Raw genomic sequence first — 115,054 nt, forward strand, 5'->3', positions numbered from 1 at the left:
ACGAGCGTCGATACGATAAAGAGCTGGGAGTCCAAACGCCGCAATCCAACCGGGCTGGCGGCGAAGGTACTTAATGTGATTCGGGAGAATCCTGCATTTTACAAGGCACTTGCCGGGCTGTGAGTCGCCCTTATGCCGGGTGGCGCTGCGCTTACCCGGCCTTCAAAACTGCTTTTCCGTAGGCCTGATAAGCGAAGCGTCGTCAGGCCCACCCTTCATTGACACAACTTTAATGATAACTATTTTCATTTAAATATAGCCTGTGCTATACCTTATAGCACGGGCTAATTTTGCTTTGAATTTCACCACCTCAGGAGACTTCTGCGATGCACCCACTGCAAGGATTAAAGCGTCTGTTGCTCGGCGCGCTGCTCACGGCTACGACCAGCACGGGCGCGCTGGCGGCTGAAAAGTTCCAGGTCATCACCACCTTTACCGTCATCGCGGATATGGCGAAAAACGTGGCGGGGGATGCCGCAGAAGTCACCTCCATCACCAAACCGGGCGCTGAAATCCACGAGTACCAGCCGACGCCGGGCGATATCAAGCGCGCGCAAAAGGCGCAGCTGATCCTTGCGAACGGCATGAACCTGGAGCTGTGGTTCCAGCGTTTTTATCAGCACCTGAACGGCGTGCCGGAGGTGATTGTCACCCAGGGCATCACCCCGATGGGCATCAGCGAGGGGCCGTACGACGGCAAGCCTAACCCGCACGCGTGGATGTCGCCGGACAACGCGCTGATTTACGTTGATAACATCCGCGACGCGCTGGTGAAGTACGACCCGGCCAACGCGCAGGTCTACCAACGCAACGCTGAGGCCTACAAGCAGAAGATCGTCGCGACCCTCGAACCGCTGCGCAAGCAGGTGGCGGAGATCCCGGAAGACAAACGCTGGATGGTGACCAGCGAGGGCGCCTTCTCCTATCTTGCGCGGGATCTGGGCATGAAGGAACTTTACCTGTGGCCGATCAACGCCGATCGGCAGGGGACGCCGCAGCAGGTGCGCAAGGTGATCGATCTGGTGAAGAAACACCGCATCCCGGCGGTATTCAGCGAAAGCACGGTCTCCGATAAGCCGGCGCGTCAGGTGGCGCGGGAAACCGGCGCCCACTACGGCGGCGTGCTGTACGTTGACTCCCTGAGCGCGGAAAACGGCCCGGTGCCGACCTATATCGACCTGCTGAACGTCACCACCCGCACGCTGGTGCAGGGCATTCGCGACGGCATGAAGGAGTGACCATGCAGAAGGGGATTGTCGTCACGGACGTGACCGTGACCTACCGCAACGGCCACACGGCGCTGCGCAATGCGTCGTTCAGCGTGCCCGGCGGATCGATTGCCGCGCTGGTGGGGGTGAACGGCTCCGGCAAGTCCACGCTGTTTAAGGCGGTGATGGGCTTTGTGCGGGCGGCGAGCGGCACTATCACCCTCCATGGGCTGCCGCCTCACCGGGCGCTGCGCCAGAACCTGGTCGCCTACGTGCCGCAGTCGGAAGAGGTCGACTGGTCGTTTCCGGTGCTGGTCGAGGACGTGGTGATGATGGGGCGCTACGGGCATATGGGGTTTCTGCGGCGGCCTAAAGCGCAGGATCGGCAGATCGTGACCGACGCCCTGAAGCGCGTGGATATGCTCGAGCTGCGCCATCGACAGATTGGCGAGCTCTCCGGCGGGCAAAAGAAGCGCGTCTTCCTGGCGCGGGCGATTGCCCAGCAGGGCGAGGTGATCCTGCTTGACGAGCCGTTTACCGGCGTGGACGTTAAAACCGAAGCCAGAATCATCAGCCTGCTGCGCGAGTTGCGCGACGAGGGCAAAACCATGCTGGTCTCGACCCACAATTTAGGCTCGGTCACGGAGTTTTGCGATTACACGGTGATGGTCAAAGGCACCGTGCTGGCGAGCGGCCCGACGGAAACCACCTTCACCGCCGAAAACCTTGAGCGCGCCTTCAGCGGCGTGCTGCGCCACGTGGTGCTCAGCGGTTCTGAAGACCGCATTATCACCGACGACGAGCGGCCCTTCGTGACGCACCGGCAGGAGGCAAAATGAACGCGCTTCTCGAACCCTTCAGCTATGAGTACATGCTTAACGCGATGTGGGTCTCGGCGATGGTGGGTGGGCTGTGCGCGTTTCTCTCCTGCTACCTGATGCTCAAAGGCTGGTCGCTGATCGGCGATGCGCTCTCGCATTCCATCGTGCCGGGCGTGGCGGGGGCTTACATGCTCGGGCTGCCGTTCTCTCTGGGGGCGTTTTTATCGGGCGGGCTGGCGGCGGGCAGCATGCTGTTTCTCAACCAGCGCAGCCGCCTGAAGGAGGACGCCATTATCGGGCTGATCTTCTCCTCTTTTTTCGGGCTGGGGCTGTTTATGGTCTCGCTCAACCCAACCTCGGTGAATATTCAGACCATCGTGCTCGGCAATATTCTGGCTATCGCTCCGGAGGATATCGTCCAGTTGGCGATTATCGGCGTGGTGTCGATGGTTATCCTGCTGTTCAAATGGAAAGATCTGATGGTGACCTTTTTTGATGAGAACCACGCCCGCGCCATCGGCCTGCGCCCTGAGCGCCTGAAGATCCTGTTCTTCACGCTGCTGGCGGTCTCTACCGTGGCAGCGCTGCAAACCGTCGGCGCGTTTCTGGTGATTTGCCTGGTGGTTACGCCCGGCGCAACCGCGTGGCTGCTCACCGACCGCTTCCCGCGTCTGCTGATGATTGCCGTCGCCATTGGCAGCCTCACCAGCTTCCTCGGCGCGTGGGCCAGCTATTATCTGGACGGCGCCACCGGCGGTATTATTGTGGTCGCCCAGACGCTGCTGTTCCTGCTGGCGTTCGTCTTTGCGCCGAAGCACGGGCTGCTCGCCAGCCGCCGCCGCGCGAAGGAGGCACACCCATGATGGCGCTGCTCCTTGAACCCTTCCAGTTTGCGTTCATGAACAACGCACTGCTGATTTCACTTCTGGTAGCCGTGCCCTGCGCGCTGCTGTCGGTTTTTCTGGTGCTCAAAGGCTGGGCGCTGATGGGCGACGCCATGAGCCACGCGGTGTTTCCCGGCGTGGTGCTGGCGTGGGTGATGGGCCTGCCGCTGGCGCTGGGCGCGTTCGTTGCCGGTCTGTTTTGCGCGGTTGCCACCGGCTACCTCAAGGACAATAGCCGCATCAAGCAGGATACGGTGATGGGGATCGTCTTTTCCGGGATGTTCGGCGCGGGGCTGATCCTCTATATCGCCGTCAAACCTGAGGTGCATCTCGACCACATTCTGTTCGGCGATATGCTGGGCATTAACGGGATGGACATTCTGCAAAGCGGCATCGTGGCGGGGCTGATTGCGCTGGTGATTGGCCTGAAATGGCGCGATTTCCTGCTGTTCTGCTTTGACTATCAGCAGGCGCAGGCGAGCGGCCTGCGCGCCCGCTGGCTGCACTATGGCTTACTGTGCATGGTGTCGCTGACCATCGTGGCGACGCTGAAGGCGGTGGGGATTATTCTGTCGATTTCGCTGCTGATTGCGCCCGGTGCGATTGCGGTGCTGATCGCCCGACGCTTCCACATGGCGCTGCTGGTGGCGGTGGCGGTATCAATACTGGTGTCGGTCAGCGGCGTGTATGCCTCGTTTTATCTCGACAGTGCGCCCGCGCCGACCATAGTGGTCCTGTTCGCGGTGGTGTTTATCTTGACGTTTGTGGTGACCAGCGTAAAGGCGCGTCGGCAGGAACGTGTGACAGCAGGGTGATCGCCTGCTCGCCGCGCAGTTGCCAGTGCAGGGTGAAGGCGGTGCCTTCGTTAAAGCCTGACAGTTGACGGGTCAATGCCAGCGTGAGCGTGTTATCGTCGAGCAGGGTGACGCGCGCGCTGTCAAACCCCATGTAAGCCTGCACCTGCGGAAAGAGGGCCTTAAACAGGCTCTCTTTGGCGCTGAAAACCAGCGTCAGGGCGAGGGCGAACGGGTAACCCGAGCGGGAAAGCACACGCTCTTCCTTGGCATCTATAATGCCATCTTTGATTTCCCTTGCTTCATTTTCGGCGAGGATCGCTTCACTATCGATACCGATAAGCGCAGGGTATGGCGCGACGACAGCCATCGCCTCCGTGCCGCTGTGGGTGATGCTGCCGGAAATTCCGTCCGGCCAGAGCGGTTCCCCGCTGGGGCCGATGGCGGGAACGGTGTGGTCAGGTAAGGCGTGCGCGGCGGCGATGCGTCCCGCCAGATGGTCAGCCTTGCGTTTACGTCCGGCGTCAGCGAGCTGGGCGTAATGGGGGAGCCAGAGGAGATCGGCGTCGGTGAAGGTGGTGGGGTCGAAGGTGACGCGGTGGAGGGTGAGGCCGGCGAGAGAAAATGTGCTGTGGGCGGTGTGCATGGTTTTTCCCTCTGAATTGTGCGGACTGATGCCCTCACCCCAACCCTCTCCCACAGGGAGAGGGGGAGGTCACTGCCTGTATCAGAATCTTGTGTTTACGCTCATGTACCAGGTGCGACCCGGTTCATTATACGTATACGCACCCGCACCGTACATATACGCGCCGGTTGTCGCGTTCCCCGTGGTCTGGGCATTACCCGCGCGCCACTGGCGCTTGTCGAAGACGTTGTCCACGCCGCCGGTCAGGCTGACGTTTTTCGTCACGTCCCAGGTGGCGCTCAGGCCAACGATGCTGTACGGGCTGACCTCGTCTTTCTCAGACCCGGTCACCGGCTGGCCTTTATAGTTATACTTCTTCGGCTGCTGCTTGCCGTACCAGGTGAAGGTCGACTGCAATGACACATCCTGGTGCACCTGCCAGCTCAGGGTTGAGTTCAGCGTGTACTCCGGAATGATCGACAGACGGTCGCCGGTCTCCTTGTTCTTGCTCTGCAGCATATAGGTAATGTTGTTGGTCCAGTTGATGGTGTCGCTGACCGGCACGTTCAGGGAGCCTTCCAGACCTTCTACCACCGCCTTCGGCACGTTTTCCCACTGGTAGATATCGGTGGTGACTTTACCGGTGGAGGTCTGGCCAATCGGCGCGTAGCCCGCTTCAATCTTGTTGCGGTAGTCGTTGCGGAACCAGGTCACGCCCGCCAGCCAGCCGTCGCGTTTCCACTCCAGGCCAATCTCTTTGTTGATGCTGGTTTCCGCTTTCAGATCGTCGTTACCCATCATGTAGCAGCCCACGCCGTCGGAACTGGCGTAGCAGCCCTGGCCTTTACTGTACAACAGGTAGTTCGGGTTGGTCTGGTACAGGCTTGGCGCTTTGTAGGCACGCGCGATGCCCATCTTCAGGGTGAAGTCATCCCCCAGACCCTGCGACAGGTTCAGGGACGGGCTCCAGTTATTGCCCACGATGGTGTGGTGGTCGAAGCGCAGGGCAGGGGTCAGCATGGTGCTGTCGGTCAGCTCCATGTTGTTCTCAGCGAACAGGGAGAAGATCTCCGCTGACGTGTACGGGCTACGGTCTTCGCTCATGCCCGGGATGGTGCCACCCTGCTGGGTTTGCGAGAAGGAGGTCGAATCCTTCATGCGCTGCTGGTTCCACTCGGTGCCGAGCGTCAGGTTCTGGTTCACAATGAAATCAATCGGCAGGTTGATTTCGCTGTGCAGCATCACGTCGGCCAGGTCGGTATCGGTGAATTTATTGCTGTTGAACAGGCCTTCCGTACCGCCCGCCAGCCCTTCGCCCAGGCGGGAGTTGCGGGTGTGTTCGTACTGCGCCCAGTTGCTGGTGGTAATGCCGTTGTCCCAGCCGCCGTTCCAGGTCACGGCGAAGTTCTGGCGATAAATACGGTTCGTCTCTTTGCCGTAGTTCTTCTTCACCAGCGCGTTGTCGTTGTTGGTGTTTTGCGTGTCACCCGCATAGAGGTTGTTCTGGCGGCTGTAGCCCGCTTCAAACTCCAGCGACTGCATCGGCGCGAAGTCCCAGCGCACCACGCCGTTGATGTCTTTGTTCTCTACACCCTCGCGGCCCGCGGGCAGGGTGTTGGCGTAGGCTCCGGTACGCTCAGACTGGTGGCCCTGGTTGATGTCCCACGCGTCGGCCTGAGTCTTATCCAGGTTACCGAACATGCGGAAGCTGAAGTCGCCGCCCAGCGGGCCGCTCAGGCTGAAGTTGGTGCGCTTGGTAGAACCTTCGTCTTTATGCTCTGGCGCGTTCAGGTAGGTGTTCCAGGAGCCGTGCCACTGGTCGTCGAACTTTTTGGTGATGATATTCACCACGCCGCCCGCCGCGCCGTTGCCGTAGCGTGCGGCGGCCGGGCCGCGGATCACTTCGATGCGCTCGATCATCTCCGGCGGTACCCAGCCGGTATCGCCGCGGGTATCACGCTCGCCGCGCCAGCCCAGGCGGATGGAGTTGCGGCTGGTGACGGGCTTGCCGTCGATCAGGATCAGGGTGTTTTCCGGGCCCATGCCGCGAATGTCGATCTGACGGTTGTTCCCGCGCTGGCCGCTGGTGGAGTTCCCGGTCAGGTTAACGCCCGGCATGGTGCGGATGATTTCCGCCACGTCCCGCGCGGGCGGGTTTTTGCGGATCTCATCGGCGGTGATGGTCGACACGCCAGGCGCCTGCAAATTCTGCTCGGCGGCGGTGATCACCATCGTGTCTTCGTGCTGCGCAGAGGCGGCGTTGTCGTCTGCCATGGCAGGCAGCGCGACGCCATAAATCCCTAAATTGACCAGCAAGGCCAGAGAGTGAATCTTCTTATTCATTGTACGTCCCGCTTTTATGGTTATTTATGAACGCGCTTCCCACAGCGCGGGCAATACGCTATTGCAAATGCAAATAGTTATCAATAATATTATCAATAAAATTTGCTCTGAAACAAAAAATATTGCTAAACATGGGGTTATAAGGGTGACGGCGTTAACAACCGGAAGTGAAGCGTGGTGGCAGTCGAAAAACGGGCCGGAATGGCAACGTCATGAGGAAAACTATCGCGTCACATTCTGGTGGCGGGACCCGGCAGGAACCCAGCAGACCTCAACGGTTAAACGCGTCTGGCTCTACGTTACCGGCATGACCGACCACCATCAGAATGCCCGCCCGCAATCGCTTGAACGCATTCCCGATACCGACGTCTGGCAGTGGCAGGGGGAGTTCAGCCCCGAATGGCGCGGCAGCTACTGTTTTATCCCCTCCGATAACGAAAACGATTTTGCCGATGCAGTATTTGAAGGCGAGCAGCCGGACCGCATGGCGCTGCGCGAAGGCTGGCGCAAGCTGCTGCCTCACGCGGTTTCAGACCCGCTGAATCCGCAGAGCTGGCGCGGCGGGCGCGGGCACGCCGTCTCGGCGCTGGAGATGCCGGAGGCGCCCGTACAGCCGGGCTGGAACCATCCCGATATGCCTTACAAAAAGCCCGTCTGCATTACGTGGGACAGCGCGCGCCTGAAGAACCGTCGCCGCGTGTGGATTTTTACCACCGGGGATGAAAGCCCCGAGCGCCCGCTGGCGGTGCTGCTTGACGGGCAGTTCTGGGCCGAAAGTATGCCTGTCTGGCCCGCGCTGGCGTCGCTCACCGCCGAGCGCAACCTGCCGCCTGCGGTCTACGTCTTAATCGATGTTATTAATATGGAGCACCGTAACCGCGAGCTACCGTGCAATCCCGACTTCTGGCTGGCGGTGCAGGAAGAACTTCTCCCCCTTGTCCAACAACGCGCGCCGTTTAGCGACCGCGCCGACCGTACGGTGGTCGCAGGGCAAAGCTTTGGCGGTCTCTCTTCCCTTTATGCCGCACTGCACTGGCCGCAGCGTTTTGGCTGCGTGCTTAGCCAGTCCGGCTCCTACTGGTGGCCGCACCGCGGCGGGCAGCAGGACGGGCTGTTAATCGAACAACTTAAAACCGGCGAAATATCCCCTCGCGGGCTACGCATCCTTCTTGAAGCCGGGCGCAACGAGCCGCTTATCTTGCGCGCAAACCAGGCGATCCTCGCCGAACTACACACTCAGCAACCGGTTATCTGGCGTCAGGTTGACGGCGGACACGATGCGCTTTGCTGGCGCGGTGGGCTGACGCAGGGGCTGATGACCCTCTGGCAGCCGCTCATTCAATAACGGAGTCTGTATGGAATTCAGCAATCCTTTCGATAATCCGCAGGGACAGTTCGCCATTTTGCAAAATGACCAGGGGCAGTACAGCCTGTGGCCGCAGCAGTGCGAATTGCCCGCGGGCTGGCGCGTGGTCTGCGAACCGCACTCTCAGGAGGCGTGCCAGCAGTGGCTGGCGCAACGCTGGCAGACGCTTAAGCCGTCCTCTTTTGCGGGGGAGCGCGCATGAATCGTCTCCCTCTCGTCGCCGCCCAGCCGGGTATCTGGATGGCAGAGCAGCTTTCCTCGCTGTCAAACGCCTGGAGCGTGGCGCACTACACCGAGCTGAAAGGAAATATCGACGCGCCGCTGTTGGCTAAAGCCATCGCTGAGGGCATGATGCAGGCCGATACTCTGCGCACGCGTTTCGCTGAAGATAACGGCGAGGTCTGGCAGTGGGTCGATGAGACCCTGATCCTGCCGGAGCCGTCCTTCGTTCGCGTTGATTCTCACGACGCCGCCGTGGCGCTGATGGAGGCCGATCTCAGCCAGGATCTGCGCGTGGACAGTGGTCAGCCGCTCGCTTTCCATCAGCTGATTCAGGTCGGTGACAACCGCTGGTACTGGTATCAGCGCTATCACCATCTGGTGGTGGATGGCTTCAGTTTCCCGGCGATTACCCGCCAGATCGCCGCAATTTACGCTGCCTGGAAGAAAGGGGAACCCACCCCAGCCTCACCATTTACTCCGTTCGCCGAGGTCGTTGACGAGTATCAGCGCTACCGAGACAGCGAGGCGTATCAGCGCGACGGTGCCTTCTGGGAGGAGCAGCGCAAACAGCTTCCTCCTCCGGTCTCGCTCTCCTCCGCGCCGCTGCCGGGACGCGCCGCCACTACCGACATCCTGCGCCTGAAAATTGCAATGGACGCTCGCGCCTTTAGCCAGCTGGCGCAGGCAGCCGGGCAGGCACAGCGTACCGATCTGGCGCTTGCGCTGGTGGCGCTGTGGCTGGGCCGCCTCACCGGACGGCTGGACTACGCCGCCGGGTTTATCTTTATGCGCCGCATGGGGTCCGCCGCGCTGACCGCAACCGGCCCGGTGCTTAACGTCCTGCCGCTGGCGGTGAATATTAATCCGCTTGAGAGCCTGCCAGAGCTGGCGCTGCGCCTGGCGAACCAACTGAAAAAGATGCGTCGCCATCAGCGCTACGACGCCGAGCAGATCGTGCGCGACAGCGGGCGGGCCGCAGGGGACGAACCCTTGTTTGGGCCGGTGCTGAACGTGAAGGTATTTGATTATCAGCTGGATATCGACGGCGTGGAGGCCATCACCCACACGCTGGCGACCGGCCCGGTGAACGATCTCGAGCTAGCGCTGTTCCCGGACGAGCAGGGCGGACTAAGCATTGAGATCCTCGCCAACAGGCAGCGTTACGACGACGCGACGCTGAAGCGCCACGTTTCGCGCCTGAACGCGATGCTGGCGCAGTTTGCCGCGAACCCGGACCTGCGCTGTGGCGACGTGGAAACCGTATCAGAGCAGGAATACGCCCGGCTGGCGCGCATCAACGATACCGGCCTGGCGCTGCCCTCCACCACGCTGGCGGATCTGGTGGCGGAGCAGGCGAGCAAAACGCCGGACGCTCCCGCGCTGGCGGATGCCCATATTGAGCTGAACTACCGCCAGATGCGCGAGCAGGTGGTCGCGCTGGCAAACCTGCTGCGCGCGCGCGGCGTGAAGCCGGGCGACAGCGTGGCGGTGGCGCTTCCGCGTTCGGTGTTCCTGACCCTGGCGCTGCACGGCATTGTTGAAGCTGGCGCCGCCTGGCTGCCGCTGGATACCGGCTACCCGGACGATCGTCTGCGGATGATGCTGGAGGACGCGAAACCGTCGCTCCTCATTACCACCGACGCGCAGCTTCCGCGCTTTAACGATCTGTCGATACCTTCATTTAGTTACAACATGCTATTGCCAACCACAGGCGCTGAACCTCTGCGTCTGGCGAAGCCGGAGCAGACCGCGTACATCATCTTTACCTCGGGTTCAACGGGACGCCCGAAAGGGGTGATGGTGGGGCATACCGCCATCGTTAACCGCCTGAAGTGGATGCAGGATCATTATCCACTGGCGGGGCATGACGTCGTGGCGCAGAAAACGCCGTGCAGCTTCGACGTGTCGGTGTGGGAGTTCTGGTGGCCGTTTATCGCCGGGGCAAAGCTGGTGATGGCCGAGCCGGACGCACACCGCGATCCGCAGGCGATGCAGAGCTTCTTCGCAGAATATGGCGTAACCACCACCCACTTCGTGCCCTCGATGCTGGCGGCATTTGTCGCCTCGCTGACGCCGGAAAACGTCGACTGTTGCAGGACGCTGAAGCAGGTGTTCTGTAGCGGCGAGGCGCTGCCAACGGCGCTGTGCCGCGAGTGGGAGCAGTTGACTCATGTACCGCTGCACAACCTCTACGGCCCAACCGAAGCGGCGGTGGACGTGAGCTGGTATCCGGCGTTCGGCCCGGAGCTGGCGGCAGTGGAGGGCAACAGCGTGCCGATCGGCTTCCCGGTGTGGAATACGGGGCTGCGCATTCTGGATGCGATGATGCGCCCGGTGCCGTTCGGCGTGGCGGGCGATCTGTATCTCACCGGCATTCAGCTGGCACAGGGGTATCTGGGACGGCCCGACCTCACCGCCAGCCGCTTTATTGCCGATCCGTTTGCCCCAGGCGAGCGGATGTATCGCACCGGAGACGTCGCCCGCTGGCTGGACAACGGGGCGGTGGAATATCTGGGCCGCAGCGATGACCAGCTGAAAATCCGCGGTCAGCGCATTGAGCTGGGCGAAATCGACCGGGCGATGCTGTCATTGCCTGATGTGGCCCAGGCCGTAGCGCATGCGTGCGTGTTTAATCAGGCTGCGGCAACGGGCGGCGATGCCCGCCAGCTGGTGGGGTATGTGGTTTCTGAATCCGGTTTACCGCTGGATCGCGACGCGCTGCTGGACTCGCTCAGGGCACAGCTGCCGCCGCATATGGTGCCGGTGGTGCTGCTGCAAATCAGCGCGCTGCCGCTGAGCGCCAACGGCAAGCTGGATCGCAAGGCGCTGCCGCTGCCGGAGCTGACCAGCAAAACCTCCGGTCGCGCACCCGAGACGCAAACCGAAGCCGCCGTGGCGCAGGCGTTTTCTGCGCTGCTGGGCTGCGAAGTGAACGATATCGATGCCGACTTCTTTGCCCTTGGCGGCCACTCGCTGCTGGCGATGCGCCTCGCGGCTCAGCTCGGCCGTGCGTTCAGCCGCAAGGTCACGCCGGGGCAGATTATGGTCGCCTCGACGGTCGGCAAGCTCAGCGCGTTGCTGGACTCGCAGATGAGCGACGAACAGGCGCAGCGTCTGGGGTATGAAACCCTTTTGCCGCTGCGTGAAAGCAACGGCCCGACGCTGTTCTGCTTCCATCCGGCGTCCGGCTTTGCCTGGCAGTTCAGCGTCCTGGCGCGCTACCTCAGCCCGCGCTGGTCCATCATCGGCATTCAGTCGCCGCGGCCAAACGGCCCGATGCAGCAGTGCGCGGATCTCGATGGGGTGATCGAACATCACCTTAAAACGCTGCGTAAGCAGCAGCCGCACGGGCCGTATTACCTGTTCGGCTATTCGCTCGGCGGCACGCTGGCGCAGGGCATTGCGGCGCGCCTGCGCGAGCAGGGTGAAGCGGTGGCATTCCTCGGCCTGCTGGATACCTGGCCGCCGGAAACCCAGAACTGGGCGGAGAAAGAGGCCAACGGTCTAGACCCGGAAGTGCTGGCGGAGATCGAGCGCGAGCGTCAGGCGTTTATCGCCGCCCAGCAGGGACAGGGCTCCAGCGAATTGTTTAATACTATTGAAGGCAACTACGCTGACGCGGTGCGGTTGCTCACCACCGCGCACAGTTCACGCTTTGACGGTAAGGCGACGCTGTTTGTTGCCGAACGCACGAGAACGATGGATCCGCATACGGCCTGGGCGCCGTGGGTGGGCGAGCTGGAGGTCTACAGCCAGGACTGCGCCCACGTGGATATCATTTCACCGCAGGCGTTTGAAAAGATTGGGCCGGTACTGAAGGAAATTTTAGGATAGTGCGAATGCCCGGTGGCGCTGCGCTTACCGGCCTACGGGAGCTGAATGTAGGCCGGGTAAGGCGTAGCCGCCACCCGGCAATTACCGCCGACCTAACGGCACCACCAGCGGCGTACCCGCCACCGGATCGTCAATAATCATGCAGCGCATGCCGTAGATCCGCTCGATCAGCTCTGGCGTCACAATCTCTTTCGGCGCGCCCTGCGCCACAATCTCGCCGTCGCGCAGCGCAATCAGATGCGTGGCGTAGCGGCACGCCTGATTTAAATCATGCAGCACCGCCGCCAGGGTATACCCCTGCGTGCGGTTCAGCTCGCTCAGCAGCTCCAGCAGGTCAATCTGATGGCTGATGTCCAGCCAGGTCGTCGGCTCGTCCAGCAGCATAATGGCGGTCTCCTGCGCCAGCACCATCGCGATCCACGCCCGCTGTCGCTGTCCGCCAGAGAGGGTATCTACGCTTTGCTGAGCCAGATCGGTGATGCCCGTTGCCTCCATCGCGCGCTTCACGGCCTCGTCGTCCTCTTTGCGCCAGCGGGTAAACAGCGGCTGGTGTGGGTAGCGTCCGCGCGAGACCAGCTCCTGCACGGTAATATCTCCCGGCGTGGTGGCGTTTTGCGCCAGCAGCCCGATGCGCCTTGCCACCTCTTTGCTGGCGAAGCGCTGGATCTGCTCTCCGTCGAGGAATACGCTGCCCTCTGTCGGTGACATCAGGCGGCTCAGGGTGCGCAGCAGGGTTGATTTGCCGCAGCCGTTCGGACCGATAATCGCGGTGAAGTGGCCGTCCGGAATGGCGACGGTTAAATCACGGGCAATGATTTTTTTGCCATAGCCGAGGGTCAAGTTTTCGCCGCGCAAGCGGGTTGTTGAATCTGTCATTTCTTGCGTGACTCCTGAACGAGCAAGACGATGAGGTAAATCCCGCCGAGGCTGACGGTCACCACGCCCACCGGCAGTTGATAAGGCATAAACAGCCGCTGGGCGCAGAGGTCGGCGGCCAGCAGCAGCATCGCACCGCACAGGGCAGCCTGGGTCAAGCCCCAGCGTGCGGTGCCGCTAAGACGCCGCGCGATATGCGGCGCGACAAGGGCAATAAACGAGATCGGCCCGGCAATCGCGGTGGACGCAGCGGTCAGCAATACCGCCACCAGCATCAGCATCAGGCGCGAGCGCTCAACGCTCACGCCCAGCGCGCAGGCGCTGTCGTCGCCCATCTCCAGCAGGCGCATCCGGCGTACCAGCAGCAGGGCGCCGATAAACATCAGCAAAATTAGCGGCGCGGCGGGCCAGGTTTTGCCCCACGTCAGGCCGTTAAGTGAGCCGGCGTACCACAGCCCGGCGGAGAGCGCGGTTTCCAGAGACGCCTGCAACAAAAGCCAGGTGTTAAAGGCCATCAGCATCGCGCGGATGCCGATCCCGATAATGATCAGCCGGAAGGTGTCAATGCCGTTGCGCCACGCCAGGGCCCAGATAAGCAGCGAGGTCAGAATGCCGCCCGCCATCGCCGTAAAGGTAATGGCCGTCAGATGCTGCCCGAACAGCACCATCGCCACCAGCACGCCGCTCCACGCGCCGGTATTCAGGCCCATCACGTCCGGGCTGCCGAGGGGGTTACGCATCAGCGACTGGAAAATCGCGCCGCTGACGCCGAGCGCCGCGCCCACCAGGATCGCCATTGCCACGCGCGGCAGTCGCCATTCGGTGACCACCATGGTGATGTTACGCGGCGCGCTGCCGGTGAGGGCGTGAAAGACCTGCGCGAAATCAAGCGTTACGGCACCGCTTTGCAGGCTCCAGACCGCCAGCAGAGTAATGGCGATAGCCAGCAGGAAGATGCTGGTGAGTAAACGACGGGAAGGAGCCATCATGCGCCACCTCCGCGTCTGCGACGTACCAGGAAGATCAGCACCGGCGCGCCGATAAACGCGCTCACCACCGAGACGCGCAGCTCGCCGGGCACCAGCAGGCGGCCCAGCACGTCGGCAAACAGCAGCAGGGCAGGGGTGGCCAGCAGCGTGACCGGCAGCGACCAGCGGTGGTCCGACCCCACCAGCCAGCGCGCCATGTGCGGCATCATCAGGCCGATAAAGGCGATCGGACCGACCACGGCGGTTGCGCTGCCGCTCAGCACGGTGATAGCGAGCAGGCCAGTCAGCTGCGTGCGCGCCACGCGGTTGCCGAGGGCGGTTGCGGTGTCGCTGCCGAGGCTCAGGCTGTTCAGCGACCGGCTTAAACACAGCGCCACGACGGCGGCGATAATGACCGGGATTGCCACCACGTTTAAGGTTTCAAGAGTCCGGATATCCAGCGAACCGGCCTGCCAGAAGCGCAGCTGGTCATACACGTCCGGGTTGAGCAGGGCGATGCCGCTGGACAAGCCTTCCAGCACCGCCGCGAGCGCTACGCCCGCAAGCGTCAGGCGAACCGGGCTCAGCTGCCCGCCGCCCTGACTGCCGGTAAACGCGACCACCAGCGAGGCGGCCAGCGCGCCGCAGAAGGCCATCACCAGCTGTTCAGAGGGCGACGTTAACCCGAACAGCGCTGCGCCGAGCACGATGGCAAAGCTGGCGCCGGAGTTGACGCCGAGAATGCCGGGGTCCGCCAGCGGGTTACGGGTAAGGGTTTGCATCAGGGCACCCGCAAGGCCAAGCGCGCCACCGGCCAGCAGTCCGGCAAGAGTGCGGGGCAGGCGGGCGTCGAGCACGATGGTGCAGTCGGCGCTCTGACAGGTGCCGGAGAGCGCATCAACGATAACGTAGGCGGGTAGCGGCTTCGCGCCGACCAGCAGGCTGAGTGCAATCGCAAGGATTAGCAGTAGCAATAATACGGGCACGGCAATGGCGCGCGCCGCAGAAGAGGAAAACGACATAGCAACATCCATGATTTGATAATGATAGTGATTATCGTTATCTATCTTATTTGGCTATGTTAGCATGTGCGCCCATGGAATGGGTAGAAATAGACTCAAGGCTTTGTCATGAATCAAAAATCCTGGCTGCTTAACCTCAGCCTGTTGAAAACGCATCCGGCGTATCGCGCCGTTTTTATCGCTCGCTTTATCTCCATTTTGTCCCTCGGCCTGCTCGGCGTCGCCGTGCCCGTCCAGATCCAGACTATGACGCACTCCAGTTGGCTGGTGGGGCTATCCGTCACCTTAACCGGCGGGGCGATGTTTATCGGGCTGATGGTCGGCGGCGTGCTGGCGGATCGCTACGAGCGTAAGAAGCTGATCCTGCTCGCGCGCGGCACCTGCGGGGTGGGCTTTATCGGGCTGTGTCTGAACGCGATGCTGCCGGAGCCGTCGCTGATGGCGATTTATGCCCTTGGCCTGTGGGACGGTTTTTTCGCCTCGCTCGGCGTGACGGCGCTGCTGGCGGCAACGCCCGCGCTGGTGGGCCGCGAGAACCTGATGCAGGCGGGGGCGATCACCATGCTCACCGTGCGCCTCGGCTCGGTGATTTCGCCGATGGTCGGCGGCCTGCTGCTGGCAACGGGCAACGTGGCCTGGAACTACGGCCTTGCCGCGGCGGGCACCTTTATCACCACCCTGACGCTGCTGCGTCTGCCGCTCCTGCCACCGCCACCGCAGCCGCGCGAGCACCCGCTGAAATCGCTGATGGCCGCTATTCGTTTTCTGTTCAGCAACCCGCTGATTGGCGGCGTTGCGCTGCTCGGCGGCCTGCTGACGATGGCGAGCGCCGTGCGCGTGCTTTACCCGGCGCTGGCGGGCGAGTGGCAGATGAGCGCCTCAGAGATTGGCGTGCTGTACGCCGCCATTCCGCTCGGTGCGGCCTGCGGGGCGCTGACCAGCGGTAACCTGGCCCAAAGCGCGCGTCCGGGCTTGATTATGCTGGTGGCGACGCTGGCCTCGTTTATCGCCATCGGCTTCTTCAGCCTGATGCCGGTCTGGGCGCTGGGGGTGATGTGTCTGGTGATTTTCGGCTGGCTGAGTGCGGTCAGCTCACTTTTACAGTACACCCTGATCCAGACCCAGACGCCGGAAGGGATGCTGGGGCGTATCAACGGCCTGTGGACCGCGCAGAACGTGACGGGCGATGCGATTGGCGCGGCGATCCTCGGCGGGCTGGGGGCGATAATGACCCCGGTGGCGTCGGCGAGCAGCAGCGGGTTTGTGTTAGCGATGGTTGGCGCGATCTTACTGGTGGCGCTGGTGGAATTGCGGCGGTTCAGGCAGGAGGTCGTGTTGAACGACGGTGCGGCCTGATGCCCTCACCCCGGCCCTCTCCCACGGGGAGAGGGAGGGAAAATGCCTACTTAAACAACGCATTCAATCTGTCTAACACCAGCATTGCGCTGTAATAATCCAGGCGGAACGTCTCCGTTCCCAGCGCCCAGACGCGCTTGTTTTTCACCGACGGTAAATGCGCCAGCAGCGGGTTGGCGTAAATCGCATTCACGTCTTTCTCGTCGCCGGCAAACACGAACAACCCTTCGCCGTTCAGCCCCGTCGCCAGGTTTTCTCCACCCAGCTGAATAATGTCGTGACGCTTGCCCTGGCTTTTTGAGGTGTGCAGCCCATCGGGTAACGCCGCCAGCGTAAAGCCCAACTGGTGTAACAGCTTGCCCTGCGCCGATTCTGTCGTCCACAGGTTCGCCGTGTGCGCGGCGGCGGTGTAGACGATGGCATTCACCGGCTGCGGCGGCAGTTTCATCTGCTGTTTCACTTGCGCGAGCTGTTTATCGAACGCGGCGATGCGTTCAGCGGCCTGTTTCTCGTGCCCGGTCATCGTGCCCAGCTGGGTCAGCAGTTCCTGCCAGCTTTTGTCGTCGTAATTGATGATAAGCGTCGGGGCGATGGCGGAGAGCTGATCGTAGAGCGCCAGCGCGGAATCCCCGCCGGTGGCGCTGATTAGAATCAGATCCGGCATCTGGGCGGCCACCGCTTCGGCGCTTGGCTCGCCGATGTACAGCCGTGCAACCTTACGCTGTTTTGCAATATCCCCCCACTGGCGCAGGAAACCCTGCGCGTCCGCCACGCGGTTGTTCGGCGTGGTTGCGCCGCTGGCAATGACCGGCGCGTCAATCGCCAGCAGGGAGCCGGTTAAGGTCACGCTGGTAGAGACAATGCGCGTCGGTTTGCTCTCAAGCGTATGCACGCCGCGGCTGTCGTTGACCTGGCGTGGCCAGTCTGCGGCGGTGGCTGAGGTTAGTCCTAAAACAAAAAGTCCTGTCAGAAGAAGGGCATTGCGGCAAACGGCAGCGATTTTCACAGAGCGGCATCCTGTTTTTATTGAAGATAATGCTTCTCATTTTCATGGTTGCCGGGAAGGGATGCAAGCGTTTGTCGCAGAAGTTAATGGCCCGACGGTTGACAGCGGCGCGCTGTGGGATTAGGTTAGCCGACGAAAATATAAATGATAATCATTATTGCTTCTTTTATCATTTTGAGGAGGATGATATGGACACGTCCCTGGCTGAGGAAGTTCAGCACACCGCGACCACGCTGCAATCAGACAGCTTTTTCTTTATGTCGCCTTACCGCAGTTTTACCACCTCAGGCTGTTTTGCCCGATTCTCTGAACCTGCCGTCGGCGGCGACGATCCGGCGGGGCAGTTCCAGCAGAAATTAGCCCAGGCTTTCCGGGATGCGAAAGCCAGCGGCATCGCTCATCCCGTCATGGTAGGGGCCATCCCGTTCGATACCCGCAAGCCGTCTTCGCTGTTTATTCCGCAACGCTGGGAGACGTTTTCCCGTCCCGCGCGTCAGCAGTCCGCACGCTATTTCTCCGGCGCGCAGGCGCTGAAGGTGGAACAGCGCACCGAGATCCCCGCTCAGCCCGTTTTTGAAGAGATGGTCGCGCGCGCCGCTTCGCTCACCGCCACGCCGCAGGTGAATAAGGTAGTGCTGTCGCGCCTGATTGATATCGCCACCGACAAAAAAATGGACAGCGGCGCGCTGATGGAGCGTCTGATCGCTCAGAACCCGGCGAGCTTCAACTTCCACGTGCCGCTGGAAGACGGCGGCGTGCTGCTCGGCGCCAGCCCGGAACTGCTGCTGCGCAAAGAGGGCAGGCACTTTAGCTCGCTGCCGCTGGCAGGCTCCGCGCGCCGCCAGCCGGACGACGTGCTGGATCGCGAGGCGGGCAATAAGCTGCTGGCCTCCGAAAAGGACCGCCACGAACACGACCTGGTGACCCAGGCGATGAAGGCCATTCTGGCGCCGCGCAGCCATCACCTGAGCATGCCGTCTTCCCCGCAGCTCATCACCACGCCGACGCTGTGGCATCTGGCGACACCGGTTGAAGGTGACGCGCGCGAGAACGAAAACGCCCTGACGCTGGCCTGCCTGCTGCATCCGACCCCGGCCCTGAGCGGCTTCCCGCATCAGGCGGCTAAAGAACTGATTGCCGAGCTGGAGCCGTTCGACCGCGAGCTGTTCGGCGGCATCGTCGGCTGGTGCGACAGCGAAGGCAACGGCGAGTGGGTGGTGACCATCCGCTGCGCGCGTCTTCACGAAAATACCGTTCGCCTGTTTGCCGGCGCGGGCATTGTGCCTGCTTCCTCCCCGGTGGGCGAGTGGCGCGAGACGGGCGTGAAGCTCTCCACCATGCTTAACGTGTTTGGCCTGCACTAAGGAACGTTTATGACTATTCCCTTTACCCGCTGGCCTGAGGATTTTGCCCGCCGCTACCGTGAAAAAGGCTACTGGCAGGATCTGCCGCTGACCCACATCCTGACGGACCATGCGCAAAGCGATGCGGTGGCGATTATCGACGGCGAACGGCACATCACCTACCGCGCGTTTCATCAGGCGGTGAATAACCTCGCGTCTGCCCTTCAGGCGCAGGGGCTGCACCGCGGCGAGACCGCGCTGGTGCAGCTCGGCAACGTGGCCGAGTTTTACATCACCTTTTTCGCGCTGCTGCAGATCGGCGTCGCGCCGGTTAACGCGCTCTTTAGCCATCAGCGCAGCGAGCTGAACGCCTACGCCGCCCAGATCAAACCCGCCGTGCTGATCGCCGATCGCCAACATGCCCTGTTCGCGGGGGATGATTTTCTCAATACCTTTGTGGATGAACACCGCTCGGTTCGCGCCGTGCTGCTGCGCGGCGATAAGGGTGAACATGCGCTGGAAGCGGCGATTGCGCGCCCGGCGGACAACTTCATCCCGAACCCGACGCCCGCAGACGAGGTGGCGTTCTTCCAGCTCTCCGGCGGCAGCACCGGCACGCCGAAGCTGATCCCGCGTACGCACAACGACTACGACTACAGCATCCGCCGCAGCAACGAAATCTGCGGTATCACTGCGCACACCCGCTATCTGAACGCGCTTCCCGCGGCGCATAACTACGCCATGAGCTCGCCGGGATCGTTAGGCGTGTTCACGGCGGGCGGCTGCGTGGTGCTGGCGAACGATCCGAGCGCCACGCTCTGTTTCCCGCTGATTGAGCAGCATCAGATCAACGTGACGTCGCTGGTCCCTCCGGCGGTGAGCCTCTGGCTGCAGGCGATTGCCGACGGCGCGGGGAACGCGCAGCTGAAATCCCTCAAGCTGCTCCAGGTGGGCGGCGCACGCCTCTCCGCCACGCTCGCGGCGCGTATTCCGGCGGAAATCGGCTGCCAGCTGCAGCAGGTATTCGGCATGGCGGAAGGGCTGGTGAACTACACCGCCCTCGACGACGCACCGGAACGCATCATCAACACCCAGGGCCGCCCAATGTGTCCGGACGACGAGGTGTGGGTGGCGGATGAGGACGGCAACCCGCTCCCGCGCGGGGAAGTCGGACGTTTGATGACGCGCGGCCCGTACACCTTCCGCGGCTATTTCAACAGCCCGGAGCACAACGCCAGCGCCTTTGATGCCAACGGTTTCTACTGCTCCGGCGATCTGATCGCCATCGATGAGCAGGGCTACATCACCGTGCAGGGGCGCGAGAAAGATCAGATCAACCGCGGTGGCGAAAAGATTGCCGCCGAAGAGATCGAAAACCTGCTGCTGCGCCACGAGGCGGTGATCCACGCCGCGCTGGTGAGCATGGAGGACACCCTGCTGGGCGAAAAAAGCTGTGCGTATCTGGTGGTGAAACAGCCCCTGCGCGCGGTTGAGGTGCGCCGCTTCCTGCGCGAGCAGGGCGTTGCCGAATTTAAGCTGCCGGACCGCGTGGAGAGCGTGGATGCGCTTCCGCTCACGCCGGTCGGCAAAGTTGATAAGAAACAGTTGCGCCTGTGGCTTGCTGAACGCGCCCGGGGCTGAGGAACAGAGAATGGCCATTCCAAAATTAACCGCTTACGCGCTGCCAACCGCCGCAGAGCTGCCGACCAACAAGGTCAACTGGGCGTTTGAGCCGGAGCGCGCCGCGCTGCTGATCCACGATATGCAGGAGTATTTCCTGAACTTCTGGGGCGAAAATAGCGACATGATGCAGCAGGTGGTGGCGAACATCGCTAAACTGCGCGCGTACTGCAAAGAACACAATATCCCGGTGTACTACACCGCGCAGCCGAAAGAGCAGAGCGATGAAGACCGCGCCCTGCTGAACGACATGTGGGGGCCGGGCCTGACCCGCTCGCCGGAGCAGCAGCGCATCGTGGCTGAACTGACGCCGAACGAAGCGGACACCGTGCTGGTGAAGTGGCGCTACAGCGCGTTTCACCGCTCGCCGCTGGAGCAGATGCTGAAAGAGACCGGCCGCAACCAGCTGCTGATTACCGGCGTTTATGCCCACATCGGCTGCATGACCACCGCTACCGACGCCTTTATGCGCGACATCAAGCCGTTCTTTATCGCCGACGCGCTGGCGGACTTCACCCGCGACGAGCACCTGATGTCGCTGAAATACGTGGCCGGACGTTCGGGCCGCGTGGTGATGACCGACGAGCTGCTGCCGTCCGTTCCGGCAACGAAAGCCGCGCTGCGCGCGCTGATCCTGCCGCTGCTGGACGAGTCCGACGAGCCGATGGATGACGAAAACCTGATCGACTACGGTCTGGACTCGGTGCGCATGATGGCGCTGGCCGCCCGCTGGCGGAAGGTGCACGGCGACATCGACTTCGTGATGCTGGCGAAAAATCCGACCCTCGACGCCTGGTGGGCGCTGCTCTCCCGCGAGGTGAAGTGATGGCGGGGTTCGATTTTACCGGTAAAACGGTTTGGGTAACGGGCGCGGGTAAAGGTATTGGCTATGCGACCGCGCTGGCCTTTGTGGAGGCGGGCGCGCGGGTGACCGGGTTCGATCTGGCCTTCCCGCAGGACGATTATCCGTTTGCCACCGAAACGCTGGACGTGGCGGACGCGGCGCAGGTGGTCGACGTCTGCGGGCGTTTACTCGGCACCCTTGAGCGCCTCGACGTGCTGGTTAACGCGGCGGGCATTCTGCGCATGGGCGCGACGGACGAGCTTTCGCAGGAGGACTGGCAGCAGACCTTTGCGGTTAACGTCGGCGGCGCGTTTAACCTGTTTCAGCAGACGATGGGCCAGTTCCGCCGTCAGCAGGGCGGGGCGATAGTGACCGTGGCCTCCGACGCGGCGCACACCCCGCGCATCGGCATGAGCGCCTACGGTGCGTCGAAGGCGGCGCTGAAAGGCCTGGCGCTGACCGTCGGGCTGGAGCTGGCGGGCAGCGGCGTGCGCTGTAACCTGGTGTCGCCCGGCTCAACGGATACCGACATGCAGCGCACCCTGTGGAAAAGCGACGATGCGGAGCAGCAGCGCATTCGCGGTTTTGGCGAGCAGTTTAAGCTCGGCATTCCGCTGGGCAAAATCGCCCGTCCGCAGGAGATTGCCGCGACCGTGCTGTTCCTTGCGTCCGATGCCGCCAGCCATATTACCTTGCAGGATATCGTGGTGGACGGCGGCTCCACGCTGGGGGCGTGATGATCTGGAAACGTCATTTATCCCTCGACGAACTGAACGCCACCAGCCAGAACACGATGGTGGCGCACCTGGGCATCGTCTATACCCGCCTCGGGGACGACACGCTGGAAGCGGAGATGCCGGTGGATGCCCGTACCCATCAGCCGTTTGGCCTGCTGCACGGCGGGGCGTCGGCGGCGCTGGCGGAAACGCTGGGCTCAATGGCCGGTTTTCTGATGACCCGCGACGGGCAGAGCGTGGTCGGCACAGAGCTGAACGCCACGCACCATCGCGCGGTCTCTCACGGTAAGGTGCGCGGAGTGTGTCAGCCGCTACATCTGGGGCGTTCGAGCCAGAGCTGGGAGATCGTGGTATTTGACGAGCAGGGGCGCCGGTGCTGCACCTGTCGGTTGAGCACGATGGTGCTGGGGTAGGCCATTCAGCTGAAAGTGATCGGCTTAACACTGTGGTGTAAATCTCTGGTTTGACCACGCATTATTGCGTTTCAAAGTTGTTAAATTTTATCCGTTGTTCTAGAAACAAAATGTAACATCTCACTGTTTCACAACAACGGACAACAACTATGAACAACTCAGGGAAATACCTTACGTGGGCGGTGCTCTCCGTTGTGGGAGCCTTTGCCCTGGGCTATATCGCCCTCAACCGGGGGGAGCAGATCAATGCGCTCTGGATCGTCGTCGCCTCCGTCTGCATTTATCTCATTGCGTACCGTTTTTATGGCCGCTATATCGCAAAGACGGTACTGGGCGTAGACGGCACACGCATGACGCCTGCCGTACGCCACAACGACGGGCTGGACTACGTGCCGACCGATAAAAAAGTGCTGTTCGGTCACCATTTCGCGGCGATTGCCGGTGCAGGCCCGCTGGTGGGGCCGGTGCTGGCGGCGCAGATGGGCTACCTGCCGGGGATGATCTGGATCCTCGCGGGCGTGGTGCTGGCGGGCGCGGTACAGGACTTTATGGTGCTGTTCGTCTCCACCCGTCGCGACGGTCGTTCGCTGGGTGAGCTGGTGAAAGAGGAGATGGGGGCAACCGCCGGGGTGATTGCGCTGGTGGCGACCTTTATGATCATGGTGATCATCCTCGCGGTGCTGGCGATGATCGTGGTGAAAGCGCTGACCCACAGCCCGTGGGGGACGTATACCGTTGCCTTCACCATTCCGCTGGCGCTGTTTATGGGGATTTACATTCGCTACCTGCGCCCCGGGCGCATTGGTGAAGTCTCTGTCATTGGCCTGGTGTTCCTGGTATTTGCGATTATCTCCGGCGGCTGGGTGGCGGAAAGCCCGACCTGGGCACCATTCTTCGACTTTACCGGCGTGCAACTGACCTGGATGCTGGTGGGCTACGGCTTTGTGGCGGCGGTGCTGCCGGTGTGGCTCCTGCTGGCCCCGCGCGATTATCTCTCAACCTTCCTGAAAATCGGCACCATCGTCGGGCTGGCCATCGGCATTCTGATTATGCGCCCGACCCTGACCATGCCTGCGCTGACCAAATTCATCGACGGTACCGGCCCGGTCTGGACTGGTAACCTGTTCCCGTTCCTGTTTATCACCATTGCCTGCGGTGCGGTGTCGGGCTTCCACGCGCTGATCGCCTCCGGGACCACGCCGAAGATGCTGGCGAATGAAAATCAGGCCTGCCTGATTGGCTACGGCGGCATGCTGATGGAGTCCTTCGTGGCGATTATGGCGCTGGTCTCCGCCTGCATTATTGATCCGGGCGTTTACTTCGCGATGAACAGCCCGATGGCGGTACTGGCCCCGGCCGGCACCGTTGACGTGGTAGCGTCCGCCGCGCAGGTGGTGAGCGGCTGGGGCTTTGCCATTACCCCGGAAACGCTGACGCATATCGCTAATGAGGTGGGCGAGCAGTCAATTATCTCCCGCGCGGGCGGGGCACCGACGCTGGCGGTGGGCATGGCCTACATCCTGCACGGCGCGCTGGGCGGGCTGATGGACGTGTCGTTCTGGTATCACTTCGCCATCCTGTTCGAGGCGCTGTTTATCCTGACGGCGGTGGATGCGGGTACGCGTGCGGCGCGCTTTATGCTGCAGGATCTGCTGGGGGTGATCTCCCCGAACCTCAAGCGGACCGATTCGCTCCCGGCTAACCTGCTGGCGACGGCGCTGTGCGTGCTGGCGTGGGGCTACTTCCTGCATCAGGGCGTGGTCGATCCGCTGGGCGGGATCAACACCTTGTGGCCGCTGTTCGGTATCGCCAACCAGATGCTGGCGGGCATGGCGCTGATGCTCTGCGCGGTGGTGCTGTTCAAGATGAAGCGCCAGCGTTACGCGTGGGTGGCGCTGGTGCCAACCGCCTGGCTGCTAATCTGTACCCTGACGGCGGGCTGGCAAAAAGCCTTCAGCCCGGACAATAAGGTGGGCTTCCTGGCGATCGCCAACAAGTTCCAGGCGATGATCGACAGCGGTAAGATCCCGGCGCAGTACACTGAGTCACAGCTGTCGCAGCTGGTGTTCAACAACCGTCTGGATGCCGGGCTGACCATCTTCTTTATGGTGGTGGTTGTGGTGCTGGCGTTGTATTCTCTGAAAACCGCGCTGGCGGCGCTGAAGGTCGACACGCCGACGGCGAAAGAGACGCCGTACGAGCCGATGCCTGAAAACCTGGACGAGATTGTGACCCAGGCGAAAGGGGCGCATTAACCTGTGTGCCGGGTGGCGCTAGCGCTTACCCGGCCTACATTTCCAGTGAGACCAGAATGATGTTCGACACCCTCTCCAAAGCAGGTAAGTACCTGGGCCAGGCCGCCAAAATGATGATTGGCGTGCCGGATTACGATAACTACGTCGAGCATATGCGCGTCAACCACCCGGACCAGACGCCAATGACCTACGAAGAGTTTTTCCGCGACCGCCAGGACGCCCGTTACGGCGGCAAGGGCGGGGCGAAGTGCTGTTAACCCTCTTTCGGTAAATAGAGGCTGATTTGCTCCTGCTTGCAGCCATAAATTGCCGCCAGCTTTTCGCGGGTGCGCTTTTGCGGACGGGAGTCCAGCGCTTCAAGCTGTGATACGGCGGACTGGCTGATGCCCAGTTTCTCCGCCACCTCCTGCTGGGATAGCCCGCGCAGGATACGCCACGCGGCCTGCAGGCTGACGTTCTCGTTATGCATGATGTCGCACACTTCACCCGGTAAACCTACGTTATCGTAGATATCTGATTCGTAAGGGATGTCTTCCCAGTCGTTTTCATCATCGTCATCATACTCAAGCATGGCTAAACGCATGCGAAAATATTCATCGTAGGGAATGACAACATACTGTTTTTTTCCTTCTTCATCCTTGATGAACTGAACAGTCATATTCCGTATGCTCCTCATGAAGGTAGGTGGTGGTTGTCCGGCGTTTTACCGCCACTACGTAGCAGATATCACCCGGCGGATCCCCGAAGGTGTAAATGACCCTGTAATCACCTAATCGCAACCTGTAGTGGTTTTCGGGAGAAGATAATTTCTTGATATCCGCGACAGGTGATGTTTTATCATCCATCTTCTCCAGCCTGAATTTAATGCGGTTCTGATATCGCGTATCGATTTTAGAAAATTGCTTCTCTGCTGTTTTTGACCACACGATCTTCATCCGTACCTCCACTGTACGCCCACACAAAATATAAGGAAATAATAAGACTATTAGATAAATTCCGAATTTCTTATGGGGTACTGTAGAGCGGAAAAAAAGCGCAGGTAAGAGGCAAAACGCAAACCGTCGAGGCGGCTCGACAAGGCCTCTGCCGGGCGACAGAGGCTTGCAGGAATATTGCGATCAGGCGTTCAAACCGCCGTCCACGTCCAGACCGGTGCCTGAGATCTGCCCGGCTGCCGGGCTGGCAAGGAAGGTGACCGCCGCCGCAACGTCTTCCGGCTGGCCGTAATGGCCCAGGGCAATAAGCTGACGCTGTGAGTCAGCCTGCTCACCGTCCTCCGGGTTCATATCGCTGTTGGTCGGGCCGGGGTGCACCAGGTTAACGGTAATGCCGCGCGGGCCAAGATCGCGGGCCAGACCGCGGGTGAGGGAGTTCAGTGCAGATTTGGTCATTGAGTAGACGGCAATCCCCGGTTGTGCCACGCGGTTCGCCAGACAACTGCCGATGTTGATAATGCGCCCGCCGTCAGACATATGCACCAGCGCTTCCTGAATGGCGATCACCACGCCGCGGATGTTGACGTTGATGAGGGCGTCGATGTCCGCCAGCGTCATGGACTCCAGCGGGCCGCCGCGCGCGATACCGGCGTTATTGACCAGGATGTCCAGTCCGCCGAGAGAGCGTGCCGCATGGGTGACGGCATCCTGAATCGCCTGCGCGCTGGCGCTGTCCGCCTGAATGGCCTCGCCGTGCCGCCCCAGCGCCTTAATTTCATCGGCGACCGCCTGGGCTTTATCGGCGGATTTTTCATAGGTGATAACCACATCGGCACCGGCGCGCGCCAGCGAAAGGGCAATCGCACGACCCAGCCCGCGGCTGGCGCCGGTAACCAGCGCCTTTTTACCTGTTAAATCGATCTGCATGATGACCTCGTTACGAGAGTGGTGAGAACCATCATTAGGTATAGCCCGTCGGCGCAATTAACGGCGGAAGGATTCTACTTTCTCAAACGCGGCGCGCAGAGCCTGAGGCGTTAACGTCACCGGCAGATAGTGAATCGACTCCACCGGGCGCAGCGTGTGGGCGATGACCTTATCCAGCTCGTCGCGGTTATTGTCGACGTCCAGCTCGCGAAGCGTGGTCGGCAGGTTAAAGCGCCGGTATGCCGCCACCAGCTGCGCCAGCACGTCGTCCTGGCCGAGCAGGGCGCTCTGCACCAGAATGCCGTAGGCCACCTTGGTGCCGTGCAGGTATTTTTCCGTCTGCGGCAGCACGGTCAAGCCGTTGTGCACCGCGTGCGCCGCCGCCACGCGGGTGTAGCGCTCCCCCAGACCGCCCACCATCCCGCCGCCGGCAATAATGGCGTCCACCACGTCCCGAAACGCCTGCGTCAGCTCGCCGCGCTGCTGGTCGGCAAGCGCTTGCTCACTGTGTTCCAGCAGCACGTCGCGGATCGCCAGCGCGCCGTTAAGGCCAAGGCGCACGGTCAGCGGCAGGATTTCCGGCTGTGGGGCGAGAACCACCGCTTCGTACCACTTCGCCAGCGTATCGCCGATGCCCGCCAGCAAATATTCCGCCGGGGCGTTCAGAATGATCCGCGGCTCCACCAGCACCAGAAAGTTAGCGTCGTCAAAAATCTCAAACTGTAGCGCCTGACCGGCATCGTTGTACCAGACGGAGAGCGGCGTCCACGCTGCGCAGGTGGCGGCGATGGTGGGAATGCCCACGAACGGAACGCCCAGACGACGCGCCACGGCCTTGACGGTATCCATCACCGCGCCGCCGCCCACGCCAATCACCACGCTGGCTTCGCTTCCCGCTTCGTTCACCAGACGGGTGACGTCGCGCTCGCTGCAGTGGCCTTTAAACAGCAGGTGCTTCGCCCCCGGCGCGTTAAAGCTCTCCGGCAGGAACGGGCGTGCGCCCTCTATTGCGCGCTCGCCGTAAATCCACACCGCGCGGGAAAGCTGTTCCGGGGTAAAGAAGTCATTCAGATGCGCAAGGCTTCCGGAATGGGAGAAGTAGTTCGCCGGGCCGGGCACGACGCGGATGTCGGTGTTGCTCATGGTGTTGTCCTTTTTTCGCAAGCGCTAACCCGATGTTATGTCTGGACATCCGGATGGCTAATAATATTTCGCTTTATCTTATGCCTTTTCCGTCGTTGTCAGTCAACCGGAGCTGTGAAAAATTCGATAAATCAGAAGAGTTATGAAGGATTTACGCGGATGGTTTCCAGTCGTCTTGAAATGCGCGGTATCAGCCTGGCCTTTTCCGGCTTTCAGGCGCTGACGCGCGTGGACTTCACGCTGAACGGCGGGTCGGTGCATGCGCTGACGGGCGCCAACGGTGCGGGGAAATCAACGCTGATGGCGGTGCTGTGCGGGACGCACGACCACTATGAGGGCGAAATCTCCATTAACAACCAGCCGGTAAACATTCGCGAGCCGCTGGACGCCAAACGGCTGGGCATCCACCTCGTGCAGCAGGAGGTGGACGTGGCGCTGATCCCCGGGCTGAGCATTGCGGAGAACATCATGCTCGACCAGTTGGCGCAGCCTGGGCACCGCTACCGCTGGCGCACCGTTCGTCAGCAGGCGCGGCAGGCGCTGGCGCAGCTCGACGTTACGCTGGACGTTCGCCGCTCCATCGACGGCTGTTCGCTGGCCGAAAAGCAGCAGATTTTGCTGGCACGCGCTTTGTCCCACCACTGCCGCTTTTTGATTCTTGACGAGCCCACCGCGCCGCTGGACGCGCACGAGAGCGAGCGTCTGTTTGCGGTGGTAAGACGTCTGCAACAGCAGGGCATCGGCGTGGTGTTTATCTCCCACCGCATTCACGAGCTAAAAGCTATCTGCGACACCCTGACGGTGCTGCGCGACGGCAAGCTGATTGAGTCCGGCCCGATGGCCGATCTCAGCGGTGAAGAGATTGTTGAGAAGATGCTCGGCCACGTGCTGAGCGATATCTACCCGCCCGCGCGACCGCCGCACGGCGACGAAACACTGCTGCGAGTGGAAGGACTGCACGACGACGCGCTGCTGAAGGATATCTCCCTGCACCTGCGTAAAGGCGAAATCCTCGGCATTGCCGGGCTGGCGGGGGCGGGGAAAACCGAACTCTGCAAGGCGCTGTTTGGCGCCAGCAAAAGCCGCGTGGCGCGCGGTGAGCTGAATCATCAATCCTGGCAGCCGCGCGATCCGGCAGACTCGGTGCTGCGCGGCCTGGCGCTGGTGCCGGAGGAGCGGCGCAAGGAGGGCATTTTTATCGACGAGCCGGTGAGCATGAACCTTGCCGTGTGCGCCGATAACAGCTTCTCGCGCTGGAGCCTGTTCGGCCATCGCCAGGCGTGGCGCTGGGCGGAAGAGGTGATCGCCCGCGTCGGCGTTCGCACCCGCGGTCCCGGACAGGTTTTGCGACGTCTCTCCGGCGGTAACCAGCAGAAGGTAGCCATCGGCAAGTGGCTGCGTAATGACGCCAGCGTGCTGATTTTCGACGAGCCGACCAAAGGCGTGGACGTGAAGGCCAAAACCGATCTGTTCCAGCTGATTGACGGCCTGGCGCGCGAGGGCAAAGGGGTGATCTACGCCTCCGGCGAGTTTGCCGAGCTGGTGGGACTGTGCGACCGCATCTGCGTCCTGTGGGACGGGCGCATCGTGGCAGAAATCGCCGGGGAAGAGGCCCGTGAAGAGACACTACTTTATTATTCAACCGGAGGAACGGCGTCGTGAGCAAGGCCCTTTCAGTGACCCCGGCGGCGTCTGGCCGTCAGCAACTTTTTGATTTTCTCTATAAATGGGGCATGTTGCTCACCGTCGTCGCGCTGGTGGCCGTCTTTGGCCTGGCGTCGGACAGCTTCCTCGACCCGAACAACATCATCAATATTCTGCGCTCGATTGCCATCGTGACGGTGATTGCCGTTGGCGTGTCGATTTCGCTGACCGTCGGCGGGTTCGATCTCTCCGTGGGCTCCACCGCGTCGCTGGCGAACGCGCTGGTGATTTCGCTTTTCGTCTGGCACGGCTTCGGCACCACCGAGTCGATTGTAATCACTCTCGCGCTCTGCACGCTGGTCGGCCTGTTTAACGCTTTCCTGATCGTCATCCTGCGTATTCCGGACATGCTCGCGACGCTCGCCAGCCTGTTTGTCATCCAGGGCGTGGCAATGACCTACAGCTACGGCGGGTCGATTACCGAGAACATGGTGCTGCCGAGCGGCGACATGGCGGAAGGGACCATTCCGGCGGCGTTCAGCCTGCTGGGGCAGGTGCCGACCATCGTCATCATCATGCTGGCGGTGACCCTTCTGGCGCAGCTGGGGCTGTCGCTGACCACTCACGGACGCCGGATGTACGCCATTGGCGGCAACCCGGAAGCGGCGCGCCTCTCGGGCATTCGCACCACGCGCTACAAGGTGGCGGCCTACGTGATTGCCTCGCTGCTGGCGGGGCTGGGCGGCATTCTGCTGGCCTCCCGCATCGGGTCGTCGCAGGTCAATGCGGGCGGCGGCTATCTGATGGATGCGGTGGCAGCGGCGTGGATTGGCTTCTCGCTGGCCGGGTCCGGCAAGCCGAACGCGCTGGGCACGCTGGTGGGGGCGGTGATCCTCGGCGTGCTGTCGAACGGGCTGGTCATGCTCTCCGTGCCGTATTACGCCATGGACATAATAAAAGGGCTGGTGCTCGCGGTAGCGCTGGCGATTACCTACATACAAAAACGCTGACAACACAACGGGATAAAAAATGAAAAAGATTGCGCTCTCTTTGGTCGCACTGGGGTTACTCACTTCTCTGCCGGGATTTGCGGCCACGCCCGCGCCGGTTCCGGCCGCCATTGCGAACCACGACGGACCGATCCGCATCGCGGTGATCCGTAACCTCGGCTCGGACGACAACACCACGCAGTTTGTTGCCGGGGCCATTCAGGAAGGGAAAAAGCTCGGCTTTAAGGTCAGCACCTTTTTGAGCAACGGGGATGACGCCAAATTCCAGGACTTCGTTAACCAGGCCATCAGCCAGAAATATGACGGGATCATCCTGTCGCAGGGCCGCGATCCGTACTCCACCGCGCTGGTGAAGAAGGCGGTGGATGCCGGGATCAAGGTCGCCGTATTTGATACCGCCGTAAACGGCGAGATCCCGGGCGTGACCGTCACCCAGCAGGACGACGCCTCCCTGACGAATCTCTCCTTCGGCCAACTGGCGAAAGATTTCAACGGCAAGGCGAATATCGTCAAGCTGTGGGTAGCGGGCTTCCCGCCGATGGAGCGCCGTCAGGCAGCCTATAAAGAATTGCAAAAGCAGTACCCGGAGATTAAAGAGCTGGAGTCCATCGGCGCGGTCTCTTCTGACGTGCAGGGCGACACCGCCAACAAGGTGGGCGCGATCCTGGCGAAATACCCGAAAGGCAAAATCGACGCCATCTGGGGCACCTGGGATGCCTTCAGCCAGGGCGCGTATAAAGCGCTGAAGGAGAACGGCCGTACCGAGATTAAACTCTACAGCATCGACATCTCCAACCAGGATCTGCAGCTGATGCGCGAGCCGGGCAGCCCGTGGAAGGTGAGCGTGGCGGTGGATCCGAAGCTGATTGGTGCGACTAACGTGCGCCTGATCGCCAACAAGATTGCCGGGGAAGCCACGCCTGCCACTTACGACTTCAAAGCCGCTGCGATCCCGCAGGCGCTGCTGACCGCGCAGCCGGGGGCGGTGAACGTAGCGTCGCTGGGCAAAATCATTCCGGGCTGGGGCCAGACGGAAGATTTTATCGCGCCGTGGTTTGCGACGCTGGAAGCGAAAAATAAATGAGCATCCTCCCCACGCCAGAATACAGCCGCAATATGCGGCTGATCGGCCATAGCGACCAGGGCGGTCGTCCGGACGGCGTGCAGCTGATGGTGCACCGCGGTTTCGCCTATATCGGCCATATGGTGTCGCAGGGCTTTTCGATAGTAGACGTGCGCGACCCGAAAAAACCGAAACCCGCGGGCTATGTGCCTGCGCCGCCGGGCACCTGGAACGTGCATCTGCAGGCGCATGACGATCTCCTGCTGGTGATCAACGCCCGGGATCTGTTTGCCGATGCCCGCTTTGCCGACGAGAAGGTCTATTACACCCGGCAGGTGGGCGAGACCGTCCGCGACGTGCAGGACAAAGGCTGGAGCGCCGGGCTTCGTGTGTTTGATATCTCCACCCCGGACGCGCCGCGCGAAATCGGCTTTCTGTCGCTGAGCGGGATTGGCATTCACCGCATCTGGTACGTCGGTGGGCGCTGGGCGTACGTGTCGGCGCTGATCGACGGTTTTACCGACTACATCTTTCTGACGATCGACCTGGCCGACCCGCGTAAGCCTGAGGTGGCAGGGCGCTGGTGGCTGCCGGGCATGAACCAGGCCGAAGGCGAACAGCCGAACTGGCCGGAAGGCAAACGCTACGCGCTCCACCATGCGATTATTGCCGGCGATACGGCGTACGGCAGCTGGCGCGACGGCGGCCTGACGCTGCTGGACGTGAAGGATCGTACCCAGCCTAAGCTTATTAGCCACCGTAACTGGAGTCCGCCGTTTGGCGGCGGCACGCACACCGCGCTGCCGCTGCCGGACCGCGATCTGCTGGTGGTGCTGGACGAAGCGGTGCTCGATAACCAGGAGGACGGTGAGAAGCTGATCTGGCTGTTTGATATTCGCGACCCGTCGAATCCGGTCAGCATTTCTACCTTCCCGCAGCCGGATGAAATCGACTACGTGGAGAAAGGGGCGCATTTTGGCCCGCACAACCTGCACGAGAACCGGCCGGGGAGCTTTGTCAGCTCAACGCTGATTTTTGCCACCTATCAGAATGCGGGCGTGCGCGCGTATGACATCTCCAATCCGTATCGGCCCGTGGAAACCGGTGCGCTGGTGCCTGCGGCACCGGAGAAAATGATGGACACCCGCCCGAATCGCCCGCAGGTAATCCAGTCGTGTGACGTGTTTGTGGATGCGCAGGGAATTATCTACAGCACGGACTATAACGGCGGGCTGTCGGTAATTGAGTATCTGGGGTAAGTGCGGTTTGATGCCCTCACCCCGGCCTTCTCCCACAGGGAGAGGGAGAAAATCAACTGTACTGCCGCACCCGCGCCACCAGATCTTCCGCGCTGTCGATACGGTCGGCAATCACAATGAGCGCCTTGCCGAGCGTTATCGCGTGGCGCAGGCACTCGTGGCGCATGGCCTCGTCCTGAATGGTGTCGATATCCGCGACGTGGGAAAGCCCGACGCTGCGGCGAATGAGTTCGGTGCCGCAGAAGCCGATGGCGTCATGCCAGACCTTTTTCAGGAACGCGGAGGCATAGCCTGGCGCGCTGAGCGCGGCGTCGCGGGCTTTCTCGTTTGCCAGCGCCTGGAAGCGTTCCGCGAAGGTGTTCCACAGCTCCTGAATATCGGTCAGGCGCTGCTCGCGCGCGGCGGCGGCATCGCGAATGCCCAGATGGCCCGGCAAGCCGCAGAAGTTGAGCAGCAGGTTGCCGATGGCGGTGCCGACGTCAAAGCCAATCGGCCCGAAATAGCCGAACTCGGCGTCGATGGCCTTCAGGCTGCCGTCGGCCACAAAAATCGAGCCGCTGTGAATATCCCCGTGCAGCAGCGCTTCGGCATGCGAGAAGAAGCGGTGCTTCAGGGAGGCCACGGCAATTTTTAGCGGGGCGTCGTCGCGCAGGCCGGCGACGTCATTTTCCAGCTCGGCAGGGTAGTTATTGCGCTCATGAACCTGGTACGGATCGTTGAAGAACAGATCTTCGGTGATCTCACACATCTCCGGGTTGATGAATTTCGCCACCTGCGCTTTTTTCTCGTGCGGGTGCAGATAGAAATCGCTGGTGTGGAACAGCGCGTGCGCGAGGTATTCGCCCAGCTGGCGCGCCGCCTGCGGGTAGTAAATGTTGTTGATCAGCTCGCCGCGCCAGATGCGATGGCTGGAGAGATCTTCCATCACCATCACCGCCAGTTCCGGGTCAAAGTGGTGGATTTTCACGGTGTGCTGCGGGCTGTGCTGGTAATGCTCGACCAGGGTTTGCGCCTCGAGGCGGGCGCGATCCAGCGTCAGCGGCCAGGACTCGCCGACGCAGCGCACGTAGGGCAGCGCCTGTTTGACGATGATGCGGCTCACGCCCGCGCTGTCGTAAATTTTAAAAACCAGATTGAGGTTGCCGTCGCCCACTTCCAGCGCCTCTACCAGCGATGACGGATCGTCAAGCCCACCAAACTGCCTGGCATACTCCACGGCGTCCTGAGCGGTAAAGGTACGGTATTGCGACATGGCCTGTTCCTCACGAGTTAACTAATTAAGACATGTAGACGTCTATACATCTGGATTTCATCCTGACACAATGTGCTACAACAACGCAACAGGGAATTAACGACATGCAGACATTACAGACGACCAGCCTGCGGGTGGCGGATAATCAGCTCTTTATTCTCGACCAGCAGGCGCTTCCGCAGGAGAAACGCTGGCTGGATGCCTCAACGGTGGAGGCGCTGGTTGGGCATATCCACGCTCTGCGCGTGCGTGGCGCGCCGTTGATTGGTCTCTCTGCAAGCCTGCTGCTGGCGCTGCTGGCGGAAAACGGCAAAAGCCGCGATGAGCTGGCGGTGGCGCTGGAAACGCTTCGCGCATCCCGCCCGACGGCGGTAAACCTGATGAACAACCTCGACCGCATGAAGCTTGCGCTGTGGGAAGAGGATTTCGTTCCGGCGCTGGTGGCTGAGGCGCTGCGCCTGATTGACGAAGACAAACGGCTTTGCGACGCGATTGCAAAAGCGGGCAGCGCGCTGGTGAAGCCCGGCAGCCGTCTGCTGACCCACTGCAACACCGGCGGGCTGGCAACCGCGGGCGTCGGTACGGCGCTGGGCGTGATTGCCCGCGCGCATCAGGAGGGTAACGTCAGCAGCGTCTGGGTGGATGAAACCCGTCCGCTGTTGCAGGGCGGCAGGCTGACCGCATGGGAGCTGGGCGAGCTGGGGGTGCCGTATCAGCTGATTACCGACTCCATGGCCGCCAGCCTGATGGCGAAAGGGCAGGTGGACGCCGTGTGGGTGGGGGCAGACCGTATCGCCGCCAACGGCGACGTGGCGAATAAAATCGGCACTTATTCACTGGCGGTGCTGGCGAAATTCCACGGCATTCCGTTTTACGTCGCCGCCCCACAAACGACGCTCGACCCGACCTGCCCGAACGGGGATGCGATCCCCATCGAGCAGCGCGCCGCCAGCGAGGTGACGGGCGTTGCCGGAAGCTTTGGCGCGGTGCAGTGGGCGCCGGAAGACGCGCAGGTCTATAATCCGGCATTCGACGTCACGCCTGCCTCGCTGATTAGCGGCTGGGTGCTGGATACGGGTGTGGTCACGCCGGATGAGGTGGCGGAAGGGAAATTTGCCTGAGTCCGGCTATCCTTTAAGGGGGTTCCCTGAGAGGACAACATTGTGACGCTCGATCCTGAAACAGACTTAAAACTGGAGCGCGTGGTGGATGCACCGCGCGACCTGCTCTGGCTCTGCTGGACCACGCCCGAGCACATCAAAAACTTCTTCATTCCTGCTCCTCATAAGGTGACCGAATGTGACCTCGACCTGCGCGTGGGCGGGCGGTTCAACACCGTGTTTGAGGTGGACGGGCAGCGGATGGATAACCGGGGTGTCTTCCTGGAAATCGATCCGGGGAAAAAGCTGGTGTTTACCGACGGCTATACCGAAGGCTGGAAACCGGCCGAGAAGCCGTTTATGACGGCAATTTTGTTGCTGGAAGACGTCGGGGAGGGGAAAACCCGCTATACGGCGATTGCGCGCCATCCGACGAAGGAAATCCGCGAGCAGCATGAACAGATGGGCTTCCACGAAGGGTGGGGGACAGTGCTGGATCAGCTGGTGGAGTATGTGAAAGGGCTTAACGCTTAGTGCGCGCTGGTGCCCTCACCCCGACCCTCTCCCTGTGGGAGAGGGAGAAAAGATCAGGCCAGGCGTGGATACGCATCCGCGATCGCATCGCCCGTAAACTGGGCAACCCAGCCTTCCGGATTGTCGAAAATACGAATGGCCGTAAAGTTCGGCTCTGAGCCCATATCAAACCAGTGCGGCGTGCCCGCCGGCACGGAAATCAGGTCGTTTTTCTCGCACAGTACCTGGTACACCTCATCGCCAATGTGCAGGCAGAACAGCCCGGCACCTTCCACGAAAAAGCGTACTTCGTCCTCGCCGTGGGTGTGTTCGTTCAGGAACTTCGCGCGCAGCGCCTCTTTCTGCGGATTGTCGGCGCGCAGGCTGATGACATCCCAGCTCTGATAGCCTTTCTCTGCCACCAGCTTGTCGATCGCATGTTGATACGCTTCGATCACGGCTTCGGGCGCAGGATCCTGCCCTAAATCACGGTCTGCCGCCCAGCGCTCAAAGCGCACGCCCTTAGCGTTCAGCTGTTGAGCGATTTCGGCGGCGTCGGTGCTGTGCCACTGGTGCTGGCTGGCGTCTTTATCGGAATAAATGGTCAATGCGCTCATGAAGGGATCTGCTCCGGATTAATCTCGTCAAACTGGTGGATTTGATGGTGATGGCTCGCACCGTCATCTTCACCGCGAATCAGTTGCAGGGTGCGAAAACCCGCCTGTTCAGCCGCGTCCAGCTCCTGATGAATATCCGACAGGAACAGGATCTGCGACGGGGCGATGCCCGTGTGCGCCGCTATGTTCTTGTAAGACTGCACCTCGCGCTTGGCGCCGATGTGGGTATCAAAATAGCCGCTGAACAGATGAGTAATATCACCTTCGTCGCTGTAGCCAAATAACAGTTTCTGCGCAGCAACGGAGCCAGAGGAATAAACATAGAGATCAATCCCTTGTGCCTTCCATTTTTCCAGCGCGGGCAGAACGTCAGGGTAGAGATGGCCGGTAAAGTCACCGTTGATGTAGCCCTCCTGCCAGATGATGCCTTGCAGTGCTTTGAGCGCCGTCGATTTGCGGTCTTCATCCATAAAGCTAAACAGCACGTTGATGAGATCGCCGACGCCGGCATGCGGATCGCTGATTTCATCGCGCAGGTTGTCCAGAATCGATTTGACCGGCTCGGCGTACTGCTGGGCGGTCACGAAGGCCGCCAGCCGCTCACGCGCGTAGGGGAACAAAACATCATGGACAAAACGAATATCGCTGGTGGTTCCTTCAATATCCGTCACAATCGCGCGAATCATACTCTCTCCAGTTGTCGTAAACGCATTTCGCATTCAAATAAGAATTCTAAACCTTCCAGATGACGGCGGGCTTCGGCCACGTCGCGTCCCCAGCAGGTTAAGCCATGGCCGCGCAGAAGAAAACCATAATTAAGCGGACGCTCCTGGGCGTAATGGGCGATGCGCGAGGCGAGGGCGTCGATGTCCTGGTCGTTATCAAACACCGGGATGGCGACGGTATCCAGATGGGTAGTCTGCCCGGTAAGCGATTTCTGCATCTCGAAACCGCTGATATTCAGTTCGGCTTCTTTGACCAGACGCGACAGCACCGTGGCGTTAACGGTATGAACGTGCAGGACAGCGTTAGCCTCCGGGAACAGGCGATAGATAAGGGTGTGTAGCCCGGTCTCCGCCGACGGTTTTCGACCGGACGGCGCCCGGTTGGTGGCGATCTCCACCTGTAGAAAATCGTCGGTGGTCAGGCTGCCTTTGTCCTTGCCGGATTCGCTGAGCCAGCAGAGGTGCTCGTCCTGACGCACCGACATATTACCGCCGGTGGCGGGTGCCCAGCCTTTGGCGCCTATCCAGCGGCAGGCGTCGACCAGGTGTGTGAGCAGCAGGTTGTCTGTCATTTCCTTTTACCCCTCGGCCAGGAATATTGATATGGTTTAGACGTCTAAGCGTCTTGATTGCCAAAGACTAACATCGTGTTATAGTGGCAGCAACATAAGTATTACAAGCAGGCACGACAACATGAGCAATAACGTATTGATCCCGCAGAGTAAACTTCCTAATCTCGGTACCACCATATTTACGCAGATGAGCGCCCTGGCGCAGCAGCACAATGCCATTAACCTCTCGCAGGGGTTCCCCGATTTCGATGGTCCGAAATATTTGCAGGAACGTCTGGCGCACCACGTGGAGCAGGGTGCGAATCAGTATGCGCCGATGACCGGCGTGCAGGCGCTGCGGGAAGCCATTGCCGACAAAACGGCGGCGCTGTATGGCCATAAGCCCGATGCGAACAGCGATATCACGGTGACGGCAGGGGCGACCGAAGCGCTGTATGCTGCCATCACCGCGCTGGTGCGCGCGGGGGATGAAGTCATCTGCTTTGACCCAAGCTACGACAGCTATGCGCCTGCGGTTGAACTCTCCGGTGGCGTGGTGAAGCGTGTGGCGCTCCAGCCGCCGCATTTCCGCCCGGACTGGCAGGCGTTCGCCGCGCTGCTGAGTGATAAAACGCGCCTGGTGATCCTGAATACCCCGCACAACCCGTCGGCGACGGTGTGGCAAAAGGCCGATTTTACCGCGCTGTGGCAGGCTATCGCCGAGCGGGAAATTTACGTCCTGAGCGATGAAGTCTACGAGCACATCTGCTTTGCGGCGGAAGGGCACGCCAGCGTGCTGGCCCATCCGCAGCTTCGCGAGCGCGCGGTTGCGGTGTCGTCATTTGGAAAAACCTACCATATGACCGGCTGGAAGGTAGGGTACTGCGTGGCCCCGGCGGCCATCAGCGCGGAGCTGCGTAAGGTGCACCAGTACCTGACCTTTGCGGTCAATACGCCCGCGCAGCTGGCGCTGGCGGACATGCTGCGCAGCGAACCGCAGCATTATCGCGAGCTGCCGGATTTTTACCGCGCGCGTCGGGATCTGTTTGTAAATGCGCTGAGCAAAAGCCGTCTGGAAATTCTGCCGTGTGAAGGGACCTACTTCCTGCTGGCGGACTACAGCGCGATTTCCGATCTGGACGATGTCAGCTTTTGCCGGTGGCTGACGGAGGAGGTGGGCGTGGCGGCTATTCCGCTGTCGGTGTTCTGCGCCGATCCCTTCCCGCATAAGCTGGTTCGTCTGTGCTTTGCGAAGCAGGAATCGACGCTGCTGGCGGCGGCAGAGCGTCTGGCGACGCTCTGACTATTTCACCGTCCAGGCTTCGGAATAGCGACGGTCTGCAAACAGTTCCAGCAGGCCGTTGATCTGCTTCAGGCGCAGCACCTCGTCGCTGTCCATCCCCAGTTCCTTACCAATTTTCTCATCGTTCCAGCCAAGCTGGGCCAGCTCCCGGACGATGTCGGACATGGCGTTGATCTGGTGGCGTCCCCGCGCACGGTTGTGGCGGATGGTGGCGGCCATCCGGTCAAGCTTTTGCTGGCGATCTTTGCGCAGGCAGGTGACGGGCAAATAGCCCCGAAGCTGGCGCTTCAGCGCGGCCCTGCTTTTACCGATTTCGTGACGATGGAAGCCATCGACAATTTCGTAATGCGCCGGCTCGCTTTCCGTCACCACGATGGGCTGCGTAAACCCGTCGAGCTCGAGCGATTGACTCAGCAGACGCTTTTCCGGCGGCGCCACGTTATTCGGGTTGTAGTCGTTGGCAACGATAGCGTCCTGCTTTATCCACAGCACGCAGTCGACGGGCTGGTCGCTGAACGGGCTGAGATGATGCATGGCCTGGCGAAAAGCATTGATGGCATCTATACGTTGCTCGTCGGTGAGCGTCTGCAAATAGGTTTCCAGTTCGGTAATCAGTCGTTGCTGCATAAGATCCCCCACTCATTGCGTTTTGATTTCATCCGTTCGCTATAGCGCTGATAGTGCTTTGGTTTGTTCGGGCTAAAGGAGAGGGCCCGACACCAGTAATCGTTGTTGAGCAGAACCTTGCATATTCGCCGCCAGGACGGGATATCCTTTGAGCCGATATCACCCTCCTGCGTATCGGGAAGATCGGACATCCCGCGCTTCTGATACCAGTGCAGGTACACCGCGACTTTATTGCGATAATGTTCAGCCGTCTGTTGCGGCATGCTGTCGAGGAGCAGCATGGCGTACTCTTGCCAGCTGAGGTGGTCGGGCTTGAGGATCTTTCTGTGACCGTAGAAGTGGTTGTCGTGCCCCGCGTAAATTCCGCCGCTGCGCACACCGCTGACGCGTGCGCACATGGCGGCCCAGCGTTCAGGTTCAACGACATGATAGAGCCATAAGCCCTGTCGCTGCTCCGGGCCAAAGGGTTCACAGATGCGCATGTAGCGCGGTGGCACGCCGGCCTGGTACATCAGATTGTAGAGGGGGTTATAGGCGCAGCCCGTTTTGGCAAACCAGGTCCAGATGTCGGCGGTTTTCCAGTCGTAGAGAGGATAGATATACCAGGCATGACCGCCGGGCGCGACGGTCGTCCAGGGTTTGTCGTCGGAAAAGCGCTGCTTGCGTGCGCAGGCGATTGCCAGGAAGCGGTTATAGGATTCGTCGGCGCGGATGCCCACCATCACTGCGGCGGGGCGCCTTCGCGCATACCATTCGGCAAAGTCCCTGACGAAGGCCTCGAAGGTCATTCCCTGCTGATAAAAATCAAAATAACACGTACTGGTGATGGCATCAGGCGGAGGCTGTCTGACCCAGCTTATGCCAGGTTCCCAGCACTGCCATTCCGGCTGGTACTGAGAGAGGGCATTTTGCGTGGTGATCGGCAGCGCCACCCACCAGAACTGATTGATGACGTCACGATATTGGGTCCTCATGTTCTCAATATGCTCAATGGTGCAGGAGAACTGTGCTTCCCAGTCCAGAAAGAGGACATCTATTTTTCTGTTCAGCTGCCGCGCCCGTTGCGCAGCAAGATGAAGCATCACCGTTGAATCTTTTCCGCCAGAAAATGAGACGCACACGCGGGTAAAATTTTGCAGCGTCCAGTTTATGCGTTCTGAAGCAGCCTCCAGAACGTTTTCCTGAAGAGGGTATTTATAGATAGACATGATGAGTCGCATCCTGCGTATGGAATACCGTTAATGCTATTAAACTGCCATCATGTTATTATATGTTTTCATTCTCAACTAATTATTTTACGCCTTCACTCTATTCTTGCTGGAAATACCTTCGCGATGACGCGTCCATTCTATTGAGCCAACTTATGCAATTTTTCAATAAAGCTGGCGAATACGCTGCTGTTTAACGACGCGCGGTTGTAGACCATATAGATTTGCGCTTCGGGCAATTTGAAGGGCGCGGCTACGGACTTTAATTTTAAAGCGTGTTTATAGGTTTCAAAAATGGAAAGAGGAATATAGCCGACTAAATCAGACATGCTGATCATAGAGAGGAGCGAACTGAGAGAGTCCGAACGGAACGCGATGTTTCTCTCCGGGAACGCTTCGTTGGCTCGAACCTGATACTCCTTCACGCCCGTATTCGTGCTTTGATACATCGTGAATTTCTCATTGTATAACTGCTCGGCGGAGACTTCTGTACCAATTCTCGGATGGTCTTCGCGGCAGATCATCACGGTGGGAATGGTGGTGAAATGCGAGCAGACAACGGACCGGTTATTCACGGGCGCAACGGTAAAAATGAGATCGGCTTTACGGTAGGCCAGTAAATCCTCTGCTGACTCCGCAGAGACAAGCATATCGCGTTGTTCTACCTCACAATTTTCCTGAGACATTAACAGTTGAATGGGGTCGAGAAGATAGCCTGGCGTCACCATCTGAGAACAATAAATGACAAAATTTTTCTTGATGTCGGTGTGGTGCATCAGGTTGATGGTCTGCTCAATCTGATTGAGGTTTTGCTCAAGATGCAGGTGCAGGTTAGTTCCGACGGTCGTGGGGGTGATCCCCTTGCCAGAACGGATAAACAGCGGATCGTTAAGCTGGCCACGCAGGCGTTGCAAAGACTGACTGACGGCTGAAGGGGTGATGTAAAGCGTTTCAGCGGCCTTGCTGATGCTAAGATGTTGATAGATACACTCAAAAATGACCAGTAAATTAAGGTCGAATTTTTTAAGGTCATAAAGATTTGCCATGTGTCATCCTGTTTGCCGTGAGTCTGTTGTTAACATATTGATGATAACTATAGATTAAAGCTAACCATTTACAATCCTTGTGGTTAACTAACTTAAAGTGTTATTTAAGTTATCTTAATATATCACGCCATCGGATTATTGAAATAGAATTACATGTGAGATTAAGATAATTTTATCTTTGAATGGGCTGGGTTCAATTTAATAAATGTTGACATTTATATATTGCCGTAAATTGATTACGTAAAGTTAATTTACGAGCGTAATGTATTTCTCTCAGTCAAAACCTATCACAGCCATAGGCAGGAACGCGCTTTTGATGGATTGCTCTCGATGGGGGCTGGTGGTGTAATCAACCTGCTGTTACGACCTTGATACAAGGTATGTAGAGCGCAACGCAACGCCAGCCTCGGCTGGCACTGAATGTACCTGCGGGGAATTCAGGTATCAGGGCCGCCCGTTGAGGCGGCCTTTATACTTTCTGGAGTACCGCAGCAGGTTCACCTTGCTGTCTTGTTGAAGTTGTAAGGTTTGGCTGATTGATTTGATAAAGCATACGCATTAGCCCCGATGAGCAAAGTTGGTTACCTTAGCTCTCAACGAAAACACGGAGGAAGTACAGATGTCTTTGATTAACACTAAAATTAAACCTTTCAAAAACCAGGCGTTCAAAAACGGTGAGTTCATTGAAGTAACCGAGAAAGATACCGAAGGTCGCTGGAGCGTCTTCTTCTTCTATCCGGCTGACTTCACCTTCGTTTGCCCGACCGAACTGGGTGATGTAGCTGACCATTACGACGAACTGCAGAAGCTGGGCGTAGACGTTTACTCTGTGTCTACCGATACCCACTTCACCCACAAAGCGTGGCACAGCAGCTCTGAAACCATCGCGAAAATCAAATACGCGATGATCGGCGACCCGACTGGCGCCCTGACCCGTAACTTCGACAACATGCGTGAAGATGAAGGCCTGGCCGACCGTGCAACCTTCGTGGTTGACCCGCAGGGCATTATCCAGGCTATCGAAGTTACCGCTGAAGGTATCGGCCGTGATGCTTCTGACCTGCTGCGTAAAGTGAAAGCGGCTCAGTACGTGGCTTCTCACCCAGGTGAAGTGTGCCCGGCTAAATGGAAAGAAGGCGAAGCGACCCTGGCTCCATCCCTGGACCTGGTCGGTAAAATCTAAGTTTTCACCATCCGGCAATCAATGGGCGCCCCCCGCGCCCATTTCATTCCAGCACCATGATGCAAGTTGCATTCAGGCCGCCCGCAAAGGCAGCTTGCATGATGACGTCTTAAGAGAGGGAAGAACTATGCTCGACACCAATATGAAAACCCAGCTCAAGGCCTACCTTGAGAAACTGACTAAACCCGTTGAGCTGATTGCCACGCTGGACGACAGCGCGAAATCGGCAGAAATCAAAGAGCTGCTGGCAGAGATCGCTGAACTGTCGCCGAAAGTGACCTTCAAAGAAGACAATTCGCTTGCGGTTCGTAAACCCTCTTTCCTGATTACTAACCCGGGCTCGGACAAGGGACCGCGTTTTGCCGGCTCTCCGCTGGGGCATGAATTTACCTCACTGGTGCTGGCGCTGCTGTGGACCGGCGGTCATCCGTCAAAAGAAGCGCAGGCGCTGCTGGAGCAGATCCGCGATATCGACGGTGATTTTGAGTTTGAAACCTATTACTCGCTCTCCTGCCACAACTGTCCGGACGTGGTGCAGGCGCTGAACCTGATGTCGGTTCTGAACCCGCGCATCAAGCATACGGCGATTGACGGCGGTACTTTCCAGAATGAGATCACCGATCGCAACGTGATGGGTGTTCCGGCGGTGTATCTGAATGGTCAGGAGTTCGGCCAGGGCCGCATGACGCTGACGGAAATCGTCGCCAAAGTGGATACCGGCGCGGAAAAACGCGCGGCGGAAGAACTGAACAAACGCGATGCGTACGATGTGCTGATTGTCGGTTCCGGCCCTGCGGGCGCGGCGGCAGCGGTTTACTCTGCACGTAAAGGTATTCGTACCGGTCTTATGGGCGAACGCTTTGGCGGACAGGTGCTGGATACCGTGGACATTGAAAACTACATTTCCGTACCAAAAACCGAAGGTCAGAAGCTGGCCGGTGCGCTGAAGGCTCATGTCAGCGATTACGAGGTAGATGTGATCGACAGCCAGAGCGCCAGCAAGCTGATTCCGGCGGCGGTGGAAGGGGGCTTACACCAGATTGAAACCGCCTCTGGCGCGGTGCTGAAAGCTCGAAGCGTGATCGTTGCCACCGGGGCAAAATGGCGCAACATGAATGTGCCGGGCGAAGATCAATACCGTACCAAAGGCGTGACCTATTGCCCGCACTGTGACGGCCCGCTGTTTAAAGGCAAACGGGTGGCGGTGATCGGCGGTGGTAACTCCGGTGTGGAAGCGGCTATCGACCTGGCGGGGATTGTTGAACACGTGACGCTGCTGGAGTTCGCGCCTGAGATGAAGGCCGACCAGGTGCTGCAGGATAAAGTTCGCAGCCTGAAAAACGTTGACATCGTGCTGAACGCGCAGACCACGGAAGTGAAGGGCGACGGCAGCAAAGTGACCGGTCTGGAGTACCGTGACCGCGTAAGCGGCGACGTTCATAGCGTTCAGCTTTCGGGGATCTTCGTACAAATTGGCCTGCTGCCGAACACCACCTGGCTGGAAGGCGCGATTGAGCGCAACCGCATGGGCGAGATTATCATCGATGCGAAATGTGAAACCAGCGTGAAGGGCGTGTTTGCCGCGGGCGACTGCACCACCGTGCCGTACAAGCAGATCATCATCGCGACTGGCGAAGGTGCAAAAGCGTCCCTGAGCGCGTTTGACTACCTGATCCGCACCAAAACCGCATAATAAAAGAAAGTAAGACATACCTGCAGTAGCCACCTCTTTATGAGGTGGCTTTTTTTTAGATTTTTTTACCCTCAATTATCCTCGTTATTAACCCCTTCATGCGTTAATTACCTGCTTCGATCAAAGAAAATAATAAGCCTGCTGATAATATCTTGTCGTTTTTTATAGCGATAAATATTTATATTTAATATGAATGACAAAGATACATCTACTTCTTCAATATATGAGACGTTAACCCCATTTGAAATAAAGGGATTGATGTTTCGTGATTTCTTTAACGTGGCGGACATGGCATCGCGATGCGCTTCGTTACATCCTTTATTCCCGGAAAGTGAAACCTGGCAGCAGGATGAGGCGTTAGAGGTTGAGTATGATTTCAACGCCCTGTTTGTCGGCCCTGCAACGCTATTGGCGCCGCCTTATGCCTCGGTGTATCTGGACGAAGAGCCTCTGCTGATGGGCGCTACAACGCTGAGCGTACGCGAATTCCTGCGCAGCATCGGGCTTTTTGTGACCGGGGAAAATAGCGTTCCCGACGATCACGTCAGCTATGAAATGGAGCTGGTGGTGATGCTCTCCGCGCATGCCAGACATTCGCCGCAATATCATGACGCACTCGCCCGCTTTGTGCAGGGGCATCTTGAATTATGGCTCCCCGCATTTATCGCAAAAATAAAGGGTTGCGCGAAAACAACCGCAATTAAATGTCTCGCGTTGCAGATGACTAATTGGTTTGATGAATTAAAGACGAGAGTAATATTATGAGTATTGATAAAGGGCTGCTAAACCGGCGCTCCTTTTTAAAAGGACTGATTGCGCTGGGTACCGTTGCCGCATTACCCGGCGGACTATTATCATCCCGATGTGCCATGGCACAGCCCCCCATTCCGTTTAACCCAAAAACCTACAAAATTTTCCGTAACGCTTGCCCGCGTAACTGCTACGACACCTGCAGCTTAAAAACCTGGGTCAAAGATGACGTCATCACCTTCGTTGACGGGGCAAGCGAGTCCACGTTTACACACGGTGCCCCGTGTGTGAAAGGGCTGACCTACCCGCGCCGGGTCTACTCCCCGGACCGTATTAAATACCCGATGATCCAGGATGGGCGCGGCAGCGGTAAATGGCGTCGCATCTCCTGGGATGAGGCCATGCAGCGCATTGCCAGCAAGATGCTGGAGATTAAAAAGAAAGACGGGTCTATGCTCGGTCTGGCGCTGTCGAAATACTCCGGCAACCTGGGCGTGATGAGTTATGCCGTGGAGGGGATGATGTCTTCTCTCGGTTACACCACGCGGTTCGCTGGTACGCCATGCTGGCCAGCAGGGATCGATGCCCAGCACTACGACATGGGCGACATGTGGTGTAACGACCCGGAAGATCTGGTGAAAGCCAAATACATCATTATCTGGGGGGCAAACCCGGCCTGGTGCTCCATGCATACCATGAAGTACATCTATCAGGCGCGTGAGAAAGGGGCGAAAGTGGTGGTCATTGATCCGCTGTTCTCGCAAACCGCCGCGAAAGCCGATTTGTATCTGCGCGTGCGCCCGGGATCGGACGGCGCATTGGCGCTGGGAATGGCGCGGCACCTGCTGGATATTGGCCGCGTCGACCAGGAGTTTGTGAACAACTTCGCGCACGGTTTCCCGGAATTTGAACAGTATCTGCGCAGCAATATCACCGTGGAGTGGGCATCTGAAATCTGTGGCCTGTCGGCAGAGGTGATTCGCCACCTGGCGGAAGAGTTCACCGCGGTAAAACCTGCCACCGTCTGGATCGGCTACGGGATGCAGCGCCACGTCAACGGTGGGGCGAACGTGCGCGCCATTGACGCTTTTGTTGCCATGACAGGCAACATCGGTGTGGAAGGCGGCGGTGCCCGCTACGGCCATCTGCAGACCTGGGGCTACAACTATCATGCGATGACGCAGAAGCCACCGGTCGGATCTGTTGGCATGGTGGGAGAAAGCGGCCCGGTAGGGGAGTTCGTCAGCGACAGCGGCGAAAAGAGCCACTATTCCGACCGCGCGCTGAACCTGAACCAGACCGCGCAGAGCATTCTAGATGCCAACGATCCGCCCATTCGTATGCTGTGGGTGGCGTGCAAGAACCCGTTCGCGCAGGACTTTGACCGCAACAAAATGGAAAAAGCCTTCAGCAAGCTGGAGATGGTGGTCTGCGTCGATCAGTTCTTCAACGAGACGGTGCAGCATGCCGATATTGTGCTGCCGGTGACGACCACCTTTGAGCACTGGAACCTGTCGTCGTCTTACTGGCATTACTGGCTTTCGGTGAATGAACCGGCCATTAAACCGATGTACGAGTGCAAGAGCGATTTGGATATTGCCGTGCTGCTCTCGCGTACCATCAACAAAATGGAGCCGGGCTCCTGTACCTTCCCGCAGGACATTGACCAGAAAAAATGGCTCGACCTTGAGTTCAATGAGGGCATGGCGAAGCAGTTCGGTATCCGCTCCTGGGACGATCTGCTGGATGGGCCGGTGAAAGCCAAAATGGTCAGCTCGGCGGCCTGGCACGACCGCAAGTTTAAAACGCCATCGGGCAAGTATGAGTTCCTCTCCGAGCTGTGTGAAAAGAACGGCCATAAAGCGCTGCCGGAGTATCTGCCTGCCGCGGAGGGCAAGCTGCCGTTCCATCTGTTTACCCCGCATTTGCAGTACGGCCTCCACTCTCAGTTCGTCAACCTCGACTGGATGCAGGTCTTCTGGCCGGAGCCGTTTGTCTATATCCACCCAGCCGCCGCGCACAAGAAGGGGATTCGCGAGCTGGCGAAAGTCCGCGTGTTTAACGACGTGGGCGAAGTGGAGCTGCGGGCGAAGATTACCACCAACGTGCCGGAAGATTTCCTGGTGATGTATGAGTCCTGGTTTAACAAGCTTAAGTACAACGTGCAGAACGTCGTGAAAGATACGCCAGCCGATATGGGCAAGATGGCAACCGGCGCGCCTGGCGCGGCGATCCACAGCCAGTTTGTCGACATTGCCCTTATCGCGAATGAAGGAGCAGACGCATGAGACGCGCATTTTTAGTGAACAGTGATAAATGTATTGGCTGCCGCGGATGCGCCATGGCCTGCAAGAGCTTTAACCAGCTTGAGCCGGATCGCTACTGGCGCTATGTCTATCCGCTGGATAAAGAAATTTATCCGCATGAGGAGCGTGCGTTTTTCTCGCTGGCCTGTAACCACTGTGAAAACCCGGCCTGTCTGGCGGCGTGCCCGGTGGAAGCCTACACCAAACGTGATGACGGCGTGGTGGTCCATAACCCTGAACGCTGTATCGGCTGTAAAAACTGCATCCGTAACTGCCCGTACGGCGCGCCGCGCTTCAATGAAGAGACGCAAAAGGCGGAGAAGTGCAGCATGTGCTATGAACGTCTGGATATCGGTATGGCTCCGGCCTGCGTGAACGCGTGCCCGGTCGGTGCCCTGTCGATTATCGATCTGGATGCCGATCCGCTGCCGAACAATGCCGTGCAGTATCCGCCGGGCTTCCCGAAGATGCCTCAGCTTAATCCGGGTACGCGCTTCATTCTGGCCCGTCAGCCAAAACAGCCGGGGGATAAATAATGGAAAAGTACGAACTGCCGTTGGTGATTTTTACCGTGCTAAGCCAGATGTCCGTCGGGATGACGCTGCTCCTGACCTGGCGTACGCTGCGTGGTGAAGTGCATGGCACCCGCCTTCACTGGCTGATTACCGGGCTGATTCTGGGCGTAGCCTCCATTGCCGCGGTGCTGCATCTGGCGCACCCGGAACACGCATACAACGCGTTGATTAACCTGAAACATGCCTGGCTGAGCCGCGAAATTCTGGGCGCGACCCTGTACGGCGCCATGATTGGGCTGGCCTTCCTGAGTAAGGGAAATAAAGGCGCAGCGCTGCTGGCGTCCCTGTTCGGGATCCTGCTGGTGGTGGTGCAGGGAATGACCTACGCGGCACCGGCGATGCAGGCCATTGCCAACGGCATCACCATGATGCTGTTCTTTGCGACGGTCTGGGTGATGGGCTGTGCCGCAACGCCGCTGCTCGGGCTGAAAGGATCAAACGCCGCGCTGCGCCAGGGGATTATCGCCCTGATGGCGCTGCTGATTGCCGCGCCGGTGATGTGGCTCAGCGGCGGTACCATCATGAAAATGACCGCTCACGCCTGGTTAAGCTCGCCGCTCTATCTGGGCAGCCTGCTGTGCTGCGTTGTGGGTGGCGCGTTATCGCTGAAGCGCCAGCCGATGCAGAAAGCGGTGTTTGCGCTCCTGCTGGTGGGCGTGGTGCTCAGCCGCCTGACCTTCTTCGGCGATACCGTCAGCACCATCGTCAATATTGGTCACCTGTACTGATAAACAAAACCCCGCGAAAGCGGGGTTTTTTGTGGGTATTTACCGGACCACCATCACCGGAATATGGGTGTGGCGGATCACGCTGGAGGCGTTCGATCCCAGCAGGTGAGTGGTAATGGAAGGATTACGTGAACCGATCACCACCACGTCTGCATTCAGCTCCGCGGCCAGTTCATTGACGGCATCGCGCACGCTACCGAACCGGACGTGGGTTTTGATGCGGGAAGGGTCGATGCTGAAATGTCCGACCATGGTCTGAAGCCGCGTTTCGGCTTCGTGCTGTAAGTGCTCCTCAAAGCGACGCACGTCGGCGGCAAAGCGGTGCAGGCTCAGGCTGGCAGAGCCCGGTAAGACGTGTAAAAGATGAATAATTCCGTCCTGCTGCGCGAGGAATTCCGCGTGGCGAACAGCTTTGTCGCTCAGTTCCATTTCGAAAACATCAACCGGCATAATGATTGTCTTATACATAACCGTTTCTCCTTGTTTATAAACGCTGGATACATTCAACCACAAAATATGAATGGTTTCTGTAAGCGCTTCGGCACTTTTCCTCTCTCGCCAGGATAAATCTCAAAAGGCGCGTATTTCCCGGCAGACTTTCAGGGGTAGCTACCCTTTATAAACTTACCTGAAACCTTTCGGAGGTCGCATGAAAGCACTCACGTACCACGGTCCGCACCATGTTCGCGTTGAGAATGTCCCCGATCCCATCATTGAACAGCCCGACGATATCATCCTGCGCGTCACGGCCACGGCGATTTGCGGCTCCGACCTGCATCTCTATCGTGGAAAGATCCCAAAGGTGCAGCACGGCGACATTTTTGGACATGAATTTATGGGCGAGATCGTCGAGTGCGGACGAGAGGTAAAGGACCTGCAAAAAGGCGATCGCGTGGTGATCCCCTTTGTCATCGCCTGCGGTGACTGCTTCTTTTGCCGTCTGCAGCAGTACGCTGCCTGTGAGAATACCAATGCCGGGCAGGGCGCTGCGCTGAACAAAAAGCAAATTCCCGCGCCGGCAGCGCTGTTTGGCTATAGCCATCTCTACGGCGGCGTGCCGGGAGGGCAGGCGGAATATGTGCGCGTGCCGAAAGGCAACGTCGGACCGTTTAAGGTGCCGCAGCTGCTCTCCGATGATAAGGCCCTGTTTCTTTCTGATATTTTACCCACCGCCTGGCAGGCGGCAAAAAATGCGCAGATTGAAAAAGGCTCCAGCGTCGCCGTTTTCGGTGCCGGTCCGGTGGGGTTGTTGACAATTGCCTGCGCACGGCTGTTAGGGGCTGAGCAGATTTTTGTTATCGACCATCACCCCTATCGGCTGCGGTTTGCCGAGGCGCGCTACGGTGCTATCCCCATCAATTTTGATGATGATAACGACGCGGCGGAAAAGATAATCGAGCAAACCGCCGGGCAGCGGGGTGTCGATGCCGTCATTGATGCCGTCGGGTTCGAAGCCAAGGGCAGCACCACGGAGACGATCCTCAGCAACCTTAAAATTGAGGGCAGCAGCGGCAAAGCGCTGCGTCAGTGTATCGCTGCCGTCCGGCGCGGCGGGGTGGTCAGCGTACCTGGCGTGTATGCCGGGTTTATTCATGGCTTCCTGTTTGGGGATGCCTTCGATAAAGGGCTGACGTTTAAGATGGGCCAGACGCACGTCCACGCCTGGCTGGGCGAACTGTTACCGCTGATCGAAAAAGGGCTGCTGACGCCGGAAGAGATTGTGACGCATTATCTCCCCCTGACGGATGCGGAACGTGCCTATAAGATTTTCGAAAAACGGGAGGAGGAGTGCCGGAAGGTGATTCTGGTGCCCGGCGCGGAAACGCCTGAGGCCGCTGAGCAAAAAGTTAAGGGCCTGGTGAATGCGTTCCCGGGCGGAGTGGTGTAAGAATACGCGCTTACTTGTGGCGTTCAAGGTAGAGCACGGCCGTGACGATGATCGCCACAATAATCAGAAAAATAAGTGTGATAACCAGTATCTCACACATGTCCATCCTCGCAGCATCACAACAGATTAAGCGTGGATTAAGGCCTTTTAGCGCGATACAGGAAAATCGGGTGAATTTGCGGAAAGAGGATGCAGGCGCATCCTCTGTGCAACGCGGGTCGCGTTTGTTCAGAATGACATTAACGCAGGTAATCGCCCGCGGCTTCTGGCTGGTAGAGCAGCTCCAGCACTTCCAGATGGGTGGAAGCACCGCCCGGCAAGTCCCAGTGGATGGTATCTCCCGTGCGCAGCCCCAGCAGTGCGGCCCCCACCGGCGCAAGAACCGAAAGTTGCGCGCTGCTGTTCGTCATCTGAGCCGGGTAAACCAGCGTACGTGTCAGTTCTTCACCGGTGGTCAGGTTGCGGAATTTCACCTGGCTGTTCATGGTGACCACGTTATGCGGCATCGTCTCAGGCGTGCACATCTGCGCCCGGTCGAGTTCCTCATTCAGGGCATCGGCCACCGGAAGTGAGGCGAATTCTGCTTTTTCCAGCAGCCTGTCGATACGTTCTGCGTCGAGCTCGTTGATGATGATTGTAGGTCTGGACATTTTTTACTCCATGTCGTTAATGCTGCGTCTAACGCAGAAACCAATCCAAAAGAAAACCCTCGCCGTCTGGCAGCGAGGGTTTAACTCTCCCGATGATACTGGCTGAACGCGCAAGTTTGAAGTGATGAAGGTCACATTCATGTGCCATATGAATTTTCACTGAAATTTATTCAGTCTTCATTCCTGGCGGATTGCGTTACGCTGTATGTTCTGAACCCGGGCGCTGCGCGAAACATCATTCGCCGCAGCCCTTACCAACGAGAGAGCGCTATGTACTTCTACCAACCGTCTCAGGGGCATGGCCTGCCGCATGACCCGCTGAACGCCATTGTCGGCCCCCGTCCGATTGGCTGGATCTCCTCTTGCGACCAGGCCGGTCAGCTCAACCTTGCGCCGTATAGCTTCTTCAACTGCTTTAACTATCGCCCGCCGATCATTGGCTTTTCCAGCAACGGCTGGAAGGACAGCGTGCGTAATATTGTTGAAACAAAGGAGTTTGTCTGGAATCTGGCAACGCGCGATCTTGCGGAAGCGATGAATCAGACCTCTGCCATGCTGCCTCACGACCAGGACGAATTTACCTTTTCCGGATTAACGCCTGCGGCAAGCCAGCTGGTGAGCGCCCCCCGCGTGGCGGAAAGCCCGGTCAACTTTGAGTGCCGCCTGTCTCAGTGCATTCAGCTTACCGGCGCCGACGGTACGCCGGTGGATACCTGGCTGGTGCTGGGAGAAGTGGTCGGGATCCATATTGCCGAAACGCTGCTGGAAGAGGGGATATACCAGACGGCGAAAGCGCAGCCCATCCTGCGTGCGGGTGGGCCGACGGCTTACTATGGCATCAGTGACGAACACCGGTTTGACATGGTGCGACCGGTGGTGGGCGATCAGTAACCGGCCTTATCAATGACAAATTGTTTTCCGCAGTTGCCTGGATGCGGCTGCGGAGCAAAGGATGTCGCGGAAAGCGGGGCGTTAATGGTGTCTGCTTTGAGTGAAATTTGCATCTCGGTCAGATACGCCGGATTACCGTTGCAGGTCAGCTTGAAGGCTTTGATATTTTCCTTGCCCCAGGTTTTGGCAACGGCGTTGTCAAAATCACTCCGGCTGACGGTTTTACCGTAATTTTCCGCAAGGAAATGACCGACGGCGCTGTTTTTCACTTCCTGATTCATTCTCACCATGGTGCCGAAATAGGCATCGGGATCAAAACCAAAGCAGACGCCATGTTTGGCATATTCGTAACGTTCCAGACAGGAGTTTCCACCCGCGCCCGGCATGACCTCGTTCAGCTTAGCCGCGCCGGAAAGCGACAGCCCGGTTTCGGCTGCTGCGCATTTGCGGCTGGCCTTCACTTCCGGCATGTTCGGGATAGGGCGCGTGGCGCAGCCAAACCGCATCCATCGACGTTCATCCACGCCGCGTGCGGCAATAGATTTCGGCAGGCCGGGCCATAGCCCGTGAACGGTCAGAAAATCGGTTTTATTTTCGCGCTCTTTTTGCAGACGACATTCATCCGGTTCATTGCGGTTACGCTCGACCATGCTTTGACAAAATCCCGTTTGCCAGGATAAAGCCAGCACATAGCGATCGAAATCGCCGTACTGCGTGGCCTTGAGGGGGTCGGCCTGTGCTGAGAAGAGACTGAGTGCAAGCGCTACTGCGCCAGACGGGATAACGATATCCTTCCTGAACATGTGATTTCCTGATTGGTTGTGCGCAATTCATTTTTGTGGGTTATTAAAGCACAAAAAGCGCCCGCAGGCGCTTTTAGGTAATCAGGAATTTCACTTAGGCGGCGCCGGGAACCAGCACTTCGGTAGCAATAATGACGATGATTAGCCCAACCAGCACCGGCACTGACGTGCGTTTCACCACTTCAAACGGCGAGATTTTGGCCATCCCGGCGACCGCTACCACCACGCCTGAGACAGGCGAGATGGTACGACCCAGGTTTGAGGCCTGGAGCATGGGAATGGAAAGATAAGCCGGGTTGATACCGGACGAGTGAGCCAGCTTAGGGATCATCTCAACGAAGGCGTAAAATGGCGCATTCCCGGAACCGGTGGTCATTGCTGCCAGCATGGTCAGTACCACCAGGACCAGCATCAGGATAATACTGGCCGAGCCAAACGATGTGGCGATGGAGATCAGGCTCTGGATAAAGCCGATCGTGCTCAGACCCTGGGCAAAGACACCTGCTGCAACCAACAGCATCACCACGCCAGCAAACGCATCTGCCATACCGCGATACGCGACCTCAAGGCCGGAGAAGACTTTTTGGGTGTTGAAACCGCGCACGAACTCCAGCACAGCGGCTAACAGCATACAGATAACCAGGATAGTAATAATGTGCAGCTGCGGGCCCCATTTCCCGTCAAAAATGAGCACGCCGATAATCGGCGTGAACGGCAAAATGGCATAGAACGCCGGCGCCGTGGTGGTGATTTCGCTTACATCCATCATTTCATGGCTGATGTTCTCTTTTTTATCGAGATAGCGCTGCCAGAAGAAATGCGCGATACCCATTCCCACAATGGCGACAATCGAGATCGGCAGCGTGGTTTTAAAGGCGAAGTCGATAAGCGACATTTCGGCTGCTTTCGCCGCCAGCACAACGTCACCTGACGTCGGGGAGAGAATAATGGCCGCCGGGGAGGCGCAAATTGCCGCCGCTGCCCCACGGCTGATCCCCACGTTTACCATCACCGGGAACAGCGTGGCCATTAACAGTACGCCAAGCCCGGTTGCCGATGAAACGGCCAGCGACATCAGGCAGGCGAGGAAATAGGCGGCAACCATCAACAGATACGGCGAGTTAATGTACTGCAGGGGTTTCGAGGCAAGCTTCACAACCATGTCGTTCGCGCCGATATGGGTCATATAGGCTGCAAAACCGCACAGCATCATGATCATCATACCCAGATCGCCACCGCGGCTCATGAGCAGGATTTTAATATATTCAACAATATCCGTGGCGGTGTAGCCCGTGCTGGCTGCGCTGGCAGGTAAAACCTGATGACCCATTACTGCGCTGATTATCAGCAGCGTTAAACCACCGACAAATAAAACGCCCGTGGCTGAGTATCCTTTAATGATGTAGCGAGCTACACCCACAATGACGACGACCCCAATTAGGAGTTCGATAAACGTAAGCATGATTTCCCCTGTGTCTTTCTGCCCTGAGATATAAAAAATTAATATAAAAATGAAGGATGAAAATGTGCCGAATTAATGGCCCGCCCTTGCTGACTAAAATCAATAAACAGACGACTAACGAACAGCATAACAGCGTTTTTGCCATGGGTAAGGCATTTATGTCATAAGGATCTTGACCGGCAAAGACAGCGTAACATGTCTATGTAATGATAACAAAATGTTAAACTTTTGTGTGGTCTGGCCTGTTAGTACTGGAGACCGTTAACAGACATTAGGCGTACATGATGTGGGTTTATTCGGGATAAGCAGAACGCCGCTTTAAGAATATTGCCGAAAAGCGGGCTGATATTTAAGAGTAGGGGTGATGCCGTTAAGGCTTGGTTCAATTATTCTATGTTAAACTTTGCCTCGAATATCAAGAATGGTAATTGCATTGTGATTGTACGTAATACTTTTTTCTCTATTTTATTGTTTATTATTGGCCAGTTAACGTTTTCTTCGGTTGCACAGGCAGAGAACAACGCGACGGATAAAGGTTGGTTCTCTACTTTTACGGATAATGTTTCGCAGACCTGGTCAGCGCCTGAACATTATGATCTCTATGTCCCGGCAATAACGTGGCATGCGCGCTTTGCTTACGACAAAGAGAAAACGGATAAATACAACGAGCGTCCCTGGGGAGCGGGTTTTGGTCAGTCGCGCTGGGATGAAAAAGGAAACTGGCATGGCATCTACCTGATGGCCTTCAAAGACTCCTTTAACAAGTGGGAACCGATTGGCGGCTACGGCTGGGAAAAAACCTGGCGCCCGCTGGCGGATGAGAACTTCCACGTTGGTCTGGGCTATACCGCCGGGGTGACCGCGCGCGACAACTGGAAGTACATTCCGATCCCCGTATTGCTGCCTCTGGCCTCTGTTGGTTACGGCCCTGCAACGTTCCAGATGACCTACATTCCGGGAACGTATAACAACGGTAACGTTTACTTCGCCTGGATGCGTTTTCAGTTTTAACTGACAAAACATTACCTGGTGGTGAAAAAACGTGCAGCCGTTGATTCGTAAGCGATAAAAATCTGTCAGTGAAAATTAACGCGACTTTAGTCACTTTTTGTCAAAGATCCGCTGGACAAAAGGTCCCACAATTGATGTACTGGTAACCGACACAGCATTTGTGTCGTTTTTTAATGTAAAGGTAATTTTGATGTCTAAGATTAAAGGTAACGTTAAGTGGTTTAATGAGTCCAAAGGATTCGGTTTCATTACTCCTGAAGATGGCAGCAAAGACGTGTTCGTCTGCAATCCAGTCTAATGGTTTCAAAACTCTGGCTGAAGGTCAGCGTGTAGAGTTCGAAATCACTAACGGTGCCAAAGGCCCTTCTGCTGCTAACGTAATCGCTCTGTAATTCAGACGCGTCAGCAAGAATTTCAAAACCCGCTCATTGAGCGGGTTTTTTTCGTTATGAATCAGCCAAGCAGGTAAATTTTCAGGAAGCTGGCCACGATCAGTACGCTCAACAACACCATGCCTGCGCTCATCAGACTCTGTTTCATTTGTCACCCTCGTTCAGTATTGCCTTCAGAGTGACAGAGAAAAATTAAGCCAACATTAACGCTCCGGCAGTTAATGCGTGCTTACAGAGGAAAAAAGCCAAAATGCGATCCCCGTCATCGCGAAAGATCCGATCATGTTGATCGCGATATTCACCAGCGCCCAGCCGATACGTCCTTCCTGAAAGAGAAAAACCGTTTCCGCGGAAAAGGTTGAAAAGGTGGTCAAACCGCCGCAGAAGCCGGTGGTAATCAAGACTTTCCACATAGGATCGATGTGCGTCATCCGGTTAAACCAGGCCAGCCCCATACCAATAATAAAAGCACCAATCAGGTTGGCGGCCAGCGTTCCTAATGGAATCGCCTGGTGCAGGGGATTAAACCGCATACTCAGTAACCACCTCGCAACGCTCCCCGTGCCTCCACCAATAAAAACAGCTAAAAGGAGTTGTAACACGCTAAATACCTGCTATTTGATGTGTAAGAGTGGCGAGTTTAACGCTGTTTATAATGAGGGGACAAATATGTATGTTGCGGTAGGGCAGTTTGCGGTCACGCCTGACTGGCGGGTTAACGCAGTGCAGTGCGTTAACCTGATGATACAGGCCCGACAGAAAGGCGCGTCGCTGCTGGTGCTTCCTGAGGCGTTGCTGGCAAGGGATGATAACGACCCGGATTTGTCCGTGAAGTCCGCACAGGCCCTTGACGGCGAATTTTTACAACAGCTGCTCGCTCAGAGCGTAGGCAGTACGATGACCACCGTCTTAACCGTGCACGTTCCCTCAACGCCGGGTCGCGCAGTGAATACGCTGGTGGCTATTCGTGACGGTGCCATTGTTGCGCGCTACGCCAAGCTTCATCTCTATGATGCGTTCAGCATCCAGGAGTCGCGACGCGTTGATCCGGGAGATGTCGTCCCACCGCTCATTGATATCGACGGGTTTAAGGTGGGGTTGATGACCTGCTATGACCTGCGTTTCCCGGAGCTGGCGGTGCATCTGGCGCTGCAGGGGGCGAAGGTGCTGGTATTGCCCGCCGCATGGGTTAAGGGGCCGCTAAAAGAGCAACACTGGGCTACGCTGCTTGCGGCACGCGCGCTGGACACGACCTGTTATGTTGTTGCCGCCGGGGAGTGCGGCAATAAAAACATCGGGCAGAGCAGGGTGGTTGATCCCCTGGGAGTGACGATTGCCGCCGCAGCGGAAGCGCCGGTTATGCTGATGGCGGAGATAATTTTAGAAAGAGTTGCGCTTGCGCGTCAGCAATTACCTGTTCTTCGCAACCGTCGCTTTGCGCCACCGCAATTATTGTGATGTTTTTTTCAACAATGCTTGATTCACCTTGTTACAGATTGCTATTGTGTGCACGCGCCAAATGACCGTTAATACGATCGGGTTTTGGCGCTGAATGCAGCCTGTTTTAAGTAAAGAAGGTATCTATGGGTGAGATTAGTATTACCAAACTGCTGGTGGTTGCCGCACTGGTCGTCCTGCTGTTTGGTACCAAGAAGTTACGCACGCTGGGTGGTGACCTGGGGGCTGCCATCAAAGGCTTTAAGAAAGCGATGAACGACGATGACGCAGCTGCGAAGAAAAGCGCTGACGACATCCCGGCAGAGAAGCTTTCCCACAAAGAGTAACGGCAATGCCTGAGGGCTTGCGAAAAAAAACCGGCTCATGAGGCCGGTTTTTTTGCATTACTGTAAATGAATATTACGGCGTTATTTGACTTCTTCGCCTTTCGCCTGCATATCCGCATGGTAAGAAGAACGAACAAATGGACCACAAGCCGCGTGGGTAAAGCCCATCGCCAGCGCTTCGGCTTTCATCTCGTCAAATTCATCCGGGCTCACGTAGCGCTGTACCGGCAGGTGGTGACGGCTTGGCTGCAGATACTGGCCGAGCGTCAACATGGTCACACCGTGGCGGCGCAGATCGCGCATGACGTCGATGATTTCGTCATTAGTTTCACCCAGACCAACCATCAGACCTGACTTGGTCGGGATATGCGGATGTGCTTCTTTAAAGCGCTCCAGCAGCTTCAGAGACCAGTTATAGTCGGCTCCCGGACGCACCTGACGGTAAAGACGCGGAACGTTCTCCAGGTTGTGGTTAAACACATCTGGCGGCGTCGCGGTCAGGATATCCAGCGCGCGGTCCATACGGCCGCGGAAGTCAGGAACCAGCGTCTCGATTTTGATGTTCGGGCTTTTTTCGCGAATGGCAGTAATGCAGTCAGCGAAGTGCTGAGCACCGCCATCACGCAGATCGTCGCGGTCAACGGAGGTGATAACCACATAACGCAGCGCCATGTCGGCGATGGTTTGCGCCAGTTTTTGCGGCTCGTTGGCATCGGGGGCCACCGGGCGGCCATGCGCCACGTCGCAGAATGGGCAGCGGCGGGTACAGATGGCACCCAGAATCATAAACGTCGCGGTGCCGTGATTGAAACATTCAGCAAGGTTCGGGCAAGAGGCTTCTTCACAAACAGAGTGAAGGCCATTCTTACGCATCGCCGCTTTGATCCCCTGGATACGCGAAGAGTCTGCCGGAAGTTTGATTTTCATCCATTCCGGTTTTCTTAACAGCGCCTCGCGCTCTGTAGCCACGTTTTTAACCGGGATAAGGGCCATTTTATCGGCATCGCGGTATTTTACACCGCGTTCCATCACAATGGGTTTACTCATAGCGTGCGTGTTCCAGTTGCGAATATCGAAGGAAAGCGTTTCAATTCAAGGGAATGTTGTATTTATCAACTATTTTTGAACGAACGACAGGCAGTATATCATTTATAGGGGCGTTAAAGCAGCCTGCCAGGTCGCCAATTTGTAAAATAGTTGTTGTTTTGTGCCTTTTGCCCTGCGAGCGGCAGGGACGTGTACGGGTACGCTCTGTCAGAAGGCCTGACGGATAATGCGGATGACGTTTTCCAGTACCGGATCGCGCAAGCTGAGCTTGTTGTAATGCAGTGAAATCTCGATAGATTCTGCATTGAGCTGGCTTAGCGGAATACTCTCCAGCGGCCAGCATTTCCGCAGCAGGTTATACAGGCGTGAAGGCATGATGCACAGCATATCGCTGCTACCAATCAGGGATGCGGTGGTGAACATATTGTAACTGCTGAAACTGATCTGACGTTCCGGGAAAATTTCGTCAATACGCTGACGCAGAGCGTGGTTAGACTGTCCTTCGGTCATGAAAGACGAGTGGTCGTAGTTGCGCAGGTTTTCAATGGATAACGGCTCGCTGAGGACGGGGTGCTGCTTGCGGCAAACCAGCACCAGGTTATCCGCGTAAAGCACATTTTGCCCCAGCGCTCGGGCGCTAAAGCTGCCGCTTTCGATGACCAGGTCCGTCTGGAACTGAGCAAGCTGAACGTCAGGTTCGTTAAGAGGCACATTGCGAAGCAGAAGCTGAGGCGCATGCTCTTTCACGGCCTGGAAGATCGCGGGCATCACCAGCACGCCGACAGAAGGGGAGCAGCCGATGGTGATGGTTCTCTGTTTGTCATAGCTTCCGGTTAAATCCAGCGCACCCAGAATCGACTCCAGCCCCTGGCTGATGTATTCGTGGAGATGTGTCGCATAGGCCGTTGGCGTGACGCCCTGGCCCTTACGGATAAATAAGGGGTCGGGAAATATAGCCCGTAGCTTTTGAATTGACTGACTTATTGCCGATGGCGTGAGATTAAGAATTTTCGCAGCATTAACGATACCCTTATGGACATATACTGCCTCAAAAATAGTCAGTAAATTGAGATCAATATTACGTAAAGTCCGAAAAATTTGCGGCTTATCTTCGCCACCAGGGTCATTCAGGCGTTTGGCTGGTAAATTATTATACTCCACGCTTTCACTCCGTATACATTCACAACATGAATGATAGTTCAATTTATTTATTATGCTTGTAGAGATTCGTAAAGTGTTGCTTTTGTTCCACTTGTTTATCAAAAACAAACAGTTGTGTGATTATCACTCAAGTTACTTAGCCTGTGTATGCCGTGCTGTCCGGAGGCTAAATAATATGTAAGGGCAATATTCGGGCGCTTCGAAAATATAGAATCTGCGGATTATTGTAAAGCGTAAAAGCGGTAAATAAACAGTGGCCCGTCAAATTATCGAGCCATTCTGGATGATATATTAAGCAGGGATATATTCGTGCGGGGGATTGTTAAGTAGCGCTAACACATTCTTCAGAAGCACGGGACGTATATTTTCTGGCGTAGCGGTATCGACCCACTGGCGCATTTGCGTCATTTCCATGCCGGCGTAGCCGCAGGGGTTTATGCGCTGGAAAGGCGTAAGATCCATATTAATATTCAATGCCAGACCGTGGAAGGAACAACCTTTACGAATACGTAGCCCCAGAGAGCAGATCTTCATTTCGCCAACGTAGACGCCCGGCGCATCGGCACGCGGATGCGCGTCAATCCCATACTCCGCCAGCGTGTTGACGACGGTCTGTTCCAGTAACGTCACCAGCTCACGTACGCCAAGCTTTCTGCGCTTCAGATTAAGCAGGACGTACATGACCTGCTGACCCGGACCGTGGTAAGTCACCTGTCCGCCACGATCGCTCTGGATCACCGGGATATCGCCCGTCATTAATAAGTGTTCCGCTTTTCCCGCCTGGCCCTGCGTAAATACCGGCAGATGTTCGACCAGCCAAATCTCATCAGGGGTTGTGTCATCGCGTGAATCGGTGAACTCGTGCATAGCCTGAGAGACAGGCTCATAAGGTTGCAGCCCGAGATGACGGACCAGAATTTTATCCTGATACAAAACGCGTCTCCGAAGACGAGAAACAAAAGATGAGGGGGAGTATATCACAGAGGGGAAGAGGGGTTACCCGGTAAACCGGGTAACCGCAAAGGGACTACAGCACCATACGAACGATTTCGATATTGCCGAGCTCTTCGTACAGCGTCTCAACCTGCTCGATATGTGTGGCAGTGATGGTAATAGAAACCGAGTGGTAGTTGCCCTTGCTGCTTGGTTTTACTGACGGAGAGTAGTCACCCGGCGCATGGCGCTGTACCACTTCAACCACCTGATCAACCAGCTCAGGTTTCGCCAGACCCATTACTTTGTAGGTAAACGGGGTAGGGAATTCAAGCAGTTCGTTAAGTTTGGTTTTCATGTCAGCTCCGGCGTAACGTCAAAAAGAATAACTCCCACGTCAGGTGGGAGTTATTAGGATACTTAGTATATGGGGATCAAAATCACACTTTCAAGTGTTCGATTTTTAGCCAAACCAGTGATGGAACATCAGTTTAATGTAATCAATGATTTTGCCGAAGAAATTGCCTTCAGGAATTTCTTCCAATACCACGAGTGGACGCTGGTCGATCGTTTTACCGTCCAGCTGGAAGTTGATGGTACCCACCACCTGGTTTTTATGCAGCGGGGCATGCAGTTCGGTGGTGTTGAGCACATAGCTTGCTTTCAGATCCTTCATACGACCGCGTGGAATGGTCAGGTAGAGGTCTTTATCCACGCCCAGAGAAGCACGATCGTTATCGCCGAACCAGACGGGTTCAGAAGCAAATTCTTTGCCTGCTTTCAGCGGGTTCACGGTTTCGAAGAAACGGAAGCCCCAGGTCAGCAGCTTCTTACTCTCGGTTTCGCGACCTTTAAAGGTGCGACCGCCCATCACGGCAGAGATCAGGCGCATCTGGCCTTCAGTGGCAGAGGCCACCAGGTTGTAACCGGCTTTGTCGGTGTGGCCGGTTTTGATGCCGTCAACGTTCAGGCTGTTATCCCACAGCAGGCCGTTACGGTTGGTCTGACGAATGCCGTTGAAGGTGAACTCTTTCTCTTTGTAGATAGAGTACTCGTTAGGTACGTCGCGGATCAGCGCCTGACCGATCAGCGCCATATCACGCGCGGAGCTGTACTGACCGTCTGCATCGAGACCGTGTACGGTCTGGAAGTGGCTGTTCTTCAGACCCAGGGCATTTACGTAGCTGTTCATCAGGCCCACGAACGCATCCTGACTACCGGCGGCGAAATCGGCCATGGCCACGCAGGCATCGTTACCGGACTGCAGGTTAATGCCACGAATTAACTGAGAAACCGGAACCTGCATTCCCGGTTTCAGGAACATCAGCGAGGAACCTTTGAAAACCGGGTTCCCGGTAGCCCACGCATCGTTGCCGATGGTGACCAGATCCGTCTCTTTGAACTTACCGGCTTTCATTGCCTGGCCGATGACGTAGCTGGTCATCATTTTGGTCAGGCTGGCCGGGTCACGGCGGGCATCGGCATTCTGTTCTGCCAGCACTTTGCCAGAGTTGTAATCGATCAGGATGTAGGATTCCGCGTCGATTTGCGGAACGCCAGGGATCATGGTCTTGATATTCAGGTCATCAGCATGAGCTGCAGAGAGTGCAGCCGCGCAAAGGGCCGTGGTCAGCGCCATGCGCTGCACAAAACGAGCAGAAAAAGTGGTCTTCATGGTCAGAACTACGACATCCGTGATGGAATTAAAAAAGTGCCTTACTATAGCAAATGCTATTCAGGCAGGCATCCGACTTTAAGCATGAGTTTGTGAATGTGTTTTACACAAACTGACATTTCGGATACCGCCGAATAATTACTTCGTAACAGCGATAAAGGACTGCAGCAGTGCCTCGCTCTGCAAACGCTGCTGCAGGGATGCCGCCTGCGACTTGCTGGCAAACGGCCCCATCTGAATACGCCAGACCGCACCGTTTTGCTCAACGCGTCCTGGCACGCCAAACTGCTGGCTTAAACGCTGCTGATACTGCTGGGCACGGGCCCGATCGCTCACTGCGCCCACCTGGACGACAAAGCCGCCGCTGGCTGCTGCGGGAGCGGCAACGGCTGCGCTCTGGGTCGTGACCGGAGCCGTTACCGGGGCAGGCTGCTGCACGACGGGGGCGGCAACAGGGGCTGGCGTCGGCTCACTGCTCTCCAGCACGCCCGAGGCTAAGTTCGTTGGTGCGCCAAGGAAGCCGCTGCTTTTTACCGGTGCGCCAGTGGCATCATCGCTTTGCAGCGTGTCATTGCTGATTGGGCGTATTTCTCCCGCCGGCTGAGAAGGCTCTGCCGGCGAGGAGACGCTTCCCATGCCGCCGTCCAGATTTGGGCGGTCGGGGAGGGCATAGGTCTGTTTCGCCACCGTGGTACACGCGGTTCCCGGCCCGGAGAGCGAACCATCCTGCGCCACGATAATTGGGTCAATGCGAACTTTGGTGTTGTTCGAGGTATTCAGGCGATCGGCAGACGCGCGGGACAGGGAAATCACCCGGTCATTACCGTACGGGCCGCGGTCGTTAATACGCACGACGATCATACGGCCGTTCGCCAGGTTGGTGATACGGGCGTAGCTAGGGATAGGTAGCGTCGGGTGCGCCGCAGTCAGCTGCATTGGGTCAAATGTTTCACCCGATGCCGTCAGGTTACTGCCCGGCTCAGCATCATAAATGGCGGCAAAGCCAGCCTGGCTAAAGCGGGACGGATCCTGCACAATTTTGTAGCTTTTGCCGTCGCGCTCGTAATCCTGATTCGCGCTGGCATTCAGCGGTTCATAAACGGGATCGGCACCGCTAATTTCAACGATTGGGCCATTACACACCGCAGGCTGCGGCGGCGCGACGGTTGCCTGTTGCTGACCATCATCACTTGTACAGGCCGCAAGTAAACTTGCCGCAATGCAGATACCCAGCCACTGCTTACGCATTCCGATCCCCTTATTTTTATACGCTTTTTGACAACATTTTTCTGTGGGTGTGGATCGACATCACGATACCAAACCCGGCCATCAACACGATCAGTGCCGAGCCTCCGTAACTCACCAGTGGCAGCGGTACGCCTACCACCGGCAGAATACCACTCACCATACCAATATTTACGAAGACATAAACGAATAAAATCAACATCAGTCCGCCTGCCATGACGCGGCCGAAGGTGGTCTGCGCGCGGGCCGCAATCCACAAACCTCGCATGATGAGCAGCACGTAGAGCGCCAGCAGGATCAGGATGCCAACCAGTCCCAGCTCTTCCGCCAGTACCGCAAAGATAAAGTCGGTGTGGCGCTCCGGTAAAAACTCCAGCTGCGACTGGGTACCGTGCAGCCAGCCTTTACCGCGCAGGCCGCCGGAGCCAATCGCAATCTTGGACTGAATAATATGATAGCCCGCACCGAGCGGATCGGTTTCCGGATCCAGAAGCATCATGACGCGCTGGCGCTGGTAGTCATGCATCAGGAAGAACCACAGGATAGGGATAAACGCTGCAACCAGCACCACCGCGATACCAATCAGACGCCAGCTTAAGCCCGACAGGAACAGGACAAACAGGCCGGAGAGGGCGATAAGGATCGAGGTGCCGAGGTCAGGCTGCGCCGCAACCAGCAGTGTCGGCAGGAATATCAGCACCAGGGCGATAGCGGTATTTTTCAGCGACGGCGGACAGACGTCGCGGTTGATAAAGCGCGCCACCATCAGCGGGACTGCGATTTTGGCAATCTCCGAGGGCTGGAAACGAACAACGCCCAGATCCAGCCAGCGCTGTGCCCCTTTTGAGATGGCACCGAACGCATCTACCGCCACCAGCAAAATAATACAGAAGATGTAGAGATAGGGCGCCCAGCCTTCATAGACGCGCGGCGGGATCTGCGCCATTACCACCATAATGACCAGACCCATCGCGATCTGGCCGATCTTGCGTTCCATCATGCCGATGTCCTGGCCGCTGGCGCTCCAGATAACCAGGGCGCTGTAAACCAGCAGGGCCAGCAGGATCAGCAGCATGGCTGGGTCGATGTGAATTTTATCCCACAGCGATTTTTTATTTGGATTATCCGTCATGATTATTGGTCCTCCGCCGCAGCGGCGGCCGGATTTTCAGCCGGCAGTTCGGTGTTGTTATCACCCAGCATAATGTGGTCCAGGATCTGGCGCATGATGGTCCCTACCGCCGGGCCAGCGCCGCCGTTCTCCAGAATCATTGCCACCGCCACCTGCGGGTTATCATAAGGGGCAAACGCCGTCATCAGCTTATGGTCACGCAGACGTTCGGCAATGCGGTGTGCGTTATAGGTTTCATTGGCTTTCAGGCCAAAGACCTGCGCCGTACCGGATTTCGCGGCCACTTTATATGGCGTACCGGCGAAATACTTGTGCGCGGTTCCGTTTGGACGGTTTGCCACACCGTACATACCGTCTTTCGCTATTTCCCAGAAGCCGGAATGGATGTCGCCTACCGGCGCTTCATGGGGCTGCACCCACGGCACTTTTTTGCCATCTTCAACGGTGCTTTGCAGCAGATGCGGAACTTTCACCACGCCGTCGTTAATGAGGATCATCATCGCTTTGTTCATCTGAAGCGGGGTGGCCGTCCAGTAACCCTGGCCGATACCCACCGGTATGGTATCACCCTGATACCACGGCTTCTTGAAGCGCTTTAGTTTCCACTCGCGGGTTGGCATGTTGCCTGACCGTTCCTCAGCCAGATCCACGCCGGTGTAATGTCCGTAGCCGAATTTGCTCATCCACTCAGACAGGCGGTCAATACCCATGTCATACGCCACCTGATAGAAGAAGGTATCCGCAGATTCTTCCAGAGATTTCGTAACGTTCAGATGGCCGTGGCCCCATTTCTTCCAGTCGCGATAGCGTTTTTCAGAGCCCGGTAGCTGCCACCAGCCCGGGTCAAACAGGCTGGTATTGCGGTTGATGACGCCCGCGCTCAGCGCCGAGACCGCCACGTACGGTTTAACCGTTGATGCCGGCGGGTAAACGCCTTGCGTGGCGCGGTTCACCAGCGGGGTGTTAGGGTCATTCAGCAGGCCGGAGTAGTCTTTGCTGGAGATGCCGTCAACAAAGAGGTTCGGGTCATAGCTTGGCATAGAAACCATGGCCAGAATGCCGCCGGTGCGCGGGTCGGTGACCACCACGGCGGCGCGGCTGCCCGCCAGCAGGGTTTCAATATACTGTTGCAGTTTGAGATCGAGCGTCAGATAGACGTCGTGTCCCGCCTGAGGCGGCACTTCCTTAAGCTGGCGGATGACGCGGCCACGGTTGTTGACCTCAACTTCTTCATAGCCGGTCTGCCCGTGCAGGACATCTTCGTAGTAGCGCTCGATCCCCAGCTTGCCGATATCATGCGTCGCGGCGTAGTTCGCCAGCTTGCCGTCTTTATCGAGGCGCTCGACGTCTTTATCGTTAATCTTGGAAACGTAGCCAATCACATGCGTCAGCGCGGATCCGTAAGGATAGTAGCGACGCTTGTAACCCTTCACTTCCACACCGGGGAAGCGGTACTGGTTCACCGCAAAACGGGCGACCTGGACTTCCGTCAGATTGGTTTTAACCGGAATGGAGGTGAAACGGTGAGAGCGGGCGCGCTCTTTTTTGAAGGCCGCGATATCATCATCGTTAAGATCGACAACGCTCCTTAGCGCTTCCAGCGTATTCTGCACGTTATCGACCTTCTCCGGCATCATCTCGACTTGATAGATGGTGCGGTTTAACGCCAGAGGGGTGCCGTTACGGTCGTAGATAATGCCGCGGCTGGGTGCGATAGGCACCAGCTTAATGCGGTTTTCGTTAGAGCGCGTCTGGTAATCGGTAAAGCGGACAATTTGCAGATTATAAAGGTTGGCGATCAGCACGCCGGTAAGCAGCAAAATCCCCGTAAAGGCGACCAGCGCCCGGCGCACAAACAGCGCGGACTCAGCCGTATAGTCGCGAAAAGAATTCTGTAGTTTCATCCGCTGCTTAATCTACCCTGGTCAGTCATTACTCGCGGTGATAGGGGTGGTTGGTAGTAATGCTCCACGCGCGATACAAGCTTTCCGCCACCAGGACCCGCACGAGCGGGTGGGGCAGCGTCAGCGCAGAGAGAGACCAACTTTGTTCTGCTGCCGCTTTGCAGGCGGGGGATAACCCTTCAGGTCCGCCAATCAACAGACTGACGTCGCGGCCATCCTGCTTCCAGCGCTCCAGTTCATGCGCCAGCTGCGGCGTATCCCAGGGTTTACCTGGAATATCAAGGGTGACGATGCGGTTCTTGCCTGCGGCAGCAAGCATCAGTTCACCCTCTTTGTCGAGAATACGTTTGATATCCGCGTTCTTACCGCGCTTCCCGGCGGGGATCTCCACCAGTTCGAACGGCATGTCTTTGGGAAAACGACGCAGATATTCAGTAAAACCGGTTTGTACCCAGTCCGGCATTTTGGTGCCGACGGCGACCAGCTGCAACTTCACGCATTAACCCCAGAGTTTTTCCAGCTCATACAGGCGACGGCTCTCTTCCTGCATGACGTGGACAATCACATCGCCGAGGTCAACAACCACCCAGTCAGCGGTCGCTTCACCTTCAACGCCAAGCGGTAAGAGTCCTGCTGCGCGCGATTCCTGAACCACATGGTCGGCAATCGAAACAACATGACGCGTAGAGGTACCGGTGCAGATAATCATGCAGTCGGTAATACTGGATTTACCCTTAACGTCGATAGCGATGATGTCCTGACCTTTCAGGTCATCAATTTTGTCGATAACAAAATCCTGGAGTGCTTTACCCTGCAAGTTTTCCCCCTGGGTGAATGAGATTGTACAACTATGAATTCGTGGCCAGACAGTATACCTGAACTGACGCCCCTGTCGGGACAAATGTCACCGTCCGGGCTTTTGAAGGCGGGTATCATCCCACCCTCCGCCTGAGATTGCATCGCCATTTTTGTAAAACAATTTCTGTAAAGCAACGATCGGCGGGAAAGTCTGGCAGCGGAGGATAACAGTATGGCTTAACCTGTCAAGGCAGGATAATCAATATGCTGCTTTTTATGCCCTCCGGCTATTTATCTGCGGTTTTCTGATACAACCTGTGCGTATGAATATACGCCAGCACCGGGGCAGGCAGCAGATCGTCACAGGCTAAACCCTGCTGTAAACGTTCGCGAATAACGGTCGCAGAGATGTCGAACCACGGCGTCTCCGCCAGATAAATCTTCCCGGCGGGCTGGTTGTGAAGATCTTCAACGTTATCGGTGAGATGATCTTCAAGCCACTGCTGATATTGCGCTTCGCGCATGGTCAGCGGGTAGCCCGGACGGCGGCAGACGAGCAGGTGGCTGTTCCCCAGAATGGTTTCATACTTGTGCCACGTGGGGAAGTTGAGCAGGGAGTCCTGACCGATGATAAAGGCGAGCGGCTGGTCAGGCCCTTGCTCGGCCCGCCACTCCTGCAGCGTTTGCGACGTCCACGAGGGGGTGTCGCGACGCAATTCCCGTTCATCCAGCCTGAAGAGCGGCTTATCCGCGATAGCCAGAGCGAGCATCTCTTTGCGCTGCTCGCTGGTTGCTTCAGGCTGGGGGCGGTGCGGCGGAACATTATTGGGCATGATGGTAACGCGCTGCAGGCCGATCAGATTTGCCAGAATTTCTACCGGCTTCAGATGCCCGTAGTGTACCGGGTCAAAGGTGCCGCCATACAGGGCCTGTAAAGAGTGCATACTATCCATCAATAAATACGTCAGCCAGCGCCTTGTGGCAGAGCAGCAGGGAAAGGCTTTCCAGTTCCGCCCACACCGACTGGCCGTAATCTTGTTTTAGGGTAAGCTCGGCGCGCATCAGAAGCTGCACAGCCTGGCGCAGCTGTTCATGGCTCAGGCGGTTGATGGCCTCGGTGGTCATTGCCCGCCGGTTTTGCCACACCCGGTGTTTATCAAACAGGGAGCGTAACGGCGTATGGGCCGACTGGCGCTTGAGCGTTATCAGCAGCAACAGTTCGCGCTGCAGCGTGCGCAGCAGAATGACGGGTTCACTGCCCTCCAGGCGCAGCTGCTGGAGAATATGCAGGGCGCGTTTGCTTTTCGCCGACAACAGAGCATCCACCCAGTGGAACGGCGTGAAGTGTGCGGCATCGTTAACGGCCTGCTCAACGCGCGGTAAGGTCAGCTTGCCGTCCGGCCAGAGCAGGGAGAGCCTGTCCAGCGCCTGTGCCAGGGCCAGCAGGTTGCCTTCATAGCAGTAGCAGAGCAGTTGGTTCGCCGCATCGTCCAGTTGAAGGTTGTGCTGCTTCGCTCTCGCGGCGACCCATTTAGGCAGGTGCGCCTGCTCAGGCGTCTGGCAGGTGACCAGCACCGCGTGGGTCGCGAGCTGGGTGAACCATGCCGCGTTTTCCTGCGCTTTGGTGAGCTTGCTGCCGCGCACAATCAACAGCAGATCGCTGTGTAACAGGCTGACCAGCGTGGCGAGTTGCTCATTGATGGCAGCGTTAGGGCCGTTCTCCGGCAGCAGGATCTGGATTGTCTGGCGCGACGCAAAAAGGCTCATCGCCTGACAGAGTGAGAAGAGGGCGTTCCAGTCGGTGGCGTTATCCACCTGAACGGTATGGTGTTCATCAAAGCCCTGAGCCGCGGCCGCATGCCGCACGGCATCCAGGCTTTCCTGAAGTAGTAACGGGTCGTTTCCGAGCAGCAGATACGCCGCGCGCAGCCCTTCATTGAGCTGCGCGCGGAGTTGTTCAGGATACAGCCTGATCATCATTTACCCAGAGAGGTAGAAACAGGAGGCGTACTGGCATCCGGTTTTTCAATAATGTCAGAGCCTTCTCGGTTAGACGCTGCAATACCCGGCAGTTTGCGGATCAGCTGTTCCGCCGCCTTGTCGTACATTTCGTTGATGATAATCTGCTGTTCGGCATCTTTTGCCAGCGCGGTTTGCGGGTTATCAAAGAACGAACGATACACTTTTGCGCTGATCGGATAGATGTCTTTACCCGGGATCAGTACAGCCGCGTTGACCGACAGCACCATCTGATATTCAGCCGTGCGGCCGTCCTGGAAGATGGACGCCGTATCCTGGCCCAGCGTCATTCCCAGTACGCGCAGAGACGGTACATCCTGGCGCAGCGTACCTTTCTCAACAAGCTCAACGCCGTTCAGGCGCAGCTGATTACGAATGGCCCGGCTGAGCGGTCCGTTTGGATCCCCGGAATCAAAGATCATTGTTTTCATCTCAGCAGGCACCGCCGTGGTGTTGCGCAGATGCCAGCCACAGCCAGCGGTGACAAGCACCGCCAGAGATAAGAGTATTGTTGCCAGTTGTCGCACGTTTCCTCCCGCGCTTAGCCAACGACCAGATTGAGCAGTTTACCCGGTACGTAGATCGCTTTACGTAAGGTAACGCCCTCAAGATATTTCGCAACCAGAGGTTCCTGGCCCGCGCGCTCGCGAACCTGATCTTCAGTTGCATCGACCGCCACGGTAATTTTACCACGGACTTTGCCGTTGACCTGGACCACCACCAGCGTGGTGTTTTCCACCATCGCTGCTTCGTCAGCCACCGGCCACGGCGCGTTGTCGATATCGCCTTCGCCTTTCAGCTCCTGCCACAGGGTGAAGCTGACGTGTGGCGTGAACGGGTTAAGCATGCGAACCACGGCCAGCAGCGCTTCACGCATGATGGCACGATCCTGCTCGCCGTCCTGCGGGGCTTTCGCCAGCTTGTTCATCAGTTCCATAATAGCCGCAATTGCGGTATTGAAGGTCTGACGACGACCAATATCATCGGTCACTTTCGCGATCGTTTTATGAACATCACGACGCAGCGCCTGCTGATCTTCGCTCAGCGCAGCGGCGTTCAGTGCCGGAGCATCACCCTGTGCAGTATGTTCGTACACCAGCTTCCAGACGCGTTTCAGGAAGCGGTTCGCGCCTTCTACACCGGATTCCTGCCACTCAAGGGTCATATCAGCCGGAGAAGCAAACATCATGAACAGACGTACGGTGTCCGCGCCGTAACGCTCAACCATCACCTGCGGGTCGATACCATTGTTTTTAGACTTGGACATCTTGCTCATGCCGGTATAAACCAGTTCATGGCCTTCAGCGTCTGTCGCCTTCACGATACGGCCTTTCTCGTCGCGCTCAACGATCGCATCAACCGGAGAAACCCAGTTACGCTCTCCGTTCGCGCCAACGTAGTAGAAGGCGTCTGCCAGCACCATACCCTGGCACAGCAGCTGTTTAGCAGGCTCGTCAGAGTTCACCATGCCGGCATCGCGCATCAGCTTATGGAAAAAGCGGAAGTAGAGCAGGTGCATGATGGCGTGTTCGATACCACCAATATAGATATCTACCGGCAGCCAGTAGTTGGCGGCGTCAGAATCCAGCATGCCTTCTTTGTACTGCGGGCAGGTGTAGCGCGCGTAGTACCAGGAGGACTCCATAAAGGTATCGAAGGTGTCAGTTTCACGCAGCGCAGGCTGGCCGTTGACGGTGGTTTTGGCCCACTCAGGATCGGCTTTGATCGGGCTGGTGATGCCGTCCATGACCACGTCTTCCGGCAGGATCACGGGCAGCTGATCTTCAGGCGTTGGCATGACGGTTCCGTCTTCCAGGGTCACCATTGGAATTGGCGCACCCCAGTAACGCTGACGGGACACGCCCCAGTCACGCAGACGGAAGTTCACTTTACGCTCGCCCACGCCCAGTGAGGCCAGCTTATCGGCGATGGCGTTGAAGCCCTCTTCGAAGCTGAGGCCGCTGAACTCACCGGAGTTGAACAGGGTGCCTTTTTCGGTCAACGCCTGCTCGGACAGGTCAGGTTCAGAACCATCGGCGGCCAGAATAACGGCTTTAATCGGCAGGTTGTATTTGGTGGCAAACTCGTAGTCGCGCTGATCGTGACCCGGAACGGCCATGACTGCACCTGTACCGTACTCCATCAGAACGAAGTTTGCTGCCCAGACCGGGATCGCTTCGCCCGTCAGCGGGTGCTTAGCATAGAAGCCCGTCGCAACGCCTTTTTTCTCCATCGTCGCCATGTCGGCTTCGGCCACTTTCGTGTTGCGGCATTCGTCGATGAAGGTCGCCAGTTCCGGGTTGTTCTCTGCCGCTTTCTGCGCCAGCGGGTGACCTGCGGCCACGGCCAGATAGGTCGCACCCATGAAGGTGTCCGGACGGGTGGTGTAGACGGTCAGGGTCTGGTCGTAGTTCTCAACGTTGAAGGTAATTTCCACGCCTTCAGAACGGCCGATCCAGTTGCGCTGCATGGTCTTAACGGTGTCAGGCCAGTGATCCAGCGTATCCAGATCGTTCAGCAGTTCGTCAGCGTAAGCGGTGATTTTGATAAACCACTGTGGGATCTCTTTACGCTCAACTTTGGTGTCGCAGCGCCAGCAGCAGCCGTCGATAACCTGCTCGTTCGCCAGAACGGTCTGGTCATTCGGGCACCAGTTAACGGCAGAGGTCTTCTTGTACACCAGGCCTTTTTTGTACAGCTCGGTGAAGAACTTCTGCTCCCAGCGGTAGTATTCCGGGGTACAGGTCGCCAGCTCGCGGCTCCAGTCATAGCCGAAGCCCAGCATTTTGAGCTGGTTTTTCATGTACGCGATGTTGTCGTACGTCCACGGTGCCGGAGCGGTATTGTTTTTTACCGCTGCGCCTTCTGCAGGCAGGCCGAACGCATCCCAGCCGATTGGCTGCAGAACGTTTTTGCCCAGCATGCGCTGGTAACGGGCGATCACATCACCGATGGTGTAGTTACGCACGTGGCCCATGTGTAGTCGACCAGAAGGATAGGGAAGCATCGACAGGCAGTAATACTTCTCTTTGCTCTCGTCTTCGGTTACTTCAAAGGTGCGCTTCTCGTCCCAGTGTTGCTGGACTTTTGATTCTATCTCTTCCGGGCGGTATTGCTCTTGCATGGCAGCCAGTGGTCCTGTGTTCAATACAGCTACAAAAATGTAGCCAATGGATGTGGTAATTCAGATCCGCATAGCATAGCCCAAACGCCCGCGTCAAAACAGCCTTTCGCGCAATTGCACTTTGCAGGAATTTACCGGGTCTGTGCTTCACCTGACAAAGCGGCGGCGAAATAAGGTCTATTATTAGAAATAGTTACTTACCCGGGAGGCAAAATGATGAACAAGGTTGCTCAATTTTACCGCGAACTGGTGGCGACACTGACGGAACGGCTGCGTAACGGCGAGCGCGATATTGACGCGCTGGTCGAACAGGCGCGTGAACGGGTGACGCAAACGGGTGAGTTAACGCGAACCGAAGTGGAAGAGGTGACGCGCGCCGTACGCCGCGATCTGGAAGAGTTCGCGCGCAGCTACGAAGAGAGCCAGGATGAGATCGCCGACAGCGTCTTTATGCGGGTGATCAAAGAGAGCCTGTGGCAGGAGCTGGCGGATATTACCGATAAAACCCAGCTGGAGTGGCGCGAGGTGTTCCAGGATTTAAATCATCACGGCGTGTACCAGAGCGGTGAAGTGGTGGGGCTGGGGAATCTGGTGTGCGAGAAGTGCCATCACCATATTGCGGTATATACGCCTGATGTGTTGCCGCTGTGCCCGAAGTGCGGGCACGATCAGTTCCAGCGTCGCCCGTTTGAGCCATAAGTAAAAGCGCAGTTTAGTTCCCTCTCCCCGTGGGAGAGGGCCAGGGTGAGGGCGTCAGGCCGCACAATAGTAAGCAAGTCTTTCCGCCAGCAAATCCACAAACGCCTCCCGGTCGATATCCACCATCAGCGTCGTATTCGGTTTATTCCCCGTCAGCGAATAGTAATCCACCACCGTCATCCCCTGGGTATATTTCCCCTGCGTCTCCACGCCAACCCATCTGTCCACCGTGGTAAACATTTCAGGCTTCAGCAGCCAGGCGATGGTGCACGGGTCATGCAGCGGCGCGCCGTGAAAGCCCCATTTCTCGGCTTTGTGATACTCCATAAAGAAGTCGAGCAGCTCGGCTACGGTTGTCGCAACCGGGTTGCCCACGGCGCGGAAGCGCTCAATATCGTCTGCCATAATCTGTGCCCGATGCGTCACGTCCAGCCCCGCCATCACAATCGGCAGGCCCGACTGGAAGACGATCTCCGCCGCTTCCGGATCAACAAAGATGTTGAATTCGGCCGCAGGCGTCCAGTTCCCTAGCCCCATAGCCCCACCCATAATCACAATACGGGCGATTTGACCGCGCAGTTCCGGATGGCTGTTCAGCAGGAGCGCAACGTTGGTCTGGGGGCCGGTCGCCACCAGGGTGACGGGTTTTGCACTTTCACGCAGCACCTTCGCCATTAGCTCGACGGCAGTGCAGTCTTGCGGTGTGAAACCTGGCTCCGGCAGCGCCGGGCCATCCAGCCCGCTTTCACCGTGAACGTTGTCGGCAATGATCAGCTCGCGCATCAGCGGCTTAACGGCGCCGCCTGCGACAGGAATATCGGTGCGTTTCAGCAGCGTCAGCATTCGTAAAACGTTGCGCAGGGTTTTGTCCGGCGTCTGATTTCCCGCGGACGAGGTGACCGCTTTCACGTCCAGTTCAGGGGAGGCAAGCGCGAGGACGAGCGCGATCGCGTCATCATGACCCGGATCGCAGTCGAGAATTATAGGGTGTGCCATAGCGTTCTCCATTCTTAGCATTATTTTGTGACAAGGTTAACGCTGCGATGTGACGCCGAATAGAAAAAGAGATCTAAAGCGTGAAGCAGTGCGCAATCCGCAGATTGCGCACCGAGAAGATTAGTGCAGAATTTTCGCGAGGAAATCTTTGGCGCGTTCGGATTTCGGATTGGCGAAGAACTCTTCTTTCGGTGAGTCTTCGACAATTTTCCCTTCGTCCATGAAGATCACGCGGTTGGCCACTTTACGGGCGAAGCCCATTTCGTGCGTCACCACCATCATGGTCATCCCTTCGTGCGCCAGCTCGACCATCACGTCCAGCACTTCGTTGATCATTTCAGGATCGAGCGCTGACGTGGGCTCATCGAACAGCATCGCCACCGGATCCATGCACAGCGCGCGCGCAATCGCCACACGCTGCTGCTGGCCGCCGGAAAGCTGTGCCGGGAACTTATCGGCATGTGCAGAAAGCCCCACGCGCTCCAGAAGCTTGAGCCCCTTTTCGCGCGACGCTTTTTTATCACGCTTGAGCACTTTGACCTGAGCCAGCGTCAGGTTCTCAATAATGGACAGATGAGGGAACAGCTCAAAATGCTGGAACACCATGCCGACGTGAGAGCGAAGCTGGGCCAGGTTGGTTTTCTTGTCGTTCACTTTCGTGCCGTTAACAACAATTTCGCCCTGCTGCACAGGCTCCAGACCATTAACCGTTTTGATCAGCGTAGACTTACCGGAACCGGACGGCCCGCACACCACCACCACATCGCCTTTTTTGACTTCGGTGGAGCAGTCGGTCAGCACCTGAAAGTGCCCATACCATTTAGAAACATTTTTCAGGGAAATCATTATACCGTCCTTTTCTTCAGCCAGCTGACCAACAGCGACGCGCTTAAACTAATCACAAAATAGACCGCACCCGCGAAGAGCACCATCTCGACCTGCGTACCATCACGTTCACCTATGGTCGACGCGGTACGGAAGAAGTCCGCCAGACTCAGAACGTAAACCAGAGAGGTATCCTGGAACAGCACGATACCCTGGGTCAGCAGGAGCGGAACCATGGCGCGAAACGCCTGAGGCAGAATGATGAGCTGCATGGACTGCCAGTGCGTCATTCCCAGAGCCAGCGCGGCGCTGGACTGCCCACGGGAGATACTCTGGATACCCGCACGGATAATCTCTGAATAGTAAGCGGCCTCAAACATCGAGAACGCCACCATCGCAGAGATCAGGCGGATGTCGGTTTTCGGCGACAGTCCCAGCACATTCTGTAAGAAGCCTGGAACAATCAGGTAAAACCACAGCAGCACCATCACCAGCGGGATGGAGCGGAAGACGTTAACGTAGGCAGTCGCAAACCAGGCGAGCGGCTTAAAGCTCGACAGGCGCATGACGGCCAGCAGGGTACCCCAGACGATACCCACAACGATAGCGATCGCGGTGATCTTTAGGGTAATCACCAGGCCATCGAGCAGGTAAGGCATGGATGGAACAATAGAACTCCAGTCAAATTCGTACATTATTTGCCTCCCAGATTGCCCGGCAGGCGTACTTTGCGTTCAACCAGGTTCATCACCAGCATGATGAAAGCGTTAATCAGAACATACGCGAGCGTGATCGCGGTGAAGGATTCCCACGCGTGAGCGGAGTAATCCAGCAGCTTGCCCGCCTGTGCAGCCATATCCACCAGGCCGATGGTTGAGGCGATGGCCGAGTTTTTCACCAGGTTCATCATCTCAGAGGTCATCGGTGGAACGATAACGCGGTAGGCGTTAGGCAGCAGCACGTAGCGGTAGGTTTGTGGCAGGGTCAGGCCCATCGCCAGGCCCGCATTTTTTTGTCCGCGTGGCAATGACTGAATGGCGGCACGCACCTGCTCGCAAACGCGCGCAGCGGTAAACAGCCCCAGACACATCATGGAGGAGACAAAGAACTGCACGTTCGGATCCAGCTCCGACTTGAACCACATGCCAATATTTTCCGGCAGCAGTTCCGGGATGACCAGATACCAGGTAAAGAACTGCACGATGAGCGGAACGTTACGGAACAGTTCCACATACAGTGTGCCAATTGTTGAAAGAAAACGGTTAGGGACGGTGCGCAGAATACCGAACAGCGAACCGACAAGAAACGCGATGATCCACGCCGTTATCGATAATGCCACGGTAACCTGAAAGCCGCTCCACAGCCAGCCAAGATAGGTGGTGTTGCCGAACGGGGCTTGTTGCAGGAAGATGCCCCAGTTCCAGTCTATTGACATAATAAACTCCAGAAAAAAGAGGGTAGCAGCGCTACCCTCGAAGATTGGTGAGAAGCTCTTTTTTCGCGCTGAGTGGGGAACGACCACTCAGCGTATATGTCTGTCCATGCTTCCCGACAATCGAGAGGGCAGGAGGTCCCGCCCCTGTTGTTCTAATTAGTTAAGAGCCTTGTCATTTGGAGATTTGAACAGCGCTTTCATGTCGTCAGACAGTTCAAAGTTCATATTGAGATTTTTTGGTGGAATCGGGTTCTTAAACCACTTGTCGAACCATTTTTCCGCTTCGCCGGAGGTCTGCACCTGGGCGATAGTGTCATCGATCAGCTTTTTGAACTGCGGATCGTCTTTACGCAGCATACAGCCGTAGGCTTCTTTGGACTGCGCGGTACCGACGATATCCCAGTTGTCTGGTTTCTTCGCCTTCGCACGTTCGCCCGCCAGCAGGGCGTCATCCATCATAAACGCGACGGCACGACCGCTTTCCAGCGTACGGAAGGAGTCGCCATGGTCTTTCGCGCTGATGATGCGCATATCCATTTTCTTCTCGTCGTTTAGCTTGTGCAGCAGGACTTCAGAAGTGGTACCGGAGGTCACAACGACCGCTTTGCCTTTCAGGTCCGCAAAATCTTTGATCGCGCCGCCTTTCTTGGTCAGCAGACGGGTGCCCACGACAAAGATGGTGTCAGAGAAGGCCGCCTGTTTTTGACGCTCGAGGTTGTTGGTGGTGGAACCACACTCGAAGTCAAAGGTGCCGTTTTGCAGCAGAGGAATACGGTTCTGTGAAGTGATTGGGATCAGCTTCACCTGCAGGTCAGGTTTGTTCAGCTTTTTCTTCACAGCTTCAACGATAGCGTTGGAGTAATCCTGTGAATAGCCCACGACTTTTTGCGTGTTGTCGTAGTAAGAGAACGGGACGGAAGATTCACGGTGGCCGACCACGATGACGCCGTTTTTGGCAATCTTGTCGAGAGTGCTGCCTGCTGCCGGAGCGTCTTCAGCGTGAACCACGCCTGCGGACATTCCCATAACCAGCATTGCTGTGGCCAGTTTACGTAATTGCATACCCAACTCCTTTCTTATCAGCGCCAGTGACGCATAGATACCCATTGTGATGTTGTTATATCTCGCGCAATGCGAGTGCAGTGTTATGCAAGCTTGTTAACATTTAGTCTGGCTTAATGTAAAGATTTTGCTGCGTTATTGTTTATTTTTGCGAAGCGCGCCGCACCATTCAGAGGCAATAATCTCCCGTTGCACCGTTTCGGTGCTAGCGACGATCTACACTGGTGCGACAAGGTTGCACGTTAAGCCAGACAGCGTTTACGTGAATAAATAAAGCAACAGGCGTGCCAGAATAGAAGATTGGGAGGAAATTGCCGGGTAAGGCGCAGCCGCCACCCGGCATCAGAAGGCAAGATTATTTATGACGCTGACGCAGGCTCATCAGCACGGCGCCAAAGCCGAACAGCGCGGTCAGGATCCACAGCGGCCAGTTGCCGGTGCGGGCGTACGGCGTCAGGCCCGTGGTAGGCGTGACTTTGGTTGTCAGCACTTCACGGGTGAACTGCGGGATCATGGCCTGGATTTCGCCCTGCGGGCCAATCACCGCGGTGATGCCGTTATTGGTGCTACGCAGCAGCGGACGCGCCAGCTCCAGAGAACGCATGCGTGCCATCTGGAAGTGCTGCCACGGGCCAATCGATTTACCGAACCACGCATCGTTGGAGATGGTCAGCAGATAGTCGGTGTCCGGGCGGAAGTTATCGCGCACCTGCTCGCCGAGGATGATTTCGTAGCAGATGGCGGCCGTCAGGGCCAGGCCGTGCGCGTGAAGCTGGGGCTGAACGTACGGACCGCGGCTGAAGGAGGACATCGGCAGGTCAAAGAACGGTGCCAGCGGACGCAAAATAGACTCCAGCGGCACAAATTCACCGAACGGCACGAGGTGGTTCTTGTTGTACCGGTCGGTGGAGTGGTAGCTGTATTCGCTGTCTTTGCCGAGCGTAATAATGGTGTTGTAGGTGTCGTAGCGGTTCTGCTGATTCAGGCGCGCATCAACAATGCCGGTAATCAGGGTGCTGCCGCGCGCCACCAGCAGATCGTTCATCATGTTGAGGAACGGCTGCTGGTTAATTTCCAGATCGGGAATAGCGGATTCTGGCCAGATAATCAGCTGTGATTTGCCCATCACCTCTTCGGTGGCGTTGGCGTAGATCTTCAGCGTGTTCAGCAGCTCTTTTTCGTCCCACTTCATGGACTGCGGGATATTCCCCTGCACCATGGAAACCTGCATGGCGCGCTCGGGCTCGGGCGTGAACCACTGGATATAGCGCAGCGGGAAGGGCAGGGCGAACAGCACCAGGGCCACAGCCAGCGGCTTCCAGCCGCGCGTGACCAGCGCCAGTACCAGCAGGCCGCTCACCACCATCAGCAGGAAGTTAATGGCTTCAACGCCCATTACCGGTGCCAGACCTTTCAGCGGGCCGTCAATCTGGCTGTAGCCGAACTGCAGCCACGGGAAGCCGGTCAGCACCCAGCCGCGGAGGAACTCGGTAATCTGCCAGACCACCGGCGCGGCAATGGCGACACGCAGCCAGGTGGTTTTAGGCCACAGGCGAGAGAGAATTCCGGCGAACAGACCGGTATAGAGCGAGAGATAGGCGGCGAGCAGGACGACCAGGAAGACGTTAACCGGCCCCGGCATCCCGCCAAACTGTGCGATGCTGACGTAGACCCAGTTAATGCCGGAGCCAAATAGCCCCAGCCCCCAGAAGTAGCCGATCGCAGCGGCCTGTACCGGACGACGATTCAGGGTTAACCCCTGAAGCCCCATCAGGGAGAGAATGGCCGCGGGCCAGATATCGTAAGGAGAAAAAGCCAGCGTACCGCTGGCTCCGAGTAACAGCGCCAGCAGCAAACGGACGCGCTGGCGTTCAAGCAATGGGGCAAATGCCATTTACATTAATCTTCCAGTTTTGGCACCGGTGAATCGTCCGGCGTTCTGACGTGAACCTGTATAATACGTCGGCTGTCGGCCATTGCCACTTTGAACTGGTAACCGTCGATGTCAACGGTTTCACCGCGCGCCGGAAGATGGCCAAAGGCCTGCATCACCAGCCCGCCAATGGTATCGACCTCTTCATCGCTAAAGTGAGTACCGAAGGCGTCGTTGAAATCTTCAATCGAGGCCAGCGCGCGCACGGTCCAGGTGTGGCGGCTAAGCTGACGGAAGTCGATATCTTCTTCTTCGTCGTACTCGTCTTCGATTTCGCCCACGATCAGCTCAAGAATATCTTCGATCGTGACAAGACCTGAGACACCGCCGAATTCATCAATAACAATCGCCATGTGGTAACGCTGAGAGCGAAACTCTTTCAGCATTCGATCCACACGTTTACTTTCCGGCACGACCACGGCCTGGCGTAACACTTTTTCCATGCTGAAGGCTTCGGCATCGCTGCGCATAAACGGCAGCAGATCTTTGGCCATCAAAATCCCTTCGATGTGATCTTTATCTTCGCTGATGACCGGGAAACGCGAGTGGGCGGATTCGATGATCACATCGAGGCACTCGTCCAGCGTCTGGTTACGTTTCAGGGTGATCATCTGCGAGCGAGGGATCATGATGTCGCGGACGCGCTGGTCGGCAATGTCCATGACCCCTTCGAGCATTTCGCGCGTATCTTCGTCGATAAGGTCGTTCTGCCCGGAATCACGAATCAGCTCCAGCAGTTCATCACGGTTTTTCGGCTCGCCGTGGAAAAGCTGGTTCAGAATGAGGGAGAAAAATCCCTTTTTACTGGTTGTCGTGTCGCTACTGTGTGAATTGTCGTCGCTCATGGCGTTTGTTAAGGGTTCTCTTGTTAGTTCAATGTTAACCGCCGCGCTATGTCCCTGCGCGGCGGCATGGTAGTCAGTAACTGACTATTCTTTCTCGGCAATGTACGGATCCTCATAGCCCAGAGCAAGCATTATCTCTGTCTCAAGGGACTCCATCTCTTCCGCTTCGTCATCTTCAATGTGGTCGTAGCCCAGCAGGTGCAGGCTGCCATGTACCACCATATGCGCCCAGTGCGCTTCCAGCGGTTTCTGCTGCTCTTTGGCTTCCTGCTCAACCACCTGACGGCAGATGATCAGATCGCCCAGCAGCGGCATCTCAATACCCGGCGGCGCTTCGAACGGGAAAGAGAGCACGTTGGTTGGCTTATCTTTCCCGCGGTAGGTCAGGTTAAGCTCATGGCTTTCCGCTTCATCCACCAGGCGAATCGTGACTTCTGATTCTTCCTGAAACTGGGGGATTACCGCATCCAGCCATTTCTGAAACTGTGCCTCTTCTGGCATGCCGGAATTGTCTTCACACGCCAGCTGTAAATCGAGGATCACCTGACTCATTTCTGTTCTTGCTCCTGCGCTTCGCGCTTACGTTCCGCGGCCTGTTCGGCCCTGCGTTTTTGATCCGCCTCTTCCCAGGCTTCATAGGCGTTAACGATGCGCGCGACCACCGGGTGGCGAACGACGTCTTCACTGTGGAAGAAGTTAAAGCTAATTTCGTCTACCTCTGACAGCACCTCAATGGCGTGGCGCAGGCCTGATTTAGTGCTGCGCGGCAGGTCGATCTGGGTGACGTCACCGGTGATCACCGCTTTCGAGTTGAAGCCGATACGCGTCAGGAACATTTTCATCTGTTCGATGGTGGTGTTCTGGCTTTCATCGAGAATGATGAACGCATCGTTGAGCGTGCGGCCGCGCATGTAGGCGAGCGGGGCCACTTCGATCACGTTACGTTCGATCAGCTTCTCCACTTTCTCGAAGCCGAGCATCTCGAACAGCGCGTCGTACAGCGGGCGCAGGTAAGGGTCGACCTTCTGGCTCAGATCGCCGGGCAGGAAGCCGAGTTTTTCACCCGCTTCAACGGCGGGGCGGGTCAGCAGGATACGACGGATCTCCTGACGCTCCAGCGCATCCACCGCAGCGGCAACCGCCAGATAGGTTTTACCTGTACCCGCGGGACCCACGCCGAAGGTGATGTCATGGTCAAGAATATTGGCGATGTACTGCGCCTGGTTCGGCGTACGCGGCTTGATGACGCCACGCTTGGTCTTGATATTGATCGCCTTGCCGTAGTCCGGCACGCTTTCCGCGCTCTGCTCAAGCACGCGCGCCTCTTTAATGGCGAGGTGGATCTGTTCCGGCTCGATATCCTGAATTTCGCCGCGCATCGGGGCGGTATCGACATACAGGCTGCGCAGAATATCTGCTGCCGCGTTGACGCAGATAGGGCGTCCGGTGAGTTTGAAATGGTTATCGCGACGATTGATTTCGATACCCAGACGTCGCTCCAGTTGTTTGATGTTGTCATCAAACGGCCCGCACAGGCTCAGCAGGCGAGCGTTGTCTGCGGGCTCAAGGCTAATTTCACGCGTATCTATGTTCAAACTGTTCCTCTTTAAATGGTTAACTGACCCGCTGCCACACGGCGCAATAGAACGGTCATTACCGAAATTATTCACGCCACAGAATAAAGGCGCAAGCGTTGCGGTAGATATTGGGGGTGATGAGAGGAAATACAAGGCCTGCCGAAGAGACAGGCCTGAAGGATCAAGGCTGGTAAATCCCAACGCCAGAATCGTTTTCTTTGCGAGTACGAGAAATAACGGATTCCGGTGACTCGGCAATACGCAGGCCCATTTCGTCCTCGGTGCGTACCACCTTCGCGCGCAGCGAGTTGGTCAGCACTTCGACAATTTCGACGTCCACAAATTTACCGATCATGTCCGGGGTGCCTTCGAAGTTCACCACGCGGTTGTTCTCGGTACGACCGGACAGCTCCATGATGCTCTTGCGGGAGGTGCCTTCCACCAGAATGCGCTGGACGGTTCCGAGCATGCGGCGGCTCCAGGCGTTGGCCTGCTGGTTGATGCGTTCCTGAAGAATATACAGACGCTGCTTTTTCTCTTCTTCCGGCACGTCATCAACCATGTCGGCCGCAGGCGTGCCAGGACGCGCTGAGAAGATGAAGCTGTAGCTGACGTCAAAGTTCACTTCACCGATGAGCTTCATGGTGCGCTCGAAGTCATCAGCGGTTTCGCCTGGGAAGCCGACGATAAAGTCAGAGCTAATCTGGATATCCGGGCGCGCTTCGCGCAGCTTGCGGATGGTGGATTTGTACTCCAGCACCGTATGCGGGCGGCCCATCAGGTTCAGCACGCGGTCAGAGCCGCACTGAATCGGCAGGTGCAGGAAGCTCACCAGCTCTGGCGTATCGCGATAGACGTCAATAATGTCGTCGGTAAACTCCATCGGATGGCTGGTGGTAAAGCGAATACGGTCAATGCCGTCAATCGCGGCTACCAGGCGCAGCAGTTCGGCAAAGCTGCCGGTGGTGCCGTCGTAGTTCTCGCCGCGCCAGGCGTTAACGTTCTGGCCCAGCAGGTTCACTTCGCGAACGCCCTGCGCGGCAAGCTGCGCAATTTCAAACAGAATGTCGTCCGCAGGGCGGCTGACCTCTTCACCGCGGGTGTAAGGCACCACGCAGTAGGTACAGTATTTATTGCAGCCTTCCATGATCGAGACGAAGGCGGTCGGGCCATCGGCGCGCGGCTCTGGCAGACGGTCAAATTTCTCGATCTCCGGGAAGCTGACGTCAACGACCGGGCTACGGTTACCGCGAACCTGATTGATCATCTCCGGCAGGCGGTGCAGGGTCTGAGGACCAAAGACGATATCCACATACGGGGCTCTCTGACGGATCAGCTTACCTTCCTGCGAGGCGACGCAGCCACCGACGCCAATGATCAGGTCCGGATTTTTCCGTTTGAGAAGCTTCCAGCGGCCTAACACATGAAAGACTTTTTCCTGTGCTTTTTCACGAATTGAACAGGTGTTCAGCAGCAGCACATCGGCTTCTTTCGCATTTTCAGTCAGCTGGTATCCGTGGGTGGTATCCAGCAGATCGGCCATCTTGGATGAATCGTATTCGTTCATCTGACAGCCCCAGGTTTTTATATGGAGTTTTTTAGTCATCGACTTGCTCAGCTCAGGATTGCAAGCCGCGTATTGTAATGCTTTGGTGGGGTTGTGACCAGTATGAAGGTTGTGTGTCTCAGGACCGCAAAAATCCGGTAAACTTAAGGGATTCTCCAATAAGGAAAATTGACCATGACACTCCAACACACCGAAGTTGCCGTTGTCGGCGGCGGTATGGTCGGCGGCGCGCTGGCGCTGGGGCTGGCGCAGCAGGGATTTGATGTAACCGTTATTGAACAGGCGGCTCCCCCGGCATTCGATCCCGCCAGCAAACCGGACGTGCGCATTTCCGCCATCAGCGCAGCGTCCGTCGATCTGCTGCGCGGCCTGGGCGTCTGGGAGGCGGTGCAGGCGATGCGCGCACACCCTTACAGCCGCCTTGAAACCTGGGAGTGGGAAAATGCCCACGTGTCGTTTGACGCCGCCGAGCTGAAGCTGCCGCGCCTGGGCTATATGGTGGAAAACAACGTGCTCCAGCTGGCGCTCTGGCAGGCGCTGGAGGCACATCCGAAGGTGACGCTGCGTATGCCTGCGTCACTTAAGGCACTGCATCCTCATGAAAGCGGCTATTTGCTGACGCTGGACAGCGGCGATGAACTGGCCGTGAAGCTGGTCGTCGGGGCCGATGGCGCTAACTCGCAGGTCAGGGAGATGGCGGGTATTGGGGTTCATGCCTGGCAATATCAGCAATCCTGCATGTTAATCACCGTTCAGTGTGAGAATGCGCCGGGCGAAAGCACCTGGCAGCACTTTACGCCGAACGGCCCGCATGCATTCTTGCCGCTGTTTGATAACTGGGCTTCGCTGGTGTGGTACGACAAACCGGCGCGCATTCGCCAGCTGCAGGGGCTGTCGATGGAGCAGCTGCAGCGCGAGATCCTGCTTCACTTCCCGAGCCGCCTTGGCAACGTGACGCCAGTCACCGCAGGTGCATTCCCGCTCACGCGCCGTCATGCTTTACAGTATGCCCGAGAAGGGCTGGCGCTGGTGGGCGATGCGGCACACACTATCCACCCGCTGGCGGGGCAGGGAGTCAATCTTGGATACCGTGACGTCGATGCGTTACTGGACGTGCTGGGCAACGCACGCGCTCACGCGGAAGCCTGGGCCAGCCATCAGGTACTGAAGCGCTACCAGACGCGCCGTATGGCGGATAACTTCATCATGCAGTCAGGGATGGATCTGTTCTATGCCGGTTTCAGCAATGACCTGGCCCCGGTGCGCATTCTGCGTAACATTGGCTTAATGGCGGCAGAGCGTGCCGGTGGGCTGAAGCGTCAGGCGCTGAAATACGCCCTCGGACTCTAATCTTAATTCCCTCTCCCCGTGGGAGAGGGGTAGGGTGAGGGCATCAGGCCGCACTATTCTGAGCAACAAAAACAAACAAGCCCGCAGAGCGGGCTTGTTTGTTTTAAGTGGCTGGGGTGCAGGGATTCGAACCCCGGAATGCTGGTATCAGAAACCAGAGCCTTACCGCTTGGCGACACCCCAATTGCGTTAAACAGACTGCTTAACGACTTTTAAATTGGCTGGGGTACGAGGATTCGAACCTCGGAATGCCGGAATCAGAATCCGGTGCCTTACCGCTTGGCGATACCCCAACAATTTTTTATTACCGAAACAAATCGATAATCTTAATTTGGTGGCTACGACGGGATTCGAACCTGTGACCCCATCATTATGAGTGATGTGCTCTAACCAACTGAGCTACGTAGCCAGTACTGCAGTCTTCGATGGCTGGGGTACCTGGATTCGAACCAGGGAATGCCGGTATCAAAAACCGGTGCCTTACCGCTTGGCGATACCCCAATACCGCGGAGAACCGCAAAATCGAAGAAATATGGCTGGGGTACCTGGATTCGAACCAGGGAATGCCGGTATCAAAAACCGGTGCCTTACCGCTTGGCGATACCCCATCCGTGCAACGCTTACCCGGGAATGGTGCGGGAGGCGAGACTTGAACTCGCACACCTTGCGGCGCCAGAACCTAAATCTGGTGCGTCTACCAATTTCGCCACTCCCGCAAAAAAGATGGTGGCTACGACGGGATTCGAACCTGTGACCCCATCATTATGAGTGATGTGCTCTAACCAACTGAGCTACGTAGCCATCTTTTTTTCGCGTTACCTTATCGGCGTTGCGGGGCGCATTATGCGTATAGACCCTTGCAGCGTCAACACCTTTTTCAACGAAAATAGCCGGAATGTGACTGTTTGGTTAGGTTGCGAACAGCGTGGCCGAATATTCGGCAATTATTGGTTATTAATCGGTTTTTGGTGGTGAAATGTGAGGCAAAAAAAACAGGCCCCTGAGGGGCCTGTTTGAAATCGTTGTGATTATTTGTAGGCGGACTGGTGAACGCCTACCGCACGCCCCGATGGATCGTTCATCGCCTTGAAAGATTCATCCCATTCAATGGCTTTTGCGGATGAACAGGCCACTGACGGACCGCCAGGAACACACTCGGCAGCGCTCGGCACCGGGAACAGCTCTTCAAAGATCTCACGGTAGAGGTACGCTTCTTTCGAGCCCGGCGTGTTGTACGGGAAGCGGAAGCTTGCGGTTTCCAGCTGTTGGTCAGAAATCTGCTTCGCTGCCACCTCTTTCAGGGTGTCGATCCAGCTGTAGCCGACGCCATCAGAGAACTGCTCTTTCTGACGCCATGCCACGCTCGCCGGCAGGTAAGATTCAAAACATTCACGCAGGATATGTTTTTCCATTTTGCCGTTGCCGCACATTTTATCCTGCGGGTTGATGCGCATCGCCACGTCGAGGAATTTCTTATCCAGGAACGGCACGCGCGCTTCTACGCCCCAGGCCGACATCGCTTTGTTGGCACGGGCACAGTCGAACATGTGCAGCGCCTGCAGCTTACGCACGGTCTCTTCATGCAGCTCTTTAGCGTTTGGCGCTTTATGGAAGTACAGGTAGCCGCCAAACACTTCGTCAGAACCTTCACCGGAGAGGACCATCTTGATGCCCATCGCCTTGATCTTACGCGACATCAGGTACATCGGCGTGGAGGCGCGAATGGTGGTCACGTCATAGGTTTCAATGTGATAGATCACATCGCGGATCGCATCCAGGCCTTCCTGCACGGTAAAGTGAATTTCATGGTGCACGGTGCCGAGGTGGTTTGCCACTTCCTGCGCGGCTTTCAGATCCGGTGCCCCTTCCAGGCCCACGGCAAAGGAGTGCAGCTGCGGCCACCAGGCCTCGGAGCGCTCCTGATCTTCCACGCGACGAGCCGCGAATTTCTTGGTGATCGCGGAGATCACGGAGGAGTCCAGACCGCCGGAGAGCAGTACGCCGTAAGGCACGTCTGACATCAGGTGGCTTTTCACGGAATCTTCCAGCGCCTGACGCAGCTCGGCTTTATCCGTCACGTTGTCTTTCACCGCGTCATAGTCAAACCAGTCGCGCTGGTAGTACGAACGGATTTCACCGTCTTTACTCCACAGATAGCTGCCCGCCGGGAACTCTTTGATGGTGCGGCAGACCGGCACCAGGGCTTTCATTTCGGACGCGACATAGAAGTTGCCGTGTTCATCGTGCCCCATGTACAGCGGGATAATACCAATATGGTCACGGCCAATCAGGTAAGCGTCTTTTTCGCTGTCGTACAGCGCGAAGGCAAACATGCCTTGCAGCTCGTCGAGGAACTCCGGGCCTTTCTCCTGATACAGCGCCAGGATCACTTCACAGTCAGAGCCGGTCTGGAAGGCGTAGCGGTCGCCGTACTCGGCGCGCAGCGCCTGATGGTTATAAATTTCACCGTTGACAGCCAGCGCGTGCGTTTTTTTCTCGTTATACAGCGGCTGTGCACCGGCGTTGACGTCAACAATCGACAGGCGTTCGTGAGCCAGAATCGCTTTGTCGCTGGCGTAAACGCCTGACCAGTCCGGGCCGCGATGGCGCATCAGGCGGGATAATTCGAGTGCTTTTTTACGCAGTTCGCCCGCGTCAGTTTTAATATCCAGTACGCCAAAAATTGAACACATAACCTTCTCCGTTAACCCTGTTGCATTGTGATGTTGCTTGCTTATGAAAATGCCGCAAAAGGGGGGAGGGGCGCAAGGGTTTTACGGGCCAAAACGGAAATAGTGCAATAGTGATTGCGGAATAGTGAAAAAAGAGTACGTCACGCATCCTTTTATTGATGATTATGTAATGAAAATGGTTTTTTGTTAGATGGTGTTTTGTTTGTATAAGCTGAAAATGAAAAACCACGCCCTGGGACGTGGTTCAGAATCAAATAACGTCGATTTCGTCGACAGAGGGGTAAATCCAGCTAGGTCGGAAGGGCATCGTATCGATGTCATCAAGCTGCGAGACGCCAGAAAGTACCAGGATGGTTTCAAGCCCTGCCTGGAAGCCAGCCAGAATATCGGTGCGCAGGTTGTCGCCAACAATGACGGTTTCTTCTGAGTGTGCCTGCATCGTATTCAGCGCGGCGCGGATGATCCACGGGCTCGGTTTGCCGACAACAAAAGGCTTACGGCCGGAGATTTTTTCAATACCGGCGCACAGCGCGCCGCAGGCCGGATAGAAACCACGGCCGTGCGTATCCGGGTTGGTGGCGATAAAGCGCGCACCATTGGCGACAAAGTAGGCTGCTTTATGCATCATCTCCCAGTTAAAGGAACGCGTTTCTCCCACGATCACAAAGTCCGGGTTCACATCGGTAATGGTAAAGCCTGCTTTATATAGCTCGTGGATCAGCGCGCCTTCACCGACCACGTAGGCTTTTTTTCCTTCCTGACGCTTCAGGAAATCCGCCGTTGCCATTGCGGAGGTATAAAACACGCTGTCCGGCACGTCGACGCCTGCGGTGGCAAAGCGGTTCGCCAGATCCTGACCGGTTTGGGAAGGGTAGTTCGTGAGTAGAACCAGTGGCATTCCTTTGTCGATGATGCGGTGAAGAAACTCCGCAGCACCCGGCACGGCAACGTTGTCGTGCATCAGCACGCCGTCGATATCACAAATTACATTCTTAATGGTCATGGACATTCCGACATCAAAAAAAGAAGGCGTTACTATAAGGTCCGATCAGGATTCCAGCAAATGCTGGAGCAGGATCCCGTTGAGCATGGCGCGCTTGACCAGCGCAAACGCGCCAATCGCCGAGCGATGGTCAAGCTTCGAACGAACCACCGGGAGGTTCTGTCGGAATGCTTTCAGCGCCTGGGTGTTGATACAGCCTTCGATGGCGGGCAGCAGCACCTTTTCCGCTTCAACAATCTCTCCGGCGATCACCACTTTCTGCGGGTTAAACAGGTTAATGGCGATGGCGATGGTTTTCCCCAGATGGCGACCTACCTGCTCGATCACCTCACAGGCCAGCGCGTCGCCTTTATTGGCGGCTTTGCAGATGGTGCCTATCTTGCAATCGTCCAGCGTGACGCGGCTTTGATAACCCTGCTCAAGCAGGTGGCGAACGCGCTGCTCGATGGCCGTGTTGGCGGCGATGGTTTCAAGGCAGCCGAAGTTGCCGCAGTGGCAGCGTTCGCCGAGCGGTTCAACCTGGATGTGGCCGATCTCGCCAACGTTACCGTTACGACCAATAAAAATACGGCCATTGGAGATAATGCCTGCGCCCGTACCGCGGTGTACGCGCACCAGAATAGAGTCTTCACAGTCCTGACTCGCACCAAAGTAGTGCTCAGCCAGCGCTAAAGAACGAATATCATGGCCGACAAAGCAGGTCACCTTAAAGCGTTTTTCCAGCGCGTCGACCAGCGCCCAGTTCTCAACCTGAATATGCGGCATGTATCGGATCACACCGCTTTCCGGGTCGACCAGGCCCGGCAGAATGACGGAGATGGCGATCAGTTCGCGGATCTTGCGCTGACAGCTTTCAATAAAGTGCGCGATAGTATTCAGCAGCGCGTGTTCCAGCGTCTCCTGGGTGCGCTCGGGCAGTGGGTAGTGCTCTTCCGCAATGGCTTTGCTGCTCAAATCGTACAGCGTGAGCGTGGTGTCATGACGACCAAGCCGGACGCCAATGGCCTGAAAGTTACGGGTTTCGGTAATGATGGAGATGGCGCGGCGGCCCCCGGTGGAGGCCTGCTGATCGACTTCTTTGATCAAACCGCGCTCAATGAGCTGGCGGGTAATTTTTGTCACGCTGGCGGGAGCAAGCTGGCTTTGTTCGGCTATCTGGATCCGCGAGATTGGACCATGTTGGTCAATCAGGCGATAAACCGCCGCACTGTTAAGTTGTTTAACGAGATCGACATTACCGATTTGAGCTTGTCCGCCTGGTGTCATACTTTTACTTACTCAGTGACGACCTCGTTACCATTAACGATGGTCTTAATAATTTTATAATCGTGTGTGAATGCCGTCAGGTTTGCAACCATACCTGGTGCAATTCCGCCGAGCTGTTTATCCACGCCGATGGCGCGAGCCGGATAAAGGGTGGCCATACGCAGGACTTCATCAAGCGCAATCCCACAATGCTCCACCAGGTTACGCACCCCTTCAATCATGGTCAAAGAGGAGCCACTCAGCGTACCGTTTTCATCCACACACAGTCCATTGCGGTAGTATATTGTTTTACCAGCAAAAATGAACTGCTCAATATTTGCACCTGCTGGCGCGGTGGCATCGGTGACCAGGCAGAGCTTGTCACCTTTCAGCCGTTTGGCGTTGCGAATGTTGGTGTAATCAACGTGCATGCCATCAGCGATAATGCCGCAGTAGACGTCTGGTTCGTCGAGAATCGCCCCGACCAGACCCGGTTCACGGCCGGTAATATACGGCATGGCGTTGTAAAGGTGGGTCGCAAAGGTAATGCCGGCACGGAAGCCCGCTTTGGCTTCTTTCAGCGTGGCGTTTGAGTGGCCTGCTGAAACCACAATCCCGGCGGCAGCCAGTTTGCTGATGACCTCAGTACCGGTCATTTCAGGCGCCAGCGTCACTTTAGCGATCACATCAGCATTGGCACACATGTAGTCGACCAGTTCAGCATCCGGCTTGCGCACGTAATCCGGGTTATGCGTGCCTTTTTTCACTATGTTCAGCCATGGCCCTTCCAGATGCAGACCCAGCGCCTGGTTCGGGTGTTTGGCCAGGTATTCGCGCATCACGCGGATACCCTGTTTCATCAGGTCATCACTGCTGGTGATGAGCGTCGGCAGATAGCTGGTGCAGCCTGATTTCTCGTTAGCTTTCTGCATGATTTCCAGCGTTTCAACCGTCACCGCCTCGGCGGTGTCATTGAACTGCACACCGCCGCAGCCGTTAAGCTGTACGTCGATGAAACCGGGGGAGATTACTGCTCCATTGAGTGAGCGCTGTTCTATCTCCGGCGGCAGTTCCGCCAGCGGGCAAACACGTTCAATCAGGCCATTGGCGATAACAATCGCATGGTCATCCAGAATTTCATGGCCGGTATAAATCCGACCGTGGGTTAAAGCGTACATATCGACCCCCGGTTAAAAAAAGCGACCGCCTCTGACAGAAGAGGCGGTTATTCAATTACAGACCTTTGATGTTCTCAGCTTCTAACTCGTTGAAGTATTTCAGCGTTTTCACCTTCAGCTCCATCGTGGACGGTTCGTCGCAGACGATGACTGATTTTGGATGCAGCTGCAGGCAGCTGATGGTCCACATGTGGTTAACGTTGCCTTCAACGGCTGCCTGGAGCGCCTGCGCTTTCACGCCGCCCAGTACCAGAATCATCACCTCTTCGGCATCCAGCAGGGTGCCTACGCCAACGGTCAGGGCGTATTTTGGAACCTGGTTCACGTCACCGTCAAAGAAGCGGGAGTTTGCCACGCGGGTGTCATGGGTCAGCGTTTTAATACGGGTACGGGAAGCCAGAGAAGAAGCTGGTTCGTTGAACGCGATATGACCATCGTTGCCCACGCCACCCATGAACAGGTGGATTTTACCGTAAGAACGGATTTTCTCTTCGTACTGACGGCATTCTGCGTCAATATCAGGCGCATTTCCATTCAGCAGGTTAATATTTTCAGCTGGGATATCAACGTGATCAAAGAAATTGCGGTGCATGAAGCTATGGTAGCTTTCAGGATGCTCCTTTGGCAGGCCGACATATTCGTCCATGTTGAAGGTCACAACGTGTTTAAAGCTAACCTGGCCCGCTTTATGCATTTCAACCAGCGCTTTGTACGCGGTCAGTGGGGTACCACCGGTTGGAAGGCCAAGAACGAAGGGACGATCGGCAGTAGGCTTGAAGGCATTAATACGGTTAACGATATGGCGAGCGGCCCATTTACCGACTTGTTCAGCAGTTGCCAGGGGAATCAGTCTCATTGTTCACCTCAAAGTTTAAGTAGAAGAGTGGGCGGATGGGTATCGGAACCTGATGCTTAAGCGTAACCTGGAACCTTTCAGGCCGGATCAATCCGTCTTGATTTTTTGAATGATAAAATAAGTTTTGGCTGTTAGCCAGTGAAAGGGAGGAGGGAATACGATATTTGGTGACAATAATCACAAAAAATAGGTGTTTAATTTGCGATACGAATTAATTTTTCACACACTCAGACTGCCAGTGAATCATCAACTGTATCTATCGTTCGTGACACAATAAAAACATAGTTTATGCGCGAGTCTTAATAATGGGTCTCGTAGGGGGAATAGGATGAATATTTTAGGTTTTTTCCAGCGCCTCGGTAGGGCTTTGCAGCTCCCTATCGCCGTGCTACCGGTTGCAGCGTTGCTGCTGCGATTCGGGCAACCCGATCTTCTTAACGTGCCGTTTATTGCCCAGGCAGGCGGCGCCATTTTTGACAACCTTGCGCTGATCTTCGCCATCGGCGTGGCGTCAAGCTGGTCAAAAGACAGCGCCGGTGCTGCGGCACTGGCAGGGGCGGTAGGTTACTTCATCCTCACGAAAGCGATGGTAACCATCAACCCGGAAATCAACATGGGTGTACTGGCGGGTATCATTACCGGTCTGGTCGGTGGTGCCGTGTACAACCGCTGGGCGGGTATCAAACTGCCTGACTTCCTGAGCTTCTTCGGCGGTAAACGTTTTGTGCCAATTGCGACGGGCTTTTTCTGTCTGATCCTGGCAGCTATCTTTGGCTACGTCTGGCCGCCGGTGCAGCATGCTATCCATGCGGGCGGCGAGTGGATTGTTTCTGCGGGTGCAGTGGGCTCAGGTATCTTTGGCTTTATCAACCGTCTGCTGATCCCAACCGGTCTGCATCAGGTGCTGAACACCATCGCCTGGTTCCAGATTGGTGAGTTCACCAATGCTGCGGGCACCGTATTCCACGGCGACATCAACCGCTTCTATGCGGGTGACGGCACCGCGGGTATGTTCATGTCTGGCTTCTTCCCAATCATGATGTTTGGTCTGCCGGGCGCTGCACTGGCAATGTACCTGGCTGCGCCAAAAGCGCGTCGCCCAATGGTTGGCGGCATGCTGCTGTCCGTTGCGATTACCGCGTTCCTGACCGGTGTAACCGAGCCGCTGGAATTCCTGTTCATGTTCCTGGCGCCGGTGCTGTACCTCATGCATGCGGTCCTGACCGGTATCAGCCTGTTTGTGGCGACCCTGCTGGGCATCCATGCTGGCTTCTCCTTCTCTGCAGGCGCGATCGACTACGTGTTGATGTACAACCTGCCGGCGGCAAGCAAGAACGTCTGGATGCTGGTGGTAATGGGTCTGGTCTTCTTCGTCATCTACTTCGTGCTGTTCACTGCGGTTATTCGTATGTTTAACCTCAAAACACCAGGCCGCGAAGATACCAAAGACGAAGTGGTCACCAACGAAGCCAACAGCAATACCGAAGAGGGTCTGACTCAGTTGGCGACCAGCTATATCGCTGCTGTCGGTGGGACTGACAACCTGAAAGCGATTGACGCCTGTATCACCCGTCTGCGTCTGACGGTGGGTGACTCGGCGCGCGTAAGCGACGCAATGTGTAAACGCCTTGGTGCATCGGGCGTGGTTAAACTGAACAAACAAACTATCCAGGTTATCGTAGGCGCCAAAGCGGAATCCATTGGCGACGAAATGAAGAAAGTGGTTGCCCGTGGCCCGGTCGCGGCGGCATCAGCCGACAGCGCACCTGCGTCGACGGCTGCCCCGGTTGCGAAGCCGCAGGCCGTGCCTAACGCCGTGACGGTGGCCGCGCTGGTCTCTCCGGTAACGGGTGACGTGGTTGACCTTGAGCAGGTGCCTGACGAAGCGTTCGCCAGCAAAGCGGTCGGTGACGGCGTGGCGGTGAAACCAACGGGCAAAACCGTTGTGTCTCCGGCGGCAGGCACCATCGTGAAAATCTTCAACACCAACCACGCGTTCTGCCTCGAAACCGAAAAAGGCGCGGAGATCGTTGTCCATATGGGGATCGATACCGTAGCGCTGAACGGTCAGGGCTTTACTCGCCTGGTGGAAGAGGGGGCCGAAGTGGTGGCAGGTCAGCCGATTCTGGAAATGGATCTGGACTTCCTGAACGCCAACGCGCGCTCGATGATTAGTCCGGTCGTGTGCAGCAACATCGACGACTTTAGCGGTCTGGTACTCCAGGCTAAAGGTCAGGTGGTTGCGGGTCAGACACCGCTGTATGAGATTAAAGGCAAGTAATCGCTCCTGAGTAGAGTCATGCCTTAAGCGGCGGGGGTTATCCTCCGCCGCTTTTTTTATGGGTAACGTTTTTTCCGTGACATAAAGGTTGTCTCTTCGTCCGGCTTATAAGATCATATGTCGTTATACGTTGTTTACGCTTTGAGGAATCCACGATGAGTGAGGCAGAAGCCCGCCCGAGTAACTTTATTCGTCAGATCATCGATGAAGATCTGGCCAGTGGTAAGCACACCACGGTACATACGCGTTTCCCGCCGGAGCCGAACGGCTACCTGCACATTGGTCACGCGAAATCGATCTGCCTGAACTTTGGCATTGCGCAAGACTACCAGGGGCAGTGCAACCTGCGTTTCGATGACACCAACCCAGTAAAAGAAGACATCGAATACGTTGAGTCCATTAAAAACGACGTGCAATGGCTGGGCTTCAACTGGTCTGGCGATATCTGCTACTCCTCTGACTATTTTGATCAGCTGTATGCCTACGCGGTGGAGCTGATCAACAAAGGTCTGGCATACGTTGACGAGCTGTCTGCGGACGAAATCCGCGAGTATCGCGGTACGCTGACTGCACCAGGCAAAAACAGCCCGTTCCGCGATCGCAGCGTGGAAGAGAACCTGGCGCTGTTTGAAAAAATGCGTGCCGGTGGCTTCGAAGAAGGTAAAGCGTGCCTGCGTGCCAAAATCGATATGGCGTCGCCGTTTATCGTGATGCGCGATCCGGTGCTGTACCGCATTAAGTTCGCAGAACACCACCAGACCGGCAACAAGTGGTGCATCTACCCGATGTACGACTTCACCCACTGCATCAGCGATGCGCTGGAAGGCATCACCCACTCGCTGTGTACGCTGGAGTTCCAGGATAACCGTCGTCTGTACGACTGGGTGCTGGATAACATCACCATTCCTGTGCATCCGCGTCAGTACGAGTTCTCTCGTCTGAATCTGGAATACACCGTGATGTCCAAGCGTAAGCTGAACCTGCTGGTGACCGACAAGCACGTTGAAGGCTGGGACGACCCGCGCATGCCGACCATCTCCGGCCTGCGTCGTCGTGGTTACACTGCCGCTTCTATTCGTGAGTTCTGCAAACGTATCGGCGTGACCAAGCAGGACAACACCATCGAAATGGCGTCTCTGGAATCCTGCATTCGTGAAGATCTTAACGAAAACGCCCCGCGCGCGATGGCCGTTATCGATCCGGTGAAACTGGTGATTGAAAATTACCCGCAGGGTGGAAGCGAGCTGGTCTCTATGCCTAACCATCCGAATAAACCGGAAATGGGAAGCCGCGACGTGCCGTTCAGCGGTGAGATCTGGATCGACCGTGCTGACTTCCGTGAAGAAGCCAATAAGCAGTACAAGCGTCTGGTGTTGGGTAAAGAAGTTCGTCTGCGTAACGCCTACGTCATCAAAGCCGAGCGCGTAGAGAAAGATGCTGAAGGTAACATTACCACCATCTTCTGTTCGTACGATGCTGAGACGCTGAGCAAAGATCCGGCAGACGGCCGCAAGGTGAAAGGCGTGATCCACTGGGTGAGCGCTTCCCACGCGCTGCCGGTAGAAATTCGTCTGTACGATCGTCTGTTTAGCGTACCTAACCCGGGTGCGGCTGAAGACTTCCTGGCGACCATCAACCCGGAATCTCTGGTGATCAAGCAGGGTTATGCGGAGCCATCGCTGAAAGCCGCTGAAGCGGGCAAAGCGTTCCAGTTCGAGCGTGAAGGTTACTTCTGCCTGGACAGCCGTTACAGCACGGCAGAAAAACCGGTATTTAACCGTACCGTAGGTCTGCGTGATACCTGGACCAAGATCGGCGAATAATAACGTTGCACTGGTCAATGAGAAACAAACGCCGCTTATAGCGGCGTTTTTTTATTTAATGATCATATCGTTAAAGTAGGCCCGTAATTAGGCCAGCTAAAATTTTGGTCAATGCGGTGCTACTTATTTTTAAAAAAAGTTTGTCTGTTTCATAAAATGGAGAATAAAGACAAATACGGGTTTTATTACGATCTGATACGCTGAAATTACCGGCTCTACCCCCGCCACACCTCGCATCCGGCCAAATGTTACAAAGCACTACCAATTATGTGCACTTCGTCATAATCCTGACTTTTGCCCACTGAAAAGCATTGATAATTCGCGTCGCGAAAAATAACCTAAAGACGGTAGTTAATTCGAGGGTATTTATAACTACCCCTGGCCTTTTGGTCTTTTATATTTTCGCCGTTTAAGGCGTTTTAATTCGTCAAAGAGGAATAATCTATGCGTACGTTCAGTGGCAAACGTAGTGCGCTGGCGCTGGCTATTGCCGGTGTGACAGCAATGTCGGGCCTGGTGGTGACACCAGAGGCAAAAGCAGCAGGTTTCATCGAAGATTCTACCCTCACTGGCGGTATTTATTACTGGCAGCGCGAACGTGACCGTAAAGATGTCACAGAAGATAAATACAAAACCAACCTCTCTCACTCTACCTGGAACGCCAACCTGGACTTCCAGTCAGGCTACGCCGCCGATATGTTCGGTCTGGATATTGCCGCGTTTACGGCGATTGAAATGGCTGAAAATGGCGACAGCGGCCACCCGAACGAAATTGCCTTCTCCTCCAGTAATAAAGCCTATGACGAAGACTGGTCAGGGGATAAAAGCGGTATCAGCCTTTATAAGGCCGCAGCGAAATTCAAATACGGCCCGGTATGGGCGCGTGGGGGCTATATTCAGCCAACCGGCCAGACGCTGTTAGCGCCGCACTGGAGCTTTATGCCTGGTACCTATCAGGGGGCAGAAGCCGGGGCTAATTTTGACTACGGTGATGCAGGTGCGTTGAGCTTCTCCTATATGTGGACCAACGAGTACAAAGCGCCGTGGCACATTGAGATGGACAAGTTCTACCAGAACGATAAGAAAACCAAAGTCGATTACCTCCACTCGCTGGGCGCGAAGTACGATTTCAAAAACGATCTGGTTCTGGAAGCCGCATTTGGTCAGGCGGAAGGCTATATCGATCAGTATTTTGCTAAAGCCAGCTACAAATTTGATATCGCCGGTAGTCCGCTGAGCACTAGCTACCAGTTCTACGGTACGCGCGATAAGGTCAGCGATGGCAGCGTAAACGACATTTATAACGGCACCGCGTGGCTGCAGGCGTTAACCTTCGGCTATAAGGTCGGTCAGGTTGATTTGCGTCTGGAAGGCACATGGGTGAAGGCTGAAGGGCAGCAGGGCTACTTCCTGCAGCGTATGACGCCGACCTATGCCTCATCCAACGGTCGTCTGGATATCTGGTGGGATAACCGCTCAGACTTCAACGCCGACGGCGAGAAAGCGGTCTTCTTCGGCGCCATGTATGACCTGAAAAACTGGAACCTGCCGGGCTGGGCGGTGGGCGCTTCTTACGCTTACGCCTGGGATGCAAAACCAGCAGACATGGCGACGCCGGATGCGTACTACGATCCAAACTATCGCCTGAAAGAGTCCTCCTACAGCCTGGATGCTATCTACACCCTGCAGGATGGCCGCGCGAAAGGCACGATGTTCAAGCTGCACTTTACGCAGTATGACAACCACTCCGATATCCCAAGCTATGCGGGCGGTTACGGCAACATCTTCCAGGATGAACGTGACGTCAAATTCATGGTTATCGCCCCATTCACCATCTTCTGATGAGCACACCGGCGGGCTGAGTCCCGCCGGTCTGGAGACTGCATATGATGAAAAAAATCGTAATCGTCGCGCTGATGGCATCAGGGCTGGTGGCGTGTGTTCAGACTCAGGCGCCGAAAGAGGACGCCCGTCTGAAGGAGGCGTATAGCGCCTGTATTAATACCGCGGAAGGATCGCCTGAGAAAATTGAAGCCTGCCAGAGCGTGCTAAATGTGTTAAAGAAAGAGAAAGCGCATGAGGCGTTCGCGACGCAGGAGAATGTTCGCGTGATGGATTATCAGGCCTGCATTCAGGCACGTAAAACCGGTAACGATCAGGAAGTGGCGAAGCGTTGCGATAAAATCTGGAACGAGATACGCAATAACAACAAATAAGTTGCTCTACGCCCGGTGCACTTTGCTTACCGGGCTTTTTTCAGGCAAAAAAAAGCCAACCTTACGGCTGGCTCAGAGTATGAACGCTAACTTATTTTGTGTCGTGAGCGTGTTCATTCTCGCGGCAATCCCCTTCAGCGCAGTGACCGTAAAGGTACAGGCTGTGGTTGGTCAGGCGAATGCCATGACGAGCTGCGATTTCACGCTGACGCGCTTCGATGGAATCATCGCTAAATTCAATGACCTTGCCGCAATCGAGGCAGATCAGGTGATCGTGGTGATGCTGCTGGGTCAGTTCGAATACAGATTTACCGCCTTCGAAATTATGACGGGTAACAATGCCCGCGTCATCAAACTGGTTCAGCACGCGATATACGGTGGCCAGCCCAATCTCTTCACCCATGTCGATAAGACGTTTATAAAGGTCTTCCGCACTGACATGGTGATTGTCTGGACCCTGAAGCACTTCCAGGATTTTTAACCGAGGAAGCGTTACTTTCAGGCCAGCCTTCTTTAATGCGGTGTTGTTGTCAGTCATGCGGAATCTGTCCTGTTGCTAAACGATTCACTTCTCTGGGAAGTGACAGAAAATGCACCTGGGATAATGCGTCTCATTATAGAACTGCCATGCCTAAATGAAAACTGCAAGTCTCAGGCAAAGTATGCTTATAAAAACGTGGTATCACCTACAAACTTGCTCAAAGGAAACCACATTTTGCCAGGGAGACATTGTACAGGTCTGGGCGAAAAAGTTAAAAGTTTGTAGCAATTAATTTAATCGGTTTTACCTGGAAAAGGGCGCAACCCGCGTTGCGCCGTAAAAAATCAGGCGTTGAGAATATCGTCCAGATGCAGTTCTTCGCGGATCTGCTTAACCCACTTCTCTACACGCTCTGCGGTCAGTTCTGGCTGACGGTCTTCGTCAATGGCAAGTCCGACAAAATGATCGTCATCGGCCAGGCCTTTAGAGGCTTCGAAGTGGTAACCGGCAGTCGGCCAGTGGCCCACAATAACCGCGCCATTAGGCTCAATGATGTCGCGAATCGTCCCCAGCGCATCACAGAAGTACTCGGCGTAATCTTCCTGATCGCCACAACCGAACAGGGCAACCAGCTTGCCGTTGAAGTCCACCTCTTCCAGCGTCGGGAAGAAATCGTCCCAGTCGCACTGGGCTTCACCATAGTACCAGGTTGGAATACCCAGCAGCAGAATGTCATAGCCCTCGAGATCTTCTTTGCTGCTCTTGGCGATGTCATGCACATCAGCAACGTCTTTACCGAGCTGTTTCTGAATGTTTTTTGCGATATTTTCGGTATTGCCGGTATCACTGCCGAAGAAAATGCCGATGATTGCCATGAGTAAAATAACCTCTTGAAACTTAATGGTATGGTGGCGCAATTCGGCCACGGATAAGGGCAATAATAGCAGAACTGGCAACCCTGCGGAAACCGCTATCGCGCAGGACTGCACTCTGTGCTACATGAAAAGGGCGATAAAGGGGTTTTTCAGACTTATGCCTGGCTGCGCAGCGTCTCGAGTTGGGCGATGAGCATCTCTTCAATAAGCTCGCTGCGGCTGATGTTACGCGCCTCTGCCAGCTCGTTAAGCGCATCGACCGCGTCGGCGTTGAGCTTCAGTTCGACACGCTTAAGCCCACGATTTTTATCGCGTTTAAGCTGATTGCGTTTATTGATACGCAGCTGTTCATCGCGCGAAAGCGGATTCGTTTTCGGTCGTCCCGGTCGACGCTCATTCGCGAACAGATCTAGTGTCGTACGGTCCGTTTGTTCTTTGGCCATGATTATGAGACTTCGGGGGAAACACGCCGCCCTGCTAAAGCCCGGGCGATAAGCGCGCCATCATACATCACCAAAAACGGCACGCCAACGACTGGAAGCCCGTCATCTTCCAGTCGCTCTCTTTTTAATCAATTTGCAGTATCAGCGAGATAGCGGCGAATGGCGCGCAGTACAGCATCAGGTTTTTCCGCATGCACCCAGTGTCCGGCACCGGCAATGACGTGGGCGCGCGCCTGCGGGAATTGTGCCAGCAGCGTGTCGCGGTACGCGTCGGTAATATAAGGAGAGTTACCGCCGCGAATAAAGAGGGCAGGGTGTGGCCAGGTGGGAACGGTTTCCCAGCCCACGATGTTGTTGTACTGGTCCCACAGCACCGGCACGTTAAAACGCCACTGCCCGTCAACAAACGACTTCAAAAGGAACTGCACCACGCCTTCTTCATCAAGATGCTCACGCATAACCGCTGCCGCCTGCTGACGAGTGGAAACGCCAGCTTCGGTTACGGCATTGATCGCCGCGAAAATCTCATCGTGACGGCGAACGTCGTAACCCACAGGCGCAACGTCAATCACCACAAGCCCGGAAATTCGCTCTGGCGCCAGCGCGGTGAGCGCCATAACCGCTTTACCGCCCATTGAATGCCCGATGAGGGTCACCTTCTGCAGGTTGTGCGCGTCCAGCGTATCCAGCAGATCCTGCGCCATTGCCGCATAGGTCATTTCGTCTGAGCGGCCGGAAAGCCCGTGGTTGCGCATATCGACCTGTAAAATATCGTGATCGGTAACCAAATCGCGGGCCAGCACGCCCAGGTTATCCAGGCTGCCAAAAAGTCCATGAACCAGCACGATGGGGGAATTATTGTTCGGCGATTGTGCAGTTTGCGCTCGGGTATTCAATTTCATGGCAAAGTTCTTTTTTTACGTATGTCAGGTTAGGGTATCATGTTGACCATTCTGCCGCCCGGCTGCAAGGTTCCAGTTTAATCTGACTTTTGCCGCCAACCTGGTTTGACGCTATCCGCTGTTGGGATTTGACCTTATAATCCCAATGACTTGTATTCAGATAAGATATCGCACTGGATTAAGATGAAAACAATCGAAGTTGATGACGAACTCTATCAGTATATTGCCAGCCAGACGCGGCATATCGGGGAGAGCGCGTCCGACATTTTACGGCGCATGCTTAAAATTTCCGCCGCTTCACAGCCTGCCACCCCAGTTACCAAAGATGTCGTGTCTCAGCCGAGCGTTGCTGCACAAGCAAAACCTGCCGTGACGCCGGTAAAAGATAAAGTGCGCGCGATGCGCGAACTGCTGCTCTCCGACGAATATGCGGAGCAGAAAAAGGCGGTTAACCGTTTTATGCTGGTGCTGTCTACACTTTACTCCCTGGATAACAAAGCGTTTGCTGAAGCGACCGAGTCGCTGCACGGCCGTACCCGCGTCTATTTCGCGGGCGACGAGCAGACGCTGCTGCAAAATGGCAATCAAACCAAACCTAAACATGTCCCTGGCACTCCGTACTGGGTGATCACCAATACCAATACGGGCCGCAAGTGCAGCATGATTGAACACATCATGCAGTCCATGCAGTTCCCGGCGGAATTGATTGAAAAGGTTTGCGGTACAATTTAACCCTTGCATCATAAGGACCCGGTAATGGCAAATCACAGCCGTGCAGGCCAACCTGCACAACAAAGCGATTTGATTAACGTCGCTCAGCTGACCGCGCAGTATTACGTGCTGAAACCGGTCGTGGGCAACGCAGAACACTCAGTGAAGTTTGGTACATCTGGTCACCGCGGCAGCGCGGCGCGCCACAGCTTTAACGAACCGCACATTCTGGCCATTGCTCAGGCCATTGCGGAAGAGCGCGCTAAAAACGGCGTTACCGGTCCGTGCTACGTGGGCAAAGATACCCATGCGCTGTCTGAACCGGCGTTTATTTCCGTGCTGGAAGTGCTGGCGGCGAACGGTGTTGACGTGATTGTTCAGGAGAACAATGGGTTTACTCCAACACCGGCGGTATCAAACGCGATCCTTGTGCACAATAAAAAAGGTGGCGCGCAGGCTGACGGTATCGTCATCACGCCATCCCACAACCCGCCGGAAGACGGTGGTATCAAATACAACCCGCCTAACGGCGGCCCGGCTGACACTAACGTCACCAAAGTGGTGGAAGATCGTGCAAACGCGCTGCTGGCCGACGGTCTGAAAGGCGTTAAACGTATTTCTCTTGATGAGGCGATGGCTTCCGGCCACGTGAAAGAGCAGGATCTGGTTCAGCCGTTTGTGGAAGGGCTGGCGGATATCGTCGATATGGCGGCGATTCAGAAAGCTGGCCTGAAGTTGGGCGTGGATCCGCTGGGCGGCTCCGGTATTGAGTACTGGAAGCGCATCGCCGAGCACTACAAGCTGGATCTGATCATCGTGAACGATCACGTCGATCAGACCTTCCGCTTTATGCACCTGGACAAAGACGGCGCGATCCGTATGGACTGCTCCTCCGAATGCGCGATGGCGGGCCTGCTGGCGCTGCGCGATAAATTCGACCTGGCGTTTGCTAACGACCCGGACTATGACCGTCACGGCATCGTCACCCCTGCCGGGCTGATGAACCCGAACCACTATCTGGCTGTTGCGATCAACTACCTGTTCCAGCACCGTCCGCAGTGGGGCAAAGAGGTGGCTGTCGGTAAAACGCTCGTCTCTTCTGCGATGATCGACCGCGTGGTGGACGCGCTGGGCCGCAAGCTGGTGGAAGTGCCGGTAGGCTTCAAGTGGTTCGTTGACGGTCTGCACGACGGCAGCTTTGGCTTCGGCGGCGAAGAGAGCGCAGGCGCGTCCTTCCTGCGTTTCGACGGCACCCCGTGGTCAACCGATAAAGACGGCATCATCATGTGCCTGCTGGCGGCGGAGATTACCGCGGTTACCGGTAAAAACCCGCAGGAACATTACAACGAGCTGGCTGCACGCTTTGGTGCACCAAGCTATAACCGTATTCAGGCTGGCGCGACCTCTGCGCAAAAAGCGGCTTTGTCCAAACTCTCTCCGGAGATGGTGAGCGCAAGCACTCTGGCAGGCGATCCGATCACCGCGCGTCTGACGGCGGCACCGGGTAACGGTGCGTCTATCGGCGGCCTGAAAGTGATGACCGAAAATGGCTGGTTCGCCGCGCGTCCGTCCGGTACGGAAGATGCGTACAAGATCTATTGCGAAAGCTTCCTCGGCGCTGAGCATCGCCAGCAGATTGAGAAAGAAGCGGTAGAGATTGTCAGCGAAGTGCTGAAAAACGCATAAGTCGTGTTCTGGTGCGGGCTGATGCCCTCACCCCGGCCCTCTCCCACGGGGAGAGGGAGAAAACACTAAAAACGGCAACCTCAGGGTTGCCGTTTTGCTTTTACCTAACTGTGTTTGTTCTTCAATTCAAATCTCGGCGACACCAGACCGTACAGCGTCCAGCCCATAAAGGTCACTATCGCCCCGTACAGCATCGCCTCCTGGCCAGACGAGTAGAGTGCATAGAAGCTGTATATCGCCCCAACCAGCGCCACGATATTCGCTACTCGCGCTTTGTGCGGATCCACCTTCGCCACCTTCTGAATGATCGCCAGCGCCGCCATCGACAGAATATACGGGATGATGTTCGTCACCACCGCCAGGTTGACCAGCACGTTGAACTGGCTGTTCAGCGACGGGCTGATGGTCATTAGCGATAATCCGCTCTGGAAGATGACAATTGCCAGCATACCCTGCACCGGCGCATCGGCTTTGGTCACGCGGGAGAAGATTTTCGGGAAATAGCCTTCATCTGCCGAAGATTTAAAAACCTGTGCAATGGTGAACTGCCAGCCAAGCAGCGATCCGCAGCAGGACATCACCATCAACCCCATGATCACTTTCCCGACTTCCGGGGTGAACATCTGCGCAAAGGCCAGTCCGAACGGTGCCGTGGAGTTAGCCAGATCCATGTTTGGCACGATCCCCGCTATCACGTTGGTTGAAACGATATAGATCACCGCCGCGCCCAGCGTCCCGCCGAGAACCGCAATCGGCACGTTCTTCTCCGGGTTTTCCACCACTTCCGCATTTGCGCAGGCGGATTCCAGGCCAAGGAAAGCCCAGAGCGTCATGGCGATAGACGAGCCCACGGCAGTGAAGAACGGCACATGGTGCGGGTTCCAGGAGTTGGCGTACAGCGTCGGGCTAAACCAGAACCAGCCGATGATGCACAGACCGACCACCGGGATGATCACGCCCCAGACGGTAATGCTGCTGAGCTGTCCGGTGATGCGCGCGCCGCCAAAGTTGGCGACGGTACAGATCCACAGCACGCCGATCGTCGCCAGCCCAATTTGCACCGGGCTGAGCGTCGCGCCAAACAGCTCCGTACCGTAGCCCACGGCGGAGATGGCAATCGCCACGTTGGCGATCAGCAGCGACACCCCATAGGTATAGTTCGCCATAAAGTTGCCGGACTTGCCGAAGGCGTACTCGGCATATCCGCCCATGCCGCCTGACTTGCGGCTGAACATCCCGCACTTGGCAAACGCCCACGCCAGCGCCATCGATCCGACAGCCGTCACCAGCCAGGAGATGATAGAGATGGTCCCCACCTCGGCAAGCTTGGTGGGCAGCATGATAATCCCGGAGCCCATCATGTTAACCATGGTGAGGATAGTCAGCTGCACCACGCCCATCTTATTCGACTTGCTCATAATTTTTCTCCTTTCAGCAGCGATGGCTGAGCAGCGGATTGTTTGATGACGTAGCAGCGAACCTGTTTGCGACCGTCACACTCCTCGACGTACACGCCCTGCAGCTCCGGCGCGAAGCCCGGCAGCAGGTTGATGCCTTCTTCCAGCGCGGCAAAGTAGCGCAGCACGGAACCGCCCCAGACTTCCCCTGGAACCACGCACAGTACCCCCGGTGGGTAAGGGAGCGCACCTTCGGCGGCGATGCGGCCTTCCGCGTCGCGCAGGGAGACCAGCTCGACCTCACCGCGCAGGTAGGCGTAGTTCGCCTCTTGCGGGTTCATCATCACGCGCGGGAAGTGAGACTTGCGGAACATCTCTTTTTGCAGCTGCTTCACGTTATGGCGGGCGTACAGATCGTGCATTTCCTGGCAGATCTGGCGCAGGGTGTAACCCGCGTAACGTTCCGGATGCTGTTTGTAGAGGGAGGGCAGGACGTCTTTCAGCGGCACATCGCTCTCAAGCAGTTTTTCGAAGTGCACCAGTTGGGCGACCAGCTGCTGCAGCTTGCCCATGTCCTCCGCAGGGGTAAGCAGGAACAGGATCGAGTTGAGATCGCATTTTTCCGGCACGATGCCGTTTTCACGCAGGAAGTTGGCGAGAATGGTGGCGGGCACGCCGAAGTCGTCATACTCCCCGGTGCGGGCGTTAATGCCCGGCGTGGTCAGCAGCAGCTTGCACGGGTCGATAAAATACTGATGCTCAGCGTAGCCTTCAAAAGCGTGCCAGCGTTCACCCGGTACGAAATGGAAGAAGCGCAGATCGGTTGCAATCTCTGCCGTGTCCCAGCTTTCCCACGCGCGGCCATCCACCGTCGCGGGCACAAATGGACGAATAAATCGGCAGTTCTCCAGGATCAGCTTGCGCGCCTCAATGCCCGTCACCACGCAGTCCATCCACATGTTGCGGCCGCTTTGCCCCTCATGCATGCGGGCGTTAATGTCCAGCGCGGCAAACAGCGGATAAAACGGGCTGGTGGAGGCGTGCATCATAAAGGCATTGTTGAGCCGCTTATGTGGGACATAGCGCTGCTGGCCTTTGATGTGGCTGTCCTTCTTGTGAATTTGCGAGGTTTGCGAGAAGCCCGCCTGCTGTTTATGCACGGACTGGGTGACCAGAATCCCCGGATCGTTTTCGTTCAGCTCCAGCAGCAGCGGCGAGCAGTCGGCCATCATCGGAATAAACTGCTCGTAACCCACCCAGGCCGAGTCAAACAGGATGTAATCACACAGGTGCCCAATCTTATCCACCACCTGACGGGCGTTGTAGATGGTGCCATCGTAGGTGCCCAGCTGGATCACCGCCAGACGGAACGGACGCGCATCGCGTGCACGGCCAGGCGCCACCTCTGCCACCCGTTCACGCAGGTAGCTCTCCTCAAAGCAGTGCGCGTCAATGCCGCCGATAAAGCCGTACGGGTTGCGCGCGGTTTCCAGATAGACCGGCGTTGCGCCAGCCTGGAGGAGGGCACCGTGGTGGTTAGATTTGTGGTTGTTACGGTCGAACAGCACCAGATCGCCTGGGGTGAGCAGGGCGTTAAGCACCACTTTGTTGGACGACGAGGTGCCATTCAGCACGAAGTAGGTCTTATCGGCGTTAAAGACTTTTGCCGCATGCTGCTGGGCAATGCACGGTGCGCCTTCGTGGATCAGCAGATCCCCCATCGCCACGTCGGCGTTGCACAGATCGGAGCGGAACAACGTCTCGCCAAAGAAATCGACAAACTGATTGCCGGCAGGATGACGGCGGAAAAACTGCCCGCCCTGATGCCCCGGGCAGTCAAACGCGCTGTTGCCCTGCTTCACGTAGTCGACAAGGGCGCGGAAAAACGGCGGGCGCAGCTGGGTTTCATACTTCTGCGCGGCCGCTTCCAGCTGGCGTCCATAAAAGTCTTTGCTGGTGTCTGAATGCTCAAATACGCCGTGAATGCGCGATAAATAATCTGTCGGGATGATCTCTTCTTTGTGCGTCGCCACAAATACGGGAATGCCAAAACCGGTAGCTTCTATTTCTTCCAGGATACCGCTGGCAATATCCGTGACCGCCAGAACAATGGCTGCAACATCAATATAATCAGAAGCGCGGACATCCACCACTTCACGCTGGGTAGTAAAGCAGTCCGGACATGCACGGCTGGCTGCGATTTTTAAATTTTTCATCTTTCTCTCTTTATTTTAGGTAATAAGCGTCCCTCGATTTCTTGCAAGAAAGAAATCGATAATTTTCCGGAAAAAAAGCAATGGGTAGCCGCTGATTAAAATCAGTGAATTGCTTTTTTGATGATTGAAATTCAGTTCGCCCGGTGCGGATTAGTCTGAATCAAGATGAATGAGCGCACGAGTTCACAGGCAATTGCCTGTAAGTTAAGGTGTTTCATGATAACCTGTAAGCGAGTGCGCCAGAAGTCGAAGGACTACCGGGCATTAAAGAGATGAAAGTCAAAGCAGTTTCGGTGGGCAAACATCATAATATGCGTTGTCCGCCTTATATGGGGCATTAAGCGATTGTTGTTTTCCATGTTTCATTTTCCTTTCAGTAATTGAAAGCATGGTCATTTTATCCAGGCAAAGGCGATTAACCGTGAAGCAGATCACCATTAACCGATCATTTCAGAAATAATTAGTCGTTTTTGATGAATAATGCAGATCAAAATTCTGAATTGTTAGTGTCACGTTAATAGATTGTGTTGTGAATGTTTGATGCGAGCGTAAATAATCAAAAAAATAACGGTTGGGATATTTGTGAAATATTTTCTGAGAGGTTTCGTTTTTATTTAAAAATAAATTGAATAGTTATTCAAAGCATAAACCGATAACCGATACCGGTTTCAGTTAATAAATGACGGGGGCGCGCGGGGTCAACTTCAAGTTTCTGGCGAAGATGTCCCATATATATGCGTAAATAGTGACTATGCTCCACCGCGTTGGGTCCCCACACCTGACTTAACAGCTGGCGCTGGGTGAGTACTTTACCGTGATTATTAAGCAGCACGGCGAGCAGGCGAAACTCGATTGGCGTGAGATGGATTTCTTCTTCACCGCGCACAATACGCCGCGCGGCCAGATCAACCCGGATATCCCCAAACGTGTAGGTTGGGTCAGCAGGCGTGGTTGCGCTGTGGCGGCGCAGGGCCACGCGCAGGCGAGCCTGTAGCTCGCCGATACCAAAAGGTTTTATCAGATAGTCGTCCGCCCCGGCATCCAGCGCGGCGATTTTATCCGTCTCTTCAGTACGGGCGGAGAGCACCAGAATAGGCATCTGGCTCCACTGACGTACCTCGCGGATAAAATCGATGCCGTCACCGTCCGGCAGGCCAAGATCGAGGATCACCAGGTCCGGCTTGCGGGTCGCGGCTTCAATTAGCCCCCGCTGAAGCGTACCCGCATCATGAACGCGCAGACCATCGCCTTCCAGCGCTGCGCGCAGAAACCGGCTAATGGCGATCTCATCTTCAACAATCAGAACGTTGATCACAAATCCTCTGGTAATTCATTCAGTTCCGGCGGGGTTTCCAGAGGAAGTGTAACACAAAAACGCGCGCCGCCTTCCGGACGATTCTCCGCGAAAATGGTTCCGCCATGAACATCAATTATTGCCTGACAAATCGCCAGCCCCAGCCCCACGCCCGGGATGGCAGACTCCTTATTGCCGCGTGCGAATTTTTCGAAAATAGCCATCTCCTGTCCGGCAGGAATGCCCGGCCCGGTATCCCAGACGTCAAGACGAAGCGTGCCATCGACCACCGTCGCATCCACCCCAATCCGGGCGCTGGGACCCGCATATTTGCCGGCGTTTTCCAGCAGATTAATTAACACTCGTTCAAACAGCGGACCGTCGACGTGAATTAACGTCAGGGGCTCGGGCATGTTCAGCGCAATATGCCGCCCACCGAGGCCGGGTTCGAGCATTTTCAGCGCGCTGCCCACCACCTCTTCAAGCGTGAGCCACTCTTTTTTGAGGTTAAAACCGCCTGACTGGATCCGCGCCATATCGAGCAGGTTATTCACCAGACGCGTGGTATTGAGCACGTGCTGACGGATTTCGCTGGCCTGCATGGCGTGTTTTGAACCTTCCGCTGCCAGGTCCAGCGTCAGGATTTCCGACTGGCCAAACAGGACGGTAAGAGGTGTGCGCAGGTCGTGTGATAGCGCCGCCAGCAGCGAGTTACGAATGCTTTCGCGCTCGCTTGCCAGCCGGGCCTGCTCTTCGCTGGCGGTGAGGGCCAGCCTTTCCAGCGCGCTGGCAACCAGCAGCGTAAAGGTCTCCAGCAGTCGCTGTTGTTCGGGGATCATCAGCTGGCGCAGATTAGAGGGCTCCACGATAACCAGCCCCAGGTTTTTATCGGCGCTGCGCAGGGGCAGAATTTGATAGGGCACGCCGGGCAGGGTGTCGGTCCCTGCACCCGCCGGTAGCCCTTTATCAAAGCTCCAGCGGGCGATGGCTTCGTCCCAGGGCGTCATGCCCGAGGCCGACGTCAGCGGGCGCAGCTTGCCGTGATCGTCCGGGAGTAAAATCAGGTTGCTGGCATGAAAGGTCGAGCGAATAAACTGCTCGCTGGTCTGCACAATATCCAGCGGCGTGCGGCCTACCGCCAGCGATTTCGACATCTCATAAAGATGCCGCGTGCGCTGTTCGCGATAGCGGGCGATACGCGCCTGGTAGCGCACGCCAGCCGTTAAGTTCCCGATCACCAGCCCGACGGTAAGCATCACGGCGAAGGTGAGGATGTACTGTACGTCCGAGACGGCGAGCGTCCCGCGGGGGGCAATAAAGAACAGATCGAAGCTGATGACGTTAATAACCGTCGCCAGTACCGACGGCCAGCGTCCGTAAAAGAGCGCCACCACTACCACGCCCAGCAGGTAGATCATCACAAGGTTGGCCGCGTCGAAGGCAATCAGCCATTTGCTGGCGATTATAGTGATCAGGGCGCAGAGCACGACGGCGACAAGGCAGCCGCGGAGCTGAATGCGCCATTTATCGCTGAAGGCCCGGCTGTCCGGCGCGCGGCTGGGGAGGGGAGCAGGTTTATCGTCCAGCGCCACGATCACCAGGTCCAGATCCGGCGCGCGGCGGGCCAGTTTGTCGGCAAAGGATTCGCGGCTAAACCAGCGGCGATGCTGGCGGCGGCCAATGACAATTTTCCCCAGGTTATGCTCCCGCGCGTAGCGCAGAATGGCCTTATCTTCCTGCGGATCGGAAAGGGTAGCGGTTTCGGCACCCAGCTCCTGCGCCAGGCGCAGCGAGCTCAGGATCGCGCGGCGCTGATTTTCGGGCAGAGCGTGCAGCTGCGGTGTTTCGACATACACCGCATGCCAGACGCTGCCAAATTTGGCCGCCAGGCGCGCAGCGGTGCGGACCAGTTTTTCATTGCCGCTGCCGTGGCCCACGCACAGCAGAATAGCATCCCGCGTGTGCCAGACGCGCTCCTGTCCCTGCAGGTCGCGCCAGGCGCGCATCTGATCGTCAACGCGATCGGCAGTACGCCGCAGGGCCAGCTCGCGCAGGGCAATCAGGTTACCTTTGCGGAAGAAATGTTCGATGGCGCGCTCGGCCTGGCCGGCAATATAAACCTTGCCTTCGTGCAGGCGCTGGCGCAAATCGTCAGGAGGCAGGTCAACCAGCACCACCTCATCGGCAGAATCAAAGAACGGGTCGGGCACCGTCTCGCGCACCTGAATGCCGGTCACGCCGCTGACCACGTCGTTCAGGCTTTCAAGATGCTGAACGTTAACCGTCGTGAACACATCAATGCCGGCCTCGAGCAGCTCTTCAACATCCTGCCAGCGTTTGGGATGGCGTGAGCCTGGCGCATTGCTGTGCGCCAGTTCGTCCATCAGGATAAGGGCAGGGCGGCGCGCGAGGGCGGCATCAATATCAAACTCCGTAACTAACCGACCACGGTGGCTGATGCGGCGGGGCGGCTGGGTAGCCAGCCCCTTCAGCAGCGATGCCGTCTCTTTGCGTCCGTGGGTTTCAACCACGCCGATCAGAATATCGAGCCCCTGCGCCCGAAGCCGCTGGGCTTCCGTCAGCATGGCGAAGGTTTTCCCGACGCCCGCGCAGGCGCCAAAGAAAATTTTCAGTTTGCCGCGATGGGCTTCAGCCGTCTGTTCAAGCAGCCTGTCCGGATCCGGGCGCATGGGCTCGTCGGTCATTTAGTTTTTCCTTAGCGCGTCCAGCGCCAGATTCAGCTCAACAATATTTACCACGGGCATGCCGATGAAGCTGACCAGCGGCTTTTGCGTGTGCTCTGCCACCAGCTTGCTCACCTGTTCCACGGTCAACTGACGGGCGGCGGCGACGCGCGGGATCTGCCAGGCCACCGCTGCCGGCGTCAGGCTGTAGTCCAGCCCGCTGGCCGAGGCGGTCACCAGCTCTACGGGCACCTCGCGGCTGGCCTGAGGATTGGCGGCACGCAGGGTTGCCACGCGTTCAGCGACGGCTTTGTCCAGCTCCGGGTTGCTGCCCGCCAGGTTACTGCCGCCGGATGCCATCGGATTATACGGGCTTTCGGCAGTGGCGGAAGGGCGTCCCTGGAAGTAGCGAGCATCCGTAAAGTTCTGACCAATCAGGCGTGAACCGCGGTTTTCGCCGTTTTGTATAATCAGCGAGCCGTTGGCCTGATCCTTAAACCACCACTGGCCCAGCGCGGTGGTTACCAGCGGGTACAGCCCGCCGGTAATGAGAGACAGCAGAATAAACAAAAGTATAGCGGGGCGTAACATCGTCATTTGATTCACCTTTTAAACCAGCCCGAACAGGGTCAACAGCAGGTCGATAGCCTTAATACCGATGAAAGGCACCACCAGCCCGCCCAGGCCGTAAATCCACAGGTTGCGGCGCAGCATGGCGGCGGCGGTCAGCGGCTTATAGCTCACGCCCTTCAGCGCCAGCGGAATAAGAAAGACAATGATCAGGGCGTTGAAAATCACCGCGCTCAGAATGGCCGATGCCGGAGAGTGCAGGTGCATCACGTTCAGCGCATTGAGCTGCGGGTAGGTGGCCGCAAAGGCCGCCGGGATAATGGCGAAATACTTCGCCACGTCGTTGGCGATACTGAAGGTGGTCAGCGAACCGCGCGTCATCAGCATCTGTTTGCCGATGTGCACTACCTCAATTAGCTTGGTCGGGTTAGAGTCGAGGTCGACCATGTTGCCCGCCTCTTTTGCCGCCTGGGTACCGGAGTTCATCGCCACCGCCACGTCGGCCTGCGCCAGGGCAGGGGCATCGTTGGTACCGTCACCCGTCATCGCCACCAGACGACCTTCCGCCTGATACTGACGAATCAACGCCAGTTTCGCTTCCGGCGTGGCTTCGGAAAGGAAATCATCCACGCCCGCTTCGGCGGCAATCGCCGCGGCGGTAAGACGGTTATCCCCGGTGATCATCACCGTTTTAATGCCCATTTTACGCAGCTGGGCAAAGCGCTCTTTAATGCCGCCTTTGACGATATCTTTCAGGGCAATTACGCCCAGCACGTTCGCGCCTTCTGCCACCACCAGCGGCGTGGCCCCCTGACGGGCTACGCTTTCGACCAGGTTGTCCACTTCAGGCGGGAAGTGGCCATTGTTGGCCTCAATGTGGCGACGGATGGCGTCAACAGAGCCTTTACGGATCATGCGATCCTGAATGTTAATCCCGCTCATTCGGGTTTGCGCCGTAAACGGCACGAAGGTGGCATGCAGGCTCTGAACGTCGCGCTGGCGCAGGTTAAAGCGCTGCTTGGCGAGGATCACGATACTGCGGCCTTCCGGGGTTTCATCGGCAAGCGAGGAGAGCTGTGCCGCATCCGCCAGCGTTTTTTCATCCACGCCCGGGGCGGGTAAGAATTCGGACGCCTGGCGGTTACCGAGGGTAATGGTCCCGGTTTTATCCAGCAGCAAGACATCCACGTCACCGGCGGCTTCAACCGCACGCCCGCTGGTGGCGATAACGTTGGCACCGAGCATACGGCTCATGCCGGCCACGCCGATGGCCGACAGCAGGCCGCCGATGGTGGTGGGGATCAGGCAGACCAGCAGCGCCACCAGTACGGTGATGGTGACCGGAGTGCCGCCATAGGCGGAAAATGGCCACAGCGTCGCGGTTGCCAGCAGGAAGACGATGGTCAAGGCTATCAGCAGGATGGTCAGGGCAATTTCGTTCGGTGTTTTACGGCGTTGAGCGCCTTCCACCATGGCGATCATCCGGTCGAGGAAGGTTTCGCCCGGGTTGACGCTGCACTGGATCACCAGCCAGTCGGAAAGAATGCGCGTCCCACCCGTTACGGAGGCAAAATCACCGCCGGATTCACGGATCACAGGTGCGGATTCCCCGGTAATGGCGCTTTCATCTACCGATGCGCCACCTTCAATAACTTCTCCGTCGCACGGGATGATGTCGCCAGCTTCCACCAGCACCACATCACCTTTACGTAGTTCATCCGCCGGAACGTGGTCCATCTGCGCGCCGTATTTCGGTTCACGTAATTTCCGCGCAAACGCCGTTTTTTTCACCCCTTTCAGGCTGTTGGCCTGCGCTTTACTCCGGCCTTCCGCCAGCGCTTCGGCAAAGTTGGCGAATAGCACGGTAAACCACAGCCACAGGCTGATGGCCCCGGTAAACATCGCGTTTCCCGGCATGTGACCCGTCCCCATGGCAATCGCCAGTGCGGTGGTCAGGACGCTGCCGGCCCAGACGATAAACATCACCGGGTTGTGCCATTGCACGCGCGGGCTCAGCTTTTTGACCGCATCCATAAGCGCCTGACGAACTAACGTCGGTTCGAGCAGGGCCAGTTGTTTACGACTCATGACAAATACTCCGCAAAATCAGCGTAAAGAGAGAGTTTCCGCGACCGGGCCTAACGCGAGGGCGGGGATAAAGGTCAGGGCGCCGACCAGCAACACGGTGCCCGTCAGCAGGCCGATAAACAGCGCGCCGTGGGTCGGTAACGTCCCGGTGGTGGTCGGTTGGATTTTTTTATTTACCAGCGATCCGGCAATCGCCATAACCGGCACAATGATCCCGAAGCGGCCCACGAACATGCAGAACGCCAGCAGACAGTTCCAGAACGGAGAGTTGGCGCTTAAGCCTGCAAAGGCACTACCGTTGTTGTTGGCGGCCGAGGAGACGGCATACAGCACTTCGCTAAAGCCGTGAATGCCCGGATTAAAGATGCCGCTGCGTCCGGCCTCGGTCATCAGGGCCAGCGCGGTGCCGAGCAGCACAAGCGCCGGGGTGACCAGAATCGCCAGCGCGGTTAGTTTCATCTCGCGAACGTCGATTTTTTTACCGAGGTATTCCGGGGTGCGGCCAATCATCAGACCGGCAATAAATACCGCCAGCAGTACGAACAGCAGCATGCCGTAAAGACCGGAGCCCACGCCGCCAAACACCACTTCGCCAATCTGCATCAGCCACATCGGGATCATGCCACCCAGCGCCGTAAAGGAATCGTGCATGGCGTTGACCGCCCCGCACGAGGCCGCCGTGGTGACCACCGCATACAGGCTGCTGGCGAGAATGCCAAAGCGGCTCTCTTTACCTTCCATGTTGATATTGCTGTCAGCTCCCAGCTGCATGAAATGGCTGTTGCCGTTCCATTCCGCCCACATCACCAGCGCTACGCAGACCACAAAGATCAGCGACATGGTCCAGAGCAGTGTGCGGCCCTGACGGCGATCGTTGACCACATCACCAAAGGCGAAACAGAGCGCTGCGGGGATCAAGAAGATCGCCAGCATCTGCACAAAATTGGTCAGGGCGGTAGGGTTTTCAAACGGATGCGACGAGTTGGCGTTGAAGAAGCCGCCGCCGTTGGTGCCGAGCATCTTGATGGCTTCCTGCGACGCCACTGGCCCCATCGGCAGGATCTGTTTTGCTCCTTCAAGCGAAGTATACGGGGCGTAAGGCAGCAGGTTTTGCAGGGTGCCCTGCTGAATAAAGAACAGCGCGATAAGCAGCGCAATCGGCAGCAGGATCCACAGCGTAATGCGCGTCAGATCCACCCAGGCGTTACCCAGGGTACCGATTTTCTGACGTGCAAACGCGCGCGTCAGCGCGAAAATTACCGCGATACCGCTGGCGGCAGAGAGGAAGTTCTGCACGGTTAATCCAGCCATCTGGCTGAAATAGCTGAGCGTGGTTTCACCGGCATAGGACTGCCAGTTGGTGTTAGTGACAAAACTGACCGCCGTGTTCAGCGCAAGATGCCAGGACAGGCCCGGTAACTCTTGCGGATTCAGCGGCAGGATGCCCTG

Annotated in this window: 106 protein-coding genes, 7 tRNA genes and 1 pseudogene (2 of these 114 running past the window's edge); 43 read left to right on the plus strand and 71 right to left on the minus strand. The window is 57.0% G+C overall.

Annotation, left to right across the window (positions count from 1 at the left end; translation table 11 throughout):
• From nadS to sitD, 5 genes are all read left to right on the plus strand, one after another.
• Positions 1-123, plus strand: partial view of a NadS family protein gene (gene nadS, locus DG357_RS06050; protein WP_041910964.1) — the 3' portion only. It extends 162 nt beyond the left edge of the window; the window shows 123 of its 285 coding nt (coding positions 163-285); the start codon falls outside the window, past its left edge; its stop codon occupies positions 121-123.
• Between the two features lie 203 nt (positions 124-326).
• A complete protein-coding gene (locus DG357_RS06055) occupies positions 327-1,238 on the plus strand; it encodes a metal ABC transporter substrate-binding protein (RefSeq protein ID WP_047362700.1) in 912 nt (303 codons plus the stop codon).
• A gap of 2 nt (positions 1,239-1,240) precedes the next feature.
• A complete protein-coding gene (locus tag DG357_RS06060; protein WP_028012282.1) occupies positions 1,241-2,047 on the plus strand; it encodes a manganese/iron ABC transporter ATP-binding protein in 807 nt (268 codons plus the stop codon).
• The gene (gene sitC, locus DG357_RS06065) at positions 2,044-2,892 is read left to right on the plus strand and encodes an iron/manganese ABC transporter permease subunit SitC (protein ID WP_048998924.1); all 849 of its coding nucleotides are present in this window, start codon (positions 2,044-2,046) and stop codon (positions 2,890-2,892) included. Before DG357_RS06060 ends, sitC begins: the two co-directional genes overlap by 4 nt.
• Positions 2,889-3,728 (plus strand): iron/manganese ABC transporter permease subunit SitD, encoded by an 840-nt coding sequence (gene sitD, locus DG357_RS06070; RefSeq protein WP_088205179.1) that lies wholly within the window; start codon positions 2,889-2,891, stop codon positions 3,726-3,728. The genes sitC and sitD overlap by 4 nt, the downstream gene beginning before the upstream one ends.
• Here sitD and entD read toward each other — a convergent pair.
• Both entD and DG357_RS06080 read right to left on the minus strand, forming a co-directional pair.
• Positions 3,664-4,353: an enterobactin synthase subunit EntD gene (gene entD, locus DG357_RS06075; protein ID WP_088205178.1), complete on the minus strand. Its 690-nt coding sequence runs from the start codon at positions 4,351-4,353 to the stop codon at positions 3,664-3,666. The genes sitD and entD overlap by 65 nt on opposite strands.
• A gap of 81 nt (positions 4,354-4,434) precedes the next feature.
• Complete coding sequence (locus tag DG357_RS06080; RefSeq protein ID WP_045631298.1) at positions 4,435-6,675, minus strand: TonB-dependent siderophore receptor; 2,241 nt, start codon at positions 6,673-6,675, stop codon at positions 4,435-4,437.
• A gap of 145 nt (positions 6,676-6,820) precedes the next feature.
• Between DG357_RS06080 and fes the strand changes: the two genes are divergently transcribed.
• Genes fes through entF form a run of 3 tightly spaced genes read left to right on the plus strand, consistent with a single transcriptional unit; the run spans position 6,821 to position 12,097 of the window.
• Entirely contained in the window at positions 6,821-8,020 is a 1,200-nt protein-coding gene (gene fes / locus DG357_RS06085) for an enterochelin esterase (RefSeq protein ID WP_088205177.1), read from the plus strand.
• A 10-nt stretch (positions 8,021-8,030) separates the two neighbouring features.
• Positions 8,031-8,243, plus strand: coding sequence for an MbtH family protein (locus DG357_RS06090; RefSeq protein WP_048958938.1), 213 nt, complete (start codon positions 8,031-8,033; stop codon positions 8,241-8,243).
• Complete coding sequence (gene entF, locus DG357_RS06095) at positions 8,240-12,097, plus strand: enterobactin non-ribosomal peptide synthetase EntF (RefSeq protein ID WP_088205176.1); 3,858 nt, start codon at positions 8,240-8,242, stop codon at positions 12,095-12,097. Before DG357_RS06090 ends, entF begins: the two co-directional genes overlap by 4 nt.
• Positions 12,098-12,178: 81 nt before the next feature.
• Here entF and fepC read toward each other — a convergent pair whose 3' ends face one another.
• From fepC to fepD, 3 genes are read right to left on the minus strand one after another with little or no spacing between them, the layout of a single operon-like run.
• Positions 12,179-12,973, minus strand: a complete 795-nt coding sequence (gene fepC, locus DG357_RS06100) for an iron-enterobactin ABC transporter ATP-binding protein (protein ID WP_088205175.1) — start codon at positions 12,971-12,973, stop codon at positions 12,179-12,181.
• Positions 12,970-13,959 carry an iron-enterobactin ABC transporter permease gene (fepG, locus tag DG357_RS06105; RefSeq protein ID WP_088205279.1) on the minus strand — a complete coding sequence of 330 codons (990 nt, stop codon included), beginning with the start codon at positions 13,957-13,959 and terminating at the stop codon, positions 12,970-12,972. The genes fepC and fepG overlap by 4 nt, the downstream gene beginning before the upstream one ends.
• Positions 13,959-14,963 carry a Fe(3+)-siderophore ABC transporter permease gene (gene fepD, locus DG357_RS06110; RefSeq protein WP_088205174.1) on the minus strand — a complete coding sequence of 335 codons (1,005 nt, stop codon included), beginning with the start codon at positions 14,961-14,963 and terminating at the stop codon, positions 13,959-13,961. The genes fepG and fepD overlap by 1 nt, the downstream gene beginning before the upstream one ends.
• A 108-nt stretch (positions 14,964-15,071) precedes the next feature.
• On the opposite strand from fepD, the gene entS reads away from it, so the two are divergent.
• Complete coding sequence (gene entS / locus DG357_RS06115) at positions 15,072-16,319, plus strand: enterobactin transporter EntS (protein WP_088205173.1); 1,248 nt, start codon at positions 15,072-15,074, stop codon at positions 16,317-16,319.
• 46 nt (positions 16,320-16,365) lie between these two features.
• Here entS and fepB read toward each other — a convergent pair whose 3' ends face one another.
• Positions 16,366-17,325 carry a Fe2+-enterobactin ABC transporter substrate-binding protein gene (fepB, locus tag DG357_RS06120; protein ID WP_048956900.1) on the minus strand — a complete coding sequence of 320 codons (960 nt, stop codon included), beginning with the start codon at positions 17,323-17,325 and terminating at the stop codon, positions 16,366-16,368.
• Positions 17,326-17,513: 188 nt separating this feature from the next.
• Between fepB and entC the strand changes: the two genes are divergently transcribed.
• The 7 genes from entC to DG357_RS06155 all read left to right on the plus strand — a co-directional run bounded on the left by entC (position 17,514) and on the right by DG357_RS06155 (position 24,854).
• Positions 17,514-18,689 carry an isochorismate synthase EntC gene (entC, locus tag DG357_RS06125; RefSeq protein WP_088205172.1) on the plus strand — a complete coding sequence of 392 codons (1,176 nt, stop codon included), beginning with the start codon at positions 17,514-17,516 and terminating at the stop codon, positions 18,687-18,689.
• Positions 18,690-18,698: 9 nt separating this feature from the next.
• On the plus strand, positions 18,699-20,309 hold the full coding sequence (gene entE, locus DG357_RS06130; protein WP_088205171.1) for a (2,3-dihydroxybenzoyl)adenylate synthase EntE: 1,611 nt from the start codon (positions 18,699-18,701) through the stop codon (positions 20,307-20,309).
• 10 nt (positions 20,310-20,319) lie between these two features.
• Positions 20,320-21,174 carry an isochorismatase gene (locus DG357_RS06135; protein WP_088205170.1) on the plus strand — a complete coding sequence of 285 codons (855 nt, stop codon included), beginning with the start codon at positions 20,320-20,322 and terminating at the stop codon, positions 21,172-21,174.
• Positions 21,174-21,929: a 2,3-dihydro-2,3-dihydroxybenzoate dehydrogenase EntA gene (gene entA / locus DG357_RS06140; protein ID WP_088205169.1), complete on the plus strand. Its 756-nt coding sequence runs from the start codon at positions 21,174-21,176 to the stop codon at positions 21,927-21,929. Before DG357_RS06135 ends, entA begins: the two co-directional genes overlap by 1 nt.
• The gene (gene entH, locus DG357_RS06145; protein ID WP_088205168.1) at positions 21,929-22,342 is read left to right on the plus strand and encodes a proofreading thioesterase EntH; all 414 of its coding nucleotides are present in this window, start codon (positions 21,929-21,931) and stop codon (positions 22,340-22,342) included. The genes entA and entH overlap by 1 nt, the downstream gene beginning before the upstream one ends.
• A gap of 149 nt (positions 22,343-22,491) precedes the next feature.
• On the plus strand, positions 22,492-24,597 hold the full coding sequence (gene cstA, locus DG357_RS06150; protein ID WP_017694336.1) for a pyruvate/proton symporter CstA: 2,106 nt from the start codon (positions 22,492-22,494) through the stop codon (positions 24,595-24,597).
• A 59-nt stretch (positions 24,598-24,656) separates the two neighbouring features.
• Complete coding sequence (locus DG357_RS06155) at positions 24,657-24,854, plus strand: YbdD/YjiX family protein (RefSeq protein WP_006809671.1); 198 nt, start codon at positions 24,657-24,659, stop codon at positions 24,852-24,854.
• On the opposite strand, the gene DG357_RS06160 is transcribed toward DG357_RS06155, so the two are convergent.
• The 4 genes from DG357_RS06160 to DG357_RS06175 all read right to left on the minus strand — a co-directional run bounded on the left by DG357_RS06160 (position 24,851) and on the right by DG357_RS06175 (position 27,602).
• Positions 24,851-25,255 (minus strand): helix-turn-helix domain-containing protein, encoded by a 405-nt coding sequence (locus DG357_RS06160; RefSeq protein WP_088205167.1) that lies wholly within the window; start codon positions 25,253-25,255, stop codon positions 24,851-24,853. The two genes, DG357_RS06155 and DG357_RS06160, sit on opposite strands and share 4 nt — an antisense overlap.
• Positions 25,230-25,532, minus strand: a complete 303-nt coding sequence (locus DG357_RS06165; protein ID WP_032624689.1) for a type II toxin-antitoxin system RelE family toxin — start codon at positions 25,530-25,532, stop codon at positions 25,230-25,232. The genes DG357_RS06160 and DG357_RS06165 overlap by 26 nt, the downstream gene beginning before the upstream one ends.
• Positions 25,533-25,715: 183 nt before the next feature.
• On the minus strand, positions 25,716-26,459 hold the full coding sequence (locus tag DG357_RS06170) for an SDR family NAD(P)-dependent oxidoreductase (RefSeq protein WP_028012303.1): 744 nt from the start codon (positions 26,457-26,459) through the stop codon (positions 25,716-25,718).
• Positions 26,460-26,516: 57 nt separating this feature from the next.
• Positions 26,517-27,602 (minus strand): oxidoreductase, encoded by a 1,086-nt coding sequence (locus tag DG357_RS06175; protein ID WP_088205166.1) that lies wholly within the window; start codon positions 27,600-27,602, stop codon positions 26,517-26,519.
• Positions 27,603-27,761: 159 nt separating this feature from the next.
• Here DG357_RS06175 and DG357_RS06180 point away from each other — a divergent pair, with 159 nt between their 5' ends.
• From DG357_RS06180 to DG357_RS06195, 4 genes are read left to right on the plus strand one after another with little or no spacing between them, the layout of a single operon-like run.
• Positions 27,762-29,264 (plus strand): sugar ABC transporter ATP-binding protein, encoded by a 1,503-nt coding sequence (locus tag DG357_RS06180; protein WP_088205165.1) that lies wholly within the window; start codon positions 27,762-27,764, stop codon positions 29,262-29,264.
• Entirely contained in the window at positions 29,261-30,256 is a 996-nt protein-coding gene (locus DG357_RS06185) for an ABC transporter permease (RefSeq protein ID WP_069733597.1), read from the plus strand. The genes DG357_RS06180 and DG357_RS06185 overlap by 4 nt, the downstream gene beginning before the upstream one ends.
• 19 nt (positions 30,257-30,275) lie before the next feature.
• Positions 30,276-31,340, plus strand: coding sequence for a sugar ABC transporter substrate-binding protein (locus tag DG357_RS06190; RefSeq protein ID WP_045261033.1), 1,065 nt, complete (start codon positions 30,276-30,278; stop codon positions 31,338-31,340).
• Positions 31,337-32,578, plus strand: coding sequence for an LVIVD repeat-containing protein (locus DG357_RS06195; protein ID WP_088205164.1), 1,242 nt, complete (start codon positions 31,337-31,339; stop codon positions 32,576-32,578). Before DG357_RS06190 ends, DG357_RS06195 begins: the two co-directional genes overlap by 4 nt.
• A 52-nt stretch (positions 32,579-32,630) precedes the next feature.
• Here DG357_RS06195 and mtnK read toward each other — a convergent pair whose 3' ends face one another.
• Positions 32,631-33,830: an S-methyl-5-thioribose kinase gene (gene mtnK / locus DG357_RS06200; RefSeq protein ID WP_088205163.1), complete on the minus strand. Its 1,200-nt coding sequence runs from the start codon at positions 33,828-33,830 to the stop codon at positions 32,631-32,633.
• Positions 33,831-33,934: 104 nt separating this feature from the next.
• Between mtnK and mtnA the strand changes: the two genes are divergently transcribed.
• Both mtnA and DG357_RS06210 read left to right on the plus strand, forming a co-directional pair.
• Entirely contained in the window at positions 33,935-34,951 is a 1,017-nt protein-coding gene (mtnA, locus tag DG357_RS06205; protein ID WP_063154722.1) for an S-methyl-5-thioribose-1-phosphate isomerase, read from the plus strand.
• A gap of 42 nt (positions 34,952-34,993) precedes the next feature.
• Positions 34,994-35,464 carry an SRPBCC family protein gene (locus tag DG357_RS06210; protein ID WP_088205162.1) on the plus strand — a complete coding sequence of 157 codons (471 nt, stop codon included), beginning with the start codon at positions 34,994-34,996 and terminating at the stop codon, positions 35,462-35,464.
• A gap of 53 nt (positions 35,465-35,517) precedes the next feature.
• Here DG357_RS06210 and DG357_RS06215 read toward each other — a convergent pair whose 3' ends face one another.
• Genes DG357_RS06215 through DG357_RS06225 form a run of 3 tightly spaced genes read right to left on the minus strand, consistent with a single transcriptional unit; the run spans position 35,518 to position 37,357 of the window.
• Entirely contained in the window at positions 35,518-36,060 is a 543-nt protein-coding gene (locus DG357_RS06215) for a 1,2-dihydroxy-3-keto-5-methylthiopentene dioxygenase (RefSeq protein ID WP_010428475.1), read from the minus strand.
• Positions 36,057-36,746 (minus strand): acireductone synthase, encoded by a 690-nt coding sequence (mtnC, locus tag DG357_RS06220; protein WP_047367714.1) that lies wholly within the window; start codon positions 36,744-36,746, stop codon positions 36,057-36,059. The genes DG357_RS06215 and mtnC overlap by 4 nt, the downstream gene beginning before the upstream one ends.
• Positions 36,743-37,357, minus strand: a complete 615-nt coding sequence (locus tag DG357_RS06225; protein ID WP_048961266.1) for a methylthioribulose 1-phosphate dehydratase — start codon at positions 37,355-37,357, stop codon at positions 36,743-36,745. The genes mtnC and DG357_RS06225 overlap by 4 nt, the downstream gene beginning before the upstream one ends.
• 121 nt (positions 37,358-37,478) lie before the next feature.
• Between DG357_RS06225 and DG357_RS06230 the strand changes: the two genes are divergently transcribed.
• Complete coding sequence (locus DG357_RS06230) at positions 37,479-38,639, plus strand: pyridoxal phosphate-dependent aminotransferase (protein ID WP_088205161.1); 1,161 nt, start codon at positions 37,479-37,481, stop codon at positions 38,637-38,639.
• Here the strand turns inward: DG357_RS06230 and DG357_RS06235 are convergent, their stop codons facing one another.
• The 3 genes from DG357_RS06235 to citR all read right to left on the minus strand — a co-directional run bounded on the left by DG357_RS06235 (position 38,640) and on the right by citR (position 41,520).
• Positions 38,640-39,266 (minus strand): IbrB-like domain-containing protein, encoded by a 627-nt coding sequence (locus DG357_RS06235; protein ID WP_028012316.1) that lies wholly within the window; start codon positions 39,264-39,266, stop codon positions 38,640-38,642.
• A complete protein-coding gene (locus DG357_RS06240) occupies positions 39,251-40,474 on the minus strand; it encodes a phosphoadenosine phosphosulfate reductase (protein WP_047367717.1) in 1,224 nt (407 codons plus the stop codon). Before DG357_RS06240 ends, DG357_RS06235 begins: the two co-directional genes overlap by 16 nt.
• 140 nt (positions 40,475-40,614) lie before the next feature.
• The gene (gene citR / locus DG357_RS06245; RefSeq protein ID WP_049138709.1) at positions 40,615-41,520 is read right to left on the minus strand and encodes a DNA-binding transcriptional repressor CitR; all 906 of its coding nucleotides are present in this window, start codon (positions 41,518-41,520) and stop codon (positions 40,615-40,617) included.
• Between the two features lie 619 nt (positions 41,521-42,139).
• On the opposite strand from citR, the gene ahpC reads away from it, so the two are divergent.
• The 6 genes from ahpC (at position 42,140) to DG357_RS06275 (ending at position 48,755) form a co-directional block, all read left to right on the plus strand.
• Positions 42,140-42,703: an alkyl hydroperoxide reductase subunit C gene (gene ahpC, locus DG357_RS06250; protein WP_008501015.1), complete on the plus strand. Its 564-nt coding sequence runs from the start codon at positions 42,140-42,142 to the stop codon at positions 42,701-42,703.
• A gap of 127 nt (positions 42,704-42,830) precedes the next feature.
• The gene (gene ahpF / locus DG357_RS06255) at positions 42,831-44,396 is read left to right on the plus strand and encodes an alkyl hydroperoxide reductase subunit F (protein ID WP_028012318.1); all 1,566 of its coding nucleotides are present in this window, start codon (positions 42,831-42,833) and stop codon (positions 44,394-44,396) included.
• Between the two features lie 189 nt (positions 44,397-44,585).
• Positions 44,586-45,161: a TorD/DmsD family molecular chaperone gene (locus DG357_RS06260; RefSeq protein WP_224222668.1), complete on the plus strand. Its 576-nt coding sequence runs from the start codon at positions 44,586-44,588 to the stop codon at positions 45,159-45,161.
• Entirely contained in the window at positions 45,158-47,434 is a 2,277-nt protein-coding gene (locus DG357_RS06265) for a molybdopterin-dependent oxidoreductase (RefSeq protein WP_088205159.1), read from the plus strand. Before DG357_RS06260 ends, DG357_RS06265 begins: the two co-directional genes overlap by 4 nt.
• Complete coding sequence (locus tag DG357_RS06270; RefSeq protein WP_049138704.1) at positions 47,431-47,988, plus strand: 4Fe-4S dicluster domain-containing protein; 558 nt, start codon at positions 47,431-47,433, stop codon at positions 47,986-47,988. The genes DG357_RS06265 and DG357_RS06270 overlap by 4 nt, the downstream gene beginning before the upstream one ends.
• Positions 47,988-48,755, plus strand: coding sequence for a dimethyl sulfoxide reductase anchor subunit family protein (locus DG357_RS06275; protein WP_041910926.1), 768 nt, complete (start codon positions 47,988-47,990; stop codon positions 48,753-48,755). The genes DG357_RS06270 and DG357_RS06275 overlap by 1 nt, the downstream gene beginning before the upstream one ends.
• A 39-nt stretch (positions 48,756-48,794) precedes the next feature.
• On the opposite strand, the gene uspG is transcribed toward DG357_RS06275, so the two are convergent.
• Positions 48,795-49,223, minus strand: coding sequence for a universal stress protein UspG (gene uspG / locus DG357_RS06280; RefSeq protein WP_028012323.1), 429 nt, complete (start codon positions 49,221-49,223; stop codon positions 48,795-48,797).
• Between the two features lie 181 nt (positions 49,224-49,404).
• Between uspG and DG357_RS06285 the strand changes: the two genes are divergently transcribed.
• On the plus strand, positions 49,405-50,643 hold the full coding sequence (locus DG357_RS06285; protein WP_069733586.1) for a zinc-dependent alcohol dehydrogenase: 1,239 nt from the start codon (positions 49,405-49,407) through the stop codon (positions 50,641-50,643).
• A gap of 10 nt (positions 50,644-50,653) precedes the next feature.
• Here the strand turns inward: DG357_RS06285 and yldA are convergent, their stop codons facing one another.
• Positions 50,654-50,743, minus strand: a complete 90-nt coding sequence (yldA, locus tag DG357_RS23290) for a small membrane protein YldA (RefSeq protein ID WP_274620971.1) — start codon at positions 50,741-50,743, stop codon at positions 50,654-50,656.
• Between the two features lie 139 nt (positions 50,744-50,882).
• On the minus strand, positions 50,883-51,293 hold the full coding sequence (gene rnk / locus DG357_RS06290; protein WP_088205158.1) for a nucleoside diphosphate kinase regulator: 411 nt from the start codon (positions 51,291-51,293) through the stop codon (positions 50,883-50,885).
• 270 nt (positions 51,294-51,563) lie between these two features.
• Between rnk and DG357_RS06295 the strand changes: the two genes are divergently transcribed.
• Positions 51,564-52,184, plus strand: coding sequence for a flavin reductase family protein (locus DG357_RS06295; protein ID WP_045261019.1), 621 nt, complete (start codon positions 51,564-51,566; stop codon positions 52,182-52,184).
• Here DG357_RS06295 and rna read toward each other — a convergent pair.
• Together rna and dcuC are read right to left on the minus strand one after the other, a co-directional pair.
• Complete coding sequence (gene rna / locus DG357_RS06300) at positions 52,178-52,987, minus strand: ribonuclease I (protein WP_088205157.1); 810 nt, start codon at positions 52,985-52,987, stop codon at positions 52,178-52,180. The genes DG357_RS06295 and rna overlap by 7 nt on opposite strands.
• A 94-nt stretch (positions 52,988-53,081) precedes the next feature.
• Positions 53,082-54,449, minus strand: a complete 1,368-nt coding sequence (gene dcuC / locus DG357_RS06305) for an anaerobic C4-dicarboxylate transporter DcuC (protein WP_028012328.1) — start codon at positions 54,447-54,449, stop codon at positions 53,082-53,084.
• A gap of 393 nt (positions 54,450-54,842) precedes the next feature.
• On the opposite strand from dcuC, the gene pagP reads away from it, so the two are divergent.
• Positions 54,843-55,460, plus strand: coding sequence for a lipid IV(A) palmitoyltransferase PagP (gene pagP, locus DG357_RS06310; RefSeq protein WP_047363730.1), 618 nt, complete (start codon positions 54,843-54,845; stop codon positions 55,458-55,460).
• 190 nt (positions 55,461-55,650) lie between these two features.
• Positions 55,651-55,852 (plus strand): annotated as a pseudogene (gene cspE / locus DG357_RS06315) (transcription antiterminator/RNA stability regulator CspE).
• A gap of 218 nt (positions 55,853-56,070) precedes the next feature.
• Here the strand turns inward: cspE and crcB are convergent.
• Entirely contained in the window at positions 56,071-56,454 is a 384-nt protein-coding gene (gene crcB / locus DG357_RS06320) for a fluoride efflux transporter CrcB (RefSeq protein WP_041910922.1), read from the minus strand.
• 67 nt (positions 56,455-56,521) lie between these two features.
• Here crcB and DG357_RS06325 point away from each other — a divergent pair, with 67 nt between their 5' ends.
• A complete protein-coding gene (locus DG357_RS06325; protein ID WP_088205156.1) occupies positions 56,522-57,310 on the plus strand; it encodes a deaminated glutathione amidase in 789 nt (262 codons plus the stop codon).
• Between the two features lie 125 nt (positions 57,311-57,435).
• Complete coding sequence (gene tatE, locus DG357_RS06330) at positions 57,436-57,636, plus strand: twin-arginine translocase subunit TatE (protein ID WP_028012332.1); 201 nt, start codon at positions 57,436-57,438, stop codon at positions 57,634-57,636.
• An 81-nt stretch (positions 57,637-57,717) separates the two neighbouring features.
• Here the strand turns inward: tatE and lipA are convergent, their stop codons facing one another.
• The 14 genes from lipA to leuS form a co-directional block, all read right to left on the minus strand.
• Positions 57,718-58,683: a lipoyl synthase gene (gene lipA / locus DG357_RS06335; protein ID WP_028012333.1), complete on the minus strand. Its 966-nt coding sequence runs from the start codon at positions 58,681-58,683 to the stop codon at positions 57,718-57,720.
• A gap of 207 nt (positions 58,684-58,890) precedes the next feature.
• A complete protein-coding gene (locus DG357_RS06340) occupies positions 58,891-59,844 on the minus strand; it encodes a YbeF family transcriptional regulator (RefSeq protein WP_041910920.1) in 954 nt (317 codons plus the stop codon).
• Between the two features lie 291 nt (positions 59,845-60,135).
• Positions 60,136-60,777 carry a lipoyl(octanoyl) transferase LipB gene (gene lipB, locus DG357_RS06345; protein ID WP_028012335.1) on the minus strand — a complete coding sequence of 214 codons (642 nt, stop codon included), beginning with the start codon at positions 60,775-60,777 and terminating at the stop codon, positions 60,136-60,138.
• Between the two features lie 94 nt (positions 60,778-60,871).
• Positions 60,872-61,135, minus strand: coding sequence for a DUF493 family protein YbeD (ybeD, locus tag DG357_RS06350; RefSeq protein WP_003858718.1), 264 nt, complete (start codon positions 61,133-61,135; stop codon positions 60,872-60,874).
• Positions 61,136-61,240: 105 nt separating this feature from the next.
• Positions 61,241-62,452, minus strand: coding sequence for a D-alanyl-D-alanine carboxypeptidase DacA (gene dacA / locus DG357_RS06355; protein WP_028012336.1), 1,212 nt, complete (start codon positions 62,450-62,452; stop codon positions 61,241-61,243).
• A gap of 138 nt (positions 62,453-62,590) precedes the next feature.
• The gene (rlpA, locus tag DG357_RS06365) at positions 62,591-63,700 is read right to left on the minus strand and encodes an endolytic peptidoglycan transglycosylase RlpA (RefSeq protein WP_088205155.1); all 1,110 of its coding nucleotides are present in this window, start codon (positions 63,698-63,700) and stop codon (positions 62,591-62,593) included.
• Positions 63,701-63,716: 16 nt separating this feature from the next.
• A complete protein-coding gene (mrdB, locus tag DG357_RS06370; protein ID WP_013097590.1) occupies positions 63,717-64,829 on the minus strand; it encodes a peptidoglycan glycosyltransferase MrdB in 1,113 nt (370 codons plus the stop codon).
• 2 nt (positions 64,830-64,831) lie between these two features.
• Complete coding sequence (gene mrdA / locus DG357_RS06375; protein WP_028012338.1) at positions 64,832-66,733, minus strand: peptidoglycan DD-transpeptidase MrdA; 1,902 nt, start codon at positions 66,731-66,733, stop codon at positions 64,832-64,834.
• Between the two features lie 28 nt (positions 66,734-66,761).
• Positions 66,762-67,229: a 23S rRNA (pseudouridine(1915)-N(3))-methyltransferase RlmH gene (gene rlmH / locus DG357_RS06380; protein WP_003858701.1), complete on the minus strand. Its 468-nt coding sequence runs from the start codon at positions 67,227-67,229 to the stop codon at positions 66,762-66,764.
• Between the two features lie 3 nt (positions 67,230-67,232).
• A complete protein-coding gene (gene rsfS, locus DG357_RS06385; protein WP_003858696.1) occupies positions 67,233-67,550 on the minus strand; it encodes a ribosome silencing factor in 318 nt (105 codons plus the stop codon).
• A gap of 268 nt (positions 67,551-67,818) precedes the next feature.
• Entirely contained in the window at positions 67,819-68,484 is a 666-nt protein-coding gene (nadD, locus tag DG357_RS06390; protein WP_063942817.1) for a nicotinate-nucleotide adenylyltransferase, read from the minus strand.
• Positions 68,477-69,508: a DNA polymerase III subunit delta gene (holA, locus tag DG357_RS06395; protein WP_028012340.1), complete on the minus strand. Its 1,032-nt coding sequence runs from the start codon at positions 69,506-69,508 to the stop codon at positions 68,477-68,479. Before holA ends, nadD begins: the two co-directional genes overlap by 8 nt.
• Positions 69,508-70,077, minus strand: coding sequence for an LPS assembly lipoprotein LptE (gene lptE, locus DG357_RS06400; RefSeq protein WP_041910796.1), 570 nt, complete (start codon positions 70,075-70,077; stop codon positions 69,508-69,510). The genes holA and lptE overlap by 1 nt, the downstream gene beginning before the upstream one ends.
• A 14-nt stretch (positions 70,078-70,091) precedes the next feature.
• Positions 70,092-72,674 (minus strand): leucine--tRNA ligase, encoded by a 2,583-nt coding sequence (leuS, locus tag DG357_RS06405; protein ID WP_048338851.1) that lies wholly within the window; start codon positions 72,672-72,674, stop codon positions 70,092-70,094.
• 216 nt (positions 72,675-72,890) lie between these two features.
• Here leuS and DG357_RS06410 point away from each other — a divergent pair, with 216 nt between their 5' ends.
• Positions 72,891-73,373 (plus strand): zinc ribbon-containing protein, encoded by a 483-nt coding sequence (locus DG357_RS06410; RefSeq protein ID WP_028012343.1) that lies wholly within the window; start codon positions 72,891-72,893, stop codon positions 73,371-73,373.
• A 54-nt stretch (positions 73,374-73,427) separates the two neighbouring features.
• Here the strand turns inward: DG357_RS06410 and rihA are convergent, their stop codons facing one another.
• The 10 genes from rihA to miaB form a co-directional block, all read right to left on the minus strand.
• Complete coding sequence (gene rihA, locus DG357_RS06415; RefSeq protein WP_088205154.1) at positions 73,428-74,369, minus strand: pyrimidine-specific ribonucleoside hydrolase RihA; 942 nt, start codon at positions 74,367-74,369, stop codon at positions 73,428-73,430.
• A gap of 120 nt (positions 74,370-74,489) precedes the next feature.
• Positions 74,490-75,215 (minus strand): amino acid ABC transporter ATP-binding protein, encoded by a 726-nt coding sequence (locus DG357_RS06420; protein ID WP_014883001.1) that lies wholly within the window; start codon positions 75,213-75,215, stop codon positions 74,490-74,492.
• Positions 75,215-75,889 carry a glutamate/aspartate ABC transporter permease GltK gene (gltK, locus tag DG357_RS06425; RefSeq protein WP_028012346.1) on the minus strand — a complete coding sequence of 225 codons (675 nt, stop codon included), beginning with the start codon at positions 75,887-75,889 and terminating at the stop codon, positions 75,215-75,217. The genes DG357_RS06420 and gltK overlap by 1 nt, the downstream gene beginning before the upstream one ends.
• Positions 75,889-76,629 (minus strand): amino acid ABC transporter permease, encoded by a 741-nt coding sequence (locus DG357_RS06430; protein ID WP_028012347.1) that lies wholly within the window; start codon positions 76,627-76,629, stop codon positions 75,889-75,891. Before DG357_RS06430 ends, gltK begins: the two co-directional genes overlap by 1 nt.
• Positions 76,630-76,785: 156 nt before the next feature.
• Positions 76,786-77,691 (minus strand): amino acid ABC transporter substrate-binding protein, encoded by a 906-nt coding sequence (locus tag DG357_RS06435; protein ID WP_014831086.1) that lies wholly within the window; start codon positions 77,689-77,691, stop codon positions 76,786-76,788.
• A 355-nt stretch (positions 77,692-78,046) separates the two neighbouring features.
• The gene (lnt, locus tag DG357_RS06440; RefSeq protein WP_045630864.1) at positions 78,047-79,585 is read right to left on the minus strand and encodes an apolipoprotein N-acyltransferase; all 1,539 of its coding nucleotides are present in this window, start codon (positions 79,583-79,585) and stop codon (positions 78,047-78,049) included.
• Between the two features lie 5 nt (positions 79,586-79,590).
• Positions 79,591-80,469, minus strand: coding sequence for a CNNM family magnesium/cobalt transport protein CorC (corC, locus tag DG357_RS06445; protein WP_021242574.1), 879 nt, complete (start codon positions 80,467-80,469; stop codon positions 79,591-79,593).
• Between the two features lie 84 nt (positions 80,470-80,553).
• Positions 80,554-81,021 carry an rRNA maturation RNase YbeY gene (ybeY, locus tag DG357_RS06450; RefSeq protein ID WP_003858677.1) on the minus strand — a complete coding sequence of 156 codons (468 nt, stop codon included), beginning with the start codon at positions 81,019-81,021 and terminating at the stop codon, positions 80,554-80,556.
• Complete coding sequence (locus DG357_RS06455; protein ID WP_028012349.1) at positions 81,018-82,064, minus strand: PhoH family protein; 1,047 nt, start codon at positions 82,062-82,064, stop codon at positions 81,018-81,020. The genes ybeY and DG357_RS06455 overlap by 4 nt, the downstream gene beginning before the upstream one ends.
• A 163-nt stretch (positions 82,065-82,227) precedes the next feature.
• The gene (miaB, locus tag DG357_RS06460) at positions 82,228-83,652 is read right to left on the minus strand and encodes a tRNA (N6-isopentenyl adenosine(37)-C2)-methylthiotransferase MiaB (protein WP_028012350.1); all 1,425 of its coding nucleotides are present in this window, start codon (positions 83,650-83,652) and stop codon (positions 82,228-82,230) included.
• 135 nt (positions 83,653-83,787) lie between these two features.
• On the opposite strand from miaB, the gene ubiF reads away from it, so the two are divergent.
• Positions 83,788-84,963 (plus strand): 3-demethoxyubiquinol 3-hydroxylase, encoded by a 1,176-nt coding sequence (gene ubiF / locus DG357_RS06465; RefSeq protein ID WP_047363671.1) that lies wholly within the window; start codon positions 83,788-83,790, stop codon positions 84,961-84,963.
• Between the two features lie 108 nt (positions 84,964-85,071).
• On the opposite strand, the gene DG357_RS06470 is transcribed toward ubiF, so the two are convergent.
• From DG357_RS06470 to nagB, 12 genes are all read right to left on the minus strand, one after another.
• Positions 85,072-85,146: transfer RNA gene (locus DG357_RS06470), tRNA-Gln, on the minus strand.
• 35 nt (positions 85,147-85,181) lie between these two features.
• Positions 85,182-85,256 (minus strand) — tRNA-Gln (locus DG357_RS06475).
• A 39-nt stretch (positions 85,257-85,295) separates the two neighbouring features.
• Positions 85,296-85,372, minus strand: a tRNA-Met gene (locus DG357_RS06480).
• A 17-nt stretch (positions 85,373-85,389) separates the two neighbouring features.
• Positions 85,390-85,464, minus strand: a tRNA-Gln gene (locus DG357_RS06485).
• Positions 85,465-85,496: 32 nt separating this feature from the next.
• Positions 85,497-85,571: transfer RNA gene (locus DG357_RS06490), tRNA-Gln, on the minus strand.
• A 23-nt stretch (positions 85,572-85,594) separates the two neighbouring features.
• A tRNA-Leu gene (locus tag DG357_RS06495) sits at positions 85,595-85,679 on the minus strand.
• Positions 85,680-85,687: 8 nt separating this feature from the next.
• A tRNA-Met gene (locus tag DG357_RS06500) sits at positions 85,688-85,764 on the minus strand.
• A gap of 227 nt (positions 85,765-85,991) precedes the next feature.
• Positions 85,992-87,656: an asparagine synthase B gene (gene asnB, locus DG357_RS06510; protein WP_045261094.1), complete on the minus strand. Its 1,665-nt coding sequence runs from the start codon at positions 87,654-87,656 to the stop codon at positions 85,992-85,994.
• A gap of 250 nt (positions 87,657-87,906) precedes the next feature.
• Positions 87,907-88,659, minus strand: a complete 753-nt coding sequence (gene nagD / locus DG357_RS06520; protein WP_028012353.1) for a ribonucleotide monophosphatase NagD — start codon at positions 88,657-88,659, stop codon at positions 87,907-87,909.
• Positions 88,660-88,704: 45 nt separating this feature from the next.
• Positions 88,705-89,925: a DNA-binding transcriptional regulator NagC gene (gene nagC, locus DG357_RS06525; protein ID WP_028012354.1), complete on the minus strand. Its 1,221-nt coding sequence runs from the start codon at positions 89,923-89,925 to the stop codon at positions 88,705-88,707.
• Between the two features lie 8 nt (positions 89,926-89,933).
• Positions 89,934-91,082 carry an N-acetylglucosamine-6-phosphate deacetylase gene (nagA, locus tag DG357_RS06530; protein ID WP_028012355.1) on the minus strand — a complete coding sequence of 383 codons (1,149 nt, stop codon included), beginning with the start codon at positions 91,080-91,082 and terminating at the stop codon, positions 89,934-89,936.
• 55 nt (positions 91,083-91,137) lie between these two features.
• Positions 91,138-91,938 carry a glucosamine-6-phosphate deaminase gene (nagB, locus tag DG357_RS06535; RefSeq protein ID WP_028012356.1) on the minus strand — a complete coding sequence of 267 codons (801 nt, stop codon included), beginning with the start codon at positions 91,936-91,938 and terminating at the stop codon, positions 91,138-91,140.
• 328 nt (positions 91,939-92,266) lie between these two features.
• Between nagB and nagE the strand changes: the two genes are divergently transcribed.
• The 4 genes from nagE to chiQ all read left to right on the plus strand — a co-directional run bounded on the left by nagE (position 92,267) and on the right by chiQ (position 98,258).
• The gene (gene nagE, locus DG357_RS06545) at positions 92,267-94,219 is read left to right on the plus strand and encodes a PTS N-acetyl glucosamine transporter subunit IIABC (RefSeq protein ID WP_048957832.1); all 1,953 of its coding nucleotides are present in this window, start codon (positions 92,267-92,269) and stop codon (positions 94,217-94,219) included.
• A 155-nt stretch (positions 94,220-94,374) separates the two neighbouring features.
• Complete coding sequence (glnS, locus tag DG357_RS06550; RefSeq protein WP_041910779.1) at positions 94,375-96,042, plus strand: glutamine--tRNA ligase; 1,668 nt, start codon at positions 94,375-94,377, stop codon at positions 96,040-96,042.
• A 444-nt stretch (positions 96,043-96,486) separates the two neighbouring features.
• Positions 96,487-97,884: a chitoporin ChiP gene (gene chiP, locus DG357_RS06555; protein ID WP_028012359.1), complete on the plus strand. Its 1,398-nt coding sequence runs from the start codon at positions 96,487-96,489 to the stop codon at positions 97,882-97,884.
• A 47-nt stretch (positions 97,885-97,931) separates the two neighbouring features.
• On the plus strand, positions 97,932-98,258 hold the full coding sequence (gene chiQ, locus DG357_RS06560) for a ChiQ/YbfN family lipoprotein (protein WP_028012360.1): 327 nt from the start codon (positions 97,932-97,934) through the stop codon (positions 98,256-98,258).
• A 91-nt stretch (positions 98,259-98,349) separates the two neighbouring features.
• Here chiQ and fur read toward each other — a convergent pair whose 3' ends face one another.
• The 4 genes from fur to ybfF all read right to left on the minus strand — a co-directional run bounded on the left by fur (position 98,350) and on the right by ybfF (position 100,959).
• Positions 98,350-98,796: a ferric iron uptake transcriptional regulator gene (gene fur, locus DG357_RS06565; RefSeq protein WP_028012361.1), complete on the minus strand. Its 447-nt coding sequence runs from the start codon at positions 98,794-98,796 to the stop codon at positions 98,350-98,352.
• 287 nt (positions 98,797-99,083) lie between these two features.
• The gene (fldA, locus tag DG357_RS06570) at positions 99,084-99,614 is read right to left on the minus strand and encodes a flavodoxin FldA (protein WP_008501067.1); all 531 of its coding nucleotides are present in this window, start codon (positions 99,612-99,614) and stop codon (positions 99,084-99,086) included.
• A gap of 155 nt (positions 99,615-99,769) precedes the next feature.
• Positions 99,770-100,057: a LexA regulated protein gene (gene ybfE / locus DG357_RS06575; protein WP_014883017.1), complete on the minus strand. Its 288-nt coding sequence runs from the start codon at positions 100,055-100,057 to the stop codon at positions 99,770-99,772.
• 128 nt (positions 100,058-100,185) lie between these two features.
• On the minus strand, positions 100,186-100,959 hold the full coding sequence (ybfF, locus tag DG357_RS06580; protein WP_088205152.1) for an esterase: 774 nt from the start codon (positions 100,957-100,959) through the stop codon (positions 100,186-100,188).
• Between the two features lie 183 nt (positions 100,960-101,142).
• On the opposite strand from ybfF, the gene seqA reads away from it, so the two are divergent.
• Positions 101,143-101,691, plus strand: a complete 549-nt coding sequence (gene seqA / locus DG357_RS06585) for a replication initiation negative regulator SeqA (RefSeq protein ID WP_028012363.1) — start codon at positions 101,143-101,145, stop codon at positions 101,689-101,691.
• Positions 101,692-101,715: 24 nt separating this feature from the next.
• Entirely contained in the window at positions 101,716-103,356 is a 1,641-nt protein-coding gene (pgm, locus tag DG357_RS06590) for a phosphoglucomutase (alpha-D-glucose-1,6-bisphosphate-dependent) (RefSeq protein ID WP_088205151.1), read from the plus strand.
• Between the two features lie 104 nt (positions 103,357-103,460).
• On the opposite strand, the gene potE is transcribed toward pgm, so the two are convergent.
• The 8 genes from potE to kdpA form a co-directional block, all read right to left on the minus strand.
• The gene (potE, locus tag DG357_RS06595) at positions 103,461-104,774 is read right to left on the minus strand and encodes a putrescine-ornithine antiporter (protein WP_045630860.1); all 1,314 of its coding nucleotides are present in this window, start codon (positions 104,772-104,774) and stop codon (positions 103,461-103,463) included.
• The gene (speF, locus tag DG357_RS06600) at positions 104,771-106,969 is read right to left on the minus strand and encodes an ornithine decarboxylase SpeF (protein ID WP_088205150.1); all 2,199 of its coding nucleotides are present in this window, start codon (positions 106,967-106,969) and stop codon (positions 104,771-104,773) included. Before speF ends, potE begins: the two co-directional genes overlap by 4 nt.
• 254 nt (positions 106,970-107,223) lie before the next feature.
• A complete protein-coding gene (gene speFL / locus DG357_RS06605) occupies positions 107,224-107,328 on the minus strand; it encodes a leader peptide SpeFL (protein ID WP_003858645.1) in 105 nt (34 codons plus the stop codon).
• 278 nt (positions 107,329-107,606) lie between these two features.
• A complete protein-coding gene (gene kdpE / locus DG357_RS06610; protein ID WP_008501074.1) occupies positions 107,607-108,284 on the minus strand; it encodes a two-component system response regulator KdpE in 678 nt (225 codons plus the stop codon).
• The gene (gene kdpD / locus DG357_RS06615) at positions 108,281-110,968 is read right to left on the minus strand and encodes a two-component system sensor histidine kinase KdpD (RefSeq protein ID WP_088205149.1); all 2,688 of its coding nucleotides are present in this window, start codon (positions 110,966-110,968) and stop codon (positions 108,281-108,283) included. The genes kdpE and kdpD overlap by 4 nt, the downstream gene beginning before the upstream one ends.
• Positions 110,969-111,544, minus strand: a complete 576-nt coding sequence (kdpC, locus tag DG357_RS06620) for a potassium-transporting ATPase subunit KdpC (protein WP_045261086.1) — start codon at positions 111,542-111,544, stop codon at positions 110,969-110,971. It abuts the gene before it with no gap.
• Positions 111,545-111,556: 12 nt separating this feature from the next.
• Positions 111,557-113,605: a potassium-transporting ATPase subunit KdpB gene (kdpB, locus tag DG357_RS06625; RefSeq protein ID WP_048957828.1), complete on the minus strand. Its 2,049-nt coding sequence runs from the start codon at positions 113,603-113,605 to the stop codon at positions 111,557-111,559.
• Between the two features lie 18 nt (positions 113,606-113,623).
• Positions 113,624-115,054 carry the 3' portion of a potassium-transporting ATPase subunit KdpA gene (gene kdpA / locus DG357_RS06630; protein WP_088205148.1) on the minus strand. The gene runs 249 nt beyond the window's last position, so 1,431 of the gene's 1,680 nt are visible here — the last part of the coding sequence; its start codon lies beyond the right edge, outside the window — the gene reads right to left on this strand; its stop codon occupies positions 113,624-113,626.

Origin of the sequence: Enterobacter bugandensis, assembly GCF_900324475.1 — a bacterium.
GTDB lineage: Bacteria > Pseudomonadota > Gammaproteobacteria > Enterobacterales > Enterobacteriaceae > Enterobacter > Enterobacter bugandensis.

Excerpts from the sequence above, each read along its gene's own strand:
- DG357_RS06225 (WP_048961266.1), bottom strand. The coding sequence starts at position 37,357 with ATGACAGACAACCTGCTGCTCACACACCTGGTCGACGCCTGCCGCTGG.
- mtnA (WP_063154722.1), top strand. The coding sequence starts at position 33,935 with ATGCAGACATTACAGACGACCAGCCTGCGGGTGGCGGATAATCAGCTC.
- dcuC (WP_028012328.1), bottom strand. The coding sequence starts at position 54,449 with ATGCTTACGTTTATCGAACTCCTAATTGGGGTCGTCGTCATTGTGGGT.
- mrdA (WP_028012338.1), bottom strand. The coding sequence starts at position 66,733 with ATGAAACTACAGAATTCTTTTCGCGACTATACGGCTGAGTCCGCGCTG.
- seqA (WP_028012363.1), top strand. The coding sequence starts at position 101,143 with ATGAAAACAATCGAAGTTGATGACGAACTCTATCAGTATATTGCCAGC.
- rihA (WP_088205154.1), bottom strand. The coding sequence starts at position 74,369 with ATGGCACACCCTATAATTCTCGACTGCGATCCGGGTCATGATGACGCG.
- DG357_RS06190 (WP_045261033.1), top strand. The coding sequence starts at position 30,276 with ATGAAAAAGATTGCGCTCTCTTTGGTCGCACTGGGGTTACTCACTTCT.
- nagA (WP_028012355.1), bottom strand. The coding sequence starts at position 91,082 with ATGTACGCTTTAACCCACGGTCGGATTTATACCGGCCATGAAATTCTG.
- glnS (WP_041910779.1), top strand. The coding sequence starts at position 94,375 with ATGAGTGAGGCAGAAGCCCGCCCGAGTAACTTTATTCGTCAGATCATC.
- ybfF (WP_088205152.1), bottom strand. The coding sequence starts at position 100,959 with ATGAAATTGAATACCCGAGCGCAAACTGCACAATCGCCGAACAATAAT.
- DG357_RS06275 (WP_041910926.1), top strand. The coding sequence starts at position 47,988 with ATGGAAAAGTACGAACTGCCGTTGGTGATTTTTACCGTGCTAAGCCAG.
- DG357_RS06420 (WP_014883001.1), bottom strand. The coding sequence starts at position 75,215 with ATGATTTCCCTGAAAAATGTTTCTAAATGGTATGGGCACTTTCAGGTG.
- DG357_RS06055 (WP_047362700.1), top strand. The coding sequence starts at position 327 with ATGCACCCACTGCAAGGATTAAAGCGTCTGTTGCTCGGCGCGCTGCTC.
- lipA (WP_028012333.1), bottom strand. The coding sequence starts at position 58,683 with ATGAGTAAACCCATTGTGATGGAACGCGGTGTAAAATACCGCGATGCC.
- nagE (WP_048957832.1), top strand. The coding sequence starts at position 92,267 with ATGAATATTTTAGGTTTTTTCCAGCGCCTCGGTAGGGCTTTGCAGCTC.
- fepG (WP_088205279.1), bottom strand. The coding sequence starts at position 13,959 with ATGGCTCCTTCCCGTCGTTTACTCACCAGCATCTTCCTGCTGGCTATC.
- citR (WP_049138709.1), bottom strand. The coding sequence starts at position 41,520 with ATGGCAAATCTTTATGACCTTAAAAAATTCGACCTTAATTTACTGGTC.
- fepD (WP_088205174.1), bottom strand. The coding sequence starts at position 14,963 with ATGTCGTTTTCCTCTTCTGCGGCGCGCGCCATTGCCGTGCCCGTATTA.
- kdpD (WP_088205149.1), bottom strand. The coding sequence starts at position 110,968 with ATGACCGACGAGCCCATGCGCCCGGATCCGGACAGGCTGCTTGAACAG.
- dacA (WP_028012336.1), bottom strand. The coding sequence starts at position 62,452 with ATGAAGACCACTTTTTCTGCTCGTTTTGTGCAGCGCATGGCGCTGACC.
- mtnK (WP_088205163.1), bottom strand. The coding sequence starts at position 33,830 with ATGTCGCAATACCGTACCTTTACCGCTCAGGACGCCGTGGAGTATGCC.
- ahpF (WP_028012318.1), top strand. The coding sequence starts at position 42,831 with ATGCTCGACACCAATATGAAAACCCAGCTCAAGGCCTACCTTGAGAAA.
- DG357_RS06195 (WP_088205164.1), top strand. The coding sequence starts at position 31,337 with ATGAGCATCCTCCCCACGCCAGAATACAGCCGCAATATGCGGCTGATC.
- entE (WP_088205171.1), top strand. The coding sequence starts at position 18,699 with ATGACTATTCCCTTTACCCGCTGGCCTGAGGATTTTGCCCGCCGCTAC.
- pagP (WP_047363730.1), top strand. The coding sequence starts at position 54,843 with ATGTTAAACTTTGCCTCGAATATCAAGAATGGTAATTGCATTGTGATT.
- DG357_RS06165 (WP_032624689.1), bottom strand. The coding sequence starts at position 25,532 with ATGAAGATCGTGTGGTCAAAAACAGCAGAGAAGCAATTTTCTAAAATC.
- DG357_RS06230 (WP_088205161.1), top strand. The coding sequence starts at position 37,479 with ATGAGCAATAACGTATTGATCCCGCAGAGTAAACTTCCTAATCTCGGT.
- fur (WP_028012361.1), bottom strand. The coding sequence starts at position 98,796 with ATGACTGACAACAACACCGCATTAAAGAAGGCTGGCCTGAAAGTAACG.
- sitC (WP_048998924.1), top strand. The coding sequence starts at position 2,044 with ATGAACGCGCTTCTCGAACCCTTCAGCTATGAGTACATGCTTAACGCG.
- DG357_RS06260 (WP_224222668.1), top strand. The coding sequence starts at position 44,586 with ATGAATGACAAAGATACATCTACTTCTTCAATATATGAGACGTTAACC.
- nagC (WP_028012354.1), bottom strand. The coding sequence starts at position 89,925 with ATGACACCAGGCGGACAAGCTCAAATCGGTAATGTCGATCTCGTTAAA.
- DG357_RS06135 (WP_088205170.1), top strand. The coding sequence starts at position 20,320 with ATGGCCATTCCAAAATTAACCGCTTACGCGCTGCCAACCGCCGCAGAG.
- DG357_RS06175 (WP_088205166.1), bottom strand. The coding sequence starts at position 27,602 with ATGAGCAACACCGACATCCGCGTCGTGCCCGGCCCGGCGAACTACTTC.
- asnB (WP_045261094.1), bottom strand. The coding sequence starts at position 87,656 with ATGTGTTCAATTTTTGGCGTACTGGATATTAAAACTGACGCGGGCGAA.
- lnt (WP_045630864.1), bottom strand. The coding sequence starts at position 79,585 with ATGGCATTTGCCCCATTGCTTGAACGCCAGCGCGTCCGTTTGCTGCTG.
- nagD (WP_028012353.1), bottom strand. The coding sequence starts at position 88,659 with ATGACCATTAAGAATGTAATTTGTGATATCGACGGCGTGCTGATGCAC.
- entD (WP_088205178.1), bottom strand. The coding sequence starts at position 4,353 with ATGCACACCGCCCACAGCACATTTTCTCTCGCCGGCCTCACCCTCCAC.
- nagB (WP_028012356.1), bottom strand. The coding sequence starts at position 91,938 with ATGAGACTGATTCCCCTGGCAACTGCTGAACAAGTCGGTAAATGGGCC.
- ahpC (WP_008501015.1), top strand. The coding sequence starts at position 42,140 with ATGTCTTTGATTAACACTAAAATTAAACCTTTCAAAAACCAGGCGTTC.
- fldA (WP_008501067.1), bottom strand. The coding sequence starts at position 99,614 with ATGGCAATCATCGGCATTTTCTTCGGCAGTGATACCGGCAATACCGAA.
- DG357_RS06080 (WP_045631298.1), bottom strand. The coding sequence starts at position 6,675 with ATGAATAAGAAGATTCACTCTCTGGCCTTGCTGGTCAATTTAGGGATT.
- DG357_RS06265 (WP_088205159.1), top strand. The coding sequence starts at position 45,158 with ATGAGTATTGATAAAGGGCTGCTAAACCGGCGCTCCTTTTTAAAAGGA.
- DG357_RS06160 (WP_088205167.1), bottom strand. The coding sequence starts at position 25,255 with ATGACTGTTCAGTTCATCAAGGATGAAGAAGGAAAAAAACAGTATGTT.
- chiP (WP_028012359.1), top strand. The coding sequence starts at position 96,487 with ATGCGTACGTTCAGTGGCAAACGTAGTGCGCTGGCGCTGGCTATTGCC.
- uspG (WP_028012323.1), bottom strand. The coding sequence starts at position 49,223 with ATGTATAAGACAATCATTATGCCGGTTGATGTTTTCGAAATGGAACTG.
- DG357_RS06235 (WP_028012316.1), bottom strand. The coding sequence starts at position 39,266 with ATGCAGCAACGACTGATTACCGAACTGGAAACCTATTTGCAGACGCTC.
- DG357_RS06285 (WP_069733586.1), top strand. The coding sequence starts at position 49,405 with ATGAAAGCACTCACGTACCACGGTCCGCACCATGTTCGCGTTGAGAAT.
- fepC (WP_088205175.1), bottom strand. The coding sequence starts at position 12,973 with ATGACAGATTCAACAACCCGCTTGCGCGGCGAAAACTTGACCCTCGGC.
- DG357_RS06270 (WP_049138704.1), top strand. The coding sequence starts at position 47,431 with ATGAGACGCGCATTTTTAGTGAACAGTGATAAATGTATTGGCTGCCGC.
- DG357_RS06325 (WP_088205156.1), top strand. The coding sequence starts at position 56,522 with ATGTATGTTGCGGTAGGGCAGTTTGCGGTCACGCCTGACTGGCGGGTT.
- pgm (WP_088205151.1), top strand. The coding sequence starts at position 101,716 with ATGGCAAATCACAGCCGTGCAGGCCAACCTGCACAACAAAGCGATTTG.
- sitD (WP_088205179.1), top strand. The coding sequence starts at position 2,889 with ATGATGGCGCTGCTCCTTGAACCCTTCCAGTTTGCGTTCATGAACAAC.
- rlpA (WP_088205155.1), bottom strand. The coding sequence starts at position 63,700 with ATGCGTAAGCAGTGGCTGGGTATCTGCATTGCGGCAAGTTTACTTGCG.
- corC (WP_021242574.1), bottom strand. The coding sequence starts at position 80,469 with ATGAGCGACGACAATTCACACAGTAGCGACACGACAACCAGTAAAAAG.
- kdpB (WP_048957828.1), bottom strand. The coding sequence starts at position 113,605 with ATGAGTCGTAAACAACTGGCCCTGCTCGAACCGACGTTAGTTCGTCAG.
- DG357_RS06170 (WP_028012303.1), bottom strand. The coding sequence starts at position 26,459 with ATGCAGATCGATTTAACAGGTAAAAAGGCGCTGGTTACCGGCGCCAGC.
- ybfE (WP_014883017.1), bottom strand. The coding sequence starts at position 100,057 with ATGGCCAAAGAACAAACGGACCGTACGACACTAGATCTGTTCGCGAAT.
- DG357_RS06410 (WP_028012343.1), top strand. The coding sequence starts at position 72,891 with ATGAACAAGGTTGCTCAATTTTACCGCGAACTGGTGGCGACACTGACG.
- ybeY (WP_003858677.1), bottom strand. The coding sequence starts at position 81,021 with ATGAGTCAGGTGATCCTCGATTTACAGCTGGCGTGTGAAGACAATTCC.
- miaB (WP_028012350.1), bottom strand. The coding sequence starts at position 83,652 with ATGACTAAAAAACTCCATATAAAAACCTGGGGCTGTCAGATGAACGAA.
- entH (WP_088205168.1), top strand. The coding sequence starts at position 21,929 with ATGATCTGGAAACGTCATTTATCCCTCGACGAACTGAACGCCACCAGC.
- holA (WP_028012340.1), bottom strand. The coding sequence starts at position 69,508 with ATGATCAGGCTGTATCCTGAACAACTCCGCGCGCAGCTCAATGAAGGG.
- speFL (WP_003858645.1), bottom strand. The coding sequence starts at position 107,328 with ATGGAAAACAACAATCGCTTAATGCCCCATATAAGGCGGACAACGCAT.
- entS (WP_088205173.1), top strand. The coding sequence starts at position 15,072 with ATGAATCAAAAATCCTGGCTGCTTAACCTCAGCCTGTTGAAAACGCAT.
- DG357_RS06435 (WP_014831086.1), bottom strand. The coding sequence starts at position 77,691 with ATGCAATTACGTAAACTGGCCACAGCAATGCTGGTTATGGGAATGTCC.
- speF (WP_088205150.1), bottom strand. The coding sequence starts at position 106,969 with ATGAAAAATTTAAAAATCGCAGCCAGCCGTGCATGTCCGGACTGCTTT.
- yldA (WP_274620971.1), bottom strand. The coding sequence starts at position 50,743 with ATGTGTGAGATACTGGTTATCACACTTATTTTTCTGATTATTGTGGCG.
- entA (WP_088205169.1), top strand. The coding sequence starts at position 21,174 with ATGGCGGGGTTCGATTTTACCGGTAAAACGGTTTGGGTAACGGGCGCG.
- rna (WP_088205157.1), bottom strand. The coding sequence starts at position 52,987 with ATGTTCAGGAAGGATATCGTTATCCCGTCTGGCGCAGTAGCGCTTGCA.
- leuS (WP_048338851.1), bottom strand. The coding sequence starts at position 72,674 with ATGCAAGAGCAATACCGCCCGGAAGAGATAGAATCAAAAGTCCAGCAA.
- chiQ (WP_028012360.1), top strand. The coding sequence starts at position 97,932 with ATGAAAAAAATCGTAATCGTCGCGCTGATGGCATCAGGGCTGGTGGCG.
- DG357_RS06295 (WP_045261019.1), top strand. The coding sequence starts at position 51,564 with ATGTACTTCTACCAACCGTCTCAGGGGCATGGCCTGCCGCATGACCCG.
- mrdB (WP_013097590.1), bottom strand. The coding sequence starts at position 64,829 with ATGACGGATAATCCAAATAAAAAATCGCTGTGGGATAAAATTCACATC.
- DG357_RS06090 (WP_048958938.1), top strand. The coding sequence starts at position 8,031 with ATGGAATTCAGCAATCCTTTCGATAATCCGCAGGGACAGTTCGCCATT.
- nadD (WP_063942817.1), bottom strand. The coding sequence starts at position 68,484 with ATGGATAGTATGCACTCTTTACAGGCCCTGTATGGCGGCACCTTTGAC.
- mtnC (WP_047367714.1), bottom strand. The coding sequence starts at position 36,746 with ATGATTCGCGCGATTGTGACGGATATTGAAGGAACCACCAGCGATATT.
- entF (WP_088205176.1), top strand. The coding sequence starts at position 8,240 with ATGAATCGTCTCCCTCTCGTCGCCGCCCAGCCGGGTATCTGGATGGCA.
- DG357_RS06430 (WP_028012347.1), bottom strand. The coding sequence starts at position 76,629 with ATGTCAATAGACTGGAACTGGGGCATCTTCCTGCAACAAGCCCCGTTC.
- DG357_RS06155 (WP_006809671.1), top strand. The coding sequence starts at position 24,657 with ATGTTCGACACCCTCTCCAAAGCAGGTAAGTACCTGGGCCAGGCCGCC.
- potE (WP_045630860.1), bottom strand. The coding sequence starts at position 104,774 with ATGAGCAAGTCGAATAAGATGGGCGTGGTGCAGCTGACTATCCTCACC.
- DG357_RS06060 (WP_028012282.1), top strand. The coding sequence starts at position 1,241 with ATGCAGAAGGGGATTGTCGTCACGGACGTGACCGTGACCTACCGCAAC.
- ybeD (WP_003858718.1), bottom strand. The coding sequence starts at position 61,135 with ATGAAAACCAAACTTAACGAACTGCTTGAATTCCCTACCCCGTTTACC.
- kdpC (WP_045261086.1), bottom strand. The coding sequence starts at position 111,544 with ATGACGATGTTACGCCCCGCTATACTTTTGTTTATTCTGCTGTCTCTC.
- DG357_RS06180 (WP_088205165.1), top strand. The coding sequence starts at position 27,762 with ATGGTTTCCAGTCGTCTTGAAATGCGCGGTATCAGCCTGGCCTTTTCC.
- tatE (WP_028012332.1), top strand. The coding sequence starts at position 57,436 with ATGGGTGAGATTAGTATTACCAAACTGCTGGTGGTTGCCGCACTGGTC.
- DG357_RS06240 (WP_047367717.1), bottom strand. The coding sequence starts at position 40,474 with ATGTCTATCTATAAATACCCTCTTCAGGAAAACGTTCTGGAGGCTGCT.
- cstA (WP_017694336.1), top strand. The coding sequence starts at position 22,492 with ATGAACAACTCAGGGAAATACCTTACGTGGGCGGTGCTCTCCGTTGTG.
- gltK (WP_028012346.1), bottom strand. The coding sequence starts at position 75,889 with ATGTACGAATTTGACTGGAGTTCTATTGTTCCATCCATGCCTTACCTG.
- ubiF (WP_047363671.1), top strand. The coding sequence starts at position 83,788 with ATGACACTCCAACACACCGAAGTTGCCGTTGTCGGCGGCGGTATGGTC.
- rnk (WP_088205158.1), bottom strand. The coding sequence starts at position 51,293 with ATGTCCAGACCTACAATCATCATCAACGAGCTCGACGCAGAACGTATC.
- entC (WP_088205172.1), top strand. The coding sequence starts at position 17,514 with ATGGACACGTCCCTGGCTGAGGAAGTTCAGCACACCGCGACCACGCTG.
- DG357_RS06215 (WP_010428475.1), bottom strand. The coding sequence starts at position 36,060 with ATGAGCGCATTGACCATTTATTCCGATAAAGACGCCAGCCAGCACCAG.